101 protein-coding genes, 1 other RNA gene and 1 riboswitch (2 of these 103 only partly in view) are annotated in these 115,343 nt (G+C 67.5%); of the genes, 37 read left to right on the forward strand and 65 right to left on the reverse strand.

Annotated elements, in window-relative coordinates:
- Positions 1-831: the 3' portion of an asparaginase gene (locus tag ACVT6V_RS21395; RefSeq protein ID WP_489896118.1), read on the forward strand. It extends 111 nt beyond the left edge of the window; 831 of the gene's 942 nt are visible here — the last part of the coding sequence; its start codon lies beyond the left edge, outside the window; it ends in the stop codon at positions 829-831.
- 455 nt (positions 832-1,286) lie between these two features.
- Here the strand turns inward: ACVT6V_RS21395 and ACVT6V_RS21400 are convergent, their stop codons facing one another.
- Together ACVT6V_RS21400 and ACVT6V_RS21405 are read right to left on the reverse strand one after the other, a co-directional pair.
- Positions 1,287-2,729, reverse strand: a complete 1,443-nt coding sequence (locus tag ACVT6V_RS21400) for a DNA polymerase IV (protein WP_489900935.1) — start codon at positions 2,727-2,729, stop codon at positions 1,287-1,289.
- Positions 2,730-2,850: 121 nt separating this feature from the next.
- The gene (locus ACVT6V_RS21405; protein WP_489896119.1) at positions 2,851-3,300 is read right to left on the reverse strand and encodes a nitroreductase/quinone reductase family protein; all 450 of its coding nucleotides are present in this window, start codon (positions 3,298-3,300) and stop codon (positions 2,851-2,853) included.
- Between the two features lie 114 nt (positions 3,301-3,414).
- Between ACVT6V_RS21405 and ACVT6V_RS21410 the strand changes: the two genes are divergently transcribed.
- The gene (locus ACVT6V_RS21410) at positions 3,415-4,107 is read left to right on the forward strand and encodes a TetR/AcrR family transcriptional regulator (RefSeq protein ID WP_489896120.1); all 693 of its coding nucleotides are present in this window, start codon (positions 3,415-3,417) and stop codon (positions 4,105-4,107) included.
- Between the two features lie 4 nt (positions 4,108-4,111).
- Here ACVT6V_RS21410 and sigJ read toward each other — a convergent pair whose 3' ends face one another.
- The 24 genes from sigJ to ACVT6V_RS21530 all read right to left on the reverse strand — a co-directional run bounded on the left by sigJ (position 4,112) and on the right by ACVT6V_RS21530 (position 32,561).
- Positions 4,112-5,020, reverse strand: coding sequence for an RNA polymerase sigma factor SigJ (gene sigJ / locus ACVT6V_RS21415; protein ID WP_489896121.1), 909 nt, complete (start codon positions 5,018-5,020; stop codon positions 4,112-4,114).
- Positions 5,017-6,216, reverse strand: a complete 1,200-nt coding sequence (locus ACVT6V_RS21420; protein ID WP_489896122.1) for an NAD(P)/FAD-dependent oxidoreductase — start codon at positions 6,214-6,216, stop codon at positions 5,017-5,019. Before ACVT6V_RS21420 ends, sigJ begins: the two co-directional genes overlap by 4 nt.
- A 77-nt stretch (positions 6,217-6,293) precedes the next feature.
- Positions 6,294-9,548 (reverse strand): isoleucine--tRNA ligase, encoded by a 3,255-nt coding sequence (ileS, locus tag ACVT6V_RS21425; RefSeq protein ID WP_489896123.1) that lies wholly within the window; start codon positions 9,546-9,548, stop codon positions 6,294-6,296.
- 363 nt (positions 9,549-9,911) lie between these two features.
- Entirely contained in the window at positions 9,912-10,736 is an 825-nt protein-coding gene (locus ACVT6V_RS21430; protein ID WP_489896124.1) for a hypothetical protein, read from the reverse strand.
- Between the two features lie 24 nt (positions 10,737-10,760).
- Positions 10,761-11,582, reverse strand: a complete 822-nt coding sequence (gene wag31, locus ACVT6V_RS21435) for a DivIVA-like cell division protein Wag31 (protein ID WP_489896125.1) — start codon at positions 11,580-11,582, stop codon at positions 10,761-10,763.
- Between the two features lie 312 nt (positions 11,583-11,894).
- Entirely contained in the window at positions 11,895-12,221 is a 327-nt protein-coding gene (locus ACVT6V_RS21440) for a YggT family protein (protein ID WP_489896126.1), read from the reverse strand.
- A 261-nt stretch (positions 12,222-12,482) separates the two neighbouring features.
- Positions 12,483-13,205, reverse strand: a complete 723-nt coding sequence (locus ACVT6V_RS21445) for a cell division protein SepF (RefSeq protein WP_489896127.1) — start codon at positions 13,203-13,205, stop codon at positions 12,483-12,485.
- Between the two features lie 95 nt (positions 13,206-13,300).
- Positions 13,301-14,050: a YggS family pyridoxal phosphate-dependent enzyme gene (locus tag ACVT6V_RS21450; RefSeq protein ID WP_489896128.1), complete on the reverse strand. Its 750-nt coding sequence runs from the start codon at positions 14,048-14,050 to the stop codon at positions 13,301-13,303.
- A 6-nt stretch (positions 14,051-14,056) separates the two neighbouring features.
- Positions 14,057-14,779, reverse strand: a complete 723-nt coding sequence (gene pgeF, locus ACVT6V_RS21455) for a peptidoglycan editing factor PgeF (protein ID WP_489896129.1) — start codon at positions 14,777-14,779, stop codon at positions 14,057-14,059.
- Positions 14,780-14,787: 8 nt separating this feature from the next.
- Positions 14,788-15,960, reverse strand: a complete 1,173-nt coding sequence (gene ftsZ, locus ACVT6V_RS21460) for a cell division protein FtsZ (protein WP_489896130.1) — start codon at positions 15,958-15,960, stop codon at positions 14,788-14,790.
- A gap of 217 nt (positions 15,961-16,177) precedes the next feature.
- Positions 16,178-16,828, reverse strand: a complete 651-nt coding sequence (locus tag ACVT6V_RS21465) for a cell division protein FtsQ/DivIB (RefSeq protein WP_489900937.1) — start codon at positions 16,826-16,828, stop codon at positions 16,178-16,180.
- A gap of 53 nt (positions 16,829-16,881) precedes the next feature.
- Positions 16,882-18,507 carry a UDP-N-acetylmuramate--L-alanine ligase gene (murC, locus tag ACVT6V_RS21470; RefSeq protein ID WP_489896131.1) on the reverse strand — a complete coding sequence of 542 codons (1,626 nt, stop codon included), beginning with the start codon at positions 18,505-18,507 and terminating at the stop codon, positions 16,882-16,884.
- A 64-nt stretch (positions 18,508-18,571) separates the two neighbouring features.
- Positions 18,572-19,771, reverse strand: a complete 1,200-nt coding sequence (gene murG, locus ACVT6V_RS21475) for an undecaprenyldiphospho-muramoylpentapeptide beta-N-acetylglucosaminyltransferase (protein ID WP_489896132.1) — start codon at positions 19,769-19,771, stop codon at positions 18,572-18,574.
- Between the two features lie 65 nt (positions 19,772-19,836).
- Positions 19,837-21,624, reverse strand: a complete 1,788-nt coding sequence (gene ftsW / locus ACVT6V_RS21480) for a putative lipid II flippase FtsW (RefSeq protein ID WP_489896133.1) — start codon at positions 21,622-21,624, stop codon at positions 19,837-19,839.
- Positions 21,621-23,177, reverse strand: coding sequence for a UDP-N-acetylmuramoyl-L-alanine--D-glutamate ligase (murD, locus tag ACVT6V_RS21485; protein ID WP_489896134.1), 1,557 nt, complete (start codon positions 23,175-23,177; stop codon positions 21,621-21,623). The genes ftsW and murD overlap by 4 nt, the downstream gene beginning before the upstream one ends.
- A gap of 10 nt (positions 23,178-23,187) precedes the next feature.
- Complete coding sequence (mraY, locus tag ACVT6V_RS21490) at positions 23,188-24,282, reverse strand: phospho-N-acetylmuramoyl-pentapeptide-transferase (RefSeq protein ID WP_489896135.1); 1,095 nt, start codon at positions 24,280-24,282, stop codon at positions 23,188-23,190.
- Positions 24,283-24,364: 82 nt separating this feature from the next.
- Entirely contained in the window at positions 24,365-24,826 is a 462-nt protein-coding gene (locus ACVT6V_RS21495; RefSeq protein ID WP_489896136.1) for a UDP-N-acetylmuramoyl-tripeptide--D-alanyl-D-alanine ligase, read from the reverse strand.
- Positions 24,823-26,469 (reverse strand): UDP-N-acetylmuramoyl-L-alanyl-D-glutamate--2,6-diaminopimelate ligase, encoded by a 1,647-nt coding sequence (locus ACVT6V_RS21500; RefSeq protein ID WP_489896137.1) that lies wholly within the window; start codon positions 26,467-26,469, stop codon positions 24,823-24,825. The genes ACVT6V_RS21495 and ACVT6V_RS21500 overlap by 4 nt, the downstream gene beginning before the upstream one ends.
- A gap of 155 nt (positions 26,470-26,624) precedes the next feature.
- Complete coding sequence (locus ACVT6V_RS21505) at positions 26,625-28,541, reverse strand: peptidoglycan D,D-transpeptidase FtsI family protein (RefSeq protein WP_489896138.1); 1,917 nt, start codon at positions 28,539-28,541, stop codon at positions 26,625-26,627.
- A 21-nt stretch (positions 28,542-28,562) separates the two neighbouring features.
- Positions 28,563-29,438, reverse strand: coding sequence for a cell division protein FtsL (ftsL, locus tag ACVT6V_RS21510; RefSeq protein ID WP_489896139.1), 876 nt, complete (start codon positions 29,436-29,438; stop codon positions 28,563-28,565).
- Positions 29,438-30,451 carry a 16S rRNA (cytosine(1402)-N(4))-methyltransferase RsmH gene (rsmH, locus tag ACVT6V_RS21515; RefSeq protein WP_489896140.1) on the reverse strand — a complete coding sequence of 338 codons (1,014 nt, stop codon included), beginning with the start codon at positions 30,449-30,451 and terminating at the stop codon, positions 29,438-29,440. Before rsmH ends, ftsL begins: the two co-directional genes overlap by 1 nt.
- A gap of 199 nt (positions 30,452-30,650) precedes the next feature.
- Entirely contained in the window at positions 30,651-31,091 is a 441-nt protein-coding gene (mraZ, locus tag ACVT6V_RS21520; protein ID WP_489896141.1) for a division/cell wall cluster transcriptional repressor MraZ, read from the reverse strand.
- Positions 31,092-31,516: 425 nt separating this feature from the next.
- Complete coding sequence (locus ACVT6V_RS21525) at positions 31,517-31,918, reverse strand: SCO2097 family morphological protein (RefSeq protein WP_489896142.1); 402 nt, start codon at positions 31,916-31,918, stop codon at positions 31,517-31,519.
- Positions 31,919-32,087: 169 nt separating this feature from the next.
- Positions 32,088-32,561 (reverse strand): SAV_6107 family HEPN domain-containing protein, encoded by a 474-nt coding sequence (locus ACVT6V_RS21530; RefSeq protein WP_489896143.1) that lies wholly within the window; start codon positions 32,559-32,561, stop codon positions 32,088-32,090.
- A 257-nt stretch (positions 32,562-32,818) separates the two neighbouring features.
- Here ACVT6V_RS21530 and ACVT6V_RS21535 point away from each other — a divergent pair, with 257 nt between their 5' ends.
- Genes ACVT6V_RS21535 through ACVT6V_RS21545 form a run of 3 tightly spaced genes read left to right on the forward strand, consistent with a single transcriptional unit; the run spans position 32,819 to position 36,031 of the window.
- Positions 32,819-33,472 (forward strand): GNAT family N-acetyltransferase, encoded by a 654-nt coding sequence (locus ACVT6V_RS21535; RefSeq protein ID WP_489896144.1) that lies wholly within the window; start codon positions 32,819-32,821, stop codon positions 33,470-33,472.
- Positions 33,469-35,115, forward strand: a complete 1,647-nt coding sequence (locus ACVT6V_RS21540; RefSeq protein WP_489896145.1) for a phytoene desaturase family protein — start codon at positions 33,469-33,471, stop codon at positions 35,113-35,115. The genes ACVT6V_RS21535 and ACVT6V_RS21540 overlap by 4 nt, the downstream gene beginning before the upstream one ends.
- Positions 35,116-35,173: 58 nt before the next feature.
- Positions 35,174-36,031 carry an LppM family (lipo)protein gene (locus ACVT6V_RS21545; protein WP_489896146.1) on the forward strand — a complete coding sequence of 286 codons (858 nt, stop codon included), beginning with the start codon at positions 35,174-35,176 and terminating at the stop codon, positions 36,029-36,031.
- Positions 36,032-36,098: 67 nt separating this feature from the next.
- Here the strand turns inward: ACVT6V_RS21545 and metF are convergent, their stop codons facing one another.
- On the reverse strand, positions 36,099-37,058 hold the full coding sequence (gene metF, locus ACVT6V_RS21550; RefSeq protein WP_489896147.1) for a methylenetetrahydrofolate reductase [NAD(P)H]: 960 nt from the start codon (positions 37,056-37,058) through the stop codon (positions 36,099-36,101).
- A 102-nt stretch (positions 37,059-37,160) separates the two neighbouring features.
- Here metF and ACVT6V_RS21555 point away from each other — a divergent pair, with 102 nt between their 5' ends.
- From ACVT6V_RS21555 to ACVT6V_RS21565, 3 genes are read left to right on the forward strand one after another with little or no spacing between them, the layout of a single operon-like run.
- Positions 37,161-38,393 carry a polyprenyl synthetase family protein gene (locus ACVT6V_RS21555; RefSeq protein ID WP_489896148.1) on the forward strand — a complete coding sequence of 411 codons (1,233 nt, stop codon included), beginning with the start codon at positions 37,161-37,163 and terminating at the stop codon, positions 38,391-38,393.
- Between the two features lie 44 nt (positions 38,394-38,437).
- Positions 38,438-39,955: an alpha-(1->6)-mannopyranosyltransferase A gene (locus ACVT6V_RS21560; protein ID WP_489900939.1), complete on the forward strand. Its 1,518-nt coding sequence runs from the start codon at positions 38,438-38,440 to the stop codon at positions 39,953-39,955.
- Positions 39,948-40,928: a phytoene/squalene synthase family protein gene (locus ACVT6V_RS21565; protein ID WP_489896149.1), complete on the forward strand. Its 981-nt coding sequence runs from the start codon at positions 39,948-39,950 to the stop codon at positions 40,926-40,928. Before ACVT6V_RS21560 ends, ACVT6V_RS21565 begins: the two co-directional genes overlap by 8 nt.
- Positions 40,929-40,957: 29 nt before the next feature.
- Here the strand turns inward: ACVT6V_RS21565 and ACVT6V_RS21570 are convergent, their stop codons facing one another.
- Positions 40,958-41,323 carry an Rv2175c family DNA-binding protein gene (locus tag ACVT6V_RS21570; RefSeq protein ID WP_489896150.1) on the reverse strand — a complete coding sequence of 122 codons (366 nt, stop codon included), beginning with the start codon at positions 41,321-41,323 and terminating at the stop codon, positions 40,958-40,960.
- 123 nt (positions 41,324-41,446) lie between these two features.
- Between ACVT6V_RS21570 and ACVT6V_RS21575 the strand changes: the two genes are divergently transcribed.
- Complete coding sequence (locus tag ACVT6V_RS21575) at positions 41,447-42,646, forward strand: protein kinase domain-containing protein (protein WP_489896151.1); 1,200 nt, start codon at positions 41,447-41,449, stop codon at positions 42,644-42,646.
- A gap of 56 nt (positions 42,647-42,702) precedes the next feature.
- Here ACVT6V_RS21575 and ACVT6V_RS21580 read toward each other — a convergent pair whose 3' ends face one another.
- Both ACVT6V_RS21580 and ACVT6V_RS21585 read right to left on the reverse strand, forming a co-directional pair.
- Entirely contained in the window at positions 42,703-44,097 is a 1,395-nt protein-coding gene (locus tag ACVT6V_RS21580) for a class II 3-deoxy-7-phosphoheptulonate synthase (RefSeq protein WP_489900941.1), read from the reverse strand.
- Positions 44,098-44,164: 67 nt separating this feature from the next.
- Positions 44,165-44,647: a polyadenylate-specific 3'-exoribonuclease AS gene (locus ACVT6V_RS21585; protein WP_489896152.1), complete on the reverse strand. Its 483-nt coding sequence runs from the start codon at positions 44,645-44,647 to the stop codon at positions 44,165-44,167.
- Between the two features lie 46 nt (positions 44,648-44,693).
- Between ACVT6V_RS21585 and ACVT6V_RS21590 the strand changes: the two genes are divergently transcribed.
- Positions 44,694-46,097 carry a glycosyltransferase 87 family protein gene (locus ACVT6V_RS21590; protein ID WP_489896153.1) on the forward strand — a complete coding sequence of 468 codons (1,404 nt, stop codon included), beginning with the start codon at positions 44,694-44,696 and terminating at the stop codon, positions 46,095-46,097.
- Between the two features lie 441 nt (positions 46,098-46,538).
- Here ACVT6V_RS21590 and ACVT6V_RS21595 read toward each other — a convergent pair whose 3' ends face one another.
- The 6 genes from ACVT6V_RS21595 to ACVT6V_RS21620 all read right to left on the reverse strand — a co-directional run bounded on the left by ACVT6V_RS21595 (position 46,539) and on the right by ACVT6V_RS21620 (position 51,032).
- Positions 46,539-47,240, reverse strand: coding sequence for a lysophospholipid acyltransferase family protein (locus ACVT6V_RS21595; protein ID WP_489896154.1), 702 nt, complete (start codon positions 47,238-47,240; stop codon positions 46,539-46,541).
- 66 nt (positions 47,241-47,306) lie between these two features.
- Positions 47,307-48,290 carry an ROK family protein gene (locus tag ACVT6V_RS21600; RefSeq protein ID WP_489896155.1) on the reverse strand — a complete coding sequence of 328 codons (984 nt, stop codon included), beginning with the start codon at positions 48,288-48,290 and terminating at the stop codon, positions 47,307-47,309.
- Positions 48,290-48,838, reverse strand: coding sequence for a hypothetical protein (locus ACVT6V_RS21605; protein ID WP_489896156.1), 549 nt, complete (start codon positions 48,836-48,838; stop codon positions 48,290-48,292). The genes ACVT6V_RS21600 and ACVT6V_RS21605 overlap by 1 nt, the downstream gene beginning before the upstream one ends.
- Before the next feature lie 66 nt (positions 48,839-48,904).
- Positions 48,905-50,128: an ArsA family ATPase gene (locus tag ACVT6V_RS21610; RefSeq protein ID WP_489896157.1), complete on the reverse strand. Its 1,224-nt coding sequence runs from the start codon at positions 50,126-50,128 to the stop codon at positions 48,905-48,907.
- Positions 50,129-50,148: 20 nt separating this feature from the next.
- Entirely contained in the window at positions 50,149-50,586 is a 438-nt protein-coding gene (locus tag ACVT6V_RS21615; protein ID WP_489896158.1) for an SRPBCC family protein, read from the reverse strand.
- Entirely contained in the window at positions 50,586-51,032 is a 447-nt protein-coding gene (locus ACVT6V_RS21620) for a hypothetical protein (RefSeq protein WP_489896159.1), read from the reverse strand. Before ACVT6V_RS21620 ends, ACVT6V_RS21615 begins: the two co-directional genes overlap by 1 nt.
- 102 nt (positions 51,033-51,134) lie before the next feature.
- Here ACVT6V_RS21620 and ACVT6V_RS21625 point away from each other — a divergent pair, with 102 nt between their 5' ends.
- The gene (locus tag ACVT6V_RS21625; protein WP_489896160.1) at positions 51,135-52,934 is read left to right on the forward strand and encodes an AMP-dependent synthetase/ligase; all 1,800 of its coding nucleotides are present in this window, start codon (positions 51,135-51,137) and stop codon (positions 52,932-52,934) included.
- A gap of 1 nt (position 52,935) precedes the next feature.
- On the opposite strand, the gene ACVT6V_RS21630 is transcribed toward ACVT6V_RS21625, so the two are convergent.
- The 4 genes from ACVT6V_RS21630 to ACVT6V_RS21645 form a co-directional block, all read right to left on the reverse strand.
- Positions 52,936-54,054: a glycosyltransferase family 4 protein gene (locus tag ACVT6V_RS21630; RefSeq protein ID WP_489900943.1), complete on the reverse strand. Its 1,119-nt coding sequence runs from the start codon at positions 54,052-54,054 to the stop codon at positions 52,936-52,938.
- Complete coding sequence (locus ACVT6V_RS21635) at positions 54,054-55,538, reverse strand: hypothetical protein (RefSeq protein WP_489896161.1); 1,485 nt, start codon at positions 55,536-55,538, stop codon at positions 54,054-54,056. Before ACVT6V_RS21635 ends, ACVT6V_RS21630 begins: the two co-directional genes overlap by 1 nt.
- A gap of 68 nt (positions 55,539-55,606) precedes the next feature.
- On the reverse strand, positions 55,607-56,629 hold the full coding sequence (locus ACVT6V_RS21640; RefSeq protein ID WP_489900944.1) for a C40 family peptidase: 1,023 nt from the start codon (positions 56,627-56,629) through the stop codon (positions 55,607-55,609).
- A gap of 187 nt (positions 56,630-56,816) precedes the next feature.
- A complete protein-coding gene (locus ACVT6V_RS21645) occupies positions 56,817-57,497 on the reverse strand; it encodes a C40 family peptidase (RefSeq protein WP_489896162.1) in 681 nt (226 codons plus the stop codon).
- A 14-nt stretch (positions 57,498-57,511) separates the two neighbouring features.
- Positions 57,512-57,694: riboswitch (cyclic di-AMP (ydaO/yuaA leader) on the reverse strand.
- 580 nt (positions 57,695-58,274) lie between these two features.
- Between ACVT6V_RS21645 and ACVT6V_RS21650 the strand changes: the two genes are divergently transcribed.
- Together ACVT6V_RS21650 and ACVT6V_RS21655 are read left to right on the forward strand one after the other, a co-directional pair.
- Positions 58,275-60,038 (forward strand): DEDD exonuclease domain-containing protein, encoded by a 1,764-nt coding sequence (locus tag ACVT6V_RS21650; protein ID WP_489896163.1) that lies wholly within the window; start codon positions 58,275-58,277, stop codon positions 60,036-60,038.
- A 145-nt stretch (positions 60,039-60,183) separates the two neighbouring features.
- On the forward strand, positions 60,184-60,462 hold the full coding sequence (locus ACVT6V_RS21655; protein WP_489896164.1) for an Lrp/AsnC family transcriptional regulator: 279 nt from the start codon (positions 60,184-60,186) through the stop codon (positions 60,460-60,462).
- A gap of 42 nt (positions 60,463-60,504) precedes the next feature.
- Here the strand turns inward: ACVT6V_RS21655 and trpD are convergent, their stop codons facing one another.
- Positions 60,505-61,581, reverse strand: a complete 1,077-nt coding sequence (trpD, locus tag ACVT6V_RS21660; RefSeq protein WP_489896165.1) for an anthranilate phosphoribosyltransferase — start codon at positions 61,579-61,581, stop codon at positions 60,505-60,507.
- A gap of 25 nt (positions 61,582-61,606) precedes the next feature.
- Positions 61,607-62,116 carry a hypothetical protein gene (locus tag ACVT6V_RS21665; protein WP_489896166.1) on the reverse strand — a complete coding sequence of 170 codons (510 nt, stop codon included), beginning with the start codon at positions 62,114-62,116 and terminating at the stop codon, positions 61,607-61,609.
- Between the two features lie 135 nt (positions 62,117-62,251).
- Between ACVT6V_RS21665 and ctaE the strand changes: the two genes are divergently transcribed.
- The 5 genes from ctaE to ACVT6V_RS21690 all read left to right on the forward strand — a co-directional run bounded on the left by ctaE (position 62,252) and on the right by ACVT6V_RS21690 (position 68,273).
- Positions 62,252-62,863, forward strand: coding sequence for an aa3-type cytochrome oxidase subunit III (ctaE, locus tag ACVT6V_RS21670; RefSeq protein WP_489896167.1), 612 nt, complete (start codon positions 62,252-62,254; stop codon positions 62,861-62,863).
- 68 nt (positions 62,864-62,931) lie between these two features.
- Complete coding sequence (gene qcrC, locus ACVT6V_RS21675; protein ID WP_489896168.1) at positions 62,932-63,873, forward strand: cytochrome bc1 complex diheme cytochrome c subunit; 942 nt, start codon at positions 62,932-62,934, stop codon at positions 63,871-63,873.
- Positions 63,870-65,027 carry a cytochrome bc1 complex Rieske iron-sulfur subunit gene (gene qcrA / locus ACVT6V_RS21680; protein ID WP_489896169.1) on the forward strand — a complete coding sequence of 386 codons (1,158 nt, stop codon included), beginning with the start codon at positions 63,870-63,872 and terminating at the stop codon, positions 65,025-65,027. The genes qcrC and qcrA overlap by 4 nt, the downstream gene beginning before the upstream one ends.
- Positions 65,024-66,643: a cytochrome bc1 complex cytochrome b subunit gene (gene qcrB / locus ACVT6V_RS21685; RefSeq protein ID WP_489896170.1), complete on the forward strand. Its 1,620-nt coding sequence runs from the start codon at positions 65,024-65,026 to the stop codon at positions 66,641-66,643. Before qcrA ends, qcrB begins: the two co-directional genes overlap by 4 nt.
- A 109-nt stretch (positions 66,644-66,752) precedes the next feature.
- Positions 66,753-68,273, forward strand: a complete 1,521-nt coding sequence (locus ACVT6V_RS21690; RefSeq protein ID WP_489900946.1) for a bifunctional phosphatase PAP2/diacylglycerol kinase family protein — start codon at positions 66,753-66,755, stop codon at positions 68,271-68,273.
- Positions 68,274-68,338: 65 nt separating this feature from the next.
- Here the strand turns inward: ACVT6V_RS21690 and ACVT6V_RS21695 are convergent, their stop codons facing one another.
- The gene (locus ACVT6V_RS21695; RefSeq protein WP_489896171.1) at positions 68,339-68,755 is read right to left on the reverse strand and encodes a cytochrome c oxidase subunit 4; all 417 of its coding nucleotides are present in this window, start codon (positions 68,753-68,755) and stop codon (positions 68,339-68,341) included.
- Positions 68,752-69,825: an aa3-type cytochrome oxidase subunit II gene (gene ctaC / locus ACVT6V_RS21700; protein ID WP_489900948.1), complete on the reverse strand. Its 1,074-nt coding sequence runs from the start codon at positions 69,823-69,825 to the stop codon at positions 68,752-68,754. Before ctaC ends, ACVT6V_RS21695 begins: the two co-directional genes overlap by 4 nt.
- Positions 69,826-70,188: 363 nt before the next feature.
- On the opposite strand from ctaC, the gene asnB reads away from it, so the two are divergent.
- Entirely contained in the window at positions 70,189-72,114 is a 1,926-nt protein-coding gene (asnB, locus tag ACVT6V_RS21705) for an asparagine synthase (glutamine-hydrolyzing) (protein ID WP_489900950.1), read from the forward strand.
- Between the two features lie 343 nt (positions 72,115-72,457).
- Here asnB and ACVT6V_RS21710 read toward each other — a convergent pair whose 3' ends face one another.
- The 3 genes from ACVT6V_RS21710 to ACVT6V_RS21720 form a co-directional block, all read right to left on the reverse strand.
- Positions 72,458-73,429: a carbohydrate kinase family protein gene (locus ACVT6V_RS21710; protein WP_489896172.1), complete on the reverse strand. Its 972-nt coding sequence runs from the start codon at positions 73,427-73,429 to the stop codon at positions 72,458-72,460.
- A gap of 120 nt (positions 73,430-73,549) precedes the next feature.
- Positions 73,550-73,909 carry a HesB/IscA family protein gene (locus ACVT6V_RS21715; RefSeq protein ID WP_489896173.1) on the reverse strand — a complete coding sequence of 120 codons (360 nt, stop codon included), beginning with the start codon at positions 73,907-73,909 and terminating at the stop codon, positions 73,550-73,552.
- 132 nt (positions 73,910-74,041) lie between these two features.
- The gene (locus ACVT6V_RS21720) at positions 74,042-75,133 is read right to left on the reverse strand and encodes a glycerate kinase family protein (protein ID WP_489896174.1); all 1,092 of its coding nucleotides are present in this window, start codon (positions 75,131-75,133) and stop codon (positions 74,042-74,044) included.
- Positions 75,134-75,235: 102 nt separating this feature from the next.
- Here ACVT6V_RS21720 and ACVT6V_RS21725 point away from each other — a divergent pair, with 102 nt between their 5' ends.
- From ACVT6V_RS21725 to ACVT6V_RS21735, 3 genes are read left to right on the forward strand one after another with little or no spacing between them, the layout of a single operon-like run.
- On the forward strand, positions 75,236-75,928 hold the full coding sequence (locus ACVT6V_RS21725) for a DUF3043 domain-containing protein (RefSeq protein ID WP_489896175.1): 693 nt from the start codon (positions 75,236-75,238) through the stop codon (positions 75,926-75,928).
- Between the two features lie 3 nt (positions 75,929-75,931).
- A complete protein-coding gene (cobT, locus tag ACVT6V_RS21730) occupies positions 75,932-77,779 on the forward strand; it encodes a nicotinate-nucleotide--dimethylbenzimidazole phosphoribosyltransferase (RefSeq protein ID WP_489896176.1) in 1,848 nt (615 codons plus the stop codon).
- 5 nt (positions 77,780-77,784) lie between these two features.
- Entirely contained in the window at positions 77,785-78,561 is a 777-nt protein-coding gene (locus ACVT6V_RS21735; protein ID WP_489896177.1) for an adenosylcobinamide-GDP ribazoletransferase, read from the forward strand.
- A gap of 19 nt (positions 78,562-78,580) precedes the next feature.
- Here the strand turns inward: ACVT6V_RS21735 and ACVT6V_RS21740 are convergent, their stop codons facing one another.
- Positions 78,581-79,687, reverse strand: a complete 1,107-nt coding sequence (locus ACVT6V_RS21740; protein WP_489896178.1) for a branched-chain amino acid aminotransferase — start codon at positions 79,685-79,687, stop codon at positions 78,581-78,583.
- A gap of 62 nt (positions 79,688-79,749) precedes the next feature.
- Positions 79,750-80,859, reverse strand: a complete 1,110-nt coding sequence (gcvT, locus tag ACVT6V_RS21745) for a glycine cleavage system aminomethyltransferase GcvT (RefSeq protein WP_489896179.1) — start codon at positions 80,857-80,859, stop codon at positions 79,750-79,752.
- Positions 80,860-80,917: 58 nt separating this feature from the next.
- Between gcvT and ACVT6V_RS21750 the strand changes: the two genes are divergently transcribed.
- From ACVT6V_RS21750 to ACVT6V_RS21775, 6 genes are all read left to right on the forward strand, one after another.
- Complete coding sequence (locus ACVT6V_RS21750) at positions 80,918-82,450, forward strand: leucyl aminopeptidase (RefSeq protein ID WP_489900952.1); 1,533 nt, start codon at positions 80,918-80,920, stop codon at positions 82,448-82,450.
- A 203-nt stretch (positions 82,451-82,653) separates the two neighbouring features.
- Entirely contained in the window at positions 82,654-84,420 is a 1,767-nt protein-coding gene (gene sucB / locus ACVT6V_RS21755) for a 2-oxoglutarate dehydrogenase, E2 component, dihydrolipoamide succinyltransferase (protein WP_489896180.1), read from the forward strand.
- 6 nt (positions 84,421-84,426) lie between these two features.
- Positions 84,427-85,311 (forward strand): TIGR01777 family oxidoreductase, encoded by an 885-nt coding sequence (locus ACVT6V_RS21760; RefSeq protein ID WP_489896181.1) that lies wholly within the window; start codon positions 84,427-84,429, stop codon positions 85,309-85,311.
- Complete coding sequence (lipB, locus tag ACVT6V_RS21765) at positions 85,304-86,011, forward strand: lipoyl(octanoyl) transferase LipB (protein ID WP_489896182.1); 708 nt, start codon at positions 85,304-85,306, stop codon at positions 86,009-86,011. Before ACVT6V_RS21760 ends, lipB begins: the two co-directional genes overlap by 8 nt.
- Positions 86,008-87,072, forward strand: a complete 1,065-nt coding sequence (gene lipA / locus ACVT6V_RS21770) for a lipoyl synthase (RefSeq protein WP_489896183.1) — start codon at positions 86,008-86,010, stop codon at positions 87,070-87,072. Before lipB ends, lipA begins: the two co-directional genes overlap by 4 nt.
- A 78-nt stretch (positions 87,073-87,150) precedes the next feature.
- Positions 87,151-87,891, forward strand: coding sequence for a DUF4191 domain-containing protein (locus ACVT6V_RS21775; protein WP_489896184.1), 741 nt, complete (start codon positions 87,151-87,153; stop codon positions 87,889-87,891).
- A gap of 60 nt (positions 87,892-87,951) precedes the next feature.
- Here ACVT6V_RS21775 and ACVT6V_RS21780 read toward each other — a convergent pair whose 3' ends face one another.
- Genes ACVT6V_RS21780 through ACVT6V_RS21800 form a run of 5 tightly spaced genes read right to left on the reverse strand, consistent with a single transcriptional unit; the run spans position 87,952 to position 92,984 of the window.
- Complete coding sequence (locus tag ACVT6V_RS21780; RefSeq protein WP_489896185.1) at positions 87,952-88,710, reverse strand: FadR/GntR family transcriptional regulator; 759 nt, start codon at positions 88,708-88,710, stop codon at positions 87,952-87,954.
- Positions 88,711-88,719: 9 nt separating this feature from the next.
- Complete coding sequence (locus ACVT6V_RS21785; RefSeq protein WP_489896186.1) at positions 88,720-89,505, reverse strand: 3-oxoacyl-ACP reductase; 786 nt, start codon at positions 89,503-89,505, stop codon at positions 88,720-88,722.
- The gene (locus ACVT6V_RS21790) at positions 89,502-90,878 is read right to left on the reverse strand and encodes an aldehyde dehydrogenase family protein (protein ID WP_489896187.1); all 1,377 of its coding nucleotides are present in this window, start codon (positions 90,876-90,878) and stop codon (positions 89,502-89,504) included. Before ACVT6V_RS21790 ends, ACVT6V_RS21785 begins: the two co-directional genes overlap by 4 nt.
- Complete coding sequence (locus ACVT6V_RS21795; RefSeq protein WP_489896188.1) at positions 90,875-91,636, reverse strand: gamma-glutamyl-gamma-aminobutyrate hydrolase family protein; 762 nt, start codon at positions 91,634-91,636, stop codon at positions 90,875-90,877. Before ACVT6V_RS21795 ends, ACVT6V_RS21790 begins: the two co-directional genes overlap by 4 nt.
- A complete protein-coding gene (locus ACVT6V_RS21800; RefSeq protein WP_489896189.1) occupies positions 91,623-92,984 on the reverse strand; it encodes a glutamine synthetase family protein in 1,362 nt (453 codons plus the stop codon). The genes ACVT6V_RS21795 and ACVT6V_RS21800 overlap by 14 nt, the downstream gene beginning before the upstream one ends.
- A 260-nt stretch (positions 92,985-93,244) precedes the next feature.
- Here ACVT6V_RS21800 and ACVT6V_RS21805 point away from each other — a divergent pair, with 260 nt between their 5' ends.
- Positions 93,245-94,786, forward strand: a complete 1,542-nt coding sequence (locus tag ACVT6V_RS21805; RefSeq protein WP_489896190.1) for an amino acid permease — start codon at positions 93,245-93,247, stop codon at positions 94,784-94,786.
- A 21-nt stretch (positions 94,787-94,807) separates the two neighbouring features.
- Here ACVT6V_RS21805 and ACVT6V_RS21810 read toward each other — a convergent pair whose 3' ends face one another.
- Positions 94,808-95,308, reverse strand: coding sequence for an RDD family protein (locus ACVT6V_RS21810; protein ID WP_489896191.1), 501 nt, complete (start codon positions 95,306-95,308; stop codon positions 94,808-94,810).
- Positions 95,309-95,659: 351 nt separating this feature from the next.
- Between ACVT6V_RS21810 and glnA the strand changes: the two genes are divergently transcribed.
- The 3 genes from glnA to ACVT6V_RS21825 all read left to right on the forward strand — a co-directional run bounded on the left by glnA (position 95,660) and on the right by ACVT6V_RS21825 (position 97,792).
- Positions 95,660-97,093, forward strand: coding sequence for a type I glutamate--ammonia ligase (gene glnA, locus ACVT6V_RS21815; RefSeq protein WP_489896192.1), 1,434 nt, complete (start codon positions 95,660-95,662; stop codon positions 97,091-97,093).
- A gap of 135 nt (positions 97,094-97,228) precedes the next feature.
- Positions 97,229-97,426: a hypothetical protein gene (locus tag ACVT6V_RS21820; RefSeq protein WP_489896193.1), complete on the forward strand. Its 198-nt coding sequence runs from the start codon at positions 97,229-97,231 to the stop codon at positions 97,424-97,426.
- A gap of 63 nt (positions 97,427-97,489) precedes the next feature.
- Positions 97,490-97,792: a GlsB/YeaQ/YmgE family stress response membrane protein gene (locus ACVT6V_RS21825; RefSeq protein ID WP_489896194.1), complete on the forward strand. Its 303-nt coding sequence runs from the start codon at positions 97,490-97,492 to the stop codon at positions 97,790-97,792.
- On the opposite strand, the gene ACVT6V_RS21830 is transcribed toward ACVT6V_RS21825, so the two are convergent.
- Positions 97,761-99,290, reverse strand: coding sequence for an MFS transporter (locus ACVT6V_RS21830; protein ID WP_489896195.1), 1,530 nt, complete (start codon positions 99,288-99,290; stop codon positions 97,761-97,763). The two genes, ACVT6V_RS21825 and ACVT6V_RS21830, sit on opposite strands and share 32 nt — an antisense overlap.
- A gap of 101 nt (positions 99,291-99,391) precedes the next feature.
- Here ACVT6V_RS21830 and ACVT6V_RS21835 point away from each other — a divergent pair, with 101 nt between their 5' ends.
- Both ACVT6V_RS21835 and ACVT6V_RS21840 read left to right on the forward strand, forming a co-directional pair.
- Positions 99,392-100,168 (forward strand): TetR/AcrR family transcriptional regulator, encoded by a 777-nt coding sequence (locus tag ACVT6V_RS21835; RefSeq protein ID WP_489896196.1) that lies wholly within the window; start codon positions 99,392-99,394, stop codon positions 100,166-100,168.
- Positions 100,169-100,250: 82 nt separating this feature from the next.
- Positions 100,251-100,658 (forward strand): hypothetical protein, encoded by a 408-nt coding sequence (locus ACVT6V_RS21840; protein WP_489896197.1) that lies wholly within the window; start codon positions 100,251-100,253, stop codon positions 100,656-100,658.
- Between the two features lie 22 nt (positions 100,659-100,680).
- Here ACVT6V_RS21840 and ACVT6V_RS21845 read toward each other — a convergent pair whose 3' ends face one another.
- The 4 genes from ACVT6V_RS21845 to ACVT6V_RS21860 all read right to left on the reverse strand — a co-directional run bounded on the left by ACVT6V_RS21845 (position 100,681) and on the right by ACVT6V_RS21860 (position 107,459).
- The gene (locus tag ACVT6V_RS21845; RefSeq protein ID WP_489896198.1) at positions 100,681-101,340 is read right to left on the reverse strand and encodes a biliverdin-producing heme oxygenase; all 660 of its coding nucleotides are present in this window, start codon (positions 101,338-101,340) and stop codon (positions 100,681-100,683) included.
- A 76-nt stretch (positions 101,341-101,416) separates the two neighbouring features.
- Positions 101,417-104,428, reverse strand: coding sequence for a bifunctional [glutamine synthetase] adenylyltransferase/[glutamine synthetase]-adenylyl-L-tyrosine phosphorylase (locus ACVT6V_RS21850; protein WP_489896199.1), 3,012 nt, complete (start codon positions 104,426-104,428; stop codon positions 101,417-101,419).
- Positions 104,429-104,491: 63 nt separating this feature from the next.
- The gene (locus ACVT6V_RS21855) at positions 104,492-105,832 is read right to left on the reverse strand and encodes a glutamine synthetase family protein (protein ID WP_489896200.1); all 1,341 of its coding nucleotides are present in this window, start codon (positions 105,830-105,832) and stop codon (positions 104,492-104,494) included.
- 85 nt (positions 105,833-105,917) lie between these two features.
- On the reverse strand, positions 105,918-107,459 hold the full coding sequence (locus ACVT6V_RS21860) for an alpha/beta fold hydrolase (RefSeq protein ID WP_489896201.1): 1,542 nt from the start codon (positions 107,457-107,459) through the stop codon (positions 105,918-105,920).
- A gap of 161 nt (positions 107,460-107,620) precedes the next feature.
- Here ACVT6V_RS21860 and panB point away from each other — a divergent pair, with 161 nt between their 5' ends.
- From panB to ACVT6V_RS21875, 3 genes are all read left to right on the forward strand, one after another.
- Complete coding sequence (gene panB, locus ACVT6V_RS21865) at positions 107,621-108,478, forward strand: 3-methyl-2-oxobutanoate hydroxymethyltransferase (RefSeq protein ID WP_489896202.1); 858 nt, start codon at positions 107,621-107,623, stop codon at positions 108,476-108,478.
- 105 nt (positions 108,479-108,583) lie between these two features.
- A complete protein-coding gene (gene pip / locus ACVT6V_RS21870; RefSeq protein WP_489896203.1) occupies positions 108,584-109,543 on the forward strand; it encodes a prolyl aminopeptidase in 960 nt (319 codons plus the stop codon).
- A gap of 83 nt (positions 109,544-109,626) precedes the next feature.
- A complete protein-coding gene (locus tag ACVT6V_RS21875; RefSeq protein ID WP_489896204.1) occupies positions 109,627-111,123 on the forward strand; it encodes a CYTH and CHAD domain-containing protein in 1,497 nt (498 codons plus the stop codon).
- Between the two features lie 104 nt (positions 111,124-111,227).
- Here the strand turns inward: ACVT6V_RS21875 and ACVT6V_RS21880 are convergent, their stop codons facing one another.
- The 5 genes from ACVT6V_RS21880 to ACVT6V_RS21900 all read right to left on the reverse strand — a co-directional run.
- On the reverse strand, positions 111,228-112,643 hold the full coding sequence (locus ACVT6V_RS21880) for an RNB domain-containing ribonuclease (protein ID WP_489896205.1): 1,416 nt from the start codon (positions 112,641-112,643) through the stop codon (positions 111,228-111,230).
- 50 nt (positions 112,644-112,693) lie between these two features.
- An RNA gene (gene rnpB / locus ACVT6V_RS21885) (RNase P RNA component class A) lies at positions 112,694-113,131 on the reverse strand.
- Positions 113,132-113,166: 35 nt separating this feature from the next.
- A complete protein-coding gene (locus tag ACVT6V_RS21890) occupies positions 113,167-113,835 on the reverse strand; it encodes a histidine phosphatase family protein (protein ID WP_489896206.1) in 669 nt (222 codons plus the stop codon).
- Positions 113,835-114,572 (reverse strand): zinc ribbon domain-containing protein, encoded by a 738-nt coding sequence (locus ACVT6V_RS21895; protein ID WP_489896207.1) that lies wholly within the window; start codon positions 114,570-114,572, stop codon positions 113,835-113,837. Before ACVT6V_RS21895 ends, ACVT6V_RS21890 begins: the two co-directional genes overlap by 1 nt.
- Before the next feature lie 171 nt (positions 114,573-114,743).
- On the reverse strand, positions 114,744-115,343 hold the 3' portion of the coding sequence (locus ACVT6V_RS21900; RefSeq protein WP_489896208.1) for a Nif3-like dinuclear metal center hexameric protein. The gene runs 519 nt beyond the window's last position; 600 of the gene's 1,119 nt are visible here — the last part of the coding sequence; the start codon falls outside the window, past its right edge — the gene reads right to left on this strand; the stop codon is at positions 114,744-114,746.

Here is a 115,343-nt window from a genome sequence, read left to right on the forward strand (position 1 = left end):
CCGGATGCCGACATCGTGAGCGTCGACCTCATGTCGGTGGACAGCTCGGCGATGACCGTTGCCGATCAATTCACGATCGTGGACGCGGTCGTCGCAGCCCTCGACGACCCGACCGTCGCAGGCGTGGTGGTGACCCACGGCACCGACACTCTCGAGGAGACGTCGTATCTGGTGGATCTCTTCCACACCGACGACCGTCCGGTGGTGTTCACGGGCGCCCAGCTCCCGTCCGACGCCCCGTCCTCGGACGGTCCCGCAAACATCGCGGCAGCGGTGGGCGCGATCACGTTGCCCGAGAGCGTCGGTCGCGGTGTCCTCGTCGCGATGGGCGGTGAGATCCGTTCAGCCCGAGGCATCTTCAAGGCGTCGACCACCGATCTGGCCGCGTTCGACAACATCCACGATGCGCTTCCACGACTGACGGTTGGTGTCACCGGAGCGCGGACCGCACGTGTGCGTGTCGACGCGTTCAGCCTGTACCCCGGGGTGTCACCAGGCCTCATCGCGGCGGCGGTAGACCAGCGAGCGTCCGGAATCGTATTGGCCGGCAAGGGTTCCGGGAATACGCACCCGGATATCACCGCCGAGGTCAACGCCGCAGTCCGGGAGGGGGTCGTCGTCGTGGTGACCACCCGTGTCCCCTACGGACCGGTCGTCCCCACCTATGGCGGCGGTGGCGGGGCCGTCGACCTGGAACGCGCCGGTGCCATCGTGTCGCGTTGGCTACGCGCACCCCAGGCACGGATCGCTTTGCTGGCGCTCCTCTCCACCGGCGCCTCCCCCGACGACGTCCGAGAGTTCTTCCGCGCGAGCGATCCTCACCGCGGGTAGCCACGGGCCTGTACCGGCTCGCGAGCCTCACCCCACGCCCCCCGACGAGCCTGCGAGCCTGCGAACCTCACCACACGCCCCCCGACGAGCCTCCGAGCCTGCGAACGCCACCACACGCCCCCTGAGGAGCCTCCGAGCCTGCGAACGCCACCACACGCCCCCTGAGGAGCCTCCGAGCCTGCGGACGCCACCACACGCCCCCTGAGGAGCCTCCGAGCCTGCGAGGATGCGTCACGAAGGGCGACCCTTCGTGACGGTCCTCCGCTATCGCTCCGAACCTCCTCAGGGATCGGGGTTTTGAGAAGCACACTTGCAAGCGTCACGCCCACGCCCACGCCCACGCCCACGCCCACGCCCACGCCCACGCCCACGCCCACGCCCACGCCCACGCCCACGAGGAGCCTGCGAGGACGCGTCACGAAGGGCAACCCTTTCGTGACTGTCCGATCGGCGCCTCACTCCGCTCGCGTCTCTCGCGCCTGCTGTTCGACATCCACTTCCTGCGCAACAGTATTGACCCCCGGCCACGCCAGACTGTCCAGCGGATCGGCCCGCTGGAGCCGCGGATCCTCGGCCGGAAAGGTCATCGCCCGGCCCGGTCCTGTGGCCCGCGTCTCGAATCGCACGGTCACCACACCGTGCCCGCTCCCCTGTACCCATCCATGACCATGGTCAGGATGCACGACATCGCTGCCGGTTTCCCAGCGGGCACCCGCGTCGACCTCGGAATCATGCTCGGCAGCAGCACCATCCGCCGCTTCACCCGGCACCGATTCCACCGGTCCTGCCGCCACGAATCCGGCCTCGAACGCATCGTCATCGATGACGGCCATGGCCGACTCTCCCTCATCCAGGTCACCGAACAGCGAGAACTGCTGCACAGCAGTCAGACCCGAGTAGCCGACGCCCACCAGACGGATCGGCCCGATGCTCCGCGGATCGAGTGCGAGACGCTGGGCGGCCGAGGTGAGGACGGACAGCTCCGTCGTCGCCGCCGCCAACGTCGTCGACCGGGTCAGCACGGACATGTCCGACCGCTTGAGTTTGAGCACCACCGTCCGGGCCCCACGCCCGTCCGACAGCAGTCGCCGATGGGCACCCTCGGCGGCGGACTCGATCGCCGGCCGCAGTTCGTCGAGTTCCACCAGATCGCGCGGGAAGGTCGACTCGGCGCTGATCTGCTTGGCCGATGCCCGCTCGGTCACCGGACGGTCATCAATCCCTTGCGCGAGGCGGTGCAGTGCGGGACCGACAGTGGCGCCGAGCACCGAGACGACCTCGAGGTCCGACAGCTCCGCGAAGTCGCCGATCGTCTCGATCCCCAATCGGTGGAGCTTGTCCCCGGACACCGGACCGATTCCCCACAACTTGCGCACCGGTAGCGCATGGAGGAAAGCGAGTTCACGACTTGGTGGAATCGCCATCACCCCATCGGGTTTGGCGAGTCCGGACGCGATCTTGGCGATCTGTTTGCCGCTCCCGAACCCCACCGACGCGGAGATGCCCACCGTGTCCCGGATCTGCGCGCGGAGCCGTTCGGCGAACGCCGTGACATCCTCGACCGTCGCACCGGCCAGCTCTTCCGGCTCTCCGAACGCCTCGTCGAACGAGAGCATCTCGATGACCGGGATCGCGTCCCTAACCAGACCGAAAATCCTGGCGCTCACCACCCGATAGACCGATCCGCGCGGCGGCAGTACGACGGCACCTGCACCGATCAGTCGCCGCGCCTGATGCATCGGCATGGCCGAGCGGGCCCCGTAGGCGCGCGCCGCGTAGCTGGCCCCGGCCACCACACCACGACCGCCGGTTCCGCCGACCAGCACCGGTCGGCCTCGCAGAGTGGGCCGCGTGAGCTGCTCCACCGACGCAAAGAATGCATCCATGTCGAGGTGCATCACCCACCGTCCGCTCCGTTCGGCATCCGCACCGGCGGAGCCGGACGAGGACGGAACGGCGGTCACCACTCCCGCATCGTAGTTCGGGCCGCGGCCGGGCAGGAGGACGGCCACCGTGACTTCAGCGGATCTCGAACACCGGCAGAGCGTCGACGTGCGCGGCGATCGCTGCGTCGTCGGGATCACCACTCATCCCCTCCGGCAGGAAGCGCTTGACCTCCCAGCCCCACTTGTCGAGGTAGGCCCGGATCATCGGTGCGCGATCGGCAGCGGGCACCTCGACCAGGGTGATCGCGCGCCGACGCCGTCCCCGGCGTAGCTCTCCGGCATTGTTCACCCGCACGTTTCGCACCCACTGCGTGGTGCCGCGGGGAGCGACGAGATACTCGCGACCCTCGTACGTCATCGGGTTGACCGGCACTGTCTGCGGATTCCCACTGACCCGACCGGTGACCGTCAAGGTCTGCGCTCCGGCCAGATTGATACCGCGATCGACGAGCCACCGCACCACGCCGTTGAAGACATTGTCCATTCCCTGAGGTCCGCGGTAGTGCGTGTGCGCTGCGTTCATGATGTGTCCTTTCTGAGTTCCGACGTTTCGAGAGCACTGCTCTCGAAATCGAGTATGCACCGCGTCGGCGACAAATACAAGAGCAGTGCTCTCGTTTTGTGGCAGACTGGTGACATGACCGGAGGAACGACACGAAAAGCCAACCGGGCGGCGATGGAATCGGAGATCCGACGACTCGGACGCGAACATCTGCGCACGCAGGGCGCGGCCGGATTGTCGTTGCGAGCGATCGCACGCGACCTCGGGGTGGTGTCGTCTGCGGTCTACCGGTACGTCCCGAGCCGGGACGACCTGTTGACGATTCTGCTGGTCGAGGCCTACTCCGACCTCGCCGACGTCGTCGAGAAGGCACTGTCGGACATCGCAACCGATCGGCACCGCGATCGCCTGCGCGCCGCCACCCGCGCGTTGCGCACCTGGGCCGTCGACGACCCGTCGCGCTGGGCACTGCTCTGCGGCAGCCCGGTGCCCGGCTATGCCGCTCCCGCGGAAGCGACCGTCGAACCCGGCACACGAGTCGTCGCGATGCTCATCGCCGAGTTCGCGCGCGCGGAGTCCGCGGGTCTGGTCTCCGTCGACCCGACCGCCGCCCCCGATGAACTGAGCGGCGACCTCGCCAAGATCCGCGAGGAGTTCGGCGCCGACCTCTCCGACGCCGGACTCCTCGCCGCGACATCACTCTGGTCCACCACGGTCGGTGCGATCAGCCTCGAGGTTTTCGGACAGTACGGCCCGGACACCTTCGAGGATCCCGAAACCCTGTTCGTCGCCTTGGTCGACCGGGCACTCGCAGCGGTTCGGGCCTGAGCCGCTACCGCGCGATCGGCCGCTCGGTGCCGATCCCGGTCAGCTTCTCCGGGTTTCGGGTCGCATAGATGTTGCCGATGACACCGTCGACGACATCGAGCACGAAGACGCCCTGGAGCTCACCATCGAAAAAGACACGCATGCCGGGGAGGCTGTTGAAGATCGCCGGCTCGACGCGGAAATCGTCGAGCCGAGATCCGACGCGGGAGAAGCCGGCCATGAGCCGAGCCACCGCCAACGCCCCACGAACCGGTTTGCGGACCGCGCTGGCCTTCCCGTCGCTGTCCGCTGTGAACTCCACGTCCGGCGACAAGATCGACATGAGTTCCTCGATGTCCCCCGATTCGGCGGCGGCCATGAACACAGCCGTCACCTCCGCCGTCCGCGCGGCGTCGACCGGCTGGAACCGGTGACGGCGCGCGTGGACGTGGGCTCGGGCCCGGTGCGACATCTGACGCACGGCCGTCGCGGATCTACCGACCATGTCGGCGATCTCGTCGTGGGAGAACGCGAACACCTCGCGCAGGACGAACACGACGCGTTCGTCCGGGGTCAGGCTCTCCAGCACCACCAACATCGCCGTGGACACCGACTCCGCCAACACGACATCCTCGGATGCGTCGCGTTCGTCCAGGAGGATCGGTTCGGGGAGCCATGGTCCGACGTATTCCTCACGGCGTCGTGAGGACGCGCGCAGCATGTTCAGGGCCTGCCGGGTCACCACCTTGGCGAGGTAGGACCTGCTGTCGGTCACCGTGTCGAGATCGACGTCCGCCCACCGCAGATAGCTCTCCTGCAGTACGTCGTCGGCGTCGGTGGCCGACCCGAGGATCTCATAGGCCACCGTGAACAGCAGCGGCCGCAGCTCGGTGAACCGAGCAGCATGTTCGTCAGCGTCGGGCACCGAGATCATCCGGCCACCTCGGCGGGCAGTTGCGCGGCCACCACGCGTGGATGTCTCGAGAACGACGGCGTGACACCGGGCCGACGGGCCTCCAACCGCAATCCCCAGATCACGCTGCGGCACACCATTTCCTTGATGAACGTGGCGGTCCGTCCGCTGATCGCGAACTGAACCGGGGCGTCGTCTTTCCTGGTCGGCTGAATCACCGCGCCGTGGCGACCGAGTGACGTGCACTGTCCGACGAAGATCGTCTGCGACGCCGTCGCCTGCGCGCCGGACAGATGCGCCAGAACCGTGTCGGCGGCGTTGGGCCCCAATTGGTTGGCCGCCTGGCAACTCATCCGATACGGCGCACCCGACGGTGCCACCGAATCACCGGCCCCGACGATCCGCGGATCGTCGACGCTGGTCAGTGTTTCGTCGGTGATCAGCCGGCCGATCCCGTCGGTGGTGAGGCCGCTCGATACAGCCAGATCGGGCACCCGGAAGCCCGCGGCGACGATGGTCGTCGTGCTGGGCAGGATCTCCCGGGTGTCGGCTCCCACGACGGTCACGGTATCGGGTCCGACGGCCTCGACGCGATGGTCTTCCACGATCTCCACGCCCAGCTTCGCCAACCGCCGCCGCACCGATCGGCGAGCCCGGTCCCCGAACGACGGGGCGAGAACGCCGCGACAGACGAGCCGTACGGCCAGACCCGTCTCCGCGAGTTCGGCCGCCATCTCGATGCCCGTGAGCCCGCCGCCGACCACGGTCGTCGTCGAGTCGGGGCCGGAGGCGATCAGATGCTCGCGGAGTCGTTGCGCCGCTTCCCATTCGCCGAGCGGAAAGCCGTTCTCGGCCAGGCCCGGGATCGCGTCGGCGGGCGTGGCCGTCGAGCCCACCGCATAGACGAGGTGGTCATAGCCGAGTGCCTCGCCCGAGGCCAGTTCCACCCGGCCGGCCGCGACATCGATCCGCGTGGCGCTGTCCACGACCAGCCGCACATCCGCACCGATGACTCGCTCGAATTCCTGCTCGGCGGTGCCGGTCCCGGCGATCCACTGGTGCAGTCGGATGCGGTGGACGAACTGCGGCCGTGGATTCACCAGCACCACATCCGCGTCAGCCGTCGACAGCCGGTTGGCGGCCATCGTCCCGGCGTAGCCGCCGCCCAGGATCACGATCTGTGCACGGCGCGAGGTCTGAGACTGTGAGGTGTTCATGGTTGCTCCTCTCGAAGGTGGACAACCCTGAGACACCATGAACCCACCGAACGTGACACGCGGTGACGCAGATCACATCAGTGCGGTCGTCCCGCCACCTTCGCGATGTCGGCCGTCACGCCGTCCCCGAGCTCGACAGCTCCGGGGTCGCCGCTGGTCATGACGTCGAAGCGCACGGCCAGGACCTCGCCGGCGATCATCTCGGCGTGCCGGGTGGCCCAGTCGAGCCGCGCGTCGGGCACCACGAATCGAACCTCGATCCGGTCCGAGACCTCGAGACCGAGGCTGCGGCGCGCGTCCTGCAGTTCGCGGATGCGGTCCTTGGCCCATCCCTCGGCCTCGAGTTCCTCGGTGACACGGATGTCGAGCACCACCAGCCCGCGTCCGCCGGGCAGCTCGGCGGTCGAGTCGGGTTCCTCGGCAACAAGACGCCGCGTGTACTCCCCGTCCTGCAGTTCGATGCCGTCGGCGACGACGACCTCCCCGCCGTCGGTGCCGGTCTGGACCGACCAGTTGCCCGACTTCACCGCCTTGATGGCGCGCTGGACGTCCTTGCCCAACCGCGGCCCGGCGGCGCGGGCGTTGACCGCGATCTCGTGGCGACCATAGGCGTCCGCGTCGGTCGACAGCGTCACCGACTTCACGTTCATCTCGTCGGCGATCAGATCCTGGTACGGCGTCAGCCGCTCGGCCGTCGGCGATGCGACCGTGAGTCCCGGCAACGGCAGTCGCACCCGCAGTTGGTTCGCCTTGCGCACGCTCGAGGCGACCGAGCAGACCTCCTGGACCTCGTCCATCGCGGCGACGAGATCGGCGTCGGATGGGAGCTCGTCGGCGGACGGCCAGTCGGTCAGATGCACCGAACGACCGCCGGTCAGGCCACGCCAGATCGACTCGGTCGCCAACGGCAGGAGTGGGGCCGCCAGTCTGCTGGCCACCTCCAGCACCGTGTACAAGGTGTCGAACGCGTCCGGGTCCTCGTCCTGGCCTGCCCAGAAACGGGCACGCGACCGACGGACATACCAGTTGGTCAACGACTCGACGAACTCGCGGAACGACTCACATGCACCGGCGATGTCGTAGACATCCAACGCGTCGGTCATCGTCTCGCGGGTGGCGGCGAGCTTGGCCAGGATGTAGCGGTCGAGCACGTGGGTCGAATCGGTTCGCCAGGTCGCGGGCCGCTCGGCGTAGAGCTGCAGGAAGCTGTAGGCATTCCACAGCGGCAGCAGCGCCTGACGCACACCCTCCCGGATGCCGCGCTCGGTGACCACCAGGTTGCCGCCGCGCAGCACCGGCGACGCCATCAGGAACCACCGCATCGCATCCGATCCGTCACGGTCGAAGACCTCGTTGACGTCCGGGTAGTTGCGCTTGGATTTCGACATCTTCTGGCCGTCGTCGCCCAGGACGATGCCATGAGCGATCACACTCTTGAACGCCGGTCGGTCGAAGAGCGCCGTCGCCAGTACGTGCAGGTTGTAGAACCACCCACGGGTCTGACCGTTGTACTCGACGATGAAATCGCCCGGATTGTGCGGCAATTCGGCCTTCGACTCGTTTCCGTCGAACCAGTCGGAGTTCTCGAACGGGTAATGCACCTGCGCGAACGGCATGGAGCCGGACTCGAACCAGCAATCGAACACCTCGGGGACGCGACGCATCGTCGACTTCCCGGTCGGGTCATCGGGATTCGGCCGGGTGAGGTCGTCGATATAGGGCCGATGCAGATTGTCCGGTCGCACGCCGAAGTCGCGCTCGAGGTCGTCGAGCGAGCCGTAGACATCGATCCGGGGGTAGTCCGGGTCATCGGAGATCCACACCGGGATGGGTGCGCCCCAGAAGCGGTTTCGGCTGATGTTCCAGTCCCGTGCACCCTCGAGCCACTTGCCGAACTGGCCCTCGCGGATGTGCTCGGGTGACCAGGTGATCTGCTTGTTGAGCTCGAGCATGCGCTCCTTGATCGGGGTGACCGCGACGAACCACGATGGAACGGCCATGTAGATCAAGGGTTTACCCGATCGCCACGAGTGCGGGTACGAGTGCTCGATGGTGTCGTGGCGGACGATCTTGCCGGCCGCCTTGAGGTCCTTGATGATCACCGGGTTGGCGTCGAAGACCATCAGGCCCTCATATGGCGGCACCTGGGAGGTGAACCGGCCGCCCGGATCCAGCGGCTGAACGACCTCGATGCCGTTGGCGGTCGAAAGTTCCATGTCCTCCTCACCGAAGGCGGGAGCGAGGTGGACGATCCCGGTACCGCTGTCGGTGGTGACATAGTCGCCGAGCAGTACACGATGCGCGTTCGGATGGCCGGCGAAGAAGTCGAACGGAGGTGTGTACGACAGCCCCTCGAGATCTGCTCCCCGGTAGGTCCCCAGCTCCGCGGGCCCGGTGTGATCGCCGTCCGCCGCGCCGAGTTCCTTTGCGTAACTGCCCAGCAGCGCCTTCGCGAGCAGATACTCCTGCCCGTCGCCCGCCCTGACATGCACGTACTCGGTGTCGGGATGCACGGCTATCGCGAGGTTCGACGGCAACGTCCACGGCGTCGTGGTCCAGATGACCGCGTTCACACCGTCGAGCTCGCGGAGCGGACCGTCGGGAACGGTGAGGGGCATCCGCACGGTGACCGCAGGGTCCTGCCGCATGCGGTAGGCGTCGTCGAGTTTGGATTCCTGATTCGACAGTGGGGTCTGCTCGTACCAGCTGTAGGGCAGGACGCGGTATCCCTGATAGATCAGGCCCTTGTCGTACAGTCGCTTGAACGCCCACATGACCGACTCCATGAAGTCGAGATCGAGCGTCTTGTAGTCGTTGTCGAAGTCCACCCAGCGCGCCTGGCGGGTCACGTAGTCGCGCCACTCCCCCGTGTAGCGCAGCACGGAGTCGCGACAGAAGTCGTTGAACTTCTCCATGCCCATCTTCTCGATCTCCGACTTGTCGGTGATCCCGAGCTGACGCTCGGCCTCGAGCTCGGCGGGCAGACCATGGGTGTCCCAACCGAACCGACGCTCGACCTTCTTGCCGCGCATGGTCTGGTACCGCGGTACCAGGTCTTTCACATAGCCGGTCAGCAGGTGGCCGTAGTGCGGCAGACCGTTGGCGAACGGCGGGCCGTCGTAGAAGACGAACTCCTCGGCCTGTGCGCGATTCTCGATCGATGCGGCGAACGTACCGTCGGCGTCCCAGTACTCGAGGACGCGCTCTTCGACATCCGGGAACGAGGGTGCGCCGCGACCGGTACCGCCGGTCATGTCGACGATGGGATAGACCCGCGAACTGCTGGATTCCGGGGTGCCGGATGGGTCGTTGGTGCTGACCGTGTCGGTCATGGTCGCTCTCCTCGTGCCTGGCATGCGAACAACTGCTCTGGCACGGGGACGCACATCATGTGGTCGACGACCACCCGATCTGCGCGGTACCACCCCGCTTGCGTCGCGCGGAATCCCGTCAGGATCACGCGGCGCCTCTCGCCGGTCCGCGACCTCGCGGACCCACGGCTGTGACGGGCCGCTCCCGCCCGGTTCTACTGAGGGCCGCGCACGGGCTGTGCTGCCGCGACGACCCCGTTCTTCCGGGTGCTCCCCGGTGATGGCCGGATCAACGCAGCATCGAGTGTAGCCGCCACGGGGCCCGCCGGACCAATCGCTGTATGAGACCAGCCTGCGCCGAACGACGGCTGCTTCGCCGGCTGCTCAGTCGAGCGGCGGTCGCCAGTTGGGGTCCAACGGGTCGAACCGTTGGGTACGGGGTTCTGCCGAGCCGTCCCGACGATCATCGGGGCGGTCATCACCCGGTCGCTGGTCCTCGGGCCGCTGAGCCGAGAACGACTCTGCCGACGAGCCACCGTTGCGCTGATGAGCCCCAGCAGGTCGCTCACCCTCGGGTGCGTACCGCCGCGGCGGTGCACCGGGTGGAGCCGCGCTCGGTGGAACGGGTCGTGGCGGCGCGCCGGTGAAACCACCCACCGACCGGAGGTAGTCGTCGTAGGTACCCTCCCGCGGCGGCGGAGGTCCACCCTGACCACCGGGGGCGCCGGATGGACCCGGCAGCATCTGCGGACCCCCTCCCGGTCGCGGCCCTGATCCACCCTCTGGCCCGAACGCAGGCGGCGCGCCCGGGCGCGATCGATCGCCACGTGATTGCGAGGACGACTCCTCGGGATCGCCGCCGCCGCGGGACGGATCGGCGTGCGCCGGTGGCCCACCGCCCGGAGTCCAGGTCGCCGGGCCCGGGGCGCGCTCGTGCCGTCCGGATCGCGGCTGATCCGTGCCGTCCGCGGACCCGGACTCATCGGTCGGCGACGAATCCGCGCCTGCATCGTCGGTGGCGACGAAATCTTCGAGCGAACGCTCGTCACCGCCCCGCCGACCCGCGCCGACGATGTCCGCGATCAGGAAACCCAGACCGACCAGGCAGATGACGATGCACGCGATGGCCAGCCAGACTGTGCCGGTGATCAGTCCGAGCACCAGCAACACGAACCCTACGAGCGTTGCCGCCAGGGCCAGTGTCAGCACGAGTTCTCCCCGCTTGTCTGCCGACTAACTCGGTGAGTAGCTTGTGAATCCACCGTTGCCGGGATCCGACGAGAACGAGTCCGCCCGGCCACCCTCGACGGGTGCGGCGCTACCGCGCTGCTGCAACTCCTCGAGCTGGGATTCCAGATAAGTCTTCAGACGGGTGCGGTACTCACGTTCGAACGTCTTGAGCTGTTCGATTCGTCCCTCGAGAACCGTACGCTGCTGATTGATCGTGCCCATGATCTCGCTGTGCTTGCGCTCGGCATCGCTCTGAAGGGCCTCGGCGCGCTCCTGCGCCTGGCGGACCTGGGCCTCCGAACGGGTCTGCGAGTCGGCGAGGATCGCCTCGGACCGCTGACGGGCGTCCGACAGCAGGGCATCTGCCTTCGTCTGCGCCTCGGACACCATGGCGTCGGCACGCGAGCGTGCGTCGTTCACCAGCGAATCAGCCTCTTGGCGCGAGGTCGAGGTCAGCCGGTCCGCGGTGTCCTGGGCGAGGGCGAGCACTCGAGCCGCGCGCACGTTGGCGTCGTCGTCGGAGAACTCCGGCTTCGGTGCAGGCGCCGGGGTCTCTGCCACCGGGGCGGCCGCGAAAACCTGGGTCCGCTCCTCGGCCGACGGCGCGGCCGACTCACCGGCGGGTGCACCCGAACGGGCCTCCGCCAGGTCGCCCTCGAGCTCCTCGACCCGCTGTTTCAGGTCGCCGTTCTCCTCGATGAGCCGTGCGAGCTCGGCCTCGACAAAGTCGAGGAACTGATCGACTTCATCCTCGTTGTAGCCGCGTTTACCGATAGGCGGTTTGCTGAACGCGACGTTGTGCACATCAGCTGGTGTCAGCCGCATGTCGGTTCCCCTCATTTGTCAGTCGAACTGTTGTGGTGGCCGGATCAAGCCATGTTCAGTTGGCAGAGTGCCAGCCTGCACACTATTTGCTGCAGGCTGTCACTGTTTATTCATACCAGTCCACTGGGTAACTGGCGTCAAATCCTGTCACACGAGAACCGTTCGTAGCACGAGATCGATGCGCTCCTGCAATCAATCGGTCACTCGAGGATGACTCAACGGTAGACCACCGAACGTCGATGGTCACGAAGTGGTCACGAAAGAGAATCGGCGCGTCGCGCAAGCCCGTACGGGCCCCGCAATCCGCGCAGGTCAGCCGAGTCCGGCGATCGCCAGCGCCGCGGCCGAACTACGGCTCAGCGAACTGACCACCTGCATGGCGATCAGGACGACGATCATCACGATCATCAGCGAGAGATCGAGTCGCACGGGACCCAGAGGAATCGGCGGCAACACCCGGCGCAGCGCGCGGATCGGCGGATCCGTCGCAGTGAACACGACCTCGATGATCACCACCGCGATCCCCGTGGGACGCCATTCGCGGGCGAAGGTGCGAACGAGCTCGACGACGAGTCGCGCCAACAGAAGCAGCCAGTAGATGAACAACAGGTAATACAGAACCTGGAACAGAATCGTCACGCCTCAAGGTTGCCTGAAATGTCGCAGCTGTGCCTAAACGGCCCGCTCGCTGCGCTCCCGGCGCCCATGCCCAACCGGCCCGCTCGCTGCGCTCCCGGCGCCCATGCCCAACCGGCCCGCTCGCTGCGCTCCCGGCGCCCATGCCCAACCGGCCCGCTCGCTGCGCTCCCGGCGCCGGACGACAACACCCCGCCCACCGAGGCCTGGTGGGCGGGGAGCAGATGCGGTGTCGTCAGGTGGTGCGTGGTTCTCGGTACCGGGTCAGCTGTGGTTGTAGAAGCCGGTCTCGGCGATCTTCCGACGATCCTCGGGCGACACATCGATGTCCGGAGGTGAGAGCAGGAAGACCTTCGTCGCCACCTTGTCGAACGATCCGCGCAAGGCGAATGCGAGGCCGGCGGCGAAGTCGACGAGTCGCTTGGCATCGTCGTTGCTCATGTCGACGAGGTCCATGATCACCGGATTGCCGTCCCGGAAACGCTCCCCGATCGTGCGGGCCTCACCGTAGTCCGACGGACGAAGAGTCGTGATCTTGTGCAACGGACCATCCGCGAAGACTTGCTCGAGCTCGACACGCGGATCGGAACCGCCGCCCGCCCGGACGACGCCGGCGTTGCGCATCGCCGACCGCTGCAGCGGCTCGAGGCGGTGGGCCCGCATCCGCTCCACCGGCTCACCGTTGTGACGCCCCCCGGCGTACGCATACTCCGGCACGGCCTCGAACTCGTTGGGGTTGTAAGGATTGCCCACGAAGGACTGCTGGTCGAACTCCGGCGGGAATCTCCGGTCGTCGACGTAGGCGTAGTCCGCATCACGCGGCCCCTCACGGAAGCCCGGTTCGCGATAACCCGGTTCACTGTAGTAATCGTCCCGATACGCGCGGCCACCACGACCGGGGCCACCCGGCTCCTCCAGGTAGTCGTCCTCGTAGTCACCCGGAGGCACCATGCCGAAATATGCCTTGAACTTCTGCATCGTGGTCATAGCTGGCCTCTCTGTTGTCCAACGCTGCCGGGGGGAGCAGTGAGTGGTGCAGTATTTGATCTATGTGCTCGTTGGTTCTCATGTGACCAATGTGATTACTGAGAGACTATCGGTCGCGGCCCCATGATCGCGGTACCGACACGCACGCATGTCGATCCGTGCGCCACCGCCGATTCCAGGTCGCCGGACATGCCGGCCGACAACTCCCGGGCCGCCGGATGATCGACGACGAACTCCGCCTGCACCTGCGCCGCTCGGGCCATCCATCGTTCGGCGGGCCCGTCGAGCGGCGCGATCACCATGAGTCCGCGCAGCGACAGACCGGGCGCCGCCTGCACCCGTTCGGCGAGGGCCGGCAGCTCGGTGACCAGGGCGCCCCCACGGTGCGGATCGCCATCGAGACTGACCTGCAGCAGAATTCCGAGCTCTGACTCCCGGGCACCACGGTCGAGAGCGGACTCCGCGCCCCTCGCGAGCGCGTCGACGACCTTGTCGCGGTCGACCGAGTGGACCGTACGCGCCCACTCCGCGATGGTCTTCGCCTTCTTCGACTGGACACTGCCGATCATGTCGAAGACCGCACCACCGAGGTCTGCTTCGCCGCCTCGGAGCTCCGCGACCTTGCGTCCGGCCTCCGGCTCGCGGGACTCGCCGAATGACCGCGCGCCCAACGAGATCAGATGCCGGACATCGGATGCCGGGAAGTACTTCGTCACCACCAGCAGTTCGACGTCGCCGGGTGCGCGGCCGGCCACGGCGATCGCCGCATCGAGCCGGGCCTGAGCCGCAGCGTAGCCCTGCGCCAGTTCACTTCGCCGAGCGTCGGCGTCCCCGCGGCCGATCATGCCCGGTCACTCACCGTCCCCGCCCTGCGAGTCGATCCAGATCAACGACGCCAGGCGACCGGTCGGCGCACCTCGACGATGGCTGAACAGTTCCGGATCCTCGATCGTGCAGCGAGGATCCGCGGCCACCGCGGCAACACCGGCCGCGAGCAACTGTCGCCGAAGACCGGCGCGGAGGTCGAGACCGGTGGTTCCCTTCTCCGTCACACACGCGCTGCCGGGTAGATGCTCCTCGACGTCGCGTTGCATGTACGGGGGTACCTCATAGTGAGACCCACACGCGGCAGGGCCGAGCAACACACCGATGCGTTCGGGTCGGGCACCGAGCCGAATCATCTCGCGCAACGTCGCCCCGATGATCCCCACTCGCGCGCCCACGCGCCCGGCATGCACGCCGGCGATCACACCGGCCTCGTCGTCGGAGAGCAGCACGGGAACGCAGTCGGCGGACAATACCGCCAGTGCCAGATCGGGTTCCGTGGTGACCAGAGCGTCGGTCGCGGGGACCGGCTCGTCGACAGGTTCGCTGACCACGGTGACGTTGCGACTGTGGATCTGCTCCATCCAGACGATCCGTCCCGGCGGCAGACCGATCTGTTGGGCGAGCCGGGTCCGGTTGTCGGCCACAGCTTTCGGATCATCCCCTACGTGATCGCCCAGATTGAACGAGTCGTAGGGCGCCACCGATACGCCGCCGGATCGGCTGGTCACCACGCGGCGTACCTGCACGGCCGGACTCAGCGCTTCATGAACGACGGCACATCGACGTCGTCATCGTCGAGAGTCACGTTGTTGCGCCGTGGACGCTCCTGCGCCTCGACGAACGGATCGCCTGCGCCGGACGGCATCTTGCCGAACAGCGGATCATTGTCCTGGGACTTGGCGGCAACCGAACCCGCCTGGCCCGGGGTGACCGCCGACTTTCCGGCCGCAGCCGCAGGGATCTCGGTACGCTTACGCGGTGTGCCACCGTCGAATCCGGCGGCGATGACGGTCACCCGCACCTCGTCGCCGAGATTGTCGTCGATCACGGTGCCGAAGATGATGTTCGCGTCCTCGTGCGCGGCCTCCTGGACCTGAGTGGCCGCGTTGTGGATCTCGAACAGACCGAGATCGCTGCCGCCGGCGATCGAGATGAGCACACCGCGGGCGCCTTCCATGGAGGCCTCGAGCAGCGGCGAGTTGATGGCGGCCTCGGCGGCCTTCCTCGCCCGCTCCTCGCCCCGCGACGACCCGATGCCCATCAACGCACTGCCGGCGTCGCTCATCACACCCTTGACGTCGGCGAAGTCGACGTTGATCAGGCCCGGAGTGGTGATCAGGTCGGTGATTCCCTGAACACCGTTGAGCAGCACCTCATCCGCGCTGCGGAAGGCATCCATCAAGCTGACCTGGGCGTCGCCGAGCTGCAGCAGGCGATCGTTCGGGATGACGATGAGGGTGTCGCAGGATTCGCGCAGCGCGGTGATGCCCGCCTCCGCCTGCCCACCACGGCGCTTGCCCTCGAAGGAGAACGGCCGGGTCACCACACCGACGGTCAGGGCGCCGAGCTTGCGCGCGATGGATGCGACGACCGGCGCGCCGCCGGTCCCGGTGCCGCCACCCTCACCGGCGGTCACGAACACCATGTCGGCACCCTTGAGGAGTTCCTCGATCTCGTCGCGGGCATCCTCGGCGGCACGCCGACCCACCTCGGGGTCGGCGCCCGCGCCGAGCCCACGGGTCGAGTCCCGACCGACGTCGAGTTTGACGTCGGCGTCACTCATCAACAGGGCCTGGGCATCGGTGTTGATCGCAATGAACTCAACACCTTTCAGTCCCTGTTCGATCATTCGGTTGACGGCATTGACACCGCCGCCGCCGATGCCGACGACCTTGATCACGGCCAGGTAGTTGTGCGGTGGCGTCATGTGCCCGCCTTCCTCGTTTGATATCCGAAACCCTAAACCTGAACCATAGATTTAGAGTTATGTCAAGTAGTTGGATGTTGGGGATGACGCTAGGCATCGAAGGGCCGCCCCGCCAGCAACGCCGCGGCGTGTCGCGAACTTGACCTGCCGATTTTTCTGCTGTGACGCCGGATTTCGCCATCGGGGCCGGTCCAGGAGGTGCAGGCCGGCGCGACGATCACTTGAGCGCGGGGAACTCCGGGCTCGACACGTTGTATGTTGTCGCCGGCCGTGTCAACAGTGCATCGAGGGTTCTGGCCTTCTCGGCTCCGCGCTCGGCGTCGCCCCAGACCACCGTCTTGTCTCCCTTGAGGGTGAACTCGATGTCGACCGGCGAGGACGCCGTGACCTTGGTGAGCCGACCTGAGATCGATTCCGGCAGTTCGGCGACCGCCCCGAGAGTGGCCACCGTGGTCGGGTCGCTGGGCCCCGGGTTGGGTGTGGAGAACTCCGGCAGGCCGTTGATCTCGGGCGGGACGCCCGTCGCGGTGTCATAGGTGAGGTAACCGACACCGGAACGATCCAGCACATGGATCTTCTGACCGTCGACGATCTTGACCACCGGCTGACGCTCCACCACCGTGATGGTGAGTGCCGACGGATAGCTGCGCTGCACACGCACCGATTCGATCGATGGGATGGCGGCGATCCGCTGAGCGACCGCTTGCGTGTCCACCTGCAGCAGCGGTGTGCCATCGGCGACGTGCGCGGCGCCGATGATCTGATCCGTGGGGACGGCCTTGTTGGCCTGTACGTCCGTCGAGCGCACCGCCATGAGCGGCGAGTAGTAGGCGATGAGGCCCAGGCCGACGACGACCGCGATGACCATGAAGGTGCCCAACAGAAGTCGGGACCGTCGTGATCGGTGGCGCCGGTTCCCGATCACGGTTGCTGCCCAGCGGGGTCCGCCGCTCCCGTGCTCGCGGCGGGGGAACGAGTGGCCGGGCTGTCCGCCCCGCCCGATGCGGGCGCGTCGTCCACGGGCCTGAGCGCGTCGAGGATCTCCGGTCCCTGCATGGTGATGTCGCCGGCACCGAGGGTGAGCACCAGGTCACCGGTTCGGGCGACCGCGGCGACGGTACCGGCCAACGCCGACAGGTCGGGTTCGAAGGTGACCGGGCTGGTGAGCCGATCGGCGATGGTCGCACCACTGATACCGGGTATCGGTTGTTCCCGGGCGCCGTAGACATCTGCCACGACGACCTCGTCGGCGAGGTCGAGCGCCGAGGCGAAGTCGTCGGCGAAATCGCGTGTCCGGGAATACAGGTGGGGCTGAAACACCGCGATGACACGGCCAGGGCGATCATCCCCGTCCGGTGCCCGCTCCGAGGAGAGGCTGCCGACCGCCATGCGAGCAGCGGTGAGCACAGCACGCACCTCGGTGGGATGGTGGGCGTAGTCGTCGTAGACGTCGACACCGCCTGCGCGACCACGGAACTCGAAACGCCGATGGACCCCGCTGAAGGCGGACACCCCGTCGATCACGCCGGGCAGCTCACCGCCTGCCCGCACGCACGCGACCGCGGCGCCGATGGCGTTGAGGGCCATGTGTTTTCCCGGCACGGTCAGCTCGATGGTGCGTTCGACGGCCGGATCGGCGATCGGAGGGCCGAACCGGACCCGGGCAACTCCCCCGGCGCCACGTGCCGACCAGGAGAGCAGTGTCGCCACCGGTATGGCCGACGGTGCGAGGTCGGCATGCACTCCCTCGCCATATCCGAGGATCGATATCCCACGCGCGGCCAGTCGCTCTGCGCATCGCCCGGCGAAGGCCGCGGCTCCCTCGTCATCGAGGCAGACGATCAGCGACCCGCCGGCCGCGATCCGGTCGGCGAACGAGTCGAACACCTCGACGTAGGCCTCACGGGTCCCGAAGAAATCCAGGTGGTCGACCTCGATGTTGGTGACCACGACGACATCCGGGGTGTACTCCAGCAGGGAGCCGTCGCTCTCGTCGGCTTCCGCCACGAAGATCGGCCCGCTCCCGTGATGCGCGTTGGTTCCCGACTCGTTCAGTTCGCCACCCACCGCGAAGGACGGATCGAGTCCGCAATGTTGCAGGGCGACAACCGCGATCGACGTCGTCGACGTCTTACCGTGAGTGCCTGCCACGAGCAGGGATCGATAGCCGGCCATCAGTTCGGCCAGCACGTGCGGTCGCAGCAACACGGGGATACCACGGGACCGGGCGGCGACGAGTTCCGGATTCGTCTTCGGGATGGCGGCGAGCGTCGTCACGACCACCGACGGTCCGCCGGGCAGCTGGTCGAGCGCCGACGGGTCGTGCCCCACCTGGATGCGCGCGCCACGGGTCCGCAACGCGAGGATGCCGCGGCTGTTCTTCGCATCCGAGCCGGACACCTGGCCACCCCGGGCCAGCAGGATGCGCGCGAGACCGCTCATCCCCGCACCACCGATTCCCACCATGTGCACGCGACGCAGCTGTGCGGGGAGTTCACCCGTCGGTGCGACACCGCCGCCGCCGTTCACCTCGGGCCCGCCGCTCATCGACTCACCTCCGCCGCCATCGCTGTCCGGCCGATCGGCATCGGCCCGTCGTGCACATCAATTGTCACCGCTGCGGCCCGGATCGGGCCGAGCGAAACGCGGAGCGAAGCCGACCGCGATACAAACCGGACCGATGCTGCGCAGCCAGATCGAGAGCCGCCGACGCCACCGCATCGGCGGCATCGCGATGCCCGGTGCCGGCGGCCGCCGTCGACATCGCGGCCAGACGACCCCGGTCCGTCAGCATCGCCGGGACCTCGCGGGACACCCAGTCGATCGTGATGTCGGCGTCGTCGACGATGACGCCGCCCCCGGCCTCGGCCACCGGCAGAGCGTTGAGCCGCTGCTCACCGTTGCCATGCGGAAGCGGGACATAGATCGCGGGTAGGCCGGTGGCCGACACCTCGGCCACCGTCATGGCGCCGGACCGACACATGACGAGGTCGGCGGCCGCGTACGCCAGGTCCATCCGCTTGAGGTAGCCCACCCCGCGGTACGGCGGCGCACCGGCGGGTGAGACCGGGTCGATCGAGTTCTTCGGCCCGAACGCGTGGAGCACGCCGATCCCGGCGTCGCCCAATGCGCCGGCCGCTCCGGCCACCGCGTCATTGAGTCGTTGCGCTCCCTGGGAGCCACCGAAGACGAGCAGGGTCGGCGCTTCTTCGTCGAGACCGAAGTAGTGTCGCGCCTTAGCGCGCAGGGCGGGACGGTCCAGTTCGGTGATCACACCACGAACCGGGATGCCGACCACCTCGGCCTCGAGCCCTGATCCCGCGACGGCGGCCATCACCCGATCGGCGAACCGCGCACCCACTTTGTTCGCGATCCCCGCACTCGCATTGGCCTCGTGGATGATGATCGGCAACCGGCTGCGGCCACGGACCCGCAGCCGGGCGGCGAGATAGGCCGGAAGTGAGACATACCCGCCGAAACCGACCACCACGTCTGCATTGACTGCGGAGAGCACCGATCTGGTGGCGGCGACGGATCCGATCAGCCGTGCGGGCGTCTTCGCCAACTCGATCCCGGGTTTGCGCGGAAGCGGCACCGGCGGGATGAGCTCGAGCTGATAGCCGCGTTCGGGTACCAGGGAGGTCTCCAGGCCGCGCGTGGTGCCCAGCGCGGTCACCCGCGCGGTCGGGTCCAGTCGACTCACCGCGTCTGCCACCGCGAGGGCCGGTTCGATATGACCGGCGGTGCCTCCACCGGCGACAACGACCGACAGCGGCCGATCCGACCGCGATCGGCCTCGCTCAGAACTCACCGGTGCCCTACTCCATTTCCCATCGTGTCCGTCGACGCGTCGCGGACGAGCGCTCCCGGGCCGGGTCAGCGCCGCCACGCCGAGGATCGCCCTCGGTGCGCCGATTCCGGTCGCGGGTCACGTGAGGCGTACCCGCCCGGCTTCCGGTCGCTGTCCCAGCGACTCGAACCGCCGCCGGTCGACCCCGATGCCGCCGGACGACCGTCACGCCCGACACCTCGTGTGCCGGAATACCCCGTACGGTAGTCGACTCGCACGGGCGACGTACTCGGTGCCCGGCCGCGACGGGTGGATCGTCGATCGGGTACCGCGGTGGCCTGCGCACGGCGGCGTGGGCGCAACCGCGACCAGCCGGACTGCTCCGCCGCCGACGGCTTCGACGACGCCGCGGGTGACCGGCGGCCCGCGGGTGACCGTCCACGGTCCGGGCGTCGGCCGTCGAGACGGTCCCGTAGGGCATCGGCGCGGGTGGGTCGATACGCCACCGGCGCGGGCAAACGCAGCAAGCGAGGAAGACGTCGCTGATCGCCCCCACCGAGGGCGGCGACCGCCTCGGGCTCATGCCGCGCGGCGTTCGCCAACAGCCCGAGCATCGCCAGCACCGTCAACGTCGACGTCCCGCCGGCGGACAGCAGCGGCAGCTGGATGCCGGTGACCGGCAGCAACCCGATGACGTAGCCGATGTTGATGAAGGCCTGCGCGGTGATCAGGACGGTGACAGTCGCGGTCATGAGCCGCAGGAACGGATCCACCGAACGAGCGGCGATCCGGAAGCCGATGAATGCGAGGATGGCGAACAGGATCACCACCAACAGGCCACCGATCAGTCCGAGCTCCTCGCCGATGATCGCGAAGATGAAGTCGTTGTGCGCATTCGGCAGATAGTTCCACTTGGCACGGCTCTGCCCGAGGCCCACGCCGAACACACCGCCGTTGGCGAGGGCATAGGTGGCCTGCCGTGCCTGATAGCCCGCACCCTGCGGATCGTCGATACTGCCCAGGAAGCTCAGCACCCGCTGCGAACGGTAGCCCTCGACGAGCGCCAGCAGAACGGCGATCGCGGTACCGGCGCCGGCGAAGGTGAGGAACACCTTGACCGGCAGGCCGGCAAACCACAGCAGTGCACCGACAATGATCGCGATGGTGATGGTGGTGGACAGGTTGGGTTCGAGGATGATCAGCAGACAGATGAGCAGAGACACCGGCAGCAGCGGGATCAGCAGTTCCTTGAGCGACGCGTTCTCCCTGCGCCGCGACGCGAGCAGGTGCGCGCCCCAGACACACAACGCGACCTTCACCAGCTCCGACGGCTGGACCGACAGTCCTCCGACGACGAACCAGCGTCGCGCACCCTGGCTCAGCGTGCCGATGCCGGGAATCAGCACCAGGGCCAGCAGGATCGTGGTCACCACGATGAGTGGTGCGGCGGCGCGCCGGAGCAACCGTACCGGCAGGCGGAGCATGACGTAGAAACCGACGAGTCCCAGCAGCGCGAAGATGACCTGCGTGGCGAAGAGCCCGTAGGCCGAGCCGTCCTTCGAATAGCCCTCGACCGACGATGCGGACAGCACCATGACCAGACCGAAGGCCGTCAGCAGGAAGGCGATCGTCAGGATCAGGTGATACGACGCCAGCGGTCGCGAGAGCAGATTCCGGACCGCCTCGACGACGGCGGCCGGCCACGAGCCACCCGGTACCGCCCCGGCGGCCGACGTCTTCGTGGCCCCGGCGCGCCGGGAATCGGACCTCGCGCGGGCATCGGAATCCGCGGCTGTGTTCCTGCCGGCATCGGGCTTCTCGGCATCGCGGCGCTTGCCTGCGCCGTGCGAGCGTGAGTCTGTCGGGGTGCTCACCGGGATGATCCGCTCGGGACCTCTGCTCCGGGAAGTGCGCGGGCCGCGGCCGCGAACGCGTCGCCCCGCTTGCCGTAGCCGGCGAACATGTCCAACGATGCGGCCGCCGGCGCCAGCAGCACGGTGTCCGGCCGGTCCTCTGCGATGCGGGCGAGCTGCGCGGCGACGTCGACTGCGCGGTACATCACCGCGTCGGCCGGGTCGTCGCCGGATTCTGTGCGCCTCGAACCGGTGGGGTCGCCGAGAGAATTCGGCACGAGGTGGCCCCCGGGGTCCGCGGTGGCGTGCTGAACGGTCACGCGCCCATCGTCCCCTGTGAATACTGTGACGGTTGGGACTTCTGGGGCGTGTCGCGAGATCGCCTCGACGATCAACTCCCGATCGCGGCCGATCGCCACCACTCCGGCGAGTCGGTCTCGTGTGTCGCGGATCATCTCGTCGACCGCGGCACCCTTCAACAGGCCGCCCGCCACGAGCACGACCCGGCGATGTCCCAGGATCGCGGCATGCGCCGCGTGCGGATTGGTCGCCTTCGAATCGTCGACGTAGGCCACGCCGTCGACCCGGGCCACGACCTCGCCGCGGTGGGCGGCGGGGTGGAAACCGGCCAGTCCGGCGGCCACCGCCTCCGGCGGGACGTCGGCGGCCAGGGCCAAGGCAGCTGCAGCCAGAGCGTCCGAGACGCCCGACGGACCGGGCGGGTGAATCGCGGAGGATTCCACGAGCGGCCGGGGCGCACGACCGGGTCCGAACGCCCGGTCGACGAGCGTGCCGTCGCGAACCCCGAGTTCCCCATCCCCCGGTTCGCCGAGGGTGAATCCGACGCGTCTGCCGGCCACCGGCAGCCCGGCCGCAACACGGTCGTCGAGTCCGACCACACCGATCTGCCCGTGCAGCGCGATCTTCTTGGCATCGGCGTAGGCGTCGAACGACCCGTGCCAGTCGAGATGATCGTCGGCGATGTTGAGCACGACGCCGGCATCCGGCGCCACCGACGGAGCCCAGTACAGCTGGAACGACGACAACTCGGCACAGAGGACATCGACGCGCGGTTCGGCCTGCATGGCGTCGAGAACCGGCAGCCCGATGTTGCCGCAGGCGGCGACGGACCGGTCCGCGGCGACCATGATCTCGGCGAGCATCGACGTCGTGGTCGTCTTGCCGTTGGTCCCGGTGACGACCAGCCAGATCCGCGGCGGCCCGAGGACCCCGGCCCGGTCGAGACGCCAGGCGAGTTCCACCTCACCCCACACCGGCACTCCGGCGTGCATGGCAGACGTCATGAGTGGATGTGACGGCGCGAATCCGGGCGATGCGATGACCAGGGCCGTATCCGACGTCCAGCTGTCGTCGTCGAGCAATGCCGCCATCCCGACCAGGTCGATCCCGGCCCTGCCCAGGTCGTCGTCACCGGGCGGGTCGGGGTCGAACCGCGTGTCGGCCACGGTGACATGCGCGCCGGCGCCGGCCAGGTATCGGGCCGCGGACCGACCCGCCGTCCCGGCCCCAGCGACCAGCACGGCGGCGCCCGCCACTGCGCCGACGTCGACCACACGCCCTCGCTCAGCCACTGACGGCCAGGAACTCGCTGTAGAACAAGGAGAGGCCGAGCGCACAGGCGATCGCCGTGAGCAACCAGAACCTGATGATCACGGTGGTTTCGGCCCACCCGCCGAGCTCGAAATGATGATGGAACGGCGCCATACGGAACACCCGTCGCCCGGTCGTACGGAAGAAGGCGATCTGGATGACCACGGAGATGATCTCGGCCACGAACAGCGCGCCGATGACCACGGCGATCAGCTCGGTCCGGGTGGTGATCGACAACCCGGCCAACATGCCGCCGAGGGCAAGCGACCCGGTGTCGCCCATGAAGATCTTCGCGGGCGCGGCATTCCACCACAGGAAGCCCAGGCACGCACCGCCGCCCGCGACCGCGATCAGCGCCAGGTCGAGTGGATCCCGGACGACATAGCAGCCGGGCGTGATCTCCTGGGTCGCCTTGGGCCCGCCGGTGCAGGCGTTCCGGTACTGCCAGAACGTCACCAGCACATAGGACCCCAACACCATGGCCATGGAACCCGCGGCGAGTCCGTCGAGACCGTCGGTGAAGTTGACCGCGTTGGACCACGCTGCCACGACCAACCAGCAGAAGATCACGAAGACCGCCGACCACATCGATATCGCGTCGATGTCCCGCACATAGGACAGATGTGCGCTGCCAGGGGTGTACCCGGCGTCGTTGCGGAACTGCAGCACCAGGATTCCGAAGAGGATGGCGGCGACGAACTGCCCGATCGACTTCGCGGTCTTGTTGAGTCCGAGATTACGGTGTTTGCGGATCTTGATGATGTCGTCGAGGAAGCCGACACCGCCGAGTGCCGTCGCCAGCCCGAGGACCAGTAGACCGGACGCGGTGGGGCCGGTACCGCCGGTGAACGCGCCGACGATGTGGGCACCGAAGTAGCCCGCCCACAATGCGACCAGGATCGCGACGCCGCCCATCGACGGCGTCCCCCGTTTGGTCTGATGACTCTGCGGCCCCTCGACCCTGATCTCCTGCCCGAACCCCTGGCGCGTGAACAATCGGATCAGGAACGGGGTGAGCAGGATCGACACCGCCAGCGCGATGCCACCCGCGATCAGGATCTGTGTCACCGCGTCGTCCCCGTCTGCCCTGTCACCCTTGTTGCTCTCTTTCGTCTGTCCCGCTGTGTGTGTGCGCTTCGGGCCCACGGACTCACGCTGGGCCTCCTCGCCACATATCTGCCAGCGCGACGATGTCGGGATCGCCGGCTGCGACAAGTACCACGTCGCCCTGTCGTGGGCGCCAGTCGTCGGCGGAGCTCAACACCTCGCGTGCCTCGCCTGCTGTTGCGACCAACCGGACCTCGTCGCCCCAGGAGCCTTCCATCACCGCACCCTGGTGCAGTGCACGGACCGCCCGCGATGCACCCACACACAGGGTCTTGTCCACGGCGAGTCGGACCGCCTGGCGCCCGAGCAGGTCATGCTCGACGACGCACTCGTTCTCCGACATCCCCTCGGCCACCGACACCTCCCCCAGGATCGCCCATGTCCGGCCCCCCGGGTTCCCGGCGCGCGCCGCCGACCCGGCTTCGGCCAGGTCTCGCAACATCTTCCGTGCGGCGCCGACGTCGACCGGGGCCGGTACCACGAGGACCTCCGCCATGCCGGTCATGCGCCTCCCGCCCGGTCCGAGGGTGCGTGACCGATGTCCGCGAGTGCGTCTGCGGCCACGACACGATCGTCGAACGGATGCTTGACGCCGTTGATCTCCTGACCGGTCTCGTGGCCCTTCCCGGCGATCAGCACGGTGTCGCCCGGCGTGGCCCAGTCGATCGCGGCCCGGATCGCCGCGGCCCGGTCCCCGATCTCCCGGACCTCGGCACGGGTGTCCACTCCGTCACCTGTGGGCTGCGCACCGGCGAGCACCTGCGCACGGATCGTCACCGGGTCCTCGGTGCGGGGGTTGTCGTCGGTGACGATGACGAGGTCTGCACCACGAGCAGCGATTTGTCCCATCAGCGGCCGTTTACCGGTGTCCCGGTCGCCTCCGGCGCCGACCACCACCGCGATACGCCCGTGCGATTGGTCTCGCAGCGTGGCGATCACCGCATCCAAGGCAGCCGGTTTGTGCGCGTAGTCGACCACGACGAGGAAGTCCTGTCCGCGGTCGACCCGCTCGAGCCGGCCGGGCACCGACACCCCCGCCACGGCCTCGATCGCCGTCGCGACCGGTACCCCCGCGCCGACCGCGATCGCGATCGCCGTGAGGGCATTCGCGACGTTGTAGCGGCCGGGCAACGGCACGGTCAATTCGTGGCGGGTACCGCCCGCCACGGTCACCGTCGCATGCTGCACGCCGTCGCCGTCGACCACCGAAGGTCCGGCCTGCCATTGGGCGGGTACCGGCCCCGTCGATACGGTGACCGGTTCGGACTGCCGATCGCCGGCCGACCGATCGCCACGGGCGACGTCGACCATGCGCCGACCCCATTCGTCGTCCACGCAGATCACCGAGCGCACGGCCCGGGTCGGCGAGGACGGGGCGAACAGTCGCGCCTTCGCATCGAAGTAGGCCCGCATGGTCGGGTGGAAGTCCAGGTGGTCCTGCGACAGATTGGTGAAGGCGCCGATCGCGAAATGCGCACCGTCGACCCGACCGAGTGCCAGCGCATGACTCGACACCTCCATGACGACCGAGTCCACGCCGCGTTCGAGCATCGTCGCCAGCATCGCCTGGAGCGTCGGCGCCTCCGGCGTCGTCAGGGCGCTCGGTAGTGCGACGCCGTCGATCCGCGTCTGCACCGTCCCCATCAACCCCACCGAATGACCGGCGGCCATCAGCGCGGCCTCGACCATGTAGGCGGTCGAGGTCTTCCCCGACGTCCCGGTGATGCCGATCAGCTTCAGCCGCTGGGATGGATAGCCGTAGATACGGGCGCTCATCGGTCCGAGGACCGAGCGCGGATTGGGATGGATCAGGACGGCGCACGTCGCATCCGGCCCGAGCACCCGGGACAGCTCAGCGCGTCCCGCCGGATCGGTGAGGATCGCGGTGGCACCCGCGGACAGGGCCTGATCGGCATAGCGGGCACCGTGCGTGCGGTCGCCGGGCAATGCCGCGAACAGATCCCCGGACACCACGTCCTGGCCGCGCAGGGTCACTCCGGTGACCTCCGTCTCCGCTGCCACGGCTCCGATGAGATCCACGCGCGCTCCGGTGGCCGCGGACAACACCGACACCGGGGTCGGGGACACGGTGGTCGGCCGAAGCATCCCCGCAGCGTCTTTCGTGCGCTTACGGCGAGTCGACGCCATATGCTGGGCCCGCCTCCTAGCTGGTCATCTCGGGCGGCGGCCCGGGCCGGGCACGCCAGAACGCACTCACGATACCGTCAGTGGCCCGTCGTCTGTGTACCGGCGAGCCCCGACGCCGAACACCGTCGTCACACGCCTGCGGTCTGCACCTCTGGTCAGCGACCGACCAGTGTCAACGGCGGTGTCGGATGGGCCGAGAGCGGCACCCGGTCCCGTTGGAGCAGCCACGACGCGATGGTGCCGAACATCGGCGCCGCCGACTGACCCCCGCTGCCGTCCGAACTACGCTTGGGATTGTTCAGCATGATGCCGATCACATAGCGCGGGTTGTCCGCCGGTGCGATCCCCGCGAAGGTGATGTTGTAGCGCGAATTGGAATAGCAACCGCAGCCGGGATCCACCTGCTGCGCCGTTCCCGTCTTGCCCGACAGCTGATATCCGGCGACATCGCCGGTGTAGCCCGTCCCCGACTGCACACCCATCGGATCCTTCTGCAGCACGGCCCGAAACATGTTCCGGACGGTCGTCGCCGTCTGCGGACTCACCACCCGGATACCCGCCGGGCGTGCCATCTCGTCGAGTGACTGACCGTCACGTTGCTCGGACAACAGGATTCGCGGCGGAACCCGCACACCGTTGTTGGCGATCGTCTGGTACATGCCGGTCATCTGCAGAAGGGTCATCGAGAGACCTTGCCCGATGGGCAGGTTCGCGAAGGAGCCGCCGGACCACTGGCTCAGCGCAGGGACCTCGCCTGCACTCTCTGCGGGCAGCCCCACCCCGGTGCGCTGCCCGAGACCGAATCTATTGACCATGTCGGCGAATCGCTTCTCACCGACCTTCCGCGCCAACATCAGGGTTCCGACGTTCGAGGACTTCCCGAAGATCCCGGTGGTGGTGTACGGCTCGACCCCGTGCGACCAGGCATCGTTGACCGTGACCCCGGCCATGTGGATGCTGCCCGGGACGCGATGGACCTCGTTCGGTGTGGTGACCCCGTACTCGATCGCGGCCGAGGCGGTGATGATCTTGTTCACCGAGCCGGGTTCGAACGGTGAGGTCACAGCCGGGTTGCCGAGATCGGCGTTCTTCTGGTCGGCCAGCGGTTGCGCGGCGTTGAAGGTGTTGTCGTTGGCCATCGCGACCACCTCCCCGGTGTGCGCATCGAGGACGACCGCGGAGGCACTCTTGGCGCCTGAAGCGGCCTTGGCCGCCGACACCTGGCTCTGGACGAACCATTGGACATCGGAGTCGATGGTCAGCCGGACGGTGCCACCGTTGAGAGCCGGATGCACGTTGCGCGTGCTGCCGGGGATGATGGCGCCGTCCGAACCGCGGTCGTAGGTCTTCGATCCGTCGGTACCGGCGAGCGTCGAGTCGAGCGATGCCTCGAGTCCGATCAGGCCGTTGCCGTCGTAGTTGACGTCGCCCACGATGTTCGCGCCGAGGGACCCGCCGGGATACAACCGGATGCTCTGCGGGTCCGCACCCACCTCGGGGAACTCCGAGGTGATCTTGCCCGCCACCTCAGGGCTCACCGACCGGGCCAGGTAGACGAACGTGTCGTCACTCTTGAGCTCGGTCAGCAGGTCCTGTTCGCTGATCGAGCCGCCCAGCGCCGATGACACCCCCTTCGCGATCTCGCCGAGGCGCTCATCGACGTCGGGGAGGGCGTCGTCCTTCTTGTGTGCCTCCTCGATCGACTTACGCACTGCCTTGGGGAGGAAGGTCAGCGCCCGTGCCTCATCGGTGTAGGCCAGCGGCCGTCCGTTGCGATCGAGGATCGCACCTCGCTTGGCGGTCAGCACCTGGGTGTACTCGCGCTGCTGAGCGGCTTCGGCGGACAACGACGACGACTCGATGGTGTGCACCACCACCATGCGGATGGCGACCGCGACCACAGCGAGGATCACGATCGCCCCGGCGATCCGGCTACGCCCGAGAAATGAGTCGGGCCTGCGGGGACCACCTCCGGACGAGGCAGGTCTCCCACGCCCCCCCGGGCGGCCGGACCCCCCGCGTCCGCTTCCGGACGAGCCCATGTCGAGGCGCTGGAAGACGGCACGTGTCATGGATGTCAATTGTCCACTCGACTAACGCGATTCCGCCGAATTTGGGCTCGGCGCGTTGCCGGTCGGGGGCAACACATTCGGAGCGGGTGCGACCACACTCGGTACCGGCGCACCAGAACTGCCCGGTGCGGGCGCCGGCGTCGCGGTCGAGGCGGGGGTGGTCGCGCCCGGGTTGGCCGAATCGGAGTTGTCGCCCGAACCGGTGTCGGCCGAATCGGTGCCCGCCGAATCCGATTCGTCGCCGGAATCAACGGCGTCGCCGGGCAATCCTTCGGAGTCGTCCACCTTCTTGGGGTCGATCGTGGCCACCGGATCCGGCGAGGTCGGCGGATTGATCGATCGCAACGCCTTCCCCTGCGCCGGCTCCGGATCGCCCACCACGCGAGGCTTCCCGGTCCCCGTCACGATCATCCGGGCCGGATTCTGGGCAGGGATCATTCCCAGGCGGGATGCCTTGTCCGACAATTCAGGCGCCGAATTCCCGGATTCGTAGGTCCGTTTGAGCGAGTCACGTCGATCGAGCAGTGTCTGGTTCTGCTGCCGCTCGATACCGAGCCGATAGGAATCCGCGGCAGCCTTGGTGGACAACCACAAACTCACCCCCAGTCCGATCACCAGCAGGGCGATGACCGGCACGACGAAGGGAACGCCGGTGATCCGATCCCGCAGGGACACCGAGCCACGTGCCGACGCCGGGTGTGACCGGGGCGAGCGGACCGTCTTCGGCGACACCCGGGCCTCGCGCTCGAGTCGCTTGGCGCGTCGATCGATCGCACGTTGCGCGGCACGAGATCTCGTGGCACGCGCGTTGTCACTCCCGTCCCGTCGCCGTGTCCGTTTCGGGGCGTCACCGGCGACCTCGTCCTCATCGATGTCGATGTCAGCCATCACGGTCATCAGCGGTCCCCTTCTTCCACACGTTCGATCACACGGACCCGGACAGGGGCCGATCGCGGGTTCCGGTCACGTTCGACGTCGTCGGCACGTTCCGCACCTCGGGTGATCAGCCGGAAATGCGGCGCCGAGCCGGGCAATTCCACCGGCAACCCCTTCGGGGACGTCGATGTCGTTCGGGATGCAAACTCCCGCTTGACAATTCGATCTTCGAGCGATTGATAACTCATGACGGCCAGCCGACCGCCCACCCGCAGCGCCGACAAGGCTGCCGGCAGCGCTCGACGTAACGCGTCGAGCTCGTGGTTGACCTCGATCCGCAGTGCCTGGAACGTACGTTTGGCCGGATGCCCGCCGGTGCGACGGGTGGCCGCAGGAATCGTGCGGTAGAGCAATTCGACGAGACGGGCACTGGTGGTGAAGGGTTCTCGCTCACGCTCCCGGAGGACCGCCGATGCAATCTTTCCGGCAAAGCGTTCCTCGCCGTATTCCGAGAGGATGCGGGCCAGCTCGCCATGTGAATAGGTATTGAGAATCTCTGCCGCAGTGAGGGATTCGGACGAATCCATCCGCATGTCCAGCGGGGCGTCCACAGCGTAGGCAAAACCCCGATCCGGCCGGTCGAGTTGCATGGAGGATACGCCCAGGTCGAACAGCGCGGCGTCGATCCGCGCGATGCGCAAGTCGGACAGGACGTCCCCGATCTCGTCGAATCGCGCCTGCCGAAACGTGATCCGATCCCGATGCGCAGAGAGTCGCTCACGTGCGATATCGAGCGCGGTGGAATCCCGGTCGATGCCGATGACGTGGACACGGGGGTCGGCGCGCAGTATCAATTCGGTGTGACCGCCGGCGCCCAGCGTCGCGTCGACGAAGATCGGTTCGGCATCGGCGTGGGCGAGAGCCGGGGTGATGAGTTCGATCATCCGATCGGCCATGACCGGGAGATGTCCGAACTCACCGGAGCGTTCCGGTGGCCCTGACCGGCCTTCCGGTTCCTCCTGGCGTGCGTTCACCGACCTGCTCCTCGGACTGTGCGGCTCGACTCGATCGCTGTTGAATACGGCGCCGACGGCGCCTGGGTGTCCGATGAGGCGGGGTCTCGGCCCGACTGCGCACCTGGCGTTGGGGAAGTACGCCAGGGTCGCACCGGGCCGAGGCCTCGACCCACCCGATCCGCTATTCATCTGTCTGCCTGCCCGATCGGCCCTGCGCTCAGAGCACGGAGTCCAATGCGGCAGAACCCGCAGCGGAGAAGTCCTCCTCATGCGCGCTCTGGTAGTCACGCCAGGCCTGCGCGTCCCAGATCTCGAGGTGGTCGAACCCGCCGATCACCACACACTCTTTCGACAAGCCGGCGTAGGACCGGTGTTCGGCCGACAGGGTGATCCGACCCTGTCCGTCGGGGCGCTGCTCATCGGTACTCGCGAAGAAGTACCGCTGAAAAGCCCTCGCCTCTGCGTTGTTTCGCGATGCCGCCATGGTCCGCTCCGCGATCACGTCGAACTCTTCGGCCCGATACACCGACAGGCTGCGGTCTTGGCCTCGTGTGACCATCACCCCTCCTGCCAGTGCCTCGCGAAACTTGGCGGGCAACGTGAGTCGCCCCTTGTCGTCCAACCGGGGCGTGTAGGTGCCGACAAATCGCGCGGACATGTCGTCACCTCCTGCCCCACCAGGTTCGACGTCCGGTCCGTCTCACCCAGTGCTGCCACAGTACCCCACTTTCCACCACTTTCCACCCCCAACACACCACAGTTCACCCACGCCTGTGCAAAAGACCAGTTCAGAGAGTCAGATGCGCTGGGTGAGCGTGTCGCGTGCCGCGTCCGGCGAGCCGATGGAGCCGATACTGGTGATGCTGGAGACCGCCAAAGTGCCTGATGAGGAGTCAGACTCTCCACGGTGGGGCAAAGTGGGGAACCCAGGTGGGTCGAGTGGCGAACACAGGTAGGTGAGGTGGGGAGGCCATTGCGGGCCGGAACTTGCTTATGACAACAAAAAAGCCGCACACCGTGACGGTGTGCGGCCTGACGCGATGGTCATGCGCCGGTCATGTGCCGACGAACGTGCGGGAGTGGTTACTCCTGTTCGAAACGCCGGTTGAAGCGCTCTTCCATGCGCTCGGAGAACTTGCGCTTTGATCCCCCGGCACGGGGTTCCTTGGCGCTGCCACGTCCGGGGCCGTCCGACCCTGAGCCGCGACCACTACCACCCCACAGCGCCAGCAGGCCCGCCCCGAACATGATCAGGAAGCCGATGAGGCTGATGATCGGGAATCCGCCGACACGAACACCGATGACGAGCCCACCGACGAGGAGAACCAGACCCACGACGAAGATGGCCACCGCCTGCAAACGACGCCGACCACTGGACCTCCCGAGGCGGCGACGCTTGACGCTCGACGCGAACTTCGGGTCTTCGGCATACAGAGCGCTTTCGATCTGTTCGAGCATCCGCTGCTCGTGCTCCGAAAGAGGCACCGACCCTCCTTACTCCCAACTCCACCGACCCGACCCCAGACCCCACGATCCGTGTACACCGTCGGTGCCGTTCAGCCGCTTGTACGGCCTTCAAACATCATGATACGAGCAGAATCACCTGGCGACCACCATTACCCTCCTTTACCCGCAGTTGCGTCGAATTCCTCACTCACGCGGTGCGGTCGGACCGGGCGGTCTGATGGGCCAACTTGCCCTGCTCGTATGCGATCAGGATCGCCTCGACATCGTCGAGAAGGTCGATGACTCGCCGGCGCATGGCGGCCACTGCGCGCTCGTCCACCTCACGGACCAGTCCCGACTCGATGTCGAGCCGAACCCGTGAGCGGGCGGCGAAGAACTCGGCGTGCCCGGCCAGGGCCGGTACGACCATCGGTAGACGGTTCCAGGCACTTCGCGAGCGGGAGCGTCGGACCGGACGGGTGGAGGGCTCATAGATCTCCAGCACCGCACCGGCAGCACGGAGGGCGGTCAGGTAGAACTGACGGAAACGCTCGGCTGCATCGGTGACCTCGTCGGCGTTGTCGAACAGGATCAGGGCACGATCGAGCAGGTCACGACTTCGACGCACGATGATCGGATCGATGTCCGTCGCCGACCCGCGGGCCGGGATCGAGCTGTGCATGGCCACCTCCCCGTGGCTCGACGACCGCCTTCTGCTGTTCACGGTCCCTGTTGTACAACGCCGGCCCGACAGCTGACGCTTCCCTCGTCATGCTGTCGGGCCGGCGCATCGTGTCGGCGGGGTGATTGACAGAACAGCTTGCGGAGGCTGATTCATCGAACACCCGTTCGACATATTCAATATAGCTAGCGGACGGCAGACCTTCAAGGCGACCGTCGGCACGGATGCCCAGAGTTCGACGAGAGGACAGACGTTCGTTGACGATCCGCCTCGTTGACCTGACCGGACAGGATGCTCACGTGTGGCTCCAGCCCGCGCTCGACATCTACGTGACCGCGATGAACTACCCGCGCGGCACCGAGATCCACCGTGCGGCGCTGTGGCGCGAGCACATCACACGGCCCGGCTGGCGTGCGGTCGGGGCGGTGGCGACCGTCTCCCCCGCCGAGATCCGCAGCCCTCAGGTCGCCGGCCGCCACCTGACCCGGCCGGTTGCGGTGGCCGACAACGAACTGCTCGTCGGAATCGCGTACGGCTACCGGGGAGCACCCGACCAGTGGTGGAATCAGCAACTCCGCGTCGGGTTGCGTCAGTCCGGAGTCGCTCCCGCGGCCGTCGAGGAGATCACCCGGGACTATTTCGAACTCACCGAACTCCATGTCCATCCCACCGCCCAGGGCCGGGGCGTCGGGCAATGGCTACTCGGACGACTGCTCGCCGGACGGCCGGAGGGCAAGGTCTTGCTGTCCACGCCGGAGATCCCGGCCGAGGAGAACCGCGCCTGGGCGCTGTACCGACGACTGGGCTTCACCGACGTGCTGCGCAACTTCACCTTCGCCGGTGATCCGCGTCCCTTCGCCTTCCTCGGCCGCCCTCTGCCGATGGTCGCCGACGACTCGGTCACGACATGACGATCCGCCGGCGCGTTCCGGGCCGCCCCACCTCCACCGACGGTCGCGGCCACCACCTCGTCGACGCCGTTGTCGTCGGAGCGGGCCACAACGGACTCGTCGCCGCCGCATACCTCGCCCGGGCCGGACGGTCTGTCCGGGTCGTCGAGCGCGACGATGTCGCCGGCGGTGCCGTATCGACCGTCGAGCGTTTCCCGGGCTATCGCGTCGACCGCGGGTCGTCGGCGCACCTGATGATCCGTCACTCGCCGATCCTCGACGAACTCTCACTGGCAGATCACGGGCTGCGCTACGTCGACTGCGATCCGTGGGCATTCAGTCCGGCGACCGAGTCAACGGCGCCGATCATCTTCCGCACCGACCTGGACGCCACCTGCGCCTCGATCGAACGGGCCGTCGGCTCCGTCGACGCCGATGCTTATCGCCAGTTCGTGCACGTGTGGCGTCCGCGGGCCAAGGCTGTGATGCGTTCCTTCTACTCGCCGGCGGGCCCCGGACGATTCGCCGCCGCGTTCACCGGGCTGACGAACACCGCGACAACTGCGCGCAGCGGGCCGATCGGACGACGCACCGGCGCAATGCTCTCGCTCACCCAGGAACTGATGTCGTCCGGGGACAGTCTGCTCGACCGCTGGTTCACAGCTGAACCCCTCAAGGCCGCGCTCGCCTGGTTCGGAGCCCAGTCCGGCCCGCCGATGAGCGCACCGGGAACCGCCCCGATGGTCGGATTCGCCGCCCTTCAGCACGACATCCCACCCGGCCGTGCGATCGGCGGCAGCGGCGCGCTCGCCGAGGCCCTGCTGAGTCGCCTGGCCATCGACGGCGCAGACGTGCGGCTCGGTCGGGCGGCCACCGCCATCACACCGTGCGGTGACCACTGGCGCGTCGAGACCTCCGGCGAGCCAGGACACTGCACGACGACGGTGATCGCGGCGTGCCATGTGCTGACCACCCTCGATCTGCTCGCCGCGGGAGGTCACGACCGTACGGTCATCGATCGCTGGCGACGTCAGATCGTCGTCGGCGACGGGATCGGCATGGCCGTCCGGCTCGGCACCGACGCGCTCCCCGACTATCGGGATCTCCCGTCGGATCTCCCGCCCCACGGCGTGCAGTCGGCCCTCGGGCTACTGGTCACCGATCGCGCACAGCTGCGCCGGGCACATGCCGCGGCGAGTGTCGGAACGCTGCCGGACCGGCCCGCATGCGTGGCGATGGGCTATTCGGCGATCGATCCGACGCTCGCGCCTGCGGGTAAGCATCTGGTCAATGTGTGGGCCCAGTGGCATCCGTATCGTCTCGCGGACGGCACGAGCTGGTCGGCGGCGGGCTCTGCCGCCGCGTCGGCGATCACAGCGGAGCTCGATCGGTATGCACCGGGATTCACCGATCATATCGAGCACACGCACGTGCAGACCCCGGCAGACCTCGAGAACGAACTCGGCCTGCTGGGCGGCAACATCATGCATGTCGAGATGAGCATTGATCAGATGTTCTTCTGGCGACCGCATCCGGACCTGTCCGGGCACCGGATCCCGGGAGCCGACGGCATCCTGCTGGCCGGGGCGTCGACGCATCCGGGTGGAGGGGTGACCGGCGCGAGCGGCCGCATCTCGGCGCACCTGGCGCTGCGTCGCCGATGATCCCGCATCTGCGCGGTCGTGGTGCGTCGGCCGCGACTGGCGCACCACGTCTGGCACGATGATCACCGTGCGCTCGTCAACACGTTCGTCCGCGGTCTTGCTGCTGCTGTGCCTGATGGTGTCCGCACCACTTCTCACCGGGTGCCTCGAACGCTCTACCACCGTCGGCGACCGGTACTCCGGAACCATCATCGTGGCGACCTCGCCGGACAATCCGCAGGGTCCACCCAAGCTCGATGTCCCCGAGTCGATGCGATCACGGATCAGCCTGATCGACTACAGCACCGTCCCGGAATCCGAATCAGCCGCCCCTGGCGGCGAATCGTCGGCGCCGGGCGCTGCACCCGGTACCGGGGCAGCGGTGCCGCGTGTCGGGACGAGAGTGGTCTTCACCGACCTCACCAGCGGACAGTTCGGCCAGCTGGGTGACATCGTGGCCGCCGCGTGGGGTGACTCGGTGATGAGCATGGATCTGTCCGCCAAGCGCAATGAGGACGTCGTTCGGTTCCGCGGGAACGCCGATCTCACCAACTTGGCGGCGCCCCGTGACCTCGTCGACGTGACCATCACGTTCGGCGGGCCGATCACGGCCACCAACGGCGAGCAGGTCGGTGAGCGGACGGTGCACTGGGCGCCGGAATCGGGCAAACCGTCAGATTTCAGTGCCGACGCCACCTACCCCGACCCCGCCACCGCGGCGGTGAAGAGCTGGTCGTGGTTCCTGGCCCTGATCTGTCTGGTCACCGTGCTGATCGTGGCCCGTCTGGCTTTTGCCAAGCGGGACCGCAGTCCGCGGCCGGGACGTCCGCGGCGCTCGGGCAAGACGAAGAAGCCCGCGGCGGCCCCGGTGCGGCGGACCGGCGAGACGGAGTCCACCGAGGTCGGAGCGTCGAGTCGGTCGAGCGCGGATCGCTGAGGGTCACCCAGGAGATCGTCGGGCGATGGTCGGTAGACCCTGCGCGGCGCGTGGCGATCGGCCGCGGTCAGTGCGCGGTGGCCGCCGGGATCACCGACGATGTGTCGAAGCCGATTCGCTCGAGGACCTCGCTGGTCGCCTTCGCGAAGTTCAGGCTGCAGAAGTGCAGGCACGGAACCCCCTCGGCGATGAGGCGTTGCGCCATCTCGGCCGCGAAATCGATGCCGACCGACCGCACCGCCTCCCGGTCCTCCTCGGGGCCGTCGCCGGCGGCCGCGACGAAGCGGGCCTGCACGTCGGCCGGGATCACCGAACCCGACAGCTCCGCCATGCGCCGCACCGTCGCCAGTGAGGTGATCGGCATGATCCCGGGGATGAGCGGCTTGGCACCCTGTTCGGGATCGGCGCGGTTGAGTCGATCCCGCAGCCGCAGGAAATGCTCGACGTCGAAGAACATCTGAGTGATCGAGTACTCCGCGCCGGCACGGAGCTTGCGCACCAGGGCACGCGTGTCGTGGTCGAGATCCGGCGCGCGGTGGTGGCCCTCGGGGAACGATGCGACACCGACGTGGAAATCGCCGAGATCGTCGATCAGCCGGACCAATTCCTCGGCATATTCGACGCCGTCCGGATGCTTCACCCACTCGCCGAGCGGGTTTCCGGGTGGGTCGCCGCGCAGCGCCAAGATGTTGGTGATGCCCTGGTCGGCGTAGGCACCCACCAGCGCGCGCAACTCGTCGAGGCTGTGGTTGACGGCGGTGAGATGCGCCACCGGCAACAGCGTGGTCTGCGCGGCCAGTTCGCCGGTGATCCGGACGGTGCGATCGCGCGTGGATCCGCCGGCACCATAGGTCATCGAGACGAACGCGGGACCGAGCCGCTCGAATGTGCGTACCGCTCGCCAGAGTCGAGCCTCGGCCTCCGCATCCTTGGGCGGGAAGAACTCCACCGAGAACGGGACCGGACCGCGATGGGGCGCAGACAGCCGATCGACGATCGAGGGGGCCGGGTTGGCAGATGAGGTCACCTGGACATTGTACGGACCGGTTGTCGGCTCCTCCGGGCACCGGTCAACCGGCGCCCTCCGGGCGACAACGGGTGGATCGTGGCGGGGCACTAGCCTGGCAGGGTGACCTCCGCGCTCCCGATCCCCGACTCCCTCGTCGACGTGCCCTCGGCGGTCGAGGCGGTGCTCGCGGAATTCTTCGACCACGCGGTGCCGGTGACCGCGCGGATCGACCCCCAGGTCGGTGCCGCCGCGGAAGTGGTCCGGGACTTCGTCCTCAAGGGAGGCAAGCGGGTCCGTCCCACCTTCGCCTACGCGGGCTGGCTCGCGGGCCGATCCTCGTCGACCCGCATCGGGGCCGATCCCGGCTCCGACGCCAACGGCCGAGTCCTTTCCGACGGCGACGAACCCGATGGGGCCGACGCTGTGCGGGTCGCCGCCTCGTTGGAACTGGTGCAGGCGTGCGCGCTCATCCACGACGACATCATCGACCGTTCCGACACCCGCCGGGGACGTGCGACCGTCCACCGTGAGTTCGAACGCCGACACCAGGACTCCCGATGGGCCGGCGACGCCGCCCACCACGGGGTGGCCGCGGCGATCCTGATGGGTGACCTCGCGCTGGCCTGGGCCGACGACCTGATCCACGGACACGTGCCCGACGAACCCCGTGGCGCCGTCATCCCCGATCCCGACCCGCCCGCGGAGACGGCGGTCCACCGACTCTCGGGCGCCACGCCGCGTCCGATTCCGGCACGGGTCGGCCGCGTGTGGTCGTCGATGCGTACCGAGGTGCTGGGTGGCCAGTATCTCGACATCGTGAACGAGGTCGGCGGCGACGAATCGGTCGACGCCGCCTATCGCGTGATGCAGTTCAAGACCGCCGCCTACACCGTGGCCCGGCCTCTGGAGCTGGGCGCCACTCTCGCGGCGGCAGGCCCGGTCCTCGTCGACGACCTGCGCAGCGTGGGGCACGACCTCGGCATCGCCTTCCAGCTTCGCGACGATTTGCTCGGCGTGTTCGGTGATCCGGGACAGACCGGCAAACCCTCGGGCGACGATCTGGTGGCCGGGAAGCGCACCGCACTGCTCGCGGTGGGGCTGGCCCGCGCCGGAGCGAAGGACACGCATCTCGCCGACCGGCTGCGCGGCGCCGTCGGGCGACCACTGTCGGAGGACGAAATACGCACGGCCCGAGCGATCCTCACCGACGTGGGCGCGGTCGAGGAAATCGAGCGTCAGATCTCCGCCCTACTCGCCTCTGCCCTGGACACGCTCGCGACCACCGACATCTCCGAGTCCGTCCGTGCCGAACTGATCACGTTCGCCCACCGCATCGCCCACCGCACGACGTGACTGCCACGCGCGACGACAGACCACGAACCCGGCCCGCCGATATCGTGCGAGCCGCCGGCTTCGGCGATCTGGTGCTGGGCTTCCTCGGCGCCGTCGCGGTCTGTGTCGGCGGCTTCGGCGTCGGCGACGTCGCGCGCAACAACACCGTCGCCCAGGACCTCGGACTGTCGATGATCACCTACGGTCACGGTAAGACGTTGTTCGGCACCATATTCTGGCTCGGTGTGGCGACGATGGTGATCGCGTGGGTCCGCGTGGGGCGCGCAGTCGTCTCCTCATCGGCGGTCCCGTCGGTGAGCACGCTCCGGGTCGGAGTCCTGGCCTGGGCAGCCCCGCTGGCGCTCACCGTGCCGCTCTACAGCCGTGATGTGTATGCCTATCTCGGGCAGGGCGCCGTGTTTCGTGAGGGATTCGATCCGTACGCGGACGGGCCGGCCCATCATGCTGGTCCACTGTTGGACAGCATGGCCCAGGTGTGGGCAACGACGACGGCCCCATACGGCCCGTTCTTCGTCGGCGTGACCCGTGTCGTCACCGAGATCACCGCCGACCACGCGATCCTCGGCGTGTACGCGATGCGCCTGGTCCTGCTGCCCGGTCTGTTGTTGGCGCTCTGGGCGATTCCGCGCCTGGCCGAACACTTCTCCGCCTCGCCGCAGGCCGGGCTCTGGCTCGCGGTCGCCAACCCGATGATCCTGATCCACCTGGTGTCCGGAAGTCACGTCGAGCTGCTGATGATGGGGGTCCTCGTCTCCGGGGTCACCCTGGCGGTCACCGGACGACATGTCAGCGGCCTCGCGGTCTTGGGGCTGGCCGTCTCGATCAAGGTCACCGCCGGTGTCGCCATCCCGTTCGTCGCGTGGATCTGGTTGTCACACATCCGCGCCCGACGACCTGTTCGCACCGGCGACGTCATCGGGGTCTTCGCCGCGGTGGTCGCGATCACGGTGGCGGTGTTCGCCGTCTGGACCGTCGTCGTCGGACTCGGATTCGGATGGCTCACCGGTCTCGGCGGGGCCGATCAGATCATCAACTGGTTCACCCTGCCCACGCTGGCCGGGCATCTGGTGACGCTGGTCGCCGCGCCCTTCACAGCGCTGAATCTACAGCCGGTGCTGGTGGTCACGCGTGCCATCGGTGCGGCCGTGCTCGCCATCCTCCTGGTCGGTCTGTGGTGGACGCATCGCCGCGACGAACGCAGCGCGATGGCGGGCATGGTGTGGGCGATGCTCGCCGTCCTGTTGCTCGAACCCTCCACCCTCCCCTGGTATTACACCTGGGTGCTGTGCCTGGCGGTGGCGTTCACGTTGCCGCAGTGGGCGCGCGCGACGGTGGTCTTCGTGTCGACCTTCATGCTGATCGTCTTCCAACCCGACGACTCGATCGTGTTCTACAAGCTCCCGGAGGTGACCCTTGCGACCGCGCTGTCCGCGCTCGCGTCGGTCTCCCTACTCGTCCGCGACCCGCTCCGTCTCGGCCGCGTCATCGACTGGTTCCGTGACCGCCCGGCCGACGACGAGAGTGGCGGCGTGGACCGGCCGGCGACGGCGCCCGGTGGGTGAGAGCGCGGTTCGGACGCCGGATGCGGACGCCACCCGTATCCGGCTCGGCTACCGACGGGCCCGCACTCTGACCGCCGAACACGGTCGCACCTACTACGCCGCGGCATGTCTGTTGCCCGGCCCGCAACGTCGCGGCGTGTTCGCGCTCTATGCGTTCGCCCGGATCGTCGACGATGTAGTGGATCGAGCTACGACAGACACCGCCGGGCCATCCGCGGCTCGCCTGGATCACATCGAGACCGCACTGGATGCCACGCTGCGCCCACGTCCCGGGGTACCGCCGCGCCCGACGGTTCCGGCCGAGACGGACCTCGACGTCGTCCTCGCCGCGCTGCGCGACACGGTCGACCGTTTCCGGATCCCGGCCGACACCTTCGAGGCGTTCCTGCGCTCGATGCGGATGGATGCCCCGGGCACCGCCGAGTTCCGCGATCGTTACCGGACCTGGGATGAACTCGCCGACTACACGTACGGCTCGGCGGCGGTGATCGGCCTCCAGATGGTCCCTCTCCTCGGCGTGGCCGACGCGACACCCGAGATGAGGTCGGGTGCGGCGAAACTCGGCGAGGCATTCCAGCTGACGAATTTCCTTCGCGACGTCGCGGAGGACCTCGACCGTGGCCGGATCTATCTGCCCACCGACGAACTCGCGATGTTCGGTGTCGACGAGGCTCACCTGCGCTGGTGCCGCAGCCGTGGGACGACGAGCAGGCAACTCGCCCGCGCTCTCGCGCACATGATCGCAGTCAACCGCTCCCAGTACCGTCAGGCCTGGCCGGCGATCACGCTGCTGCCCAACCGTTCCCGCCACTGCGTACTCGCCGCTGCGGCGGCGTACCGCGACATCCTCGGCGAGGTGGAACGTGGCGGCTATCAGGTGATGGATCATCGCGCGGTCGTCTCCCGGCGGCGCCGGGCGATGCGGGTCGCACAGGCAGTCGTCGGGTACGACGCGGCCGACGGATCGATCTGAGACGGCCGGAACTCTCGATCCGGAGCGTCTCAGAAGGCCTGGGCCTGGGCGCGACGGATGACCTCACGCGCGGAATGCGTGTGCAACGCCTCGGCCGGATGCATGTCGAGGTCGTCCTGCGGTGTGAACAACCACGTCATCACCTCGTCGCGTGTGTAGCCACCGTCGAACAGCACCTCCACGAGACCGGTGAAGTGTTTGACGATCCCGAAATCGTCGAAGAAGACCTCAGGGACGGCAGGCTGCCCGCCCCGCGAGACGGCCAGGAGTTGGTGATCGCGGATGAGCGTTCGTACGCGATTGGACGAGACACGTAGCCGCTGGGCCACCTGGTCGACCGTGAGCGTGGCGATCTCGGGCGGGAGACTGTCTTCGGACAGCGGTAGTGAACCCACACGGCGAGCGTACCGGCTCGTCGCCCGCCGCGGCGACGATGGCGGCGACCGAGGTCACCGGGTCGTGGTACGACCCGAGTCGGTCCCCCGGGGACATGAGGATTCCCGGTAGATTCGGATGACGTGAAGCCTCCCACCGACTCCCTGCTGGGCGCGACCCTCGAGGGCCGCTACCGGATCGACGCGCCGATTGCGCGCGGCGGGATGTCGGCGGTGTATCTCGGTGTCGACCTGAGATTGGGCCGGTCGGTGGCGATCAAGGTTATGGACGAGCGCTACAGCGGTGACCCGATGTTCCTGCGACGATTCGAGTTCGAGGCACGGGCCGTCGCGGGGCTCAAACATCCGGGGCTCGTCGCGGTCTACGACCAGGGCATCGACGACGGCATCGCTTTCCTGGTCATGGAACTCGTGGAGGGCGGCAGTCTCCGAGAACTGTTGCGCGAACGGGGCCCCATGCCGCCGCACGCCGTCACCGCCGTCACCGAGCCCGTCCTCGGCGGGTTGGGCACCGCGCACGCGGCCGGGCTCGTCCACCGAGATGTCAAGCCGGAGAACGTGCTCATCTCCGACGCCGGCGAGGTCAAGGTCGCCGATTTCGGTCTGGTCCGCGCCGTGGCCGAAGCCGGCGTGACGTCGGCGAGCGTCATCCTCGGAACGGCCGCCTACTTGTCCCCCGAACAGGTCGAGTCAGGCGAGGCCGACGCGCGCAGCGACGTCTACTCGACAGGGGTGCTGATGTTCGAGTTGCTCACCGGCCGAACACCTTTCCGGGGAGACACACCGCTGGCCATGGCATATCAGCGGTTGAGTTACGACGTGCCCGCTCCCGGCGATGTGGTCGATGGCGTACCGGAGGAGTTCGACGAGATCGTGTTGCGCGCCACCGAGCGTGACCCCGCAGACCGATTCGCCGACGGCTTCGACATGCAGCAGGCACTGCTTGCTGTCGCCGACGAACTCGATCTGCCCCCGTTCACCGTGCCCGCACCGCGGCGGTCGGCCGAGCGGGAGACGATGGCGCGGCTGCGCGGTGCGCCACAGAACCACGCGCCCGCACCGGCACCCGCACACCACACGAAGGTGCAGTCCCAACCCGGACCGCCCCCGCAGACCGCGTCGCCGGGAGCTCCGATCGCGGCGCCCGGTGCGCGCGCCTCTCGGCCACCGAAACCCGAGGCCCGACGCATGGCCGGCGACCTTCCGCCCGAACAGGATGACCGCGGCACGCTGCGGGCGTTCATCTGGATCTCGATCGTGCTGGTCGTCGCCGTGGCCGTCGGTGCTGTCGGCTGGTGGATCGGACAGACCTACCTGGCCTGATCAGAACAGCGCGACAGTATCCGAAGTTCTTGAGGTCGGATCTGTGGACGAGAGACTCAGCCGCGGAGCATCTCGGCGACCAAGAAGGCCAGTTCGAGCGACTGTTGGGTGTTCAGTCGCGGATCGCACGCCGTCTCGTAGCGTCCGGCCAGGTCGAGGTCGGAGATGTCCTGGGCGCCACCGAGACACTCGGTCACGTCCTCACCGGTCAGCTCGATGTGCACGCCGCCGGGATGAGAACCCAACGCGCGGTGCACCTCGAAGAACCCCTGCACCTCGTCGACGATGCGGTCGAAGTGGCGGGTCTTGTAGCCGGTGGACGCCTCGTGCGTGTTGCCGTGCATGGGATCGCACTGCCAGATCACCTTGTGCCCGGTCGCCTCGACCGCGGACACGATCGCAGGCAACACGTCGCGCACCTTGTTGTTGCCCATCCGGGCGACGAGGGTGAGCCGCCCGGGACGGTTGTGGGGATCGAGTCGCTCGACGTATTCGACAGCCTGCTCGGGTGTGGTCGTCGGCCCGATCTTGACACCGATCGGGTTGCTGATCAGCTCGGCCAGCGCGATGTGCGCCCCGTCGAGTTGCCGGGTCCGCTCACCGATCCACAGGAAATGCGCCGACAGATCGTAGAGGACCTTCTCGTCGGCGTTGTCCGGGTCGTCGGCCAGACGCAGCATGGCCCGTTCGTAGTCGATGACCAGCGCCTCGTGCGAGGCAAAAATGGACGCCGAATCCAGGTTCGAGTCGGTCACCCCGCACGCATCCATGAAGCGCAGGCCGCGGTCGATCTCGGACGCGAGCGCCTCGTAGCGCGCACCCGCGGGGGACGTACGCACGAACTGCCGGTTCCAGAGATGGACGCGACGCAGGTCCGCCTCCGAACCGGTCAGCGCCCGAACCAGATTCATCGCGGCAGCGGCATTCGCATACGCGCGCACCAGTCGCGAGGGGTCGTGGACACGGGTGACCTCGTCGGCGGGAAAACCGTTGACCATGTCGCCGCGGTAAGACGGCAGTCCGAGAGCGTCGGTGTCCGAGGACCGGGGCTTCGCATACTGGCCGGCGATGCGGGCCACCTTGACGACCGGCATGCTGGCGCCGTAGGTCAGGACGACGGCCATCTGCAACAAGGTCCGGATGTTGCCCTTGATGTGCGGCTCGGTGTTGTCGACGAAGGTCTCCGCGCAGTCGCCACCCTGCAGCAGGAACGCACGCCCCTGGGCGACCTCGGCGAGCTGGTCGGCCAGGGACCGGACCTCGACCGGCATGCAGATCGGCGGGACGCTCTCGAGCACGGTCCGCATCTTGCGGGCCTCGTCGGCCGGCCAACTCGGCTGCTGCAGCGCCGGACGGGCGAGGGCATCGTCGAAGCGGCTCTGCAGGTCGCCGGGCAGCGGCGGGAGCTCCGGGAGGTCCTCGATCGGAACGTCTACGGTCCAGTTGGTCACCACGGATACAGGGTAGTGGAGTCCAGGCGACGCCCACAGCGAGGGTCGTCGGCCTCGTGGCCGCCGATCAGTGACGAGACGACTCGATCGCCTGCCACTTTCGCCAGTTGTGACGCGCGTCGGTGAGGGCGTCGTGGGCATCACGGGGTGACGGTGGCAGCGCCGGACTTCCCGCCGCCTCCCAGTGCTGACGCAGTTCGCGGGTGAACCGCGGTATCGCCCGAGGTAGAGCCGTCATCGGGCCCCACAGTTGACACAGCACGACGTGGTCGTACGCCCCGACCCACGCCCACAGCTCGACGTCGTCACCGGTCTCGGTGAGGAACTCGAGGAGCTCGTCGCGAATCTGTGAACGGCTGCGCCAGACCTTCGCCGCGGGTGACGGTAGTTTGGGCAACACGTTGGTCCTCACCCAGTCACCGGCCCGCGCGGGGTCGAACTCGGTGGAGACGGCATAGTATTCCCGTCCGTCCTCGGCGACGACACCGATAGATATGAGTTCGATGGTGGTGCCGTCCTCGATAAACTCCGAGTCGTAGAAGAACCGCATACCCTTCAGTATTCACACATCATGTGAGCGGAGAATTGCCGAGACCATGACTGCACTGTCCGAGGCCGACACCCGGCTGCGCCGATGGGCGCCGTCGACACGGGCCCGCGCGCTCATCGCCGCGGCGTTCGGGGTGTCGGCCACCCTTCAGATCGTGGGCGTCCCGTTCACGTCGAGTTTCGGCACCCGCACCCGCATCGACCTCGACGTCTACCGCCTCGGCGCACAGATCTGGCAGCACGGCCAGAGTCTCTACGCGGATGGCTCGATGCCGTTCACCAGCGACGGCATCTGGCTCCCCTTCACCTATCCCCCGTTCGCGGCGATCGGATTCGTCCCGTTGGGGGCGCTCGGGCTCGGCCTCGCCGGTCTGCTGATGTCGCTGCTGACGGTCGGGCTGGTCGTCGTGGTCAACCACATCGTCCTCACTGTGCTGTCGGTCGGTACCCGCACGAATCGGTGGTGGGCGGCCCTGGTGATCGCCACTCCTGCGCTCTGGTTCAACCCGCTCTGGATGACCTTGGGATTCGGACAGATCAACGTCATCCTGATGGCGCTGATCGTCGTCGACATCTTCATCGTCGGCCGAGGCCGCGCCCGACCCGCCGGGCCGCTGCGCGGAGTGCTCACGGGCATCGCCGCCGCGGTCAAACTCACTCCGCTGGTTTTCGTCAGCGTCTTCTGCGCAGCTCGTCAGTGGCGCGCTGCGACCGCCGCGGTCGGTGCATTCGTCGGCGCCGCCGCGCTGGCCTGGATCTGGCTGCCCTCTGACTCCGTCGACTACTGGACGCACACCCTGTTCCACACGACCCGGATCGGCGATCCGGCGGGCCGGATCAACCAGAATCTCAACGCGATGTGGATCCGGCTCGTGCCGCGGGCGGAGTCGACCGAACTGCTCCTGTGGGTGACCAGTTCGCTGGTGGTGACCGTGCTCGCACTCGTCGCCGCACGCTCCTGCAAACCCGTCACCGCCTTCGCACGACTCCGCGACATCGGCACGGACCCATCGACGGGCCGCCTCGGCGCCGACCCGAGCGCCGGTGTCGCGGCGGTGCTGGCCACCTGTGTCACCGCGATCTGGGGGCTGCTCGTGTCCCCGACATCGTGGGCGCACCATTGGGTCTGGGCCGTTCCCACGATCATCGTCTCCGCCGTGGTCGCCGCGCGCAGCACCGACCGCCGCACGCAGGTCGCGTACGGGATGGTCACGGTCCTCGGTGTCGTGATCTTCTCACTCGGCCCGTTCCAGTTCCTGTCGCCGGTGGTGCGACAGTGGTCGATCATCGACCACCTGATCGGCAACTCCTACACCTTGTGGGGCCTGGCTGTCCTGCTCGTCGTCTGGCTGCTGCCCCCGCATCTCACCGAACGCGACGTCGCCGACACAAGACGGGTATCCGCGCCGGTTGATCGGAAGCGCGCGGCGGCCCCTGCGGTGCCGAGCTGAGGCACCGGCACATGTGCGAGTGTGGCCGCCCTTCGTGACGCTTCGCTCGTTCCTCGCGAGGCTCCTCAGGGACCGGGGGTCGACACCGCACCCGAACCTCGCCAGGCCCCTCAGGGACCGGGGATCGACACCGCACCCGAACCTCGCCAGGCCCCTCAGGGACCGGGGATCGACACCGCACCCGAACCTCGCCAGGCCCCTCAGGGACCGGGGATCGACACCGCACCCGAACCTCGCCAGGCCCCTCAGGGACCGGGGATCGACACCGCACCCGAACCTCGCCAGGCCCCTCAGGGACCGGGGGTCGACACCGCACCCGAACCTCGCCAGGCCCCTCAGGGACCGGGGGTCGACACCGCACCCGTACCTCGCGAGGCCCCTCAGGGACCGCGACAACGACACCCGCCCGTTGCTCGCCAGGCCCCACAATGCTCGGGTAGCTCAGGCGGCCGCGGAGGCGACCGGCTTCGCCTTCTTCTCCTTGAGCGACGCGGCGTAGATGTCGACGTATTGCTGACCGGACAGCTGCATCAGCTCGTACATGATCTCGTCGGTGACAGCGCGCTCGATGAATCGGTTGCCCTGCATCCCCTCGTAGCGGGCGAAGTTCAGCGGCTTGCCGATCTTCACGACGATTCGTGCGGGACGCGGGATGATCGATCCCGGGGGATTCAGTTTCTCGGTGTTGATCATGGCCACCGGGATCACCGGGACGCCGGTGTCGAGCGCGATCCGGGCCAGCCCGGTCTTGCCCTTGTACAACCGCCCGTCGGGCGACCGGGTGCCCTCCGGATACATCCCCATCATCTCGCCGGCCTCGAGCTGGCGTCGCGCGGCGGTCAGCGCGCCCGCGGCGGCCTCGGCACCCGAACGGTCGATCGGGATCTGACCGACCGCAGAGAAGAACCAGCGCTGAAAGGCACCCTTGAGACCGGTGCCGGTGAAGTATTCACTCTTGGCGAGAAAGTAGATCCGCCGATTCACCATCAACGGCAGGTAAAAACTGTCCATGACAGCGAGATGGTTGCTGGCGAGAATGGCCGCACCCCGCGCGGGGATGTTCTCCAGACCCTCGATCCGCGGCCGGCCGAGGACTCGCAGAATTGGCCCGAGCAGCACATATTTGAACGTGTAGTACCACATCGAAAGACTCCGAACCTCGTCGCTCGCCGCCGCCTCAGACCTTACCCGCAGAAACGATACACATCCTCAGGTTCGGCTGCGCACCGTCTCCCCTGCGGCAGCCCTGATTCCTTGGCGCGCAACTTCTGCCGCGCCGATCACACCTGCACTCTCGCCGAGTTGGGTGCCTCGGATCCGCGCGAGCTGACGGTGCCCGGCACCGGTCACCAACCGCGCGTAATGTTCCCGCGCCTCATCGAGGAAGAGGCCCGATGCCGCGCCGACACCGCCGGCCAGGACGATGAGGTCGGGGTCGAAGATGTCGGCGATCATGGCCAGCCCCTGACCGAGGGATGCGGCGAATTGTGCGAATGCCGCCAGCGCGACCGCGTCTCCGTCGGCGGCCGCACCTGCCACCCGACGTCCGGTGAGCGCACCGGGATCGGCCGCCACGTCGGCCGCCAGCTGGCTGCGACCCCAGTCGCCATCGGCCAGCAGCTCCAGCACGGTGTCGACCAATGCCGTTCCACTGCAATATCTTTCCCAGCAACCGAGCTTCCCGCAGGAACACACCCGGCCGTTCGGGACCACCGTCAGGTGCCCGAGTTCGGGGGCCACTCCGAAGCTGCCCCGATAGATCTCGCCGTCGAGCAGCAGGCCGGCACCGATTCCCGTGCCGATCGCCAGCACCAGCGAGTTCTTGCCGCGTGCCGCCGCACCGAAACGCCACTCGGCCACGGCCGCGGCGTTCGCATCGTGCTCGGCGAACACCGGGATACCGATGCGGGCCGTCATGTCCTCCGCGACCGCCGCCTCGCGCCACGGCAGGTGCGGAGCGAAGCGGATGACCCGCCGGTCCGGGGTGAGGAAGCCGGCGATGGCCAAGCCCACACCCTTGGCCGCCCACCGTGAGGTCAGTTCCCCCACCAGCCGGTCCAGACAGTGCTCGAGCGCGGTTGCCGTCGGCGGTGTCGCCGCGCGCAGGGTGTCGAGCATCGCACCGTGGTCGTCGACGACGGAGGCGCGCACGCTTGTTCCGCCGATATCGATGCCGATGGTCAAGTCCCCCATCAGTTCTCACCTTCGAGGTCCGGTCGGCGAACATTCGCGGACGGATTGGTCACGTCAAACCGCACCGAGATCGGCTGATAGTGCGGGGCACCGCCCGGCGCCGTGGGCGGCGTGGACCGCAATGCGTTCGCCATCGCCTCGAGAACCGCGATCAGGGCCGCGATGAGACGTGCGAGCAGGTCGCCCAACTCGCTGAGCAACCCGGTGATCTCGCCGGAGAGATCGATGATCGTCGCAGCCTCGGTCGGCACGCCCGCACTGGCCGCGCTCCGCGACCCCGAACCCCCGAAGACCGTGGCGAGCTGATCGATCTGTGTCGCCAGGCCCAGCAGGAAGTCACGAACCGGGTCCCCCGCCGCGGCTCCCGAGCGCCCGGAACGGTCGCCTCCGGCTCGATGGGAACGGTCGCCTCCGGCTCGATGGGAACGGTCGCCTCCGGCTCGATGGGAACGGTCGCCTCCGGCTCGATGGGAACGGTCGCCTCCGGCTCGATGGGCGTGTCCTGCGACGTTGTCGTCGCCACGCCCGGTCGTGTCGTCCGAGGTCATCTGGGCAGCTCTCCTGTCCGGCTGGGCAGTAGTGTACGTGACGCCGCGGGCGCAGCGTGTCGGGCGTCAGCGGCCCTGGGGCCACAGTGCCGGGTCGGGGGCGAACCGGATCCTGATGTCGGTCCCGTCCCACGCCGCGTCCACGACAACGCAGCGACGCAGCACCGATGGCAGGCGTACCGGATGTCGGAATCCGCCCACCGTCACCAGCAGATCGTCGCCCGACCGCCCCAACTGCAACCCCTCGGGTTCGGGAAGTCGCTGCCGCCAGGTGAGTTCGAACACCCGATCCGAACCCGCGCCGTCTCCCGGACCAGAGTCCGTCACCTGCGCCGCACCGGAACCGCATCGCCGCCCGTCGGGGAGCGGCAGGGTGACCCCCAGCTTCCTGAGCCGCGCTGCTCGATCGATCTGCTGCTCGACACGATGCACGGCCGTGCACGTGACGTGTCCCCCGTCGGCCTGCACCACCGACCGTATGCGGGTGATGCGCTCTTCACAACCACTGGCATCCTCACCCCCGACGCCGCCGTTGACCATGACCGATCGCAATGCCAGGCCCATCACGTCGGACGTGGCAAGAAAATGAGGCAACAGTCGCTCACCGCGATCGTCGGCACCGACCACGACATGAACGGCGACGCTGTGCGCGTCGGTCACCAATTCGGTGATGTCGAGACAATCTCGATCGATGGCGTCCACGGCCGATGTCAACTGTGCCATCACCGGCCGTTCCGCCGCCGCCGCGAGCCGACGATGCCTGGGCCACAGCCGATTCAGAGCCTGACTCAGCACCGACGAGGCGCGCAGGAACTCGAACGGGTCGCCGAATCCGGAGGCATCGACGACGATGCGCCGCCACTGACCGCTGATCGCCTCGTCCCGGATGCGGCGTAACACGAGGAAATCCTCGATGCCGGGTAACGCCGCGAGCTCTTCGGCGGCGATCTCGGACAACATGCCCACACCCGGCAACGACACCCTCGATCGGGCAAGTGTCTCCGACAACACGGTCGTGAAATCCGTCCAGGTGTGCTCGAGCAGCACCAGACTGTCCAGCGACAACAGATGCAGATGCGCCGAGACTGCGACCGGTTCGTCTGAGTTCCGAAAGACTCCGAGCATCCGCGCCGTCGGCGAGATCCGGTCCACGGTGACGAGCAACGTGTCGTGCTCGGGTACCAGTGACGCAGCGCCGCGCTCCCGGCCACGCGGACCGGCCCCGGACCGCCCCAGCGCGCCAGAAGCCGCGGTCACCGAGACCCCGGCACCACCCGGCCCGATCACCACATGGATGGGCGTGAGATCGATCAGCCTTCGACCCTCTTCTTCAAGTCGTTGAGCGCGGTCTCGGTGATCGCCTTCTCGGCGCGACGCTTCAACTGGCCGATCATCGGCACGAGCAGATCCACCATCAATTCGTAGGTCACTTTCGTCGACCCCGGAACCTGCTGCGAGAGAACGTATCGGCCCCGCTGGTCGCGTTGCAGGTCGCTGCTCACCAGACGCCACGACACCGCCCGGCCGTCGCGATCCCACTCGTAGGCCAGGACGTAGGTGTCCTGGAGCACACCCGCGTCCAAAACGAAGCGGACCTCACTGGGGTGGCCATCGTCCCCGGTCTCGGTGACCTCGACCTCGCGTGCGGCGGTCACCCATGCGGGGTAATGCTCGAAGTCGGCGATCACGGCCATGATGTCCGCGGCGTCCGCATTGATCACGATCGACTGCTCGGTGTGGTCTGCCATCATCGCACCGCCTGATCCGTGGTCTGGGCGTCCTCGTCGATGATCGCGGGACCACCGACCCGCCGACCCGACTCGAGACGCTCCTTCACCTCGAAGGACATCAGTTTTCCGGCTGCACGTCGGTCCCGGTTCGCAGCCGCCAGCGCTGTCGCCCTGGCACGCGCGTCGTCGGGCAACGCGCCCCGGGGCTCGGCGTGCAGAAAATAGTGCAGGACGAATCCGTCCATGACCGGCTCACACCAGATCTCCATGGTGCCCGTCACCGCGCCGTCGACCTTCCACCGCACACCCTGCGCGCCTCGGTCCTCGGTCACGCGCAGACGCAGATCTGGCCACCAGCGTCGCCAACTGGCCTGGTCACCGACAACCTCCGCCACCAAGGACGGTGCAGCGGCGACGAAGGTCTCATCGGCCACCTGAATGCTCGTCACGATCACTAGCTTCACATACTCGGGCGATCTCGGGACAGACACCTCGTGGGACCGCACATTCGCCGACGGAGCCGGGACTACCATCGCTGAAGTGAATCGTCGGCGAAAGGTACATCGATGAGTGAGTTCAGTGTCCCGGCTCGGTTCTCCATCCCGGAGAATGCGAACTGCACCGACATCATCTTCCGCATCGCCGAGTCCGAGCCGGCCAAGGTGGTGTTCCGACTCAAGGTGGGCTCGGACTGGACGCCGGTCACCGCCGCCGACGCCGCGGCCCGGATCACTGCGATAGCGAAGGGACTGATCGCCGAGGGCGTCGCACCCGGCGACCGCGTCGCGCTGCTGTCGCGGACGCGTCTCGAGTGGAATCTCATCGACTTCGCGATCTGGTCCGCCGGCGCGATCACGGTCCCCATCTACGACTCGTCCTCGGGCCCCCAGATCGAATGGATCATGGCGGACTCCGATGCGAGCACGATCATCGTGGAGGACGCCGGCCACCGCGAGATCTTCGACGGGATCGATGGTCTCGGGTCGGTCCGGGTGTTCCAGATCGACGTCGCCGACGGTGACGGTGCCATCGCCCGACTCGAGAAGGCGGGCGCGGAGATACAGGACGACGAGGTCCTCAAACGCCGATCAACGGTTCATTCGGCCGACCCGGCGACCCTGATCTACACGTCCGGCACGACGGGCCGCCCCAAAGGCTGCGAACTGACCCACGCGAACATGCTCTCCGAGATCGAGGGAGTGCGACAGAGCACCATGACCACCCTGCTCGGGCCCGACAAGCGACTGTTGATGTTCCTGCCGCTGGCACACGTGCTCGCACGTGCGATCACACTGGTCGCCATCGAGTCCGGCGTCGAGGTCGGGCACCATGCCGACACCCGGACCCTCGTCGACGAGTTCGCGACGTTCGCGCCGTCGATGATTCTCTCGGTGCCACGGGTCTTCGAGAAGGTGTACAACAGCGCACGCCAGAAAGCCCACGACGACGGCAAGGGAAAAATCTTCGACATCGCCGTCGATGTCGCCATCGACTACTCCTCGGCGACCGAACGGGGATCGGTCGGGCCGATCCTCAAACTCAAGCACGCACTGTTCGATCGGCTGGTCTACGGCAAGTTGCGGGCCGCGCTCGGAGGCCGGTGCGAGGCGGCGATCTCCGGCGGCGCGCCACTCGGGGCGCGCCTGGGCCACTTCTTCCGAGGGATCGGCGTACCGGTGTACGAGGGATATGGACTGACCGAGACGACCGCCGCCTTCAGCGTCAACACCCCGGGCGAGGTCAAAGTCGGCACGGTGGGGAAGCCGCTGCCCGGCAACAGTGTTCGGGTCGCCGAGGATGGCGAGGTGATGTTGTCCGGCGGCTTGGTGTTCGGCGGGTACTGGCATAACGAGGAGGCGACGGCGGCTGCGTTGGAGGATGGCTGGTTCCACACCGGCGACCTCGGAAACGTGGACGACGACGGCTTCATCACCATCACCGGCCGCAAGAAGGAACTGATCGTGACCGCCGGAGGCAAGAATGTGTCACCCGCCGGGCTCGAAGACGTCATCCGCGCCAACGCACTCGTCTCCCAGGCCCTGGTGATCGGCGACATGAAGCCGTTCATCGCCGCACTTGTCACGATCGATCCCGAGACGTTCCCCGCGTGGAAGGAACGCAACGGCAAACCCGCCGATGCCACCGTCGGCGAGCTGAGCGACGACCCCGACCTGCGGGCCGAGGTTCAGGACGCTGTCGACGCCGCCAACCAGACCGTCTCGCATGCGGAGGCGATCAAGAAGTTCCGTATCCTGCCCGACGACTTCACCGAGGAGACCGGAGAGATGACCCCGACTCTCAAGGTGAAGCGGAATGTGGTGGTGGACAAGTTCTCTGACGACATCGACGCGATCTACGCCAAGTAGCTCACAGCAGCTGTCGCAACCGGGCGGCGATGAACCGCCACTGCCACGTCTCGAGCACGTGCTCACGTCCGCGCGCACCCATCTCCGCTGCGGCGGCCGGGTCCGCGAGGATCGCGGTGATCGCCATCGCGACGGCGTCGATGTCGGTGCCATCGACGACGGTTCCGGTGACCCCTTCGACCACGGTCTCCGGGGCTCCACCCGAGTTCCCCGCGACCACCGGCACACCCGTGGCCGACGCCTCGAGGTAGACGATGCCGAGGCCTTCGACGTCGAGTCCGCCGCCCCGCGTCCTGGCCGGCATGGCGAAGACGTCGGCGACGTTGTGGTAGGCCGGTAGCTCGGCCGACGGGACCGAGCCCGTGAACCAGACGTGTTCGGACATACCGCATTCATCGGCCAGGTCCCGCAGAGCGGCCGCATGCGGTCCCCCGCCGACGATCACGAGTGCCACGTCACCGATCTCCCGGCGGATCAGCGGCAATGCACGGATCAACACGTCCTGTCCCTTACGGGGCACCAATCTCGACAGGCAGAGCACGGTCGGCCGGTCACCGAGACCGAGCTGCTGCCGAACGCGTTGACGCGCCTGAGGATCCGGCGCGAACCGGGAAGCGTCCACGCCCGGGGGCAGGTATTCGAGCGCCGCCTGCGCACCGAACGCCGCGGCGAACCGTCCGCGGGTGTACCGACTGACGAAGGTGACCACATCGGCGTGGCCACCGATGAAGGTGAGGACCTGCCGCGCCACCGGCAACATCGACCATCCGACCTCGTGGCCGTGGGTACTCGCGACCACGCGTCGTGCACCGGCCCGACGAACCGCGGGCGCGAGCGTCGCGAGAGGGGCCGCAGCGCCGAACCAGACGGTCGAGATGCCATGAGACCGTATGATCTTGGCCGCCCGACGCGCGACCAGCGGGGTCGGCAGCATCAGGGTTGTCGGGTGCCGTACCACGATGTACGGCTGCTGTGCGTCGAATTCCTCGTGGCCACGCCACCGTGGCGCGTATACGACCACGTCCTCCGGCGGCAGCAGGTCGATCAGGTTCTGCAGGTAGGACTGTATTCCGCCCGGGCGGGGCGGGAAATCGTTGGTGATCAACAGCGTCCGATGCATCATCGCTCCTGAGCAGTCAACCATCGGCGCCATGAGCTGACCAGCTGGACGCGTGACACGCCCAGTGCATCGGACACGGCCTGATCCTGCCGCCGCCGGTCATCGGTGCCGGCGACACCCAGGTACAGTGCCTTGAGTTTGTCGTCGCCGAAGCGACCCGCCACATACCGGGCGATCGACCACGCGGACTGATACGCCACCAGCGCCTCGTCGGAGTCCACGGCGAAGTCCCGATCCTCGGGCAGGTCGGCCGGAACCTCACCCGCGCGGATCCGCGTGGCCAGATTCGGTGCCGCATCGTCGAAACGCACGTAGGTGCCCTTGCGACCGACGTACTCGGGCACTCCCTCGGTGATCCACAAGGGGGCGCCGGGCGACGTGCTGACCCGCGCCGCGACGTGGGTCAGTTCGTGACGTAACACCACCCCGAGTGCAGGTTCCGGGAGGTCAGCCGAGCTCGGGGTCAGGATCACGCGCTGCCCGACCGCTTCGCGGGCATCGGTGTCCACGCGTGTGAAGACGGTTGCCGCGGCAGCCCCGGTGACGTCGGTGCCGGCACTCCCCGACAGGAGACGGAACTGCTCCGGCGTCTGCGTGGCGACCACCACTGCCCGCTGAGGCCAGTCATCCCCCCAGAAGTCGGTGACCGAGGCCACAGCGCCGGGCAGCAACCGGCGCACCTTGGCAACCTCGGAATCGGTGCCGGCGTAGGACGTGATGACCGACGTGCCGCCGCCGGTGTGGACATCGGAGGCGGCGAGTCCGGGCAGATCCCACATCTGGGTGGGTGGCGCGGTACCGCCGATCGCTGTGGAATCCCCGACGACCTTCCAGTCGTCGCCATACCGCGCCATCACGAGTTGCAGATCCACCATGATGTCGGGTTCGTCAACGCCCGGCGTCGTGGCACCACCGAGCGCATAATGCAGCTCCACCGGCGCCACCCAGGAGTCCGAGCTGCCCTGTGCGTCCAATCGCCCCTGCAGAGCGGGCGGAACAAGAACCTCGGCCTCGTTGGTGGGCGCGATCTCGTAGCGAAACTCCTTGAGTCGCAGCGCCGTGCCGCGTGGCGGAACCGGCGCAGGCGATGACGGCGATGCAGGCGGCCGTGACGCAGCCGAACGTGACGCAGCCGAACGTGACGCAGCCGAACGTGACGCCGACGACTCGGCGGTCGGCGCGGCCGACCTGCTCGCCGCTGTCTCGGCGTGCACGACGCGGCCGGAGAAATCGGCTGCCGCGACCTGCAGGCGAGCGCGAAAGGCCGGTGACGCCGCCGGATCGATGAGTGGGGCCAGGCGCGCCCCGTCACCGGCAAGGATCGCGGCACTCAGGTCATCGAGAGTGCTCTGCACCCCGGCCGCGCGTTGCTCTTCGAAGACGTTGACCGCAGTCGTCGTGCTGCTCGATGGACTGACCGCGGTCTGCGCATCCGTACAGCCGGCCGTCCCCGCCGCCACGAGTACAGCGAGGCCGATCGACATCGGCGCGGTCCACATTCGGCGGGGTACGTCGGCGCCGATCACCCGTACGCGCCCATGCGAAGCGTCACTCAGTACCGGCGGGCGGTGTTGTACGGTCCGGCATCATCGATCGGGACGACCTTCACCGGCACACCGAACGTGGATGCGTGGATCACATACCCGTCGCCGACGTACATGCCGACGTGATGTGCGGTCGGGTAATAGATGATGAGGTCGCCCGGCTGCAGGTCCTTGCGGTCGACCGGTCGGCCGGCACCCATCTGGGCTTCGCTCGAACGTGGCAGGGTCTTGCCTGCCTGACGGTAGGCCCAGACCATCAGGCCCGAGCAGTCGAAGGAGTTCGGGCCCGTCGCACCCCATACGTAGGGATCACCGATGCGGGTCAGCGCCGCCTGGACGGCGACGAGTTCGGGCGAGGTGCCCTTCGGGATGAAGCGAGGGTCGAAATCGAACTTGGGTCCCCGCAGCGCGGCGAGCTGCTTGCCGGTCATCGACTCGTACACGGCTCGGATCTGGATCGCCTGCAGCTGGAGGTTGGCCTGCTTGGCCTGGAGTTCCCCACGGGTCTTCTCCGCGGCAGCCACCGCGGTTGTGGCATCGGCTGCGGTCTTGTCGGCGGCCGCCTTCGCCGCCAGCGTCGTGCGGCGCGCGTCTTTCAGACCCTGCAGATCGTGCGCCGCCTGGCGGGAGATCAGCTCGAGGCCGGACATCTGGTCGAGCAACGACTGCGGCGAGTCACTCACCAGCACCGCGTAGAGCCGGTTGACCCGCGCACCCTTGTAACTGGCGCGGACCACCGAGTCGACACGGTCCTGATAGCTCTCCAGGCGCTGCTCGGTGGACGTCAGGTTTCGATCTGCCTCAGCGGACGCCTTCTTCGCATCTGCCACGATGGCACGCTGTTTGTCGTACTCGATCTTGGCATTGTGCATCGCCTCGGCCGACTGCTCGGCGGCGTCGCTGAGTTTCTTGTACTGCGTCAGCAACTGGTCCGGTGTGCGAACCGGCGCGGCCGAGGCATCACCCGCCCCGCCCGCCGAGACCAGTTGACACAGCGACAAGATCGAGACCATCACCGCGGCCGCGAGCATCGCCGGCACGGACCGCTTGCGTGCGGGCGACCATCCGGCTACCACGCTTGTCACTTCTCCTCCACCGATAACCCCCCGGCACCAGGCCCGATGACCGTGTCGGATCATCGAGGGCCCTGGTGATCTGGTTGGGCGGACCACGCAGTTCGCGCGGTCCGCCCAACAAAGCTCACATCGTGGCCGATGCTCAGTAGCGTCGTATCCCGGTGACCGACCAGTTGCTCACCTTGTCCTTCTTCACCGGCACACCGTAGGTCGACGCGTGCACGAAGGTCCCGTTACCGACGTAGAGGCCCGCGTGCCCGCCCCCGTTGAAGATCAGCACGTCGCCGGGCTTGGCCTGCGCGATCGATGCCACCGGACGTCCGCCGCCCAGCTGTCCGTAGCTGTCGCGCGGAATGGTCTTACCGGCCTGCTTGTACGAGTAGTAGACGAGGCCCGAGCAGTCGAAAGCGTTCGGGCCGGCGGAACCGTATGAATACGGTGAGCCGATCTTGCTCTCGGCGACCCGGACGGCCTTCTGCGCCGCGGTGGGCTGGGCGCCGAGCAGGCCGCCACCACCCTTGGGCCGGAACTGCTGCGGGATCTGATCACCGTTGAGGCCGGGCACGGTGAAGGTGCCGAGATTCGGGATCTCGACGCTGGCGCCGGGCGACTTGGCCGCCGGCGTGGCCTTGGGTTGCTGGGGGACCTGCTTGGTATCGACCCCAGGAAGCTCGAAACTGCCGAGGTTCGGCATTTGCACGGGCGCTGCGAGCGCCGGGCCGGCGACAGCTGCCAGCGAGCCGACGGTGATCGACCCTGCGACGACCGCGCGCTTGGCTACCTTGCTGCCGCGGTTGGGCTGCTCCAAACGATGTTTGGCCACGAAGCGACTTCTCCTTGCTCTCCCTTCGACCGCCTACCGAGTTAGCTGTCGGGTTCGGGCCGGAAGAATGGCCCTACACGGCAGACTCGACGACGCGTGACACGTCGCCGGGCATGCGCGATTCACCCCAATTCGGATCGCTCCGAAAACTGATGGTTCCCCGGTTCGCCCAGAGGGCGATTGAGCGGTGACCTGTCCAGACCACTCCTGTTGGAGCGGGACGCTCTGAAAGGTCTCGGAAAGGTTACGAAATCGGATGCGGGTCTGTCCACCGACCCTCGGGGCCCCGAAATCCGAGTCCGACTCACCCAGCCCGCAATATCCGGAGACGACGCTCAGAAACGCCACTCTGAACTGCAGTTTTACCTTTTCTTGCAGATACTGCAGAGTCTCTGGTGACCATTGCAGCGGAGACGAAAACATCGATCGCGGCGTCGATCGCAGCGTCGGCGGAGGCCGCCGTTTCCGTGACCTTTCCTCCACCTTCACCGGTGGGGTTTTCGCAGTTGGGAGGGTCGAACAGCACCTGCATCATGCACCCGTCGCAGGCGACCGGACGGACCGGGCAGGTCTGGCAGTCTACGTACATGTGTGATCTCCATCTCATTTGAGTCGGTGGGCATGTCGACGGCCGTCAAACCGGACGATCAGCGCCATGCGTCACATGTGAAGGAGAGTAGGAACCCGCACCGACAGATCCGGCCGGGCGACACCGACAACGGGTGAAATCACACCCTCCCCGCCTGTCACATCCGAATCTGTCGTTACGTCGAACTAATGTTCGCAACCGTGGTGCACTCATCGGCCGGGACCGGCGGACAACTCACCTTCGCGGACCTCGACGACGGCGACGACTTCTCGGATCGCTCGCTGTTCGACACCACGTTGGTCGTGGTCGACCTCGAGACGACCGGTGGCAGCGCCACCGCAGACCGCATCACCGAGATCGGGGCCGTGAAGATCCGCGGCGGTGAGGTGCTCGGTGAGTTCGCCACTCTCGTCGACCCCGGCTGCCCCATCCCGCCCAAGATCGTCACCCTCACCGGCATCACCGAGGCCATGGTCAGTGACGCACCGGCGATCGGCGAGGTCCTCATGTCCTTCGTGGAGTTCGCCCGCGGTTCGATCCTCGTGGCCCACAACGCGCGGTTCGACATGGGCTTTCTGCGGCAGAACGCGGCGCGACTCGGAATCGACTGGCCCTTCGACATCAGCCTCTGCACGGTCACCATGGCCCGCCGGATCCTGAGCCGCGACGAGGCGCCCACGGTCCGGCTGTCCGCACTCGCGGACCTGTTCGACGTCACGGTCCGCCCCACGCACCGAGCCCTCGACGACGCACGGGCCACCGTCGAGGTCTTTCATCGCCTGCTCGAGCGCGTCGGCAACCAGGGCGTGTCGACCTATGGCGAGCTCACCGCGTACCTTCCGCGCCGGACGACGCGCCTGCGCGCCAAACGCGCTCTGGCGCAGGATCTTCCGTCACTCCCAGGCGTCTACATGTTCCGCGGGCCGTCCGATGAGGTGCTCTACGTGGGCACCACGGTCAACCTGCGGCGTCGGGTGATGTCGTACTTCACCGGAAACGACCCCCGCCGACGCATCGGCGAGATGGTGAACCTGGCGACGCGTGTCGACCACGTGGAGTGCGCCCACGCCCTCGAAGCCGGCGTCCGCGAACTGCGGCTTCTGGCCGCCCATGCTCCTGCCTACAACCGCCGCTCGACCCAACCGCACCGCGGCTGGTGGGTCGTGCTGACCGCCGAGCGCTTTCCGCGCCTCAAGGTCTCCCGGACACCCACCGAGGACTGCATCGGGCCGATCGGAAATCGCACATCTGCCACCACCATCGCTGAACTGATCTCCCAGGCCACGGGATTGCGCAGCTGCACAACACGATTGGGATCCGCATCACACCATTGGTGCCGTTCCGAGGCGGCCGGCGGCCCACGCATCGGTGGATGTCACGCCGCGTCCGACCGTCCACTGACACTGCCCGACTACCTGCCGCGCGTGTCCACCACACGCGATCTGCTGTCCGGCGACTCGGATGCCCCCCTCATCACACTGACCGAGCGACTCGCGCGACTGTCCGAGGCTCACATGTTCGAGAGTGCCGCGCGCCACCGGGACCGCGTGTCGGAGACGATCGACGCCCTCGCGCGGTGTCAGCGCCTCGGCGCGCTGTGTTCGATCGCCGAGCTGGTGGTGGCGCACCCCGACGATGATCGGGGATGGGAACTGGCGGTGATCCGATACGGCCGCCTGGCCAGTGCGGGTGTCGCCCGCCGGGGCATCCCGCCCATGCCCGTGGTGGACACGCTGATTTCCGCTGCCCAGACGGTCGTACCCGACGCCGGCCCGCTGCGGGGGGCGCCACCCGAGGAGGCCGGCCTTCTGTACCGCTGGGTCACCGCGCCCCGTACCCGGATCGTCACCACCACCGAACCGTTCGCGCTACCCGGCGCCTGCGCCGAGCGATGGTCGGCGTGGTCGCAGACGGCGCGTGCCGCCCGAGAGGCGCCCCGGCGCGCCGGGTGACCTCCTGCGAGAGTGATCCGACCCGGACCTCACCGAGCCCACCCTCCCGCCGACCGCACCGACCCCCGCGGCCACCGCCCGCGGTCGCACGCGCCCGGCACGCACCGCGCACAGACGTCCGGCGGCGCGCATTACTGTGTCAACCATGATCACCGCCATCGTCCTGATCCACGCCGACGTCCACCAGATCCCGGAGACCGCGCAGGCCGTGGCCGACATCCCCGGCGTCTCCGAGGTGTACTCCTGTGCCGGCGATGTGGATCTGATCGCGAAGATCAAGGTGCGCGATCATGAGCAGATCGCCGACGTGGTCACCGACAAGATCAACCGATTGCCCGGCGTGAACCGCAGCGCCACGCACATCGCATTTCGCAGCTACTCCAGTTCCGATGTCGAGGGCGGCTTCTCCATCGGCGAGCAATGATCGCGCGCCCGCCGATCGTCGGCCGGCCGAGCCGCGCGATGATCAGCGGGCCGCTGCGGACAACTCCGAACTGAGCGTCGCCCAGCGGTCGAGCACGCGTGTCGCCTCGCCGCTGTCGATCGCGGCGGCCGCGCGCTCCATCGCCGCGCCCATGGCATCGGTCAGCTCGGCTCCCGACATCGAAGCCTGCTGTTCGAACGCGACAATGGCTCCTGCGGCGTTGAGCAGGACCGCATCGCGCACCGGTCCGCGTGTGCCTGCGAAGAGGTCGCGAGCGATCGCCGCGTTCACCGTCGCGTCCCCGCCCTGGAGCGCGGCCAGCTGCACTCGACCGACGCCCAGATCTGCGGGATCGAGCGTGAGCCGGTGCACGTCGCCGTCGACCACCTGCCACACCGTCGAGGTGGTGGTCGTGGTCAGCTCGTCGAGCCCGTCATCGCCGCGGACAACCAGCACCGAACTCCCCCGCTCGGCGAACGACTGCGCCAGCACCGGTGCGAGATCCACGAATGCGCATCCGATGAGACCCGCACGGGGTCGTGCCGGATTGGTCAGCGGACCCAGCACATTGAAGACGGTGGGGATGCCGATCTGACTGCGGGGCGGACCGGTGAACCGGAAGGCCGGATGGAACACCGGCGCGAAACAGAAGCCGATCCCGACCTCGTCGACACACCGCGCCACATCCGCGGCGCCCAGGCCGATCGACACCCCGAGCGCCTCGAGCACGTCGGCACCGCCGCTCTTCGACGACGCCGCACGATTGCCGTGCTTGACCACCGGGATCCCGGCGGCGGCGATGACCACGGAGGTCATCGTGGAGATGTTCACGGTGTGCGAACGATCGCCGCCCGTACCCACGACGTCCACCGCCGGCCGGGAGATCTCGACGAGCGTGGCGTGCTCGAGCATCGCCGACGCCAGCCCGCGCAACTCCGCCGACGCCGCCCCCTTCATCTTCACGCCGACGCCGAACGCGGCGATCTGCGCACCGGTCGCGGCGTCGCTCATGATCTCGTTCATCGCCCAGGAGGCCTCCTCGACGGTCAGGTCGATCCCGTCGGTGACGCGCCCGAGAATCTGCGGCCAGGTGTACGCGGAAGGGTCCGTGCTGCTCACAGTGCAAACAGTAGTGGGGACGGCGTCAGCCGCGCGCCACCGGTCGTTGCAGGACCTGCCATCTGGTCACGGTGCCACCGTGGCGCGCACCGAGGCCGGCCATCCGGGACCGTTCCTGCGACAGGTGCAGCGCGTCGAGAAGTTGTCGTCGGGCCAGCACGAGCACAACCGTGTCCGGGTCGTCCGAAACGTCGCCGGCGTCGGCGGCGTCGAGCCTCTCGTACCCGTCGAGTCCGGCGATCCGCGCGGCCTCGTCCACACGATCCGCGGCGAGCCGCAGCACATGACGGAGCACCACTTCGTCGTCGGGCCGCCAGGTGGCCGCGTCGAGCACCGCCGAGGACGCCACCGCGTCGTCATCTGACTCCGCGACGACGACGAGATCTGCGGCGTCGACACCCGCCAGACCGGCGTCTGCTCGGCCGGTCCTCAGTTTCGCGCGCAATCGTTCCCACCGGCCCGGGATCACCGGGCGCCCGTTCAGATCACGCCGGGGCGAGGCGACCCTCGGCGGCGCATCTCGATCGCCGTCCACAGACCCAGCAAACCATGCCGTGGGACACGCCGACGACCGCATTCACGAGGCCACTACCTGGGCCGGGAGAAAACCTTCGAGCAATTTGGAGACCCAAGTGGTCAGGGCTTACTACGAACCGTCATACTTCATTTTGTGACTAGCGCTGTAGGTACCTCAGGAACAGCCATCACCGCGCGCGTGCACTCGCTGAACCGGCCCAACATGGTCAGCGTCGGCACCATTGTGTGGCTGTCCAGTGAGCTCATGTTTTTCGCTGGACTTTTCGCGATGTACTTCGTCGCGCGTGCCAATGCGACCATCGGTTGGCCACCCGAGCCGACCGAGCTGAACCTCGCTCTGGCGATACCCGTGACCACGGTGCTGATCCTGTCCTCGGTGACCTGCCAGATGGGTGTGTTCGCCGCGGAGCGCGGCGACGTCTTCGGTCTGCGCCGCTGGTACGTGCTGACGTTCCTGATGGGGTCGTTCTTCGTCGCCGGTCAGGCCTACGAGTACTACCACCTGGTCCACGAGGGCACGACGCTCTCGTCGAGCGCATACGGTTCGGTGTTCTACATGGCCACCGGTTTCCACGGCATGCACGTGATCGGCGGACTCGTCGCGTTCATCTTCCTGCTGATCCGCACCAAACTCTCGAAGTTCACACCTGCACAGGCCACGGCCGCCATCGTGGTGTCGTACTACTGGCACTTCGTCGACATCGTCTGGATCGGCCTCTTCGTAACGATCTACTTCATCAGGTAGTGGCCTCGACGGCCGCCTGAGAGCAGCACAACCACACAACAGTCCGTCCGCTTAGTAGAGAGTCACAGATGAGTTCATCTCCACCGCGACCGTCGGATAGCGACGACGTGGACGCCGACAGCACACCCGGCGCGGGTGTGGCCGAGTCGACCAAGGCCTCCTCATCGGCACGCAAGGCCAAGTCTCGGCGCAAGCTCCGTCGCCGCGCCAGCGGCGCACTGCTGCTGTTCGTCGGACTCCTCACCGCCGGGGTGCTGGCGTCGGTCCTGACCCCCAAGCCCCAGGTCGCCGTCGCCGACGAGTCCAATGCCGCGCTGATCGCCGACGGCAAGAAGCTCTACGAGACCTCGTGCATCACCTGCCACGGCGCGAACCTGCAGGGTGTGGCCGACCGTGGACCGTCCCTGCTCGGTGTCGGTGACGCCGCGGTCTACTTCCAGGTCTCCACCGGCCGCATGCCCGCCGCCCGCGGCGAAGCGCAGGCTCTGCGCAAGCCCCCCAAGTTCACCAAGGCACAGATCGATCAGCTCGGCGCCTATGTGCAGTCCGAAGGTGGCGGCCCGCAGGTCATCTACGAACGCAATGCGGATGGCTCGGTGAAGATGGAGGACGGTCTCCCCGTTCTGGCCCAGGAGTCGCTACGGGGGAAGAACCTCGGTCGCGGCAGTGAACTGTTCCGGCTCAACTGCGCCTCGTGCCACAACTTCACGGGTCGCGGCGGCGCCCTCTCGTCGGGCAAGTTCGCCCCGGCGCTCGACGGCGTCGAGGAGCAGCAGATCTACACGGCGATGCTCACCGGGCCGCAGAACATGCCGAAGTTCTCCAACCGTCAGCTCTCGCTCGACGAGAAGAAGGACATCATCGGCTTCATCAAGTACGTCACCGAATCCAAGCCGCAGGGCGGACTGGGCCTGGGGGGCTTCGGTCCCGTCAGCGAGGGCATGGTGATGTGGGTTGTCGGAGTTGTGGCGATCGTCGCCGCCGCAATGTGGATGGGATCACGGACATGAGTGCAACCGGCGGTAACGACCCGTCGAAGGACGAACTCGACCAGATGAGTCACGAGGAGCTGGTCAAGCTCGGCACCAACCTCGACGGGGTGGAGATCATCCACCGGGCCGAGCGGTTCCCCGAGCCAGGCAGCGGCGTCGAGAAACGCGCGGAACGTCAGGTCGCGGCCTGGTTCACCATTGCCGGGATCTCGGCGGTGGCGTGCTTCATCATCTTCATCTGGAATCACTGGGAGTTCGCCCTCCCGGATTCGCTGGACTACTGGCGCTACACCCTCAACACCCCCCTGCTGGGTGTGACGTTCGGACTGTCGGTGCTGTCCATTGGTATCGGCATGGTGATCTTCACCAAGAAGTTCATCCCCGCGGAGATCTCGGTGCAGGACCGCCATGATGGCGGTTCCTCCGAGGTCGACAAGAAGACCATCGCCGCCGAGCTCGACAACTCGCTGACGACGTCGACGCTGCCGCGCCGCAAGATGATCATCGGTTCGGCCGCCTTCGGCCTCGGTGCGTTCGCCTTCACCGGCCTGGTCGCCGGCCTCGGCGGCATCATCAAGAACCCGTGGGCCAAGGGCGACGACGCCCCTCTGTGGCACACCGGCTGGTCACCGATCTACAACCCGGCCAGCGATCCGAACGAGACCATCTTCCTGCGGCGCGACACGGGTAACCCGTACCAGGTCGCCCTGGTCCGCCCGGAGGACCTCGACGCCGGCGCCATGGAGACCGTCTTCCCGTGGCGCGTCTCCGACGGTTACGGCGAGACCGAGGAGTCGCGGCACAAGCTCCTCGAGGGTCTGCGCTACGTGAGCAACCCGGTGATGCTGATCCGTCTGCGTCCCGAGGACGCGGCTCGCGCCATCAAGCGCAAGGGCCAGGAGAGCTTCAACTACGGCGACTATTTCGCCTACACGAAGGTCTGCAGCCACCTCGGATGCCCGACGTCTCTGTTCGAACAGCAGACCAATCGCATCCTCTGCCCGTGTCACCAGTCGCAGTTCGATGCGCTCGAGTACGCGAAGCCGGTGTTCGGCCCGGCCGCGCGGGCACTGGCGCAGCTGCCCATCACGGTGAACAATCAGGGATACATGGTTGCCGCAGGCGACTACATCGAACCCGTCGGACCGGCATTTTGGGAGCGTAGATCATGACCATCGCCGACCGTCTCGCGACGCAGGCCGAAGAGGTCGACTCGCGTTACCACATGGCTCCGGGAATCCGGCGGCAGATCAACAAGGTGTTCCCCACCCACTGGTCGTTCCTGCTGGGTGAGATCGCGCTCTACAGCTTCATCATCCTGCTGATCTCCGGCGTGTACCTGACCCTGTTCTTCGATCCGTCGATGAGTGAGGTCGTCTACGACGGCGCCTACCAGCCGCTCAACGGCGTGATGATGACGCGGGCCTACGAGACCACGCTGAACATCTCGTTCGAGGTGCGCGGCGGTCTGTTCGTGCGACAGGTCCACCACTGGGCGGCCCTGCTGTTCGCGGCGTCGATCATCGTCCACATGGCGCGCATCTTCTTCACCGGTGCGTTCCGCCGTCCGCGCGAGGCCAACTGGATCATCGGCTGCCTGCTGCTCATCCTGGCGATGTTCGAGGGCTTCTTCGGCTACTCGCTCCCCGACGACCTACTGTCGGGCACCGGCGTCCGCGCCGCGATGAGCGGCATCGTCCTCGGCATCCCGCTGATCGGTACCTGGATTCACTGGGCACTGTTCGGCGGTCAGTTCCCCGGCGACATCATCATCCCACGCCTGTACGTGATGCACGTGCTGCTGTTCCCGGGCATCATCCTGGCGTTGATCGGTGCTCACCTGGCACTGGTCTGGTATCAGAAGCACACCCAGTTCCCCGGCCCCGGTCGCACCGAGAAGAACGTCGTCGGTGTCCGCATCCTGCCGGTGTTCGCGGTCAAGTCGGGCGCATTCTTCGCCATCACCACCGGTGTCCTGGCGATCATGGCCGGCGTCTTCCAGATCAACCCGGTCTGGGTGCTCGGACCGTACAACCCGGCACACGTCTCGGCCGGCTCCCAGCCGGACATCTACATGATGTGGACCGACGGTCTGGCCCGACTCATGCCGGCCTGGGAGCTCTACCTGGGCAACTACACGATCCCGGCCATCTTCTGGGTTGTCGTGATCATCACGTTGATGTTCGCCGGCATGTTCTCCTACCCGTGGATCGAGAAACGTCTGACCGGCGACGACGCGCATCACAACCTGCTGCAGCGTCCGCGTGACGTCCCCGTGCGGACCGCGATCGGCGCCATGGCACTGTCGTTCTACATCATCCTGACGCTGTCCTGTATGAACGACATCATCGCCTTGAAGTTCCACATCTCGCTGAACGCGACGACGTGGATGGGCCGGATCGGACTGATCATCGTGCCGCCGCTGGCCTACTTCATCGCCTATCGGTGGGCGTTGGCCCTGCAGCGTAGCGACCGCCAGGTCCTCGCCCACGGTATCGAGACCGGTCTCATCAGGCGCCTGCCGCAGGGTGAGTACATCGAGGTGCACCAGCCACTCGGCCCGGTCGACGACCACGGTCACCCGATCCCGCTGCCCTACGAAGGCGCGGCCTTGCCGAAACGTATGAACAAACTCGGCTCCGCCGGCGCACCGGGTACCGGTTCGATCCTTCTCGAGGATCCGCCGGAGCAGCAGGTGCGCAACATCGAGCGAGAACACGAGGCCGAGAGGGCCGAGCAGAAGGCTCTGCGGGAGTTGCAGGCCAAAGACGGGAATGCCCTGGACTGACCGGGACTTCCGCGAGATACATCCATCGACCGCCGTGCCGGAGCACGGCGGTCGATGGCGTTCATGGCCCCGCGACCGGCATCCGGCGGGCCACTAGGATCGAGACGTGATGAGACCTCGCCGACGATCCCGCACCGCATCCGAATCCATCTGGGACTCCGCCGGTTTACGCCAGATCACCCGGGGTCTCGGCACTCTCGACGGAGAGATCTTCGAGACGATTGCGCGATCGGAATCCCCGGCTCTGGACGCGCTCATGCCGCGCCTGACCCGGGCGGCCGACCACTCCAAGCTGTGGTTCGCGATCGCCGCCGGAATGGCGCTCACCGGGCGACCGGCGGCACAACGTGGTGCCGCGCGCGGCGTCGCGACGCTCGCAGTCACCAGCCTGGTCACCAATCAGGCGGCCAAACGGATCCGTAACCGGCCACGGCCGACCTCGTCGTTGGTGCCCGTCGAACGCCGCGGCCGCCGCTCGCCGACATCCAACTCACTGCCGTCGGGCCATTCGGCGAGTGCCGCCGCGTTCGCCATGGGTGTCGGTCTCGAGCATGCCCCGACCGGTCTGGTGCTCGGGGGCCTCGCCGGTCTGGTCGGTCTGTCCCGAGTCGCCACCGGTGCGCATTACCCCGGTGATGTGCTGGCGGGCTTCGGGATCGGCGCGACGATCGCGGTGATCGGAGGGCGCCTGGTCCCTCCCATCACCAAGCACAGCATTGCGGTCCCCTCCCCCACCCGCGTCCCGGCAACGCCGCGGCCTCGCGGCGAGGGAGTGGTCGCCGTCGTGAATCCCGCATCGGGTTCCGGCAACGGCCGCCGGGTGCTCGATGAGTTCACCAAGTCGCTCCCCGACGCCGAGATCGTGGAGGTCGGGCCGGACGACGACATCGAGGAACTGCTGCGCCAGGCGGCGCAGCGCGCTGACGTGCTCACCGTCGGCGGCGGCGACGGAACGGTCGCCACCGCGGCGCAGATCGCCCTGGACGCCGACGTCCCGCTCGCCGTGCTGCCCGGCGGGACGTACAACCACTTCGCACAGGATCTACGCATCACGTCCGTGGCCGACACCGTGTCCGCCATCGTGGACGGCCGGGTGTTCGCCATCGACGTCGCTCGACTCAACGAGGACACCCTGGTGCTGAACACCGCCAGCATCGGCGCCTACCCGCATTTCGTCCGGACGCGTACGAAGTTGGAGCACAAGCTGAGCCGGCCCTTCGCGACAGCCTTCGCGCTGACGTCGACCCTGCGACATACCCGACCCGTGCGCATCCGGGTGAACGGCGAGGTCATCGAGACCTCGTTGTTCCTGCTCGGCAACTCGCTCTACCGTCCGTCGGGTTTCGCCCCGTCACGGCGCATCCGGCTCGATGACGGTCTGCTGGACGTCCGCATCCTCGAGGTCGGACATCGATTCGCCCTGCTACGCATGCTCGCCGCGTTGATCACCGGACGTCTCGAACGCTCGCCGCTGTATCACGAGCTGCACGTTCCGGAGTTCTCGTTCTCCGCGGTGGACGAGCCCGTCGATGTCGCACACGACGGAGAGATCGGCGAATCCTACGAGAAGGCGACGTTCCGGGTCGGGTACCGCGCGTTGCCGGTCTATGCGCCGACTCCCCCGAAGTGACCAGAGCGGCCGCACCCGAATCGGGTGCGGCCGCTGGTGGTCGCGCTGCGGTCCGGTGCTCCGGCCTAGTGCTTCTCCGGTCCCACGTGATACTCGAACACGAGGCCCGCAGCGGTGCCGATGATCACGACAGCAGCGAAGATGGCGAACCAGAAGTTACCGGTGGCGAAGCCGATGCCGAACATCGCCGCGCCGCCGGCGACCAGGATCGGCCACCAGGAATGCGGGCTGAAGAAGCCCAGCTCTCCGGCGCCGTCCTCGATCTCGGCATCCTCGTAGTCCTCGGGACGGATCTCCACGCGGCGTGCGACGAATCGGAAGTACGTGCCGGCGATCAGGGTCAGACCGGCGCTGAAGAACATGCCGGTCACGCCCACCCACTCGACACCCTTGCTCGAGAACGCCGTACAGATGGTGTACGCGATACCGGCGAGGAAGAAGAATCCGGTCAGCAGTTCGAAGATCCTGGCTTCGATTTTCATCCGTTTGCTCCCACCGTGCAGCCCTGCAGGTTCGTGTCCGAGGCGTTGCCCAGATCCTTGGGGGTGTTACCCGACGTGGCGCGGCGCGTGTCGAACGGAACGGTCGTCACCGAGTGCGGTACCTCGCAGATCGCCTCGAGTGCCTGCGCGTTGGTGGCCAACGGGTTCTCGTCGCGGTAGCGGATGTACGCGTCGAACTTCTGCGGACTGACCGCCCGGACCTCGAAGTTCATCATCGAGTGGAAGGTTCCGCACATCTCCGCGCATCGTCCGACGAAGGCTCCTTGGCGGTCGATGCTCGAGATCTGGAAGACGTTGTCGGTGTGGTTCTGCTTCGGGAACGGCATGACGTCACGCTTGAAGAGGAACTCGGGCACCCAGAACGAGTGGATGACGTCGGCGGACGCGATGTCGAACTCGATGCGCTTGCCGGTCGGCAGCACCAGGATCGGGATCTCCGTCGAGGATCCGACGGTCTCGATCTTGTTGAACTTCAGGTAATCGCGGACATCGTCATCGCGACCGTTGGCCGGGCCCGGCTCCGGCACCTCTTCGCCGTCCTCGTTGGCCATGTTGCGGGCCTGGAGTTCGAAGGGGCTTCCGGACCGCTCGAAGCCGTTGTAGTTCGCACCGTCGGTGAAGACGACGTCGCGGTAACCGAACTTCCAGTTCCACTGGAAGGCGGTGACATCGACGGTGACCTTGGGATCCGAGGTCTTGCTCTCGACGTCGTTCTGCACCACGACCGTGAAGTAGAACAGCACCGCGATGATCACGAACGGGATCGCCGTGTAGCTGAGTTCGAGCGGCACGTTGTATGCCGTCTGCCGCGGGAACTCGTCCTTCCCGGCCTTGTGCCGATGGAAGGTGATGGACCAGAAGATCAAGGCCCACACCAGGATGCCCATCAACAGGGCGGCGATGACCGACCAGGTCCACAGGTCGCCCATCTTCTTGGCCTCCGGGGTCACACCCGCGGGCCATCCGAATCGCATCGCTGTGCGGGCATCACAGCCCGACAGGAGCAGCGCACCGATACCGAGTGCGACGAGTGCACCGACCTGCTTGATCGTCCGCGATGCGGAACGGGCTGCTCTCGCCCGCGGCCGTCCACCGTGTGCCAATTTCACGCCTTCCCGCTCGCTCGGTTCCGACACGCATGTGGACCGAGTTGCCATGTCACATGACCCGCACAGGGCATTCATCGCCGGTTCCGAGCGAAATCTCACCCGGCGCCAAGGCAATTCTTGCACCTAGTACTACGCAGCGTAGACCAACCCGGCGAACGTTTCGTGATTGGGGTTTGCCTGCGTGCGTCGGCCACCCGGGGCCACATGACCGCATGCGGACCGCACCCGTTGCCATCACCGTTCGTCAGGCATACTCGACGCGTCAGAAGCGCGTGGAAACGTCGATATGTGAGGGCCTGTCTGGTGTGTGGTTTGCTCGGTCTGCTGACCTCCGACGGATCGGCGGACTCCGCCGTCGAACTGGTGTCGGAAGCCTCCCACTGCATGCGTCACCGCGGACCCGACGAGCCCGGCACGTGGCATGACGCCGATCTCGTGCTCGGTTTCAACCGGCTGTCCATCATCGACATCGAGCACTCGCACCAGCCGCTGCGATGGGGCCCGGACGAGCAGCCGGACCGCTATGCGCTGGTGTTCAACGGTGAGATCTACAACTACCTGGAGATCCGGGAGGAACTCGCGCGTGACGAGGGCGCCCGGTTCGCCACCGAGGGCGACGGTGAGGCCATCGTCGCCGCGTTCCACCATTGGGGACCCGACGCGGTGCGTCGCCTTCGCGGCATGTTCGCGTTCGCGATCTGGGACACCGAGAACCGCTCGCTGTTCCTGGCTCGCGATCCGTTCGGGATCAAGCCGATGTTCCTGGCCACCGGCCCCGGCGGGTCGGCGTTCGGCAGCGAGAAGAAGAGCCTGCTGGAGCTGACCGGCCGCCTCGGCCTCGGCGATGAGCTCGACCCGCGGGCGATCGAGCACTACACGGTGTTGCAGTACGTGCCCGAGCCGGAGACGCTGCACGCATCGATCCGGCGTCTGGAGTCCGGATGCCACGCGACGATCCGACCCGGTGGGGCACCGCAGATCCAGCGGTACTTCACCCCCCGGTTCTCGGTGCGGCCCTTCACCGACGGATCGCGACAGGCGCGGTACGACGAGATCGCCGAGGTGTTGTCGGATTCGGTGGCCAAGCACATGCGCGCCGACGTCACCGTCGGGTCGTTCCTGTCCGGGGGCATCGACTCCACCGCCATCGCCGCGTTGGCGATCCAGCACAACCCCGACCTGATCACCTTCACGACCGGATTCGAGCGCGAGGGCTATTCCGAGGTCGATGTCGCCGTCGAGTCGGCCGAAGCGATCGGCGCCCGGCACATCGTCAAGGTCGTCAGTCCGCGCGAGTTCATCGACGCCATCCCGGAGATCGTCTGGTACCTGGACGATCCCGTCGCCGACCCGGCCCTGGTTCCGCTCTATTTCGTCGCCGCCGAAGCCCGCAAACACGTCAAGGTGGTGCTCTCGGGAGAGGGTGCCGACGAACTGTTCGGCGGGTACACGATCTACAAGGAGCCGTTGTCGCTGAGCACCTTCGACCGACTGCCCGCCGCGTTGCGCCGCCTCGCCGGCCGTGTCTCCGACCGCATCCCGGAGGGCACCCGCGGCAAGAGTCTGCTGCACCGGGGGTCGTTGACACTCGAGGAGCGCTACTACGGCAACGCACGCAGCTTCGACGACGCGCGGTTGCGGGCCGTCCTGCGCGACTACCGGCCCGAATGGACGCACACCGACGTCACCGCGCCGATTTATGCGATGTCCGAGGGTCTCGATCCCGTCGCCCGGATGCAGCACATCGACCTGTTCACCTGGTTGCGCGGCGACATCCTCGTCAAGGCCGACAAGATGACGATGGCCAATTCGCTGGAGCTGCGGGTACCGTTCCTCGACCCTGAGGTCTTCAGGATCGCCGAGGCACTGCCCTACGACGAGAAGATCTCCCACGGCACCACCAAGTACGCCCTACGACAGGCGTTGGAGCAGATCGTGCCACCCCACGTGCTGCACCGGAAGAAACTCGGTTTCCCCGTACCCATCCGTCACTGGCTGGCCGGGACCGAGATGTTCGACTGGGCGCACGAGACCATCGAACGCTCGCAGACCGATCACATCCTCAACAAGAACGCGATCGTCGAGATGCTCAACGAGCACCGCCAAGGCCTCGTCGACAACAGTCGCCGCCTGTGGACCCTGCTGTCGTTCATGGTCTGGCACGGCATCTTCGTGGAGAAGACCATCGTGCCCGACATCACCGACCACAGCTATCCGGTGCGCCTATAGCAGCCGCACCCAGCCGCATTCCGAGGCCCGCCAACGCCATCAGCACGGCGGTCGAGAGAAGAGTGTCCGGCCTCGAGAGACCCTTCGCGTCGAGAGAACCGTGCCCCGCCTAGAGACCCTTCGCGTCGAGAGAACCGTGTCCGGCCTCGAGAGACCCTTCGCGTCGAGAGAACCCGAAAATCCGCCGAGAGAACCCAGAATTTCGCCGACAGCATCGGTTCGGCAGGTGGGCTGGGTTCTCTCGGCGGATTTTCGGGTTCTCTCGACCTCCGTGCTGGTGGCGTTGGCGGCCTCGGGTGCGGCTGGCATCGCCGGGTGCGGCTGGCATCGCCCGGTGCGGGGGCTAGAGGTGCGCGGCGATCTCGCTTGCGGCGGCGTCGCCGTAGGCGTCGGCCAGTCGTTTGAGGGCGAGCTCGCGGTCCCAGGTCCAGTCCTGGGTGGAGACGGTCTCGAGGACGAGAACCGCGACCATCGAACCGACCTGCGCGGCGCGTTCGAAGTCCAGCCCCTTGGCGCGGGCGGTCAGGAAGCCGGCGCGGAAGCCGTCGCCGACACCGGTGGGATCGACCTTCTCGGTCTCCGGCACCACTGCGACATGGGTTCGTGTGCCGTCGCGGTCGATGATCTCGACGCCGTCCTTGCCCAGGGTCGTCACGCGGACCCCGACCATGTCGGCCACCTGGGCCTCCGACAGGCCGGTCTTCTGCCGTAGCAGACCCCACTCGTACTCGTTGGTGAACAGGTAGGCGGCGCCGTCGATCAGGGCCCGGGTCTGTTCCCCGTCGAGGCGTGCGAGCTGCTGAGACGGGTCGGCCGCGAACGGGACGCCGAGCGTGCGGCACTGCTCGGTGTGCCGAATCATCGCGTCGGGGTCGTCGGCGCCGATGAGCACCAGGTCCGGAGTACCTGTCTGCGCGAACACATCGGACAGGGCGATCTCGCGCGCCTCGCTCATCGCGCCCGGATAGAAGCTCGCCAGTTGGGCCATCGTCTGGTCGGTCGTGCACATGAAGCGTGCGGTGTGCTGGGTCTCCGAGATCCGCACCGCACGACAGTCGACGCCGTGTGCCTCGAGCCACTGCCGGTAGTCGTCGAAGTCCGCACCGACCGAGCCGACCAGCAGCGGGCTGCCGCCGAGCTCGCCCATCGCGTAGCAGATGTTGCCCCCGACACCGCCTCGACGGACCACGAGATCCTCGACGAGGAAGCTCAGCGAGATGTGCTCGAGGTGGTCACCGAGCAACTGCTCGGAGAATTTCCCCGGAAAGGTCATGAGGTGGTCGGTTGCGATGGAGCCACAGACAACGATTGCCACGCGGTGCTCGCCCTTCGGTCGGCCGGAGTCGGACAGCATTCCACGCTACTCAGGCGCCCAGACGCCACTGACCGCACCCCCACGCTGGGGAATGCGGTCAGTGGTGTGAGTTCGTCGGGCTCAGTTGAACGAGTCGCCGCAGGCGCAGCTGCCGGTGGCGTTCGGGTTGTCGATCGTGAAGCCCTGCTTCTCGATGGTGTCGACGAAGTCGATGGTGGCACCGCCCACGTAGGGCGCGCTCATCCGGTCCACCGCGAGGGTCACGCCGGCGAAGTCGTCGGTGAGGTCACCGTCGAGGCTGCGGTCGTCGAAGAACAGCTGGTAGCGCAGACCTGCACATCCGCCCGGCTGCACCGCGATCCGCAGCGACAGGTCGTCGCGCCCCTCCTGGTCGAGCAGCGCCTTCGCCTTGGAGGCAGCCGCGTCGGTCAGAATGACGCCGGTCGTGGTGGTGGTTCCGGACTCGTTCTGAACGGTCATCGATACTCCTGTATGTCTCGGTTCGAGGTCACCGTCGACGGATCGAAGTCAGACTCCTACCCGCCCCTGGGCCACGTGCTGCATTCAACGGTACCCCGTCCCACTGTATTCCTGCCGACCCCAACGGTTGTCTCATGCACCCTGCGCGCGGCGTGGAGCCTCGGTTTCGGTCCACCCGGCCCCGACCTGCTCCGCCAGCCGGGCCAGCTGGTTGTCGGCGTCGGTCATCGCGAGTTCGACCGAACCCGCGACATCGACGATCGCGTACGCGCCGGCGATCCCGGCCTGTTCGATCGCGTCGGCGGTCAGCGCCACCTGCCCGGCGAACACCAGGGTCGGGATGCCCGCCGCGGCGGCCGCATCGTTGAGCGCGGAGACCACCTTGCCGCGCAGTGTCTGCGTATCGAACTTGCCCTCACCTGTGATGATCAGGTCCGACGACGCGACGTCGGCGGCCCGATCGGTCGCGTCTGCGACCACGGTCGCGCCGGAGACCCGACGCCCGCCCAGGGCCAGCAGCGCGGCGCCGAGGCCGCCGGCGGCGCCCGCACCGTCCTCGCCGGACACATCACGCCCGGCCATCTCGCCGAGCACCGTCGACCACTCGCCCATCTGCTCCTCGAGCCGATCGACCGTCGACGGATCGGCCCCTTTCTGGGGACCGAACACCGCAGCGGCGCCCGCCGGACCGAGCAGCGGGTTCTCGACATCCGATGCCGCCACGACCGTCACCGGGGCCAGTCGTTCGACGGCGGCGACCGGGCCGCCGAGCGCCTCGATCATGCCCCGCCCGCCGTCGGTGGTGGCCGATCCCCCGAGCCCGACGACGATCGTGGACGCCCCGGCCTCGAGCGCCGCGGCGATGAGCTGTCCGACGCCGGTGGTGTCGGCGGAAACCGCCGTTCGCGGGGTCGGCCGACCGCCCAGCTGATGCAGCCCACAGGCCTGCGCACATTCGATGTACGCGACGCTTGCAGCGTCGCGATCGTCGTACAACCACGAGGCCGTGACCGCGGCACCGAGCGGACCGGACACCGTCGCCGTGCGCTTCTCCCCGAAGCGGGAGGCCAGGACGTCGACGAATCCGGGGCCCCCGTCGGATTGTGGCGCGGCCCGCAGTTCGTCGCCCGGTCGCGACACCGACCAGCCGCGTGCGATGGCGGCGCACGCCGCGACCGCCGACAGCGTGTCGCCGAAGGAATCCGGCGCGATCAGAACGCGCATGTCGCCTGCAGGGACGTCGTCGCACCGGGGCGTGGTCTCATGCGCACGAAGTATAGGGAGGTCCGCGAACCTCGGCAGCGCGGATCACCTACCGTAGAAGGTGTGAAGTTGCCATGGAAGTCAGATGACGACGCCGTCACCACGAATGCGGACACCGAGGCGTCCGCGAACCTCGATGACGATGCATCGACCAGCGCGAACACCGACTCCAAAGGCACTGCCTACACGCCGGGCAAGGGGCGTGCGACGCCGTCGCGGCGCGAGGCCGAGAAACGCCGCCGCGGACCCGTCGCACCGCCGCCGACGACGCGTTCGGAGGCCCGGGCCCGGCGCAAGGCGACGAAGTCGAATCTGTCGCGCGAGGAGAAGCGCAAGCTCGCCGACGACCGCAAGGTCGCGCGCAACGAGCAGCGCGAGAAGATGATGGCCGGCGACGAGCGCTACCTGATGCCGCGCGACAAGGGTCCGGCCCGACGGTTCACCCGGGACATCGTCGACTCACGTCGCAACTTCGCAGGCCTGTTCATGCCGTTCGCGATTCTGTTGATCGTGGTCATGTTCGTCCCGCAACTCGCCGTCTACGCCAACCTCGTACTGCTGGTGTTCGTCATCTTCATGGTGATCGACGCCGTGATCCTCGGACGTCTCGTCAATCGCCGGGTACGCGAACGCTACCCGGATGTCGATCCGTCACAGACCGGCGTTCGCCTGGGCTGGTACGCGTTCACCCGTGCCATGCAGTTGCGCATGATGCGGGCGCCCAAGCCGCAGGTGTCGGCCGGCGACGAGGTCTGACCGGTGGGGCCACGGGAGACTCCCGTCAACGGCACCGCACACTCGACGACCACCACCCGCACCCTGGTGCTGGGCGGGGTGCGATCGGGTAAATCCGGCTACGGCGAGACGCTCCTGCGGCAGCATCCGCGGGTGCGTTACCTCGCGACCGGGCCGGCGACGTCGTCGGATGCCGACTGGGTGGCCCGGGTGAGCGCCCATCGCCGGCGCCGCGACGACCGCTATACGACGGTCGAGACGATCGACGTGGCGGGGTCGTTGCGATCGGATCCCGAGACCCCGGTACTGCTCGACGACCTGGGCAACTGGCTCGCCGCGAGTCTCGACGCCGTCGGAGGATGGGGCGACGAGCCCGTCGATCTGACCGATCTGCGGTCCGACCTGTGTTCGGCGATATCCGCATTCACCGGCGATCTGGTCGTCATCAGTCCCGAGGCCGGCTTGTCGCTGGTTCCGCCGACGCCGGCGGGTAAGCGATTCCAGGATGAACTCGGGGCCCTCAACGAGGCCGTCGCCGCCGTCTGCGACCGGGTCGTCCTGGTCGTCGCCGGCCGCGTTCTCGAACTTCCGGCGCCCGCAACCCCCACGACGCAATTCTCGTCGGCAGAACCCGACATCGCGCCGACAGAACCCGACATCGCGCCGACAGCAACCACTGTGCCGGCGCCCGCACCACCGACAACCACCGAATCCACGGCGACCGAAACGGCACCGGCGGCAATGACCGCACCCTTGCCGCCGACGGCCGCAGGCTCGACCGACTGGGTGGACGCCGAGGTCTTCCCCACCGTGGAGCCGCCGGACATGGGCACCGCCGAGGCGGCCCGCGCGCGACATCTGACCCTGACGAAGCCACCCGGCGCCCTCGGACGACTCGAGGACATCGGGATATGGCTGTCGTCGTGCCAAGGGGTCTGTCCCCCACGACCGTTGACGGCGCCTGCGGTCGTCGTCTTCGCCGGCGACCATGGTGTCGCACAGTCGGGCGTGTCGGCGTTCCCGCCGGAGGTGACCGCCCAGATGGTCGCCAACATCGCCGCCGGGGGCGCTGCCGTCAATGTCCTGGCGCGCCGTGCGGGTGCCAGCGTGCGAGTCGTCGACATGTCGGTGGATGCCGACACGTCACCGGAGGTCTCCCGATACAAGGTCCGCCGCAGCAGTGGTGATCTGCGCGTCACGGACGCACTCACCATCGGTGAGGCGCGGGAGGCACTCGCGGCCGGCCGTGCCATCGCCGACGATCTCGTCGACTCGGGCGCCGATCTGCTGATCGGCGGCGAGATGGGCATCGGCAACACCACCCCGGCCACCGTGTTGATCGGGTCGCTGACCCGGCGTGAGCCCGTCGAGATCGTCGGGCGCGGAACCGGGATCGACGATGCCGGCTGGATTCGCAAGACCGCCGCGATCCGGGACGGCATGCGTCGGGCTCGGCGGCACGTGCACGACCCGCTGTCGTTGCTGGCGGCGGTCGCGGGCGCCGACCTCACCGCCCTCGCCGGGTTCCTGGCACAGGCCGCGATCCGTCGGACCCCGGTGATCCTCGACGGAATGGTCGTGACGGCCGCGGCCCTGGTGGCTAACGAACTCGCTCCCGGTGCGGCACGCTGGTGGCTGGCCGGTCACCGGTCGGTGGAACCCGCGCACACCGTCGCCCTGGGCCACCTCGACCTCACACCCGTCCTCGACCTCTCGATGCGACTCGGCGAGGGAAGCGGTGCGCTGGCCGCGCTGCCGATCGTGGCGTCGTCGGTGGACATCCTGACGTCGATGGCCACCTTCGCCGAGGCCGGCGTCAGCGACCGCGACGACGAGCCCTCGACGACAACAGTCGCGACCGGCGCGCCCTGAGATCCATGCGGTCTCCCCTGCGGGCCACCCATGTCGCGCTCAGCTGGCTGACCGTTCTGCCCCTTCCCCACCCCCGGGTGGCGATGGACCGCACCACCGGGGCCGCGGCGATGACCGCGGTACCGGTGGTCGGCGTCGTCCTCGGTGTTCCGGCTGCAGCACTCGCGGCGGGATTGTCCGCCACCGATCTCCCGTCGGCGATGGTTGGTGTCCTCGTCGTCGCGGCCCTCGGGTTGGCAACGCGGGGCATGCATCTCGACGGTCTTGCCGACACCGCGGACGGACTCGGCTGCTACGGCCCGCCCGAGCGGGTCGCCGAGGTGATGAAGAGCGGGTCGGCCGGTCCGTTCGGTGTTGCGACCATCGTCGTCGTGATGATCCTTCAGGCCATCGGATTCGGCGCCCTCGCAGATCAACAGCGTTGGTATGCAATAGTTTTCGCCGTCACACTCGGACGCCTGGTGGCCGTGATCGGTGCCCGGCGCGGGCTACCGGCCGCCCAGCCACAGGGCTTCGGGGCACTTGTCGCCGACTCGCAACGCGCCTCGATCGCCGTCTGGGGTGTCGTGGCCGTCCTCGCGGCGATCGTCAGTGGATGGCACGGCGACGCCTACGCACCCTCGACCGCGATCCGTTCGATCTGCGTCGTGGTCGCGGTCGTCGCGCTCGGATGGTGGTTCACCGCCCACTGCGCGCGCCGCATCGGCGGCATCAACGGCGATGTCCTCGGCGCCGGAATCGAACTCGGCGTGACCGTTTCACTGATCGGGCTGCTGGCCTGACCGATCAGCGGCGGTAGAGTCAGCGGCGGTAGAGCCCGGTCATCCAGCCATGGGTGTCGGCGAAGGTGCCGCGCTGAATTCCCGTCAGGGTGTCGCGCAGCGCCTGGGTGACCTCACCGGCCGAACCATCCCCGATCAGATAGTCCTCGGTCTCACCCTTCACCCGTCCGACGGGCGTGATCACCGCGGCGGTGCCGCACGCGAACACCTCGGTGATGTCGCCGGACGCAACGCCCTTGCGCAGCTCCTCGGTGCTGATGCGCCGCTCGTCGACCGCGAATCCCGCGTCGGTGGCCAACTGCAGCAACGAATCCCGGGTGATCCCCGGGAGTAGCGAGCCGGTGAGCTCGGGTGTCACGAGTCGCGCGTCGGCGCCGGACCCGAAGACGAAGAACAGGTTCATCCCGCCCATCTCCTCGATGTAGCGACGCTCGACGGCATCGAGCCAGACCACCTGATCGCACCCGTTCCGGGTCGCCTCGGCCTGCGCGAGGAAGGACGCGGCGTAGTTGCCGCCGCATTTGGCGAACCCGGTTCCGCCCGGTGCCGCCCGGACGTACTCGGTCGAGAGCCACACGCTGACCGGCTTGATTCCTCCGGTGAAATACGAACCGGCGGGCGAGGCGATGACGGAGTAGATGTACTTGTTCGACGGCGCGTTCACGCCGAGGCCGGCCTGCGAGGCGAACATGAACGGGCGTAGGTACAGGGCTTCCTCACCACCCGCCGCAGGCACCCATTCGTTGTCCGCGGCCAGCAGCGCCCGCAAGGATTCGATGAAGTCGTCGACCGGCAGCGGCGGCATGGCCAGACGCTCGGCGGACCGCTGCAGACGCTGACCGTTGGCCTCGGGCCGGAATGCGGCGATGGTGCCGTCGGGCTGGCGATATGCCTTGAGCCCCTCGAACACTTCCTGGCCGTAGTGCAGGACCATCGCCGACGGGTCGAGCGCGATCGGACCGTAGGGCCGCACCTGGGCGTTGTGCCACCCGTTGTCCACGTCGTAGTCGATCATCACCATGTTGTCGGTGAAGTACTTGCCGAAACCCGGTGCGGCGAGAATCTCCGCACGACGGCCTTCCGACACCGGGTGGGGATGCTCGGTACGCGTGAACTGCAAGGTCATTGGCCAATCGTACCGCCGCACGGCAAACCGATTATCGCCGCGTCGGCGGAGCAGCCACGAGGTCAGACGTGCGAGTCCACGAACGGTGGCGTCACCACCTCGCACCCCAGGTCGCGTCCGCGAACATCCACGACCACCTGATCGCCTACCGAGATCCCCGAATCGGTCGCCAGGAGGGCAAGCGCGATGCCCTGTTTGAGGGTCGGCGAGAACGTGCCGGACGTGCACGTCCCGATCACGGCGCCGGCCGAACCGGCACGGACGGAGCAGTCCGCCCGCGGGACACCCCGGCCGGTGGCCCGCAGCCCGTACAGTCGTCGCTCGGGACCGGATTCCTTCTCGGCGAGGAGTCGCTCGCGACCGAAGAACTCCGCCTTCTTCCACCCGACGGCCCAGCCCGCCCGCGCCTGCACGGGTGTGATCTCCGGACTCAGTTCGTGGCCGTGCAGCGCGTAGCCCATCTCGGTCCGCAGCGTGTCGCGCGCACCCAGCCCGGCCGGCTGTCCGCCGGCCTCGGTGACCGCGCCGAGCAGCGCGTCGAACACCGGCCCCGAGTCCGCCCAGCGTGGCAGGATCTCGTAGCCGCGTTCGCCGGTGTAGCCGGTGCGGCACACCCGCAGCGGCACGGTTCCACTCTCCGTTGTCAGTTCCGCGTCGGCGAAGGCCATGTATTCCATCTCGGTGGGCAATCCCAGCCCGGCCAGTACCTCAGGCGCCTTCGGCCCCTGCACCGCCAGCACGCCGAAATCCCGATGCTGGTCGGCGACGGTGATACCGGCGGGCGCGGCCGCGGACAGCTGTGCGACGACTGCCGCGGTGTTGGCCGCGTTGGGCACCAGGAACACCTCGTCGGCGCTCACCAGGTAGGCGATCATGTCGTCGACGACCCCGCCGGAGTCGTTGCAGCACAACGTGTATTGTGCTTTTCCCGGCGCGATCTTGCCGAGATCATTGGTCAGCGTGCGATTGACGAACTCGGCCGCCCCCGGCCCGGAGACCAGAGCTTTGCCGAGATGACTGACATCGAAGATCCCGACGTTCTCGCGCACTGCGATGTGTTCGGCGACGGTGCCCGCATATGACACGGGCATGTTCCATCCGCCGAACTCGGCGAAGGTGGCACCGAGAGCGGTGTGACGGTCGGCGATCGGGCCGGCGAGGAGTTCGGTCATGTCCACATACGCTACTGGGAACCACCACCCGGCTTTGGCGCTGTGGCAGAGTTGTGCCGTGACCAAGAACGAGACGACGGACCGCGTGCGCGGCCCGGAACTGGTGCCGGCGACCACTCTCGACAAGGGCGACGAGGCCCTCGTGATCGGCCTCGTCAAACCCGACGGGGACGACGCGACCGACGCCGAACCCACACTCGTCATCGGCGATGGCATCCTCGACGACGCGCAGGCCGAGGCCGTCGCCACCGCGGTCCGTCGCCTCGGAGCGACCGGAGCACACGGCGAGGTCACCCGTTTCTCGGCGCCCGACGGGATCGGCGTCGACGTCATCGTCGCCGTCGGTCTCGGCGACACCGACAATGTCGACGATGCCGAGCAGCTACGTCAGGCGGCCGGCATCGCGGCTCGCGAACTCGACGGGATCGACCAGGTCGCGACCACACTGTCGACCATCGACCTGCAGGCCGTGGCCGAGGGATTCTTCTTGGGCGCGTACCGATTCGACACGTTCCGCTCCGACAAGACCCGACCGAAGAAGGCGCCTCCGGTACGCGTCACCCTGCTCGCCGGCGACAAGGGCAAGGCCACGAAGGCCGATCTGGAGCACGCCGTCGCCGTGGCCGACTCCGTCGCGATCGCCCGTGATTTCGTGAACACCCCGCCGAGCCACCTGTATCCCGAGGAGTTCGCCGAACGGGCACGCCGGCTCGGCAGTGCCGTCGGCCTCAAGGTCGAGGTGCTCGACGACACGGCGCTGGCGAAAGCGGGATACGGCGGCATCATCGGCGTCGGTAAGGGATCGTCGCGGTTGCCCAGGCTGGTCCGCCTGACACACACCGGGAAGAAGGGCGCCAAGAAGGTCGCGCTCGTCGGCAAGGGCATCACCTTCGACACCGGCGGCATCTCGATCAAACCCGCCGCCAACATGGACCACATGACCTCGGACATGGGTGGCGCCGCTGCCGTCATCGGGGCCACCATCCTCGCGGCCCGGCTCGATCTCGACATCTCGGTGACGGCCACGGTGCCGATGGCGGAGAACATGCCGTCGTCCACCGCACAACGTCCCGGCGATGTACTCACCCAGTACGGCGGCACCACCGTCGAGGTCCTCAACACCGATGCCGAGGGACGACTGATCCTGGCCGACGCGATCGTCCGAGCCTGCGAGGACGAGCCGGATTACCTCATCGACACCGCCACCCTCACCGGAGCGCAGATGGTCGCGCTCGGCGCTCGCACGCCGGGCGTCATGGGCACCGACGACTTCCGGGATCGGGTCGCCGCGCTCTCGCGAGAGGTCGGCGAGAACGGCTGGGCCATGCCACTGCCCGCCGAGCTCCGGGCCGATCTCAAGTCGCGGGTCGCCGACCTGGCGAATGTGACCAATCACCGCAACGGCGGAATGCTCTCGGCAGGACTGTTCCTGAAGGAGTTCGTCCCCGCGTCGGTGTCGTGGGCCCACATCGACATCGCCGGACCCGCATTCAACACGGGCGGAGCGTGGGGATACACCCCGAAGGGTGGTACCGGTGTGCCGGTGCGGACCATCGCCCGGGTGCTCGAGGACATCGCGGCACACGGCTGATGACCCCGCGGCATCCGGCGGATCCGGCCCACGAGAGTTACCGCACACAAAGTCCGGCCACAGCACGTCACTGTGACGCAGGCCGGGTAGGGTGACTCAGGGACGGACGGCTCACCCGCCACAGCCCGTTCCGGTGCACCGACGGCGCACACACCGCGGCGCGCAGAACAACGACAACACCTCGAGTTCAGGAGTCAACAACGATGGCCTTCTCCGTCCAGATGCCCGCCCTTGGTGAAAGCGTCACCGAGGGGACAGTCACACGGTGGCTGAAGGAGGAGGGCGACACCGTCGAGGCCGACGAGCCGTTGCTCGAGGTGTCCACCGACAAGGTCGACACCGAGATCCCCGCCCCCGCATCAGGTGTGCTGACGAAGATCATCGCCGCCGAGGACGATGTGGTCGAGGTCGGCGGCGAGCTCGCCCTGATCGGCGAAGAAGGAGAATCGGCACCGGACTCCTCGGGCGGAGGCGACGAGGCGCCCGCAGCGGAGAAAGACGAGCCGGCCGAGGCCCCGTCCACCGACTCCGAGGAACCGGCCACCAAGCCGAGCGCCGAGTCGACCACCGGCGGCGGATCGGCATCGGGAACCGACGTCGTGATGCCCGAATTGGGCGAGTCGGTCACCGAGGGCACCGTCACCAACTGGCTGAAGGCCGTCGGTGACGAGGTCGCCGCGGACGAGCCGCTGCTCGAGGTGTCCACCGACAAGGTCGACACCGAGATCCCCTCACCGGTCGCCGGCACCCTGCTCGAGATCCTCGCGCAGGAAGACGACGTGATCGAGGTGGGCGGCAGGCTGGCCGTCATCGGCGACGCCTCCGCCGCACCGGCACAGAAGTCCGAGCCGGAGCCCGAGGCGAAATCCGAACCAGAGCCGGAACCCGAACCGGAGCCGGAACCGGAGCCCGAGCCCGAGCCGGAACCCGCGAAGGCGGAGTCGAAGCCTGCTCCTGCCGAGCCCAAGGACGAAGTGAAGGTCTCCAAGGCCGAGCCGGAGACGATGTCGTCGACCCCGTACGTGACGCCACTGGTCCGAAAGCTGGCCGCCGAGAACGACATCGACCTCAACTCCGTCAAGGGCACCGGCGTCGGCGGTCGAATCCGCAAGCAGGACGTGCTGGCCGCGGCCGAGGCCGCCAAGGCACCGGCACCCGCGTCCACGCCCGCACCGGCGGCATCCGCCCCGGCAGCACCGGCTGCGTCATCGTCGCCCGAGATCAAGCCCGAGCTCGCCGAGCTGCGCGGTACCACCCAGAAGATCAACCGGATTCGTCAGATCACGGCGAAGAAGACGCGCGAGTCGCTGCAGACGAGCGCGCAGCTCACGCAGGTCTTCGAGGTCGACATGACCAAGATCGTGTCGCTGCGCAAGGCCGCCAAGGAGTCGTTCAAGGCATCCGAGGGCGTGAACCTCACGTTCCTGCCGTTCATCGCGAAGGCCGTCGTCGAGGCGCTCAAGGCGCACCCCAACGTCAACGCGTCGATCGACGAGGACAAGAAGGAGATCACCTACTACGACAAGGTGCATCTCGGTATCGCGGTCGACACCGAACAGGGACTGTTGTCGCCGGTCATCCACAATGCGGACGACCTGTCCATCGCCGGTCTCGCCCGTGCGATCGCCGACATCGCCGCCCGGGCCCGGAAGGGTGCGGGTGGCCTCAAGCCCGACGAGTTGGCCGGTGGCACCTTCACCATCACCAACATCGGTAGTCAGGGCGCACTGTTCGACACGCCGATCCTGGTGCCGCCGCAGGCGGCGATGCTGGGCACCGGTGCCATCGTCAAGCGGCCGGTCGTGATCACCGCCGACGACGGCTCCGAGTCGATCGCGGTGCGGTCGATGTCCTATCTGCCGCTGACCTACGATCACCGTCTGATCGACGGTGCCGACGCGGGCCGCTTCCTGACCACCATCAAGAAACGCCTCGAACAGGGTTCGTTCGCCGCCGACCTCGGACTCTAGGACGCGATGCGCATAGCCGTCGCCGGCTCGCAGGGGATGATCGGCTCCGCTCTGGTCTCCGCACTACGCGGGGCCGATCACACCGTGGTGCGCCTGGTCCGACGCGAGGCGCTGTCGGATGACGAGTTCAGCTGGGACCCGGAGACATTCGGGGTACCCGAGGAGAGTCTCGACGGCGTCGACGCGGTCATCGGGCTCGGTGGGGTCGGTGTCGGTGACCACCGGTGGACCGGCCGCTACAAGCAGGAGCTGCGGGATTCGAGGATCACACCCACCGAGGTGCTCGCCCAGGCGGTGACCGCGGCGGGCGTGCCGACCTTCATCAACGCGTCGGCCAGCGGTTACTACGGCGACACCGGAACGCATGCCGCGGTGGAGGGCGACCCCGCCGGCGAGGGATTCCTGGCCGAGATGGTGACCGACTGGGAGCGGGCGGCCACCGCCAACACCGGTGGTGGCACGCGGTTGGTGCTGTTGCGCACCGCACCGGTACTGGCCCGCAAGGGTGGTCTGGTGAGTCGGGTCAAGCCGATCTTCTGGCTCGGCCTCGGCGGTGCCATCGGCGACGGCAAGCAGTACTTCTCGTGGATCAGCCTGCCCGACCAGGTGCGGGCGATCGCGTTCCTGCTGGAGTCGTCGATCAGCGGACCGGTCAACCTGTCGTCGCCGGGATCGCTGCCGTTCGGGGAGTTCACCGACGCGCTGGGCCGGTCGATGCACCGACCCACCCTGTTCAAGGTGCCCGCGTTCGCCGCCAAGGCGGCCGGGGGCGAGCTGGCCGAGGAAATGATTCTGTTCAGTCAGCGCGTTACACCTGCTGTGCTGACCGAACACGGCTTTGAGTTCACCCACCCGCAGATCGACTACGCACTGGAGTACGTCAATGCGTGAGGCATCCATCCGTCAGTCCGGCGTGCCACTCGAAGTGCGCCGACTCGACGGATTGATCGATTACCGCGAGGCCTATGACCTGCAGCATCGGCTCGCGACCGAGCGTGCCGATGGCGTCCTCGAGCACGACGTGCTGTTGCTGCTGGAGCATGCCTCCACCTATACGGCCGGAAAACGGACCGAGGACTCGGACCGCCCGACGGACGGCTCGCCGGTCATCGATGTCGACCGCGGTGGTCGGATCACCTGGCACGGACCGGGGCAACTGGTCGGCTATCCCATCGTTCGTCTGGCCGAACCGCTCGACGTCGTCGAGTATGTGCGGCGCCTCGAGGAGGCGTTGATCACGGTCTGCCGCGACGCGGGCGTGCCGACGGGCCGCGTCGCCGGCCGATCCGGCGTGTGGGTGTGTGATGACGCCGGTGAACGCAAACTCGGCCAGATCGGCATCCGGGTGGCGCGCGGTGTCGCGCTCCACGGCTTCGCGCTCAACATCGACCCCGACATGAGTGCCTTCGAGGCAATCGTCCCGTGCGGCATCGCCGATGCCGGGGTGACGTCGCTGAGCCGCGAACTCGCGCGGCCGATCACCGTCGATGACCTGGTCGAACCCGTCGCAGCGGCCGTGCAGGCCGCCCTCGACGCCACCCACAACGTGATCGATGCGCCGCTGACCGCGAGCGTAGGATCGGAGCAGTGACTGTGTCCTCATCCCCCGACGCCACACCTGACACGCCGGGCCGGGTCTCGCCGGCCCCCGAACCGGGCGGCCGCAAGTTGCTGCGTCTCGAGGTACGCAACGCGCAGACCCCGATCGAGCGCAAGCCGAACTGGATCAAGACCCGCGCGACGATGGGACCGGAGTACACCGAGCTCAAGGGCTTGGTGAAGCGTGAGGGCCTGCACACCGTGTGTGAAGAGGCCGGCTGCCCGAACATCTACGAATGCTGGGAAGACCGCGAGGCCACCTTCCTCATCGGCGGCGAGCAGTGCACCCGGCGGTGCGACTTCTGTCAGATCGACACCGGCAAGCCCGCCGAACTCGATCGCGACGAACCCCGCCGCGTCGCCGAGAGTGTGCAGGCGATGGGCCTGCGGTACTCGACCATCACGGGTGTGGCCCGCGACGACCTGCCCGACGAGGGTGCGTGGCTGTACGCCGAAACCGTGCGCGCCATCCACCGACTCAACCCGGGCACCGGCGTGGAGAACCTGATCCCGGACTTCCACGCCAAGCCGGATCTGCTCGCCGAGGTGTTCGATGCCCGCCCCGAGGTCCTGGCCCACAATCTGGAGACCGTGCCGCGCATCTTCAAGCGCATCCGCCCGGCGTTCCGTTACGAACGCTCCCTCGACGTGCTCACCCAGGCTCGCGACTTCGGGCTGGTCACCAAGTCGAACCTGATCCTCGGCATGGGCGAGACGCCCGAAGAGGTGCAATCGGCGATCGTCGACCTCCACGAGGCGGGCTGCGACATCCTGACGATCACCCAGTACCTGCGCCCCTCGCCCCGCCATCATCCGGTGGAACGCTGGGTCAAGCCCGAGGAGTTCGTCGACCACTCCGAGTTCGCCACCGAGATCGGGTTCGCCGGTGTCATGGCCGGCCCGCTGGTCCGCTCGTCCTACCGGGCCGGACGCCTCTACGCGCAGGCGATGGCACACCGCGGCCGTGAACTCGAGCCCGCACTGGCACATCTCGCCGACGAGGGAAGCGCGAGCCAGGAGGCGTCCAGCCTCCTCGCCCGCCTCGCCCGATAGCCCCATCGCCCGTCCGGTTCGAGGCGGGAGCCCGAACCCGTGGCCGGAGCGGCCGAAGCGCGCCGTAAACTGGTCACCATGGCAAAGGCGCAAGACAAAGAGGCGAAGGCCGCAGCGAAAAAGGCCCGCAGGCAGGCGTCGAAGGAACGTCGCCAGCAGATGTGGCAGGCCTTCCAGATGCAGCGCAAGGAAGACAAACGGCTGATCCCGTACATGGTCGGCCTCTTCGTCGTCATCGTCGCCGTCTTCGTGGTCCTCGGCTTCGTCTTCGGCTCGGTGTGGCTCCTGCTCCCGCTGGGCATCGTCCTGGGTCTGCTGGCGGCGTTCCTCCTGTTCGGCCGACGGGTGCAGCGCACCGTCTACACGAAGGCCGAGGGTCAGCCGGGTGCCGCGGGCTGGGCGCTGGGCAACATGCGCGGCCAGTGGCGGGTGAAGCAGGCGGTGTCCGGCAACGCCCACCTCGACGCCGTGCACCGGGTGATCGGCAAGCCGGGCGTGATCCTCGTCGGCGAGGGCTCTCCTACTCGTGTCCGCCCACTGCTCGCGCAGGAGAAGAAGAAGGCCGCCCGCGTCGTCGGCGACACCCCGATCTACGAGATCATCGTCGGCAACGACGACGGTCAGGTCGCACTGAGCAAGCTCGAACGGCACCTCAACAAACTGCCCAAGAACATCGACGCCAAGCGGATGGATGCCCTCGAGGGACGGCTCGCGGCACTCGGCGGTCGCAACCCGCAGGGACCGGGCATGCCCAAGGGCCCGTTACCGGGCAATGCCAAGGTGCGTGGGATGCAGCGCACCGCCCGCCGCAAGAGCTGACGTCACAATCGATTTCGTAGCAACAGCCCGCGCAGTGCGCGGGCTGTTGCTACTCACAGGTCAGTCCAGGAAGCCGTGCAGCAGCGTCGCGGTGCCGTCGATGTGCGCACGCATCGCGTCGGCGGCGGCATCGGGGTTGCCGGTCAGGATCGCGATGACGATCGCCTTGTGCTGTTCCTCGGAATGGGTGATGTTCGGTTCGAGCTGAGGGATCCGGTCCAGCAGACGATTGATGCGCATCCGGTTGTCGGCCACGAGCGTGACCAGCGTCGGGGCGCCCGCCGCCTCCGCGATGGCCAGATGCAGCCGTGAGTCGAGCCTGCGATAGTCGTCGCCACCGGCACCGGCGGCGTCACCGGAGTCGGTGAGTCGTGCCCACAGGGATTCCCGTTCGGCGGCGGAGAAGGTTCGGCCCGCCGCCATCCGGGCCGCGCCCACCTCGAGGATCTCCCGAACCCGTACTGTGTCGTCGAGCTCGACCCGGCTGATCGGTTCGATGTCCCCCTCGGCGAGGTCGGTTCCCGCGATGGCCCCGGGTGCCGGCAGCCGCTCGGCCAGGAACGTGCCGCCGTACCTTCCGCGCTTGGACACCAGGAACCCGGCGTCGGCCAGCGCCTTGATCGCCTCCCGAACGGTGTCGCGGCTGACGCCGAGACGCAGCGCGAGTTCGCGTTCGGGCGGGATCGACTCCCCCGGCTCGAACACCCCCAGCCGGATCAGCTGGAGCAACCGCCCCACGGTCTCCTCGAATGCGTTCGCGGGACGGACCGGCGCGAGCAGCGCGTCGGCGAGTTGTTCCGATCGGGCGGGAATCGTCATGAGACGTACCTACAGCGGGGTCACATAGGCCGAGCTGATCCCGCCATCGACGAGGAAGGTCGATGCCGTGATGAACGACGCGTCGTCGCTGGCGAGGAAGGCGACTGCGGCGGCGAGTTCCTCCGGCTCGGCGAACCGGCCGACCGGCACATGCACCAGCCTGCGAGCCGCACGCTCCGGATCCTTGGCGAACAGTTCCTTCAACAGCGGCGTGTTCACCGGCCCCGGACACAACGCATTGACCCGGATGCCCTGCCGCGCGTACTGCACGCCGAGTTCCCGCGACATCGCCAGCACCCCGCCTTTCGACGCGGTGTACGAGATCTGAGAGGTAGCCGAACCCATCACCGCGACGAACGACGCCGTGTTGATGATCGAACCCTTGCCCGCCACTGTCATGTGCCGCAGAGCCGCCCGACAGGAGAAGTAGACCGACGTGAGGTTGACCGACTGCACGCGCTCCCAGGCGTCGAGTCCGGTGTTCTCGATGAGGTCGTCGTCAGGCGGTGAGATGCCCGCATTGTTGAAGGCGACGTCGACGCCTCCGTAGCGCTGGGCTGCCGAGTCGAACAGCTCGTCGACCTGTGTCTGGTCGGCCACATCGACCGCGACGAACAGACCGTCGACCTCCTCGGCGGCCCGCTTACCGGCATCAGGGTCCAGATCGCCGATCACGATGGTCGCGCCCTCGGCACGCATCCGTCGCGCGGCGGCCAGCCCGATACCGCTGCCGCCGCCGGTGATCACCGCGACGCGTCCGGCCAGACGTTGGGTCAGATCGACTGTCGTACTCATGTTTTCCCTTCCAGATCGGGCACCGCGATGAACACGTTCTTGGTCTCGGTGAATCCCAGTGGGGCGTCGGGGCCCAGTTCCCGCCCGAGTCCCGACTGTTTGAAGCCGCCGAACGGTGTGCCGTACCGCACCGCCGAGTGCGAGTTGACGGACAGGTTGCCGGCCGCGACCGCCCGCGAAACCCGCAGTGCACGACCGAGATCGTTGGTCCAGATCGAGCCCGCGAGCCCATAGTCGGTGGCGTTCGCGATCGCGACGGCGTCGGCCTCGTCGTCGAACGGCAACACCGTGACCACCGGTCCGAAGATCTCCTCGACGACGGATCGGTCGCCCAATTGTGGCGTGAGAACTGTCGGCGGGAACCAGAATCCCGGCCCGTCGGGCGCGCTCCCGCGGAAGGCGACCGGCGCGTCGGCGGGGACGAACGACGCCACCTTCTCCCAGTGTGCCCGGGACACAAGGGGCCCCATCTCCGTATCGTCGGCGGTCGGGTCGCCGACGCGTACGCCGGCCACAGCGGGCTCGAGCATCTCCAAGAACGTCTCGTACACGCTGCGTTGCACGAGAATCCGGCTGCGCGCACAGCAGTCCTGCCCGGCGTTGTCGAAGACGCCGTAGGGTGCCGTCGCGGCCGCCTGCTCGAGATCCGAATCGGCGAAGACGATGTTCGCGCTCTTGCCACCGAGTTCGAGCGTCACCCGCTTCACCGACTCGGCAGCCCGCGTCATCACGTGCCGGCCGGTCCGGGTGGATCCGGTGAACACGATCTTGCCGATACCCGGATGCCCCAACAACGCCTCGCCGACGACGTCCCCGCGGCCGGGCACCACCTGCAGCAAACCGTCCGGCAGCCCGGCCTCGACGGCGAGTTCCGCGAGTCGGATGGTGGTCAGTGGTGTCCACTCGGCGGGCTTGACGATCACCGCGTTGCCGGCCGCCAGCGCGGGGGCGAATCCCCACGACGCGATCGTCATCGGGAAGTTCCACGGGGTGATCACGCCGACGACCCCGATGGGCTCACAGAAGGTGATGTCGATACCACCCGCGACCGGGATCTGCTTGCCGGACAGACGTTCCGGTGTCGCAGCGTAGTAGGTGAGTACATCGGACACATGCTCCGCCTCCCAGCGGGCCTGCCCGATCGGATGCCCCGAGTTCGCCACCTCGAGGGCGGCCAGTTCGTCGCGATGGGCGGCGACGGCCGCAGCGAAATCACGGAGCGCCTTCGCTCGTGCGGCCGGTGACCGACCGGCCCACGTCCGCTGCGCTCGTCGGGCCGCGTCCACGGCGTCGTCGACCGCGCTCGCATCAAAGAACTCGACGTCGGCGAAGACCTGCCCGGTTGCCGGGTTGATCAGTTCCACTGTGGTCACGCGTCCACCTCCTCGGCTCGGGCCAACCGGATACGTGCGGCATCGACGACCGCGGAGAACAGCCGTAGGTCATCGAGTCGCTCCTCGGGATGCCACTGCACCGCCAGCACGAACTCGTCACCGGGACGCTCGAGCGCCTCGATCAATCCGTCCGCATCCCGGGCACTGACGACCAGACCGTCAGCGGGCCGATCGATGCCCTGGTGGTGATAACACTGTGCTTCCACGTGCTCGCCGAGCAACGATGCGAGGCGCGTACCCGGGGTGATCTCGATCTCCGTACTGGAGAAGATCGCGTTGCCTGCGCGATGGCGCGAGTGCCCGAGGACGTCGGGCAGATGCTGATGCAATGTGCCACCGAGGGCCACGTTGAGCACCTGGATGCCGCGACAGATGCCCAGCACTGGGAGATCGCGGCGCAGTGCGGCATCCAGCAGAGCGAACTCCCAGGCGTCCCGATCGGTTCGCGGGCGGTCGGTCTCCGGGTGCGGTTGTTGCCCGTATCCGGCCGGGTCGACGTCGACACCGCCGGTGAGCACCAGCGCGTCCAGACCTTCGACGACCCGTCGGGCGACCGCCGCGTCGACGTCCTGTGGCGGCAGCAGCACCGCGATACCGCCCGCTCGGCTTATCCCGTCGAAATACACGTGCGGGAGAAAGCTGGCGCGCACATCCCACACCCCGGTGCGGGACTGTTCCAGGTAGGTGGTCAATCCGATGATCGGCCGGTTGACCCCTGCTCGTTCAGAGGCGTTCAAACCCGCGCACCCTTTCCCAATCGGTCACGGCCGAACCGTACGCCGCCAGCTCCACCCGGGCACTGTTGAGGTAGTGCTCGACGACGTCGGTCCCGAATGCCGCGCGCGCCAACGCCGAGCCCGCGAACAGTTCGGCGGCCTCGGCCAGCGACGTCGGGAGCCGGTCCGCCTGCCCCGCATAGGCATTGCCGGTGGCCATCTCGGGTAGCGGCAGCGCGCGATCGATCCCGTCGAGTCCGGCGGCGATCAGGGCGGCCACCGCCAGGTACTGGTTGACGTCGCCGCCCGGCGCACGGCACTCGACCCGCATCCCCGCGCCATGTCCGACGACGCGCATCGCGCACGTCCGGTTGTCCATCCCCCATGCGATCGCGGTCGGCGCGAAGCTGCCGTCGACATATCGCTTGTAGGAGTTGATGTTCGGCGCATAGAACAGCGTCAACTCGCGCAGCGACGCGAGAATCCCGGCGATGAAGTGCCGGAACATCGCCGACATCCCGTCCGGATCGCCGTCGTCGGCGAACACTGCCGTGCCGTCCTCGGCGCGCAACGAGATGTGGATGTGGCAGCTGTTGCCCTCGCGCTCGTCGAACTTGGCCATGAACGTGAGGCTCTTGCCGTGCTGGTCGGCGATCTCCTTGGCACCGTTGCGATAGATCGTGTGGTTGTCACACGTCACCAGTGCCTGGTCGTAGCGGAAGGCGATCTCCTGCTGACCCAGATTGCACTCGCCCTTGACGCCTTCGCAGTACATGCCGGCGCCGTCCATCCCGCGCCGGATGTCGCGCAACAGCGGTTCCATCCGGGTCGAGGCGACCATCGCATAGTCGACGTTGTAGTCGGTGGCGGGCGTGAGGTCGTGATAGCGCTTGGCCCACGCCTCCCGAAAGGTGTTGTCGAACACCATGAACTCGAGCTCGGTACCGACAAAGGGCACGAGTCCCCGCTCGGCGAGCCGATCGATCTGGCGTCGCAGGATGTTTCGCGGCGCCGGCGACACGGGTTCGGCGTCGGTGGTGCCGAGATCGGCGAGCACCAGCGCGGTCCCGGGTAGCCACGGGATTCGCCGGAGCGTGCTGAAGTCGGGGGTCATCACCATGTCCCCGTACCCGGTCTCCCAGCTCGACATCGCGTAACCGTCCACGGTGTTCATGTCCACGTCGACGGCCAGTAGATAGTTGCAGCATTCCGCCCCGTGCGCGGCGACGTCGTCGAGGAAGAGCCGCGCCGACACCCGTTTTCCGGTGAGCCGGCCCTGCATGTCGGGAAACGCGACGATCACCGTGTCGATCTCGTCGGCGGTGACGAGTTCCTGCAGATCGGCCATGTCCAGCATGCCGTCGGTCATCGACACTCCTCTGTGTGCTCCGGTCTCGTGCTCTCGGGCCGACGAGTGGCCCACCTGATTCGGCCTCAGTCAACCATTGGACACTCGATCAACTCGAATTCACCGTCCGATTTAACCGGAAATTTTCGTCTAAAGGTGGGTGAGCCAACCATTGGCGTCTTATTGTGCCTTAACAGCGGAGCGCTGTCCGGCGGTCCCACGATCGTTTTCCCACCCCGATCCGTCCACCCGATCCGTCCCACTCGAGAGCGAGCAACGCGATGGCAGATGCCATGAAACCGGCGATGAAATCATCCGGGGCCACCTATACGCACGCCGAAGACGGCTACTTCGAGAAACGGCAGCTCAAACGCAGCGCCGGTTTCTGGGGTATCTGGGGCATCGGGATCGCCGCGGTCATCTCCGGCGACTTCTCCGGCTGGAACTTCGGCATCGGCCAGGCCGGCTGGGGCGGGCTCGGCATCGCCACCGTCGTCATCGTCATCATGTACTTCGGCATGCTGTTCTCGATCGGCGAGATGTCGGCGGCGATGCCGCACACCGGCGGTGCCTACTCGTTCGCCCGGGCCGCGATGGGGCCGTGGGGCGGCTTCGTCACCGGCTTCGCCGAGACCATCGAATACGTCTTCACCACCGGTGTCGTCGTCTACTTCTCGGCGTCCTACGCCGACGCGATCACCGACGACCTGTTCGGCCTGAGCATGCCCGCCTGGGTGTGGTGGATCATCCTGTACGCGATCTTCATCGGCCTCAACTCCTGGGGCGCGGAGGCGTCGTTCAAGTTCGCGATCATCGTCGCCCTCGTCTCCATCGGCATCCTGGTCCTGTTCGGTATCCTCGCCATCGCGAACGGGGCCGTCGACTTCGGCAAGCTCCTCGACATCGACCCGGACAGCTCCAAGGCCGGCGCGAGCGACTTCCTGCCCTTCGGTGTGATGGGCATCCTCTATGCGCTGCCGTTCGCCATGTGGTTCTTCCTCGGGATCGAGGAACTCCCGCTGGCCGCCGAGGAGGCCCATGAGCCCACCAAGGACATCCCGCGCGCCGGCATCTGGGGCATGATCACCCTCGTCGCCTGCGCGGCCATCGTGTTCTTCCTCAATCCCGCGGTCACCGGTTCGTCCGCGCTGGGCGACTCCGGCGAGCCACTACTCGACGGATTCCGCGCATTCCTGCCGTCGGGCTGGGCCTCGGTGCTGTCGGCGTTCGCCCTCATCGGCCTGCTCGCGAGCCTGCAGGGCATCATGTACGCCTACGGCCGCAACCTGTATTCGCTCAGCCGTGCCGGCTACTACCCGAAAGTCCTGTCGCTGACCGGCTCCCGGCAGACCCCGTACGTCGCGCTGATCACCGGCGCGGTGATCGGGTTCGTCGCCCTGCTGATCATCGAGTACTGGATCTCCGGTGCCGGCGCGATCGTGCTGAACATCGCGGTCTGGGGCGCGGTCCTGGCCTACATGCTGCAGATGGTGTCGTTCGTCATCCTGCGCCGGAAATACCCGAACGCACGCCGCCCCTATCGGAGTCCGGTCGGGCTCTGGGGCGCCGGTGTCGCCTTCGTCATCGCCGCGATCACCTTCATCGGCGTGCTGATCAATCCGGACTACCGCGACGCCGTGATCGCGATAGTCGTGTTCTACGTGATCGGTCTGCTGATCTTCGGGTTCTACGGTCGGCATCGATTGGTGTTGTCACCCGAGGAGGAGTACGCGGTGACCGGCGGCCTGCACGGCTACGACCCGGAGGCCGAAGGGCTCGGCGGCACGATCGAGGACGAGATCCTCAAGGGCCACACCGACTGACGCGTCACCCGCGACCGGGCGTCAGCGGGTCCGCACCAATGCGGTCCCCGTCGCCCGGTCGTGCATGGCCCGGCCGTTGTAGTCGTTGATCAGCGCCGGCACCAGGAAGACGATGAGAATCTGCCGAACGAGGGCGCGGACGATGCCGACCGCTGCCGGCGGCACCGTGCCCTGCGCCTCCTGCTCGGCGCGCTCGGTGCCGTGGTCCACCCGCGCCACCCGCAAACCCACCGCGAACTGACCCGGGGTGAAGCCGAAGAACGTCACCGCCACCACGCCGAGCACGAACCAGACGCCGAGGACCGCGGTGCCGAGCATCGGGGAGTCGAACGAGACGAACAGCAACGAGACACCGCCCGCGAGCAACCAGTCCACCAGCAGCGCGACGGTTCGCAGCCATCCACCGGCCAACGCCCCGGGGCCGGACTCGGGCAGTCCGAGATCCTGGCCGCGGTAGTCGCCCCCACCGCCGCTCGGCCCGATCTGCGGGCCGGACAGCCACGAACCGGTCGCCCTGCCCATCAGCACGCCCCCGTTGGGGACTCGCTGCGCGGTACGGCGGACGGTGTGGATGCTCGCATGACGCCATGGTAATCCGCGGTGGCACGGCGTCCGACGCGCCCGGGTCGCGGCCGCCCGAGGCGGCCAATCCGGGACTTCCGTGGTGCGCGGATAGCCGACATGGCATCGTTGCTCAGCGGAACAACCATGTTGTCGAGGCATCACGGCCGTGTAACACAGGAGAAACACGCCCTTGACGACTAGGCAACGTCGCGTCCATACGGTTCACGCTGAGATCCGCCTGCCACCAGCCGGCGGATGAGGCGGGCCAGTTCGCTGGCCACCCCGAACAAGTTAAGGAGTCACCGCACGGTGTACAGCAGCAAAGAAGAACTTCTCGAGGGCATCAAGAAAGAGGGTGTCGAGTACGTCGACATCCGCTTCTGCGACCTGCCCGGTGTGATGCAGCACTTCTCGATCCCGGCCTCCGCGTTCAACGAGGACGTGTTCGAGGACGGGCTGGCGTTCGACGGTTCGTCCGTTCGCGGCTTCCAGTCGATCGACGAGTCGGACATGATGCTGCTGCCCGACCCGGCAACCGCCCGAATCGATCCGTTCCGCAAGGCGAAGACGATGAACATCAGCTTCTTCGTCCACGACCCGTTCACCCGCGAGGCCTACAGCCGCGACCCGCGCAACGTCGCACGCAAGGCCGAGGACTACCTGGCCTCGACCGGCATCGCCGACACCTGCTTCTTCGGTGCCGAGGCCGAGTTCTACATCTTCGACGGTGTCTCGTTCGGCTCGGAGATGAACGGCACCTTCTACGAGGTCGAGTCGGAGTCCGGCTGGTGGAACACGGCGTCGCCGACCGACCCGGACGGCAGCCCCAACCTCGGCTACAAGGTCCGCCCCAAGGGTGGCTACTTCCCCGTCGCGCCGTACGACCACTACGTGGATCTGCGCGACGAGATGTCGACGAACCTGCAGAACGCCGGTTTCGAGCTCGAGCGCGGCCATCACGAGGTGGGCACCGGCGGTCAGGCCGAGATCAACTACAAGTTCAACACCCTGCTGCACGCCGCCGACGACGTGCTGCTGTTCAAATACATCATCAAGAACACGGCGTATGCGAACGGCAAGACCGTCACCTTCATGCCGAAGCCGCTCTTCGGTGACAACGGCTCGGGCATGCACGCCCACCAGTCGCTGTGGAAGGACGGCAAGCCGCTGTTCCACGATGAGGCCGGCTATGCGGGACTCTCGGACCTCGCGCGCTACTACATCGGCGGCATCCTGCATCACGCGCCGTCGCTGTTGGCGTTCACCAACCCGACCGTGAACTCCTACAAGCGCCTGGTGCCCGGCTATGAGGCCCCGATCAACCTGGTCTACAGCCAGCGCAACCGTTCGGCATGCGTGCGTATCCCGATCACCGGCAACAACCCGAAGGCCAAGCGCCTCGAGTTCCGCTGCCCGGACAGCTCGGGCAACCCGTACCTGGCGTTCGCCGCGATGATGATGGCCGGACTCGACGGCATCAAGAACAAGATCGAGCCGCACGAGCCCGTCGACAAGGACCTCTACGAGCTCCCGCCGGAGGAGGCCAAGGGCATCCCGCAGGCGCCGACCTCGCTGTCGGCGGTCATCGACAAGCTCGAAGAGGACCACGAATACCTCACCGCCGGTGGCGTGTTCACCGAGGACCTCATCGAGACCTGGATCGCGCTCAAGCGCGAGAACGAGATCGAGCCGGTGCAGATCCGTCCGCACCCGTACGAGTTCGCGCTCTACTACGACTGCTGAGCGAACACGATCGACGCCGAAGGGCGGTCGGGAACATTGTTCCCGACCGCCCTTCGGCGTCGGTTCACGTGATTGACATCACGAAAAGGGCTTTGTACCCTGCCGTTTCACACCCGTTGCCCTTAGGTTTGAGGAATGACCACCACAGTGCGCACCCGACACGTCGACGAACTCGCCCCCGGCGACCGCATCAGCTACGACGGCCTGCGGGCCGTTGTCCGTTCGGCCGTGCCGGACGCGGACGATCAGTTCGTGATCCAGCTCGTCAACAGCACCGACGCCAACCGCTCCGAACTACGACTCGCCCGCGGCACCACCGTCGAGATCCTCTAGACACCGAAAAACGGACACTCGCGTTACCCGACGCCGCTACGCTGCGGTCAGAGGAGGTGTCACATGGACATCGGAAGTCTGATCGCTGCACTGTTGCTGGGATTCGTGTGTGGGGCCATCGCTCGCGCGCTGATCCCCAACGATGCGTTCAAGGCCCTGAGCGGGTGGAGGTCGTGGCTGGCGTCCACCGTGCTGGGACTGCTCGGCGCCCTGCTGGGGTACTGGATCTTCACCGGCCTGCTCGGGATCGGCGACGAGGACAAGTTCGACTGGGGCGGCATCATCGGTGCCATCATCGGATCGATCATCGTCGTCGCCATCGGTTCGGCGATCATCAAGCGGATGGGATCTGCGCGGCGCGTGTGAGCCTGCGCCTCGCGACGCCGCTCTGAGCGTCACTGCGGTCGCGCAGCATCCAGAACGCGAGAGCCGCGGACCCGACGAGTACGGCTGCGCCGCTGAAGGCTGCCACCGCCAGGCCGTCGACGAATGCCGACCGTGCGGCATCGAGTACTGCCGCACCGCGCCCGGCGTCCAGATGCGGCGCGGTGACGACCGCACCGGCGAGGCTTCGTGACGCCTCTCCCCCGATCAACCCGGCCGGGAAGTTCATTCGGTACACCGCGTTGACAACACTGCCCAATACCGCGATGCCCAGTGCCCCACCCAGTTCGCTCGACGTCTCGAGCAGACCGGAGGTCGCGCCTGCGCGGTCGGCCGGCGCGACCCCCACGACGTAGTCGGCGATCATCGACGTGGCCGCGACGACACCGGCCGCGAGCAGCGCCGCACCGATCAGCACCGACGGCAGCGAGTCGACCTCCGTCAGCGCCCCCAGCATCGCGAAACCGGTTGCTCCCGTGAGCATCCCGCCGACGATCACCGGTGGTCGGCCGACTCGCTGCGCGAGCACGGCGGCCGCCGGTGCGACGGCCCCGACGACCACCGAGGGAGCCAGACTCCACAGTGCCGCTCGCAGTGGCGAATATCCGAGCACCGACTGCAGGTACTGCGTCATCAGGATCGAATTGCCCAGCAGCGCAAACATGCAGACGAGATTGGTCCACACGGAGGTGGCGAAGCGTCGCTCGCCGAGCAGCGCGACATCGATCATCGGGTCATCGATCCGCCGTTGGCGGACAACGAAGATCACGCCCACGACCAGGCCTGCCGTGAGCATGGCCACCCGGGTCACCGACCATCCGTCGGCGGCGAGGTTCTTGATCGCCGCGACGACGGGCAGGATCGCTGCGAGGACCAGGACGGCGCTCAGGACATCGACCCGACGGTTCGGCGTCGCGGTGTCGCCGGGCAGCACGATCGGCGCCGCGATCAGCAGCACCACCATGAACGGCAGGTTGATGAGGAACACCGAACCCCACCAGAGATGTTCGAGCAGCAGGCCGCTGACGATCGGACCGACGGCCACACCGCCGGCCAACGTCGCGTTCCAGATCGCCACGGCCTTCGCCCGCTGCGCGGTGTCGTCGAACATGTGGCGGATCAAGGCCAGTGTCGACGGCATCAGCGTGGCGCCCGCGACGGCCAGCACGGCACGGGCACCGATCAGCATCTCGGCCGACACGGCGAAAGCCGCGGCGAGAGATGCCGCGCCGAACCCCACCGCGCCGATCATCAGCAGCCGGCGATGACCCACTCGATCGGCGAGTGATCCCATCGACAGCAACAGTCCGGCCAGCACGAAGCCGTACACATCGAAGATCCACAATTGCTGTTCCGGGGTCGGCGACAGATCCGCCGCGATGTACGGCACGGCGAAGAAGAGCACCGACACGTCCATGGAGACGATCAGGATGGGCAGGCACAGGACGAGGAGCCCGAGCCACGGGGAACGCCTGGTCATGGCGCCACCGCCTTTCTGTTTATAGCATCGACTGTTTACTGAGTAAGCAGATACTACGAACCCAACCGTGTATCTGGCAAGCAGTTAGTACGATGGCGGGCATGACCTCGACGGATGACACCGAACGTCCAGCGGTCCCGCGCTATCTCTGTCTCCTGTGGGGCCGTGAGGACCCGACGCCGCGGCGCGGACCACGGCCGGCACTAACGGTGCGTGACATCGGGAGAACCGCGGTGTCGATCGCGGATGAGCGCGGCGTCGAGGCGGTCTCGATGAAGGCCATCGCGACCGCCCTCGGGCTGACGACCATGTCGCTGTACCGATATGTCGACAGCAAGGACGACGTCATCGAGGTGATGATCGACAGCGCTTTCGGACCTGCCGACCCAGCGATCACGGCCGAGGGGACGTGGCGGGAACGCCTGACCGCATGGGCCCTGGCGGCCGCGGCGGTGGGCCGCAAGAGGCCCTGGCTGACCGCGATGCCGCTGAAACGACCACCCGTGGGACCGAATGTGCTGTCCTGGACCGAGGCCGGACTGCAGGCGTTCGCCGAGACCGGGCTCACCGGACAACAGAAGCTGAGTGCCCTGCTGTTGGTGGACGGCTTTGTCCGGCACCATGTCCGGCAGGCGAGCCAGATGGGTCTGCTGGACGGCCCGGACCGCGACGCGGGCCGCCACGATACCGGCGGCACCTACGAGGCGATGGTGGCCGAGTTCGCCGAGCCGGAACGACTTCCCCATCTGGCAGCGGCGATCTCGGATGCCGCCATGCACGACTCCGACGACTTCTTCACCGAGGAACTCACCTTCGGGCTCACAGTGATCCTCGACGGACTCGACAGGCTCGTCGCCACCACCGAGCCCGACTCGTGACGAACCCACGCGGCGTCGTGAACCACAGCCCGACACGGCGATCCATGCCCGAATTCCTGCCGCTGCGGCCTACCATGAATTCATGATCCGCATACTCATCCGTACGGTCGTCTACCTGATCTCGGCGGCCATCGGCATCCTCGTGGCGACCGCGTTTCTCGACAAGATGACGGTGCACTGGGGCGGTTTTCTGGTCGCCCTGGTGATCTTCGCCATCGCCCAGACGATCCTCGGGCCGTTCATCTTCAAGTTCGTCAACCGCAATGCCGACGCATTCATCGGCGGTGTCGGTCTGGTCTCCACGTTCGTGGCGTTGTTGATCTCGACCCTCGTCGGCGACGGCATCGAGATCGACGGGGTCGAGACCTGGATCGCGGCAACGGTGATCATCTGGCTCGTCACCGCCGTGGCCACGATGATCGTGCCCTGGCTGCTGGTCAAGGCCGGCGTCACCAAGGCCAAGGAGAACCGCGAGGGCGCAGACAAGTGACAGTTCGCCGGCCTCTCGGCCCTCAGCCCGCGAGGTCGGCGAACATCCGCTCGTTGTGCCCGAAGGCGGCCACCGCCTCGTCGATCAACGCGCGAACGTCCTCGCCTTCCAGCGGCAGCCCGTCCAGGGTGGCGCGGTAGGCATCCTTGTAGCGCTTCAGTTTGTCGATCTCGTCGAACACGTAGAAGCTCAGGGTCTCGTCGGTCATGCCGTAGTGCAGTTTCATCCGACTCCGGATCACCTGTCCCCCACTGAGATCCCCGAGGTACCGGGTGTAGTGGTGCGCCACGAACCGTGCGGGGTCCGCGCGGGTGGCCTCGATGGCCGCGACGTATGCGGCCACACCGGGCAGCGGGGTGACGGTCGCCGGGTCGACGCCCATCGCCGCCAGGTCCGCGGTCAGTCTGGGGAGCCGCCGCAACCGCTCGTCGAGGACCGGCCCCGCGATGTCGTCTCGGGCAAGGTCATCACCGACGGATTCCAGCGCGCGATAAATGAAGAAGAGTTGCGCGGCCATGCTGAGATAATCGGCGGCATCGAGCCGACCAGACATCAGGTCGTCGACGAAGGTGGCGCGTTCGGCACGGTCATGGGCCACCGCTGTCGCGGCCCGCAGACAGTCGGACACGGAGTCACCGTGGCCCGCGAGGGGAGGTGGCGAACTCTCTGGCGTGGTCGTCATGATGGCACCAGTGTTACCACCACGCCGCGATGATCGGAACCCGCGGCACCAGCACGAACCGGACGGTCCCTGCCGATCACGCGCCGAAGACCTTGCGCACGACCGTCTTCGCCCGGCGGGTCACGCGAAGGTAGTTCTCCAGGAATTCGGCGGCCTGGTCCTCCGGCCAGCCCGCGGCATAGGCCACTGCACGCAGCTGCGAGCCGGGCGCCGGGAGCTGATCGACCGGCTTGCCCCGCACCAATACCAGGGCGTTACGCGCTTGGGTGGCCGTCAGCCACGCCTCCTTGAGGAGCGCTACGTCGTTCTCGCCGAGCAGTTCCAGCGCGCCGATCGCCTCGAGCGACTGCAACGTCGATGTGTTGTGGAGGGATTCGTATCGATGCGCGTACCGCAGCTGCATGAGCTGCACGGTCCATTCGACGTCGGCGAGCCCACCGCGACCCAGCTTCGTATGGGTCGCCGGATCGGCACCGCGCGGCAATCGCTCGGAGTCGACACGGGCCTTGATCCGGCGGATCTCCTTCACCGCCTCCGCCGACACCCCTCCTGCCGGGTAGCGGATCCGGTCGGCCATGTGGAGGAACTCGACACCGAGATCGTCGTCGCCCGCAACCTGATGAGCGCGCAGCAACGCCTGGATCTCCCAGGGCTGCGCCCACTGCTCGTAGTAGGCCGCGTAGGCGGCCAACGTCCGGACGACCGGCCCGTTGCGCCCTTCGGGGCGTAGTCCGGTGTCGACCTCGAGCGGGGGATCCTCGCTCGGGGAGCCCAGCATCGAGCGGACCTTCTCCGCGATCGTCTGGGACCAGCGGACCGCCGCCGCCTCGTTCACGCCCGGCTGCGGCTGACACACGAAGAGCACATCGGCGTCCGAGCCATACCCCAGTTCGCCGCCGCCGAGGCGACCCATCCCGATCACCGCGATCCGGGCCGGGGCGGGTTCGCCGCGGTCGCGCTCGGACTCCGCGATGACGACGGTCAGGGCCGCGTTCAACACCGCAGCCCACACGCTCGACAGCGCAGCGCACACCTCGGGGACGTTCATCATGCCCAGGATGTCGGCGGATGCGATCCGGGCGAGCTCGAAGCGCCGATGCGAACGCGCCGCCGCCACGGCGCGTTTCAGGTCTGATTGGCGAACGGTCGACGCGATGAGCCCTTTGGCGACGTCGCGCGGATCGACCTCACGCAGCTTCGGGCCGTTGGTGCCGTCCGAGTAGAGATGGATCACCTCCGGCGAACGCATCAGCAGGTTGGCGATGTACTCGGAGGTACCGAGCACATGCATCAACCGTTCAGCGACGACACCGTCGTCGCGCAGGAGCCGGATGAACCACTCCGCGTCATCCATGACGTCGCACAGGCGGCGGTAGTTCAGGAGCCCCGCGTCGGCATCAGGGGTGTTGCCGATCCACTCCAGAAGCGACGGAAGAATCAGCAGCTGGATCTGCCCACGCCGCCCCGGCGACGACGCCAATGCTCGGATATGACTCAGCGCGCGTTCGGGTTTCGCGTAGCCGAGAGCGGAAAGGCGGCGTTCGGCCGACTTGTCGGTCAGCGTCAGCTCGTCGCTGTTGAACCGGGTCGCGGCATTGAGCAGCGGACGATAGAAGAGCTTCTCATGCAGTCGGCGGATGCGGGCCTTCTGTCGCTTGAGCTCCTCACGCAGCACCGCCGTCGGATCGAACTCCCCCTCCTGACGGATGTGCGCCGCGCGTGCGAGCCAGCGCATGTTGTCGACATCGTCGAATGCGGGCAGCAGGTGGGTGCGCGACAGCCGCTGCAATTGCAGTCGGTGCTCGAGTGCGCGCAGGAACTGATAGGACGCATTGAGATTCGCTCCGTCGTCGCGCCCGACGTATCCGCCGGCGGTCAATGCGGTGAGTGCATCGACCGTGGCCTTGGTGCGGATCTCCTCGTCGACGCGGCCGTGCACCATCTGGAGCAGCTGGACGGCGAACTCGACATCACGCAGACTGCCGCTGCCGAGCTTCAGGTTGCGCTCGCGCAGCTCCTCCGGGACGAGGGATTCGACGCGGCGACGCATCGCCTGCACCTCGGGCACGAAATCCTCGCGCTCCGCGGCGGCCCACACCATCGGATCGAGCGCGGCGATGTAGTCGTCGGCGAGTTGCATGTCGCCGGTCATCGGACGGGCCTTGAGCAGCGCCTGGAACTCCCACGTCTTCGCCCAGCGCCGGTAGTAGGCGACGTGCGAGTCGAGCGTGCGGGTCAGCGCGCCGGCCTTGCCCTCGGGTCGCAGCGCGGCGTCGACCTCGAAGAACGCCAGCGATCCGACCCGCATCAACTCGCCGGCAATGCGTGCCGACACGCCGTCGGCGGGTTCGCTGACGAATACGACGTCGACGTCGCTGACGTAGTTGAGTTCACGGGCACCGCATTTGCCCATCGCGATGACCGCCAGCCGCACGGGAAGAGGTTTGTCGCCGCAGACCTCGGTGATCGCGACGGACAGAGCGGCGGTCAGGGCCGCGTCGGCGGCATCGGCCAGGAACGCACCGACCTGCGGCAGGTAGATCACCGGCTCGTTTTCCACGGTCGCGGCGACGTCGTGAGCTGCCAACTCCAGCAACAGGTTCCGGTACGCGATCCGAAGCGCAACGATCGCCTTGGGGCCGGTGGTGACGGCCCGGTAGACCTTGTTGCCCTTGTCGAGTTCTCCGGGCTCGGGCGTCGCGCCGACGGACGCGAGCATCCGCTCGTTCATCTCCTCGACCGTCGGGAGGTCCGGACGCGTCAGCAGTCGCCAGCTCCCGGGTTCGGCGACCAGGTGGTCGCCGAGCGCGTCCGATGCACCGAGGACGGCGAACAGTCGGCCACGAAAGGTCGTGTCCGTACGGATCAGCTGGTCGATCTCGGCCCAGTCGTCGGCCACCATGCCCTTGATCCGGATCAACGCACGCAACGCCAGATCGGCGTCCGGGGCGCGCGACAGCGCCCACAGGACGTCGACCGAATCGTCGTTGTCCCACTCCAGCTCCGAGAGGTGGCCCGGCGCTGTCTTCTCGAGCAGCCCGAGCCGCCCGGCGCTGGGGACGCGGCCGCGTCCGCGAAGTGAAGTCACACCCAAAAGGTAGCGGGCGCCACCGCCAACCTCTCCGTCAGGGCACCCCCGCGTGAGGACGCGTTACAGCGGCAGGTAGCTCTTCAGCTCGTAGGGCGTGACCAGGCTGCGATAGTTGGTCCATTCGGTCCACTTGTTGCGCAGGAAGTAGTCGAATACGTGCTCTCCGAGGGCCTCGGCGACGAGCTCGGACTTCTCCATCTCTCCCAGCGCCTCGGCGAGGCTGCCCGGCAGTTCGCGGTAACCCATCGCCCGTCGCTCGGCGGGCGTCAGCGCCCACACATCGTCCTCGGCCTCCTCGGGCAGCTCGTACCCTTCGGAGATGCCCTTGAGGCCGGCGGCGAGCAGCACCGCGAACGTCAGATACGGGTTGCATGCCGAGTCGGGGCTGCGGACCTCGATCCGTCGCGACGACGCCTTGTTCGGCGTGTAGAGCGGCAGGCGGACCAACGCCGAGCGGTTCGCGCCACCCCAGGTGGCCGCCGTGGGCGCCTCACCGCCGTGGATCAATCGTTTGTACGAGTTGACCCACTGGTTGGTGACCGCACTGATCTCGCTGGCGTGGTGCAGGATGCCCGCGATGAACTTCTTGCCGGTGTCCGACAGCTGCATCGGGTCGTCGGGGTTGTGGAAGGCGTTGGTGTCGCCTTCGAACAAGCTCATGTGCGTGTGCATGGCCGAACCGGGATGTTCGCTGAACGGCTTCGGCATGAAGGTCGCCCAGGTGCCCTCGTCGATGGCGACCTCCTTGACCACGTAGCGGAAGGTCATCACGTTGTCGGCCATGGACAGTGCGTCGGCATAGCGGAGGTCGATCTCCTGCTGGCCCGGTGCGCCCTCGTGGTGGGAGAACTCGACCGAGATGCCCATCGACTCCAGCGCCTCGATCGCATGACGGCGGAAGTTGGGGGCGGCGTCGTGCACGGCCTGGTCGAAATAGCCGCCGGAGTCGGCCGGAGTCGGCACGGTCCCGTCCAGTGGCGCGTCCTTGAGGAGGAAGAACTCGATCTCGGGATGCACGTAGCAGCTGAAGCCCTGATCGGCGGCCTTGTTCAGCTGGCGCCGGAGCACATGCCGCGAGTCGGCCCAGCTCGGGGTGCCGTCGGGCATCGCGATGTCGCAGAACATCCGCGCCGAGTGATGACGTCCACTCGATGTGGTCCACGGCAGGATCTGAAAGGTCGACGGATCCGGCTTCGCGACGGTGTCGGCCTCCGAGACGCGCGAGAACCCCTCGATGGCCGAGCCGTCGAATCCGATACCCTCGGCGAACGCACCCTCGAGCTCGGCCGGTGCGATCGCCACGGACTTCAGATAGCCGAGAACGTCGGTGAACCACAACCTCACGAATCGGATGTCGCGCTCTTCGAGGGTCCGCAGCACGAATTCCTTTTGGCGATCCATGACTCCGGACATTAGAAGTACGCTGTTAAATCCGTGTTACATGTACAAGTCGAACTCTGCTTCCTGCGGTTATGCAGATCGAATCTCAGCATGTGAGAGGCAGCTGCGGCACCGTGAGATCGGTCAAGTAGTCGTCGACGGCGGTGTCGACGCACCGATTGCCGGTGAAGACCGCGGAGTGCCGATCGCCGAGCACGCGGATGAATCCGGCTCCGACCATCGACGCGAATCGGGCTCCGGTCGCGAATGGCGTCGCCGGGTCGCCGGTGCCGGCGACGACGAGTATGCGTGGCACCTCCTGCGGAAACCGACCGGTTCCGGGCGCACCGCCGGGCACCGGCGACTGCGCGGCCGGTGTCCAGAACTCACACACGCCCACCGGCCCGCGCCCGGTACCGCGCGCGTCGTCACGGAACGGCGCCGCGACCCGCGCTCGGCGGTCGAACTCGTCGTGGCGCGCGCGGTCGGGAATCCGGGGCTCGTCGGCGCAACCGATGGCCAGGAGGGCGTCCTGCATCCGGTCGTAGTGGCCGTCGGGGTCGCGGCCCTCAGAGGAGTCGGCCAGGCGCAGCAGACCCGAACCGTCGCCGGCGGCCAAGGACGTGAGCGCGGCACCCAGGTCCGACCACGTCGACTCCCGGTACAGCGCGGCGACGGTGCCGGTCTCGGCATCGGCAGCCGACAGGGTGCGGTCGCCCGCCCGTACCGGTGCCGTGATCAGCGGCCTCAGAAGTTCGCGGTACACCGCAACCGAATTCTGTGTCCGTTGGCCGAGCGGACACGACGGCCGACCGACGCAGTCGGCGGCGAAGGCGTCGAACGCGTGCTGGAAACCGGCCAGTTGATCGACCGCGGCGTCGATCGGATCCTCGGCCGGGTCGACGACCCCGTCGAGGACCAGCGCCCGGATCCGGGACGGGAAACGTCGCGCGTACTCGATCCCGATCCGGGTGCCGTACGAGTGGCCCACAAACGAGATCTGGTCGACGTCGAGCGCAGCGCGCACGTGATCGAGATCCTGCACCACGAAGTCGGTGCCGACCCGCGCGAGAAATGCCGCACCGACACGCTCACGACAGCGTTGTGCGAGTTCCTGCCGATATCGCTCGATGCGCGCGATTCCCGCCGGCGATCGGTCGCCGAAGTCCATCGCCCGTTCGGAGTCCCGCTCGGCATCGGTCCGACACCTGATCGTCGGGCGCGAGGCGCCGACGCCGCGCGGATCGAGGGAGACGATGTCGTGCCTGTCGGCCGCGGAGTCGGCCGCCAGTCCGGTGGCCGAGCCGACGAGATTCTGCACTCCGGACCGGCCCGGACCACCGGGATCGGTCACCACCACCCCACGACTCGGGCCACGTGCCCGCAGGCGCGCGACGGCCAGGCTCACGGTGCCCGCCACCGGGTCACCCGGGTCGAGCGCGACGTCGAGGCGTCCGCACGTCAGCCGCCGGCTCACCGCTGCGGGCACCGCACCGATCGAGGCCCGATCGACGCCGTCGGACGGACCGCAGGCATGCCACCCGATCTCGCCGTTCGCGGGATGAATGTCGCAGCCCACCAGCGCCGACGCGGCGACGATCACGGCGACCACACATCGGCCGTGCCAGGTGCCCGCTGTGGTCGCCATGGCGCGATCCTACGGTCGCAACCACGCCGGGAGCGGATCAATATGTGAGAAAAACCACAGGTCACGAGCATTTATCCACGCACCGACCGGTGACACAATGTCAGTGTCCAACCCAACCCGGGTACCTGCAGTTCAGGACTCGAGGCAGAAAAGAGACAATGATGTCCGAATCTTCGGTGTATGGCGCGTCCGGCCCGGTCACGGCTGATTCCGCCTCTCCTCGTCGTCGCCCCACTCGCGTGCAGCATCTGGCCCAGATGAAGGCCGATGGCGAGAAGTGGTCGATGCTCACCTGCTACGACTACTCGACGGCTCGCGTCTTCGACGCCGCCGAGATCCCCGTGTTGCTGGTCGGCGACTCCGCGGCGAACGTCGTCCTCGGTTACGACACCACGATCCCGGTGAGCGTGGACGAACTCATCCCTCTGATCCGCGCCGTGGTCCGTGGTGCGCCGCACGCCCTGGTCGTCGCCGACCTGCCGTTCGGCAGCTACGAGGCCGGCCCGCAGCAGGCACTCGAGTCCGCGGTGAAGATCTTCAAGGAGACCGGCGCGCATGCGATCAAGCTCGAGGGTGGTGAACGCGTCGCCGACCAGATCGCGACACTCACCGCTGCGGGCATCCCGGTCATGGCGCACATCGGCTTCACCCCGCAGAGTGTGAACGGCCTCGGCGGCTACCGTGTCCAAGGCCGTGGTGACGCCGGCGACCAGCTGGTCGCCGACGCGATCGCCGTCCAGGAGGCCGGCGCCTTCGCCGTGGTGATGGAGATGGTCCCGGCCGATCTCGCCGGCCAGATCACCCGCAAACTCACCATCCCGACGGTCGGCATCGGCGCAGGCAACGAAACCGACGCACAGGTCCTCGTCTGGCAGGACATGGCCGGACTCACCCACGGCAAGACCGCCAAGTTCGTCAAGCGTTTCGCCGACATCGGATCGCAATTGCGGTCCGCCGCCGAGCAATACGCCGACGAGGTCCGTCGCGGAACGTTCCCGGCCCCCGAACACAGCTACTGACGCACGGCACCGACCACGAACGACGTGGGTTGTTCCGGTGAACGCGAGCCGCTCGACGGACCCGCGGTGATCGGAACGGCCCGCTGTTCGCATTAGGGTTGCTCCATGCGCGACTTCTATCCCGAAATCGACCCGTACCAGCACGGCCACCTCGACGTCGGGGACGGGCAGGAGATCTACTGGGAGACCTCCGGCGACCCCGAGGGCAAGCCGGTGGTGTTCGTGCACGGGGGACCCGGTGGAGGTACGTCGCCGGATCAGCGCCGATTCTTCGATCCCGACCGCTACCGCATCGTGCTCTTCGATCAGCGCGGCTGCGGGAAGTCACGGCCACACATCGCCGACGGCGCCGATCTGGCGCTCAACACCACTGCCGGCCTGATCGGCGACATGGAACGGCTTCGGGAACACCTCGGCATCCGGCGCTGGCAGGTGTTCGGCGGCTCGTGGGGTTCGACACTCGGCCTCGCCTATGCGCAGACTCATCCCGACCGGGTCACCGAGCTCGTGCTGCGCGGGATCTTTCTGCTGCGGCGCAGTGAGATCGACTGGTACTACAACGGCGGTGCAGCCCACATCTACCCGGATCTGTGGGAGTCCTACCTCGCGCCGATACCCGAGGCGGAGCGCAACGGGGACCTCGTCGCCGCGTATCACCGGCTGCTCACCTCCCCCGACCGATCCGTTGCGCAAGAAGCCGCGCTCGCCTGGACCGGCTGGGAGCAGGCGACCAGCTATCTGCTCCCGAAGAAATCAGAGGAGGAGGGCGATCCGCGTTTCGCCCTCGCGTTCGCATCCATCGAGAATCACTATTTCGTCAACCATGGCTTCCTCGACGACGGACAGTTGATCAGGGACATCGACCGGATCGCGCACATCCCGGGTGTCATCGTGCAAGGACGTTACGACGTCGTCTGCCCGGCCCGCAGCGCCTGGGATCTGCATCGGGCATGGCCCGGCGCGACGTTGCACATCGTCGATGACGCCGGCCACGCGTCGTTCGAACCCGGGATCAAGCATCACCTGATCACCGCCACGGACGAGTTCGCCGACCGGCCGCTCTAGTTGCCCTGTCGGTCTCTAGACTCGTCAGAACGGACGATCCGGGTGCGGTGCAACCGCACCCGGGCACGTGACAGGAGGAATGGGTGGCGGCATCCGAGCTGGTCGAGGTTGAGCTGAAGTTCGACGTGGATGCGGGGCACACCGCACCGGATCTACGGGTCCTGCCGGGAGTGATCGGAGCCGACGAGCCGGAGACGTTCCAGCTCGACGCCACCTACTTCGACACCGAGAACCTCGATCTGGCCGGCAACCGGATCACGATGCGCCGGCGCACCGGCGGGCACGATGCCGGATGGCACCTCAAGCGTCCGACCGGAACCGTGGGCGCACGGCGCGAGATGCACGTCGGTTTCGACGATGCACCCGCCGACGGCGACCTGCCGTCCGAACTGATCACGCCGGTGGTGGCCCTGACCCGGACCCGCAAGCTCATCCCGGTCGCCGCACTGTCCACCACCCGAACCGTCACCAGGCTCAAGGGCGCCGACGGTCGCCCGGTCGCCGAGTTCGCCGAAGATCTGGTCACCGCTCAGTCGCTGCTACCCGGCGGGCATTTCCAGGAGTGGGCGGAATGGGAGTTCGAACTGTTCGGCAATGCCGACAACACCCGGCTGCTCAAAGCCGCCGAGAAACTTCTGCGCGGCGCCGGCGGGCGGGAGCCGTCGTCGGCATCGAAGCTGGCCCGGGCGATCGGCGCGACGCCGACGGTCGTGGAACCTCATCTCGGCAAGCGTCCCACCGCGATCGAGCTGGTGGTGACCGACATCGCCATCCACCGGAACTCGTTGCTGACCTATGACCCGCTGGTGCGAATCGACGCCGATGATGCCGTGCACCAGATGCGGGTCTCCTGCCGCCGCCTGCGCAGCGTCTTCTCCGGCTTCCCGACGGTCCTCGACGCCGATCGGACCGACCATCTGAGCAACGAACTCAAGCTGCTGGCGCGGATACTCGGTGATGCCCGCGATTCCGAAGTGCAGCTGGCCCTCGACGACGCCGTGCTCCGCGCCGAGAACGCCTCCCCGGCGCTCATCGCCGAACTCGCCGGCAGCGAGACCGCCATCCATGATCACGCGATCAAGGCGGCACATGGCGCGATGAACTCGGATCGCTACTTCAGGTTGCTCGACGCCATCGATGAACTCATCGCCTCACCGCCGCCGGGGCCGGACGCAGAACTCGACGCGAGCATCGCCGTGGATCGCGCGATTGCGCGAAACCGCAAGCACATCCGCAAGGCACAAGAGAAGCTGGCCACGCTCGCCGAGGGGTCCGAGGAGTGGACCGAGCAGCTGCACAAGATCCGCAAGAGGGCAAAGCGGCTGCGGTACAGCACCGACGCCGCCACCCCGTTGGAGAAGAAGCGTCACAAGAAGGTGGCCAAGGTCGCCAAGTCCATCCAGTCCGCGCTCGGAGACTTCAACGACACCCAGATCAACCGCCGCCGCCTCAGCGAGATCGCCGCCTCCGGAAACCTTTCCGGTGCGGACATGTTCGCGCTCGGCCGGATCGATGCGCGGCAGGAGACCGACGCACATCGGGCACTCGACGCCTACCGGAAGGCCGCCAAGGGTCTGTGACCCATCCCCAAAGTTCTTCCGCTGCTTACTGATTCATCCGAGCGAAGTTTCAGCCGGACGAGTGCGGAGCCGGCGGAAAGAACCGGTTGGGGACCCGCCCGTGATCACGGTGACGGGGCGAATCGCACCCGGCGGGCGTGCGGATCGGCTTCGGTCAGCACGACCGACAGGCGATACCCCTGCTCGGGGTTGCCCTCACACGGGGCGATCACGGCGAGCTCGGTGAGGAACACCTGGGCCGGGCGATGTTCGGTCGCCGCGTGCACCACCACTGCGTCGAAGCTCTGCCCCACCCGCCCCGCCAGGAGCACGGCCTCGGTGAGGTCGATGCTCGCACGGTCGGCCGCCGACGCGAGCGAGTCCGCCGACCGCAAGATCTTCGGCAGCGTGGGCAGTGCGCGAGAGACCCAATCGGGGACCGGACTGCCCGACGTCACAGCCAGGCAGACCTCCGTCGCGAACCGGTCGCCGAGCCGGCGCAACGGGGCCGTCACATGCGCGTAGACACCACCGATCGCAGCGTGCCGCATCCGATCTGAGGCGGGCGACTCCTCCGCGGGATCCAGGACGAGATAGTCGGCGCCGCGCATGAGTGTCGCGCCTGCCGACATGAGGGCCAGCGTCGACGGTTCGTCCTTGGGCAGTCCGGCCAGAAAGCGCCCCACCGACAGCCCGGCAGGCCAATCGATGTCCAGCGATCTGGCTGCCGCCCGCAGGGCGGCCACCGAGCGCTCCTCGGCCGGCGGCAGGGTCCGCAGCAGTCCCACGCCGGCGTCCGCCATGATCTGACCCGCACACATCCCGGTCAGCAGCGACAGCTGCGAGTTCCACATGTCGGCGTCGGTGTGCGGGGCGAGCCGGATCGTCCACGCCTCGCCGTCGCTCACCACCTCCTGATCGGGCAGGTCGAGTTCCACCGCGCCGCGATCGAGCGCCACCCGTTGCCGGAGTTCCCCGAACGCCGGTAACGCCGCGATCGACGGGTGGAGACGACCGGCGACGGCATCGCGTGCGACGCCCGCGTAGTCGAGTTTGGCCACCGACCGGATCCTCGCCCGGCGCACGGTGACCGCCCCGACCGCCCCGTCCGGAGTGACCCGGATGGTCCAGAGCACGCAGGGCCTGGCCTGCTCGGGCAGCAGCGAGCCCGCACCCTCCGAGAGCGAGCGCGGATGCAACGGTACGGACCGATCGGGGAAGTAGACCGTGGTGCCGCGACGGCGGCTCTCCTGATCGAGTGCCCCCTCCGGCTCGATGAGCGCGGCGACGTCGGCGATCGCGTAGTTCACCTCGAAGCCGTCGTCGTCGGCCACGATGTGGACCGCCTGGTCGAGGTCCAGCGAGGTCGGGGGATCTATGGTGACGAACGGCAGGCCGGTGCGGTCCTCGCGCACGTCCGCGTATCGGTCGCGGCAATGATCAGCTTCTGCCTGAGCCGCGACACCGTAGTCCTCACTCACTCCGAGTTCGGTCCGAACCGCATCGAAGTCCAGATCGGGGACCGACAGTACGTGCTGCACCCCACCGACTGTAGGCGACCAGGGCCGGTCGGCAGGCGGACAAATGAGGGCGAACGAGCCGGCGTGTAAGCCGGATCCTGTCCCCGGTCGTGAGACCGGGCGGCGACCATCCATCTGGGTACTCCGTCGCCGGGTACCTCGAGCGGCCCACCCGCGGGCTCGGGCAAGCAGCCCTCGAACACCCGCGCACGCGCACCCGCGGTCACCCGCGATGCGCGCTTCGGCCTTGCTCCGGGTGGGGTTTACCAAGCCGACGCGGTCACCCGTGTCGCTGGTGCGCTCTTACCGCACCGTTTCACCCTTACCGCCACCCCCGATTCCCGAGGAACCGGTACGCGGCGGCGGTCTGTTTTCTGTGGCACTGTCCCGCGGGTCACCCCGGGTTGCCGTTAACAACCACCCTGCTGTGTGGAGTCCGGACTTTCCTCGACGGCGGCGTACCCGGAGAACCGGGTCGTTCCGCGCGCCGCGGCCGCCCGGCCGACTCGTTCGCTCACACAGGATAGCGGTGGGTGGCCGACCGTCAGGCGAGGTGTCCGGTGTCGTTGACGAGTTTCACCACGGAGCCGCCGTCCGGATAGAACTCCGCGATGGACAGCGACGCGAGATCGAGGTGCAGGCGGAACAGCAGTTCGGGTCCGGTCGCGAGCGCATCACGCAGCAGCAACTTGATGGGGGTGACGTGCGAGACCACGAGAAGCGTGCGGCCCGGGTAGCGGTCCAGCAGCGACTGTTTCGCGTCGAGCACCCGCTGCGCCACCTGCGCGAAACTCTCGCCACCCGGAGCGGGGACCTCGGTGTCGGCCAGCCATCGGGCATGCAGCTCCGGGTCTCGTTCGGCGGCCTCGGTGAAGGTCAATCCCTCCCACGCACCGAAGTCGGTCTCGATGAACCCGTCATCGACCTCGACCTCGATCCCCAACCGTTCGGCGACACAATGCGCCGTGGTCATGGCGCGCTGCAACGGCGAGGCGATCACCGCCGCGATGTCGGAGGCAGCGCCGAGTCGCGCCGCCGCGGCCTGCGCCTGCGCCATACCGGCGTCCGTCAGATCCGGATTGCCCCGACCCGAATACCGCCGCTGCACCGACAGCGCCGTCTGGCCGTGCCGCAGCAGCAGCAACCGGGTGGGAAGTTGGCGCTGGCCCTGCCAGCTCGGAGCCTTCTCGTCGGCCGCGACGGAGGTGGCCACTAGAGTCCCGACTCCGACGTCCGGATCAGGATCGCACCGCACTCCTCACAGCGCACCACGTCCTCGGGTTCCTTGGCGGCGATCGACGCGATCGTCCCGCGGTCGAGTTCCATTCGGCAGGCACCACATCGGCGGGCGCGCAGCAACCCCGCCCCGACGCGGCCGGACGCACGCTGCTTGTCGTAGATGGCCAGCAGTTCGGGGGCGATGTCGCCCACGATCGCCGCCCGACGCGCCGCCGCAGCCTCCTGGTCGGCCTCCACCTCGCTCATCGCCGCGGCCCGCGTCTCGCGTACGCGAACCAATTCGTCGTCGAGGTGTTCGACGGTCGCGGCCGCGCGCTGCTTCTCGGTGTCGACCGCTTCCTGCTGTTCCATCACGGCGAGCATGTCGTCCTCGATCGAGGCCCGCCGTCGAGCCAGTCCCGACAGTTCGTGCTGCAGTTCCGACAGCGCCTTGGGGGCCAGCCCGCCCGCCGTCAACAGTGCCGAATCCTTGGCCTCGCGCGAGGACATGCCGTTGACCTCGCCCTCCATCCGACGGTATTCGCGGGTGAGGTCCTCCGCGGAGATCTCGGCGCGGACCATGTCGTCGCGGGCCACGTCCAGGCGCTTGTCGAGTTCCGCGATCTCGGCGTCCTGGGGAAGGTGGGTCCGGCGATGCTCGATCCGGGCGAGTTCGGCGTCGACATCGGCGAGATCGAGGAGTTGTCGTTGTGTCCCGGCGTCTACCTTCACCGTGCCCACCTCCATCGTTCGTCAACATGCTCTGCTGTCGTCACCAGTGCCTCATCCTCTGTGCTGTTGTCACGGAAACCACCCCGACCACGGGGCCCTCCCCGGCCTGCGACCCACTCGACGGCAGGTCTCCCATACGGTACGCGTCCGGGGACGCGCTGGTCCAAGCGCTCAGGATCGTGTGACCACAGCGAACGGGTCGGTGGGTTCGCGATGCACCGTCACGCTGACATCGAGTCGGTCGGCCAGCATGCGCGACACCTGAGAGCACCACGGGAATTCGGTCGCCCAGTGACCCGCGTCGATGAGCGCCGGGCCTCCTCGGCGACGACTCTCGTCGGCGGGATGATGGCGCAGATCCGCGGTCACATAGACATCGGCGCCCGCGGCGGTCACGTCGTCGAGTAACGAGTCCCCGGCACCCCCGCAGACGGCGACCGTCTCGACCACCGCACCCGGGTCACCGGCGATGCGCACACCGGACGGACTGTGCAGCCGGGTCGCAACCCGTTCGGCGAACACACCCACCGTCGTCGCCTCGGCCAAGCGCCCGATCCGACCGAGTCCGACGTCGGTTGCGGTGTCGGCCAACTCGAGGATGTCGAAGGCCGGCTCCTCATACGGGTGAGCACCTCGCAATGCCGACAGCACCCGTTGTCGCAGTCCCCTCGCGGCGACCATCTCCACGCGTTCCTCGTCGACCCGGGTGCGCTCCCCGATGTCACCGATCGTGGGGTTCGCGGCATCGGTCGCCTCGAACTGACCGGTGCC

The sequence above is a fragment of the Gordonia sp. LMA167 genome, from assembly GCF_058130025.1.

Bases quoted from the DNA above. Each gene is read 5' to 3' on its own strand.
- ACVT6V_RS21400 (WP_489900935.1), bottom strand. From the start codon at position 2,729: ATGCACCTCGACATGGATGCATTCTTTGCGTCGGTGGAGCAGCTCACG.
- ACVT6V_RS21405 (WP_489896119.1), bottom strand. From the start codon at position 3,300: ATGAACGCAGCGCACACGCACTACCGCGGACCTCAGGGAATGGACAAT.
- ACVT6V_RS21410 (WP_489896120.1), top strand. From the start codon at position 3,415: ATGACCGGAGGAACGACACGAAAAGCCAACCGGGCGGCGATGGAATCG.
- sigJ (WP_489896121.1), bottom strand. From the start codon at position 5,020: ATGATCTCGGTGCCCGACGCTGACGAACATGCTGCTCGGTTCACCGAG.
- ACVT6V_RS21420 (WP_489896122.1), bottom strand. From the start codon at position 6,216: ATGAACACCTCACAGTCTCAGACCTCGCGCCGTGCACAGATCGTGATC.
- ileS (WP_489896123.1), bottom strand. From the start codon at position 9,548: ATGACCGACACGGTCAGCACCAACGACCCATCCGGCACCCCGGAATCC.
- wag31 (WP_489896125.1), bottom strand. From the start codon at position 11,582: ATGCGGCTGACACCAGCTGATGTGCACAACGTCGCGTTCAGCAAACCG.
- ACVT6V_RS21445 (WP_489896127.1), bottom strand. From the start codon at position 13,205: ATGACCACGATGCAGAAGTTCAAGGCATATTTCGGCATGGTGCCTCCG.
- ACVT6V_RS21450 (WP_489896128.1), bottom strand. From the start codon at position 14,050: ATGATCGGCCGCGGGGACGCCGACGCTCGGCGAAGTGAACTGGCGCAG.
- ftsZ (WP_489896130.1), bottom strand. From the start codon at position 15,960: ATGACGCCACCGCACAACTACCTGGCCGTGATCAAGGTCGTCGGCATC.
- ACVT6V_RS21465 (WP_489900937.1), bottom strand. From the start codon at position 16,828: ATGGTCATCGCGGTCGTCGTCGGCCTGGGCCTCATCGCCTACTACTCG.
- murC (WP_489896131.1), bottom strand. From the start codon at position 18,507: ATGAGCGGCGGGCCCGAGGTGAACGGCGGCGGCGGTGTCGCACCGACG.
- ACVT6V_RS21495 (WP_489896136.1), bottom strand. From the start codon at position 24,826: ATGACCGGCATGGCGGAGGTCCTCGTGGTACCGGCCCCGGTCGACGTC.
- ACVT6V_RS21500 (WP_489896137.1), bottom strand. From the start codon at position 26,469: ATGGCGTCGACTCGCCGTAAGCGCACGAAAGACGCTGCGGGGATGCTT.
- ACVT6V_RS21505 (WP_489896138.1), bottom strand. From the start codon at position 28,541: ATGACACGTGCCGTCTTCCAGCGCCTCGACATGGGCTCGTCCGGAAGC.
- ftsL (WP_489896139.1), bottom strand. From the start codon at position 29,438: ATGACCGTGATGGCTGACATCGACATCGATGAGGACGAGGTCGCCGGT.
- mraZ (WP_489896141.1), bottom strand. From the start codon at position 31,091: ATGTCCGCGCGATTTGTCGGCACCTACACGCCCCGGTTGGACGACAAG.
- ACVT6V_RS21530 (WP_489896143.1), bottom strand. From the start codon at position 32,561: ATGCACAGCTCGATCCCGGCCCGCGGGTCGGCGACGGACATCGATCCG.
- ACVT6V_RS21540 (WP_489896145.1), top strand. From the start codon at position 33,469: ATGACGATCCGCCGGCGCGTTCCGGGCCGCCCCACCTCCACCGACGGT.
- ACVT6V_RS21545 (WP_489896146.1), top strand. From the start codon at position 35,174: ATGATCACCGTGCGCTCGTCAACACGTTCGTCCGCGGTCTTGCTGCTG.
- ACVT6V_RS21585 (WP_489896152.1), bottom strand. From the start codon at position 44,647: ATGCGGTTCTTCTACGACTCGGAGTTTATCGAGGACGGCACCACCATC.
- ACVT6V_RS21590 (WP_489896153.1), top strand. From the start codon at position 44,694: ATGACTGCACTGTCCGAGGCCGACACCCGGCTGCGCCGATGGGCGCCG.
- ACVT6V_RS21595 (WP_489896154.1), bottom strand. From the start codon at position 47,240: ATGTGGTACTACACGTTCAAATATGTGCTGCTCGGGCCAATTCTGCGA.
- ACVT6V_RS21600 (WP_489896155.1), bottom strand. From the start codon at position 48,290: ATGGGGGACTTGACCATCGGCATCGATATCGGCGGAACAAGCGTGCGC.
- ACVT6V_RS21605 (WP_489896156.1), bottom strand. From the start codon at position 48,838: ATGACCTCGGACGACACGACCGGGCGTGGCGACGACAACGTCGCAGGA.
- ACVT6V_RS21615 (WP_489896158.1), bottom strand. From the start codon at position 50,586: ATGGCAGACCACACCGAGCAGTCGATCGTGATCAATGCGGACGCCGCG.
- ACVT6V_RS21625 (WP_489896160.1), top strand. From the start codon at position 51,135: ATGAGTGAGTTCAGTGTCCCGGCTCGGTTCTCCATCCCGGAGAATGCG.
- ACVT6V_RS21630 (WP_489900943.1), bottom strand. From the start codon at position 54,054: ATGCATCGGACGCTGTTGATCACCAACGATTTCCCGCCCCGCCCGGGC.
- ACVT6V_RS21635 (WP_489896161.1), bottom strand. From the start codon at position 55,538: ATGTCGATCGGCCTCGCTGTACTCGTGGCGGCGGGGACGGCCGGCTGT.
- ACVT6V_RS21640 (WP_489900944.1), bottom strand. From the start codon at position 56,629: ATGCTCGCGGCCGCGGTGATGGTCTCGATCTTGTCGCTGTGTCAACTG.
- ACVT6V_RS21650 (WP_489896163.1), top strand. From the start codon at position 58,275: ATGTTCGCAACCGTGGTGCACTCATCGGCCGGGACCGGCGGACAACTC.
- ACVT6V_RS21655 (WP_489896164.1), top strand. From the start codon at position 60,184: ATGATCACCGCCATCGTCCTGATCCACGCCGACGTCCACCAGATCCCG.
- qcrC (WP_489896168.1), top strand. From the start codon at position 62,932: ATGAGTTCATCTCCACCGCGACCGTCGGATAGCGACGACGTGGACGCC.
- qcrA (WP_489896169.1), top strand. From the start codon at position 63,870: ATGAGTGCAACCGGCGGTAACGACCCGTCGAAGGACGAACTCGACCAG.
- qcrB (WP_489896170.1), top strand. From the start codon at position 65,024: ATGACCATCGCCGACCGTCTCGCGACGCAGGCCGAAGAGGTCGACTCG.
- ACVT6V_RS21690 (WP_489900946.1), top strand. From the start codon at position 66,753: ATGAGACCTCGCCGACGATCCCGCACCGCATCCGAATCCATCTGGGAC.
- ACVT6V_RS21695 (WP_489896171.1), bottom strand. From the start codon at position 68,755: ATGAAAATCGAAGCCAGGATCTTCGAACTGCTGACCGGATTCTTCTTC.
- ACVT6V_RS21715 (WP_489896173.1), bottom strand. From the start codon at position 73,909: ATGACCGTTCAGAACGAGTCCGGAACCACCACCACGACCGGCGTCATT.
- ACVT6V_RS21720 (WP_489896174.1), bottom strand. From the start codon at position 75,133: ATGCGCGTTCTGATCGCGCCGGATTCCTTCGGCGACACGCTGTCGGCG.
- ACVT6V_RS21735 (WP_489896177.1), top strand. From the start codon at position 77,785: ATGCGGTCTCCCCTGCGGGCCACCCATGTCGCGCTCAGCTGGCTGACC.
- ACVT6V_RS21740 (WP_489896178.1), bottom strand. From the start codon at position 79,687: ATGACCTTGCAGTTCACGCGTACCGAGCATCCCCACCCGGTGTCGGAA.
- gcvT (WP_489896179.1), bottom strand. From the start codon at position 80,859: ATGACCGAACTCCTCGCCGGCCCGATCGCCGACCGTCACACCGCTCTC.
- sucB (WP_489896180.1), top strand. From the start codon at position 82,654: ATGGCCTTCTCCGTCCAGATGCCCGCCCTTGGTGAAAGCGTCACCGAG.
- ACVT6V_RS21760 (WP_489896181.1), top strand. From the start codon at position 84,427: ATGCGCATAGCCGTCGCCGGCTCGCAGGGGATGATCGGCTCCGCTCTG.
- lipB (WP_489896182.1), top strand. From the start codon at position 85,304: ATGCGTGAGGCATCCATCCGTCAGTCCGGCGTGCCACTCGAAGTGCGC.
- ACVT6V_RS21775 (WP_489896184.1), top strand. From the start codon at position 87,151: ATGGCAAAGGCGCAAGACAAAGAGGCGAAGGCCGCAGCGAAAAAGGCC.
- ACVT6V_RS21780 (WP_489896185.1), bottom strand. From the start codon at position 88,710: ATGACGATTCCCGCCCGATCGGAACAACTCGCCGACGCGCTGCTCGCG.
- ACVT6V_RS21785 (WP_489896186.1), bottom strand. From the start codon at position 89,505: ATGAGTACGACAGTCGATCTGACCCAACGTCTGGCCGGACGCGTCGCG.
- ACVT6V_RS21800 (WP_489896189.1), bottom strand. From the start codon at position 92,984: ATGACCGACGGCATGCTGGACATGGCCGATCTGCAGGAACTCGTCACC.
- ACVT6V_RS21805 (WP_489896190.1), top strand. From the start codon at position 93,245: ATGGCAGATGCCATGAAACCGGCGATGAAATCATCCGGGGCCACCTAT.
- ACVT6V_RS21810 (WP_489896191.1), bottom strand. From the start codon at position 95,308: ATGGGCAGGGCGACCGGTTCGTGGCTGTCCGGCCCGCAGATCGGGCCG.
- ACVT6V_RS21820 (WP_489896193.1), top strand. From the start codon at position 97,229: ATGACCACCACAGTGCGCACCCGACACGTCGACGAACTCGCCCCCGGC.
- ACVT6V_RS21825 (WP_489896194.1), top strand. From the start codon at position 97,490: ATGGACATCGGAAGTCTGATCGCTGCACTGTTGCTGGGATTCGTGTGT.
- ACVT6V_RS21830 (WP_489896195.1), bottom strand. From the start codon at position 99,290: ATGACCAGGCGTTCCCCGTGGCTCGGGCTCCTCGTCCTGTGCCTGCCC.
- ACVT6V_RS21835 (WP_489896196.1), top strand. From the start codon at position 99,392: ATGACCTCGACGGATGACACCGAACGTCCAGCGGTCCCGCGCTATCTC.
- ACVT6V_RS21840 (WP_489896197.1), top strand. From the start codon at position 100,251: ATGATCCGCATACTCATCCGTACGGTCGTCTACCTGATCTCGGCGGCC.
- ACVT6V_RS21845 (WP_489896198.1), bottom strand. From the start codon at position 101,340: ATGACGACCACGCCAGAGAGTTCGCCACCTCCCCTCGCGGGCCACGGT.
- ACVT6V_RS21855 (WP_489896200.1), bottom strand. From the start codon at position 105,832: ATGGATCGCCAAAAGGAATTCGTGCTGCGGACCCTCGAAGAGCGCGAC.
- ACVT6V_RS21860 (WP_489896201.1), bottom strand. From the start codon at position 107,459: ATGGCGACCACAGCGGGCACCTGGCACGGCCGATGTGTGGTCGCCGTG.
- panB (WP_489896202.1), top strand. From the start codon at position 107,621: ATGTCCGAATCTTCGGTGTATGGCGCGTCCGGCCCGGTCACGGCTGAT.
- pip (WP_489896203.1), top strand. From the start codon at position 108,584: ATGCGCGACTTCTATCCCGAAATCGACCCGTACCAGCACGGCCACCTC.